Origin of the sequence: Tateyamaria omphalii (assembly GCF_019802125.1) — a bacterium.
In the GTDB taxonomy this organism is placed as follows: Bacteria; Pseudomonadota; Alphaproteobacteria; order Rhodobacterales; family Rhodobacteraceae; genus Tateyamaria; species Tateyamaria omphalii_B.
In genome coordinates, this window is record NZ_JAHVHT010000002.1 from 562,273 (window position 1) to 675,145 (window position 112,873).

The 112,873-nt window shown below is 59.6% G+C and carries 109 protein-coding genes, 2 tRNA genes and 1 riboswitch (2 of these 112 running past the window's edge); of the genes, 56 read left to right on the top strand and 55 right to left on the bottom strand.

Going from position 1 to position 112,873, the window contains the following annotated elements; translation table 11 throughout:
* Positions 1-11, bottom strand: the 5' end (the start) of a protein-coding gene (locus KUV51_RS11715) for an AAA family ATPase (protein WP_222521804.1). The gene continues 997 nt to the left of window position 1, outside the view; the window shows 11 of its 1,008 coding nt (coding positions 1-11); its start codon is at positions 9-11; its stop codon lies off the left edge, out of view.
* 71 nt (positions 12-82) lie between these two features.
* On the opposite strand from KUV51_RS11715, the gene KUV51_RS11720 reads away from it, so the two are divergent.
* The 3 genes from KUV51_RS11720 to KUV51_RS11730 all read left to right on the top strand — a co-directional run bounded on the left by KUV51_RS11720 (position 83) and on the right by KUV51_RS11730 (position 1,781).
* Positions 83-658 (top strand): DUF1285 domain-containing protein, encoded by a 576-nt coding sequence (locus KUV51_RS11720; protein ID WP_222521805.1) that lies wholly within the window; start codon positions 83-85, stop codon positions 656-658.
* A 69-nt stretch (positions 659-727) separates the two neighbouring features.
* Entirely contained in the window at positions 728-1,480 is a 753-nt protein-coding gene (locus tag KUV51_RS11725; RefSeq protein WP_222521806.1) for a hydroxypyruvate isomerase family protein, read from the top strand.
* Between the two features lie 73 nt (positions 1,481-1,553).
* Positions 1,554-1,781, top strand: coding sequence for a DUF2798 domain-containing protein (locus KUV51_RS11730; protein WP_222521807.1), 228 nt, complete (start codon positions 1,554-1,556; stop codon positions 1,779-1,781).
* A 177-nt stretch (positions 1,782-1,958) separates the two neighbouring features.
* Here KUV51_RS11730 and KUV51_RS11735 read toward each other — a convergent pair whose 3' ends face one another.
* Together KUV51_RS11735 and polA are read right to left on the bottom strand one after the other, a co-directional pair.
* Positions 1,959-2,381 (bottom strand): hypothetical protein, encoded by a 423-nt coding sequence (locus KUV51_RS11735; protein ID WP_222521808.1) that lies wholly within the window; start codon positions 2,379-2,381, stop codon positions 1,959-1,961.
* A gap of 13 nt (positions 2,382-2,394) precedes the next feature.
* Positions 2,395-5,181 (bottom strand): DNA polymerase I, encoded by a 2,787-nt coding sequence (gene polA, locus KUV51_RS11740; protein ID WP_222521809.1) that lies wholly within the window; start codon positions 5,179-5,181, stop codon positions 2,395-2,397.
* A 103-nt stretch (positions 5,182-5,284) separates the two neighbouring features.
* Between polA and KUV51_RS11745 the strand changes: the two genes are divergently transcribed.
* Positions 5,285-6,034, top strand: a complete 750-nt coding sequence (locus KUV51_RS11745; protein WP_222521810.1) for a methyl-accepting chemotaxis protein — start codon at positions 5,285-5,287, stop codon at positions 6,032-6,034.
* 192 nt (positions 6,035-6,226) lie between these two features.
* Here KUV51_RS11745 and KUV51_RS11750 read toward each other — a convergent pair whose 3' ends face one another.
* Both KUV51_RS11750 and KUV51_RS11755 read right to left on the bottom strand, forming a co-directional pair.
* Positions 6,227-6,403 (bottom strand): zinc-finger domain-containing protein, encoded by a 177-nt coding sequence (locus tag KUV51_RS11750; protein WP_222521811.1) that lies wholly within the window; start codon positions 6,401-6,403, stop codon positions 6,227-6,229.
* 69 nt (positions 6,404-6,472) lie between these two features.
* Positions 6,473-6,940, bottom strand: coding sequence for a DUF1203 domain-containing protein (locus KUV51_RS11755; protein ID WP_222521812.1), 468 nt, complete (start codon positions 6,938-6,940; stop codon positions 6,473-6,475).
* A gap of 262 nt (positions 6,941-7,202) precedes the next feature.
* Here KUV51_RS11755 and KUV51_RS11760 point away from each other — a divergent pair, with 262 nt between their 5' ends.
* Complete coding sequence (locus tag KUV51_RS11760) at positions 7,203-10,175, top strand: error-prone DNA polymerase (RefSeq protein WP_222521813.1); 2,973 nt, start codon at positions 7,203-7,205, stop codon at positions 10,173-10,175.
* Positions 10,176-10,186: 11 nt separating this feature from the next.
* Entirely contained in the window at positions 10,187-10,645 is a 459-nt protein-coding gene (locus KUV51_RS11765; RefSeq protein WP_222521814.1) for a hypothetical protein, read from the top strand.
* A 17-nt stretch (positions 10,646-10,662) separates the two neighbouring features.
* On the opposite strand, the gene KUV51_RS11770 is transcribed toward KUV51_RS11765, so the two are convergent.
* Complete coding sequence (locus KUV51_RS11770; protein WP_222521815.1) at positions 10,663-11,157, bottom strand: DUF3291 domain-containing protein; 495 nt, start codon at positions 11,155-11,157, stop codon at positions 10,663-10,665.
* Between the two features lie 116 nt (positions 11,158-11,273).
* Between KUV51_RS11770 and gpmI the strand changes: the two genes are divergently transcribed.
* The 3 genes from gpmI to KUV51_RS11785 are packed head-to-tail and all read left to right on the top strand — an operon-like array spanning position 11,274 to position 15,277.
* Positions 11,274-12,785 carry a 2,3-bisphosphoglycerate-independent phosphoglycerate mutase gene (gene gpmI / locus KUV51_RS11775; protein ID WP_222521816.1) on the top strand — a complete coding sequence of 504 codons (1,512 nt, stop codon included), beginning with the start codon at positions 11,274-11,276 and terminating at the stop codon, positions 12,783-12,785.
* Positions 12,782-13,906 (top strand): murein hydrolase activator EnvC family protein, encoded by a 1,125-nt coding sequence (locus KUV51_RS11780; RefSeq protein WP_222521817.1) that lies wholly within the window; start codon positions 12,782-12,784, stop codon positions 13,904-13,906. The genes gpmI and KUV51_RS11780 overlap by 4 nt, the downstream gene beginning before the upstream one ends.
* Before the next feature lie 6 nt (positions 13,907-13,912).
* Complete coding sequence (locus KUV51_RS11785) at positions 13,913-15,277, top strand: S41 family peptidase (RefSeq protein WP_222521818.1); 1,365 nt, start codon at positions 13,913-13,915, stop codon at positions 15,275-15,277.
* A 274-nt stretch (positions 15,278-15,551) separates the two neighbouring features.
* Here the strand turns inward: KUV51_RS11785 and KUV51_RS11790 are convergent, their stop codons facing one another.
* The 5 genes from KUV51_RS11790 to KUV51_RS11810 are packed head-to-tail and all read right to left on the bottom strand — an operon-like array spanning position 15,552 to position 20,959.
* On the bottom strand, positions 15,552-16,640 hold the full coding sequence (locus KUV51_RS11790; RefSeq protein ID WP_222521819.1) for a mandelate racemase/muconate lactonizing enzyme family protein: 1,089 nt from the start codon (positions 16,638-16,640) through the stop codon (positions 15,552-15,554).
* Positions 16,633-17,565 carry a 2-hydroxyacid dehydrogenase gene (locus tag KUV51_RS11795; protein ID WP_222521820.1) on the bottom strand — a complete coding sequence of 311 codons (933 nt, stop codon included), beginning with the start codon at positions 17,563-17,565 and terminating at the stop codon, positions 16,633-16,635. The genes KUV51_RS11790 and KUV51_RS11795 overlap by 8 nt, the downstream gene beginning before the upstream one ends.
* Positions 17,558-18,400 (bottom strand): fumarylacetoacetate hydrolase family protein, encoded by an 843-nt coding sequence (locus KUV51_RS11800; protein ID WP_222521821.1) that lies wholly within the window; start codon positions 18,398-18,400, stop codon positions 17,558-17,560. Before KUV51_RS11800 ends, KUV51_RS11795 begins: the two co-directional genes overlap by 8 nt.
* 10 nt (positions 18,401-18,410) lie before the next feature.
* Complete coding sequence (locus tag KUV51_RS11805) at positions 18,411-20,216, bottom strand: IlvD/Edd family dehydratase (RefSeq protein WP_222521822.1); 1,806 nt, start codon at positions 20,214-20,216, stop codon at positions 18,411-18,413.
* Positions 20,213-20,959 carry an SDR family oxidoreductase gene (locus tag KUV51_RS11810; RefSeq protein ID WP_222521823.1) on the bottom strand — a complete coding sequence of 249 codons (747 nt, stop codon included), beginning with the start codon at positions 20,957-20,959 and terminating at the stop codon, positions 20,213-20,215. The genes KUV51_RS11805 and KUV51_RS11810 overlap by 4 nt, the downstream gene beginning before the upstream one ends.
* Before the next feature lie 116 nt (positions 20,960-21,075).
* On the opposite strand from KUV51_RS11810, the gene KUV51_RS11815 reads away from it, so the two are divergent.
* The 3 genes from KUV51_RS11815 to KUV51_RS11825 all read left to right on the top strand — a co-directional run bounded on the left by KUV51_RS11815 (position 21,076) and on the right by KUV51_RS11825 (position 24,270).
* Positions 21,076-21,954: an NAD(P)-dependent oxidoreductase gene (locus tag KUV51_RS11815; RefSeq protein WP_222521824.1), complete on the top strand. Its 879-nt coding sequence runs from the start codon at positions 21,076-21,078 to the stop codon at positions 21,952-21,954.
* Entirely contained in the window at positions 21,951-22,937 is a 987-nt protein-coding gene (denD, locus tag KUV51_RS11820) for a D-erythronate dehydrogenase (RefSeq protein ID WP_222521825.1), read from the top strand. The genes KUV51_RS11815 and denD overlap by 4 nt, the downstream gene beginning before the upstream one ends.
* Before the next feature lie 64 nt (positions 22,938-23,001).
* Complete coding sequence (locus tag KUV51_RS11825) at positions 23,002-24,270, top strand: leishmanolysin-related zinc metalloendopeptidase (protein WP_222521826.1); 1,269 nt, start codon at positions 23,002-23,004, stop codon at positions 24,268-24,270.
* Here KUV51_RS11825 and KUV51_RS11830 read toward each other — a convergent pair.
* Positions 24,267-24,923: a GntR family transcriptional regulator gene (locus KUV51_RS11830; RefSeq protein WP_222521827.1), complete on the bottom strand. Its 657-nt coding sequence runs from the start codon at positions 24,921-24,923 to the stop codon at positions 24,267-24,269. The genes KUV51_RS11825 and KUV51_RS11830 overlap by 4 nt on opposite strands.
* Positions 24,924-25,122: 199 nt before the next feature.
* Between KUV51_RS11830 and KUV51_RS11835 the strand changes: the two genes are divergently transcribed.
* The 8 genes from KUV51_RS11835 to KUV51_RS11870 all read left to right on the top strand — a co-directional run bounded on the left by KUV51_RS11835 (position 25,123) and on the right by KUV51_RS11870 (position 33,781).
* Positions 25,123-26,148 carry a TRAP transporter substrate-binding protein gene (locus tag KUV51_RS11835; RefSeq protein WP_222521828.1) on the top strand — a complete coding sequence of 342 codons (1,026 nt, stop codon included), beginning with the start codon at positions 25,123-25,125 and terminating at the stop codon, positions 26,146-26,148.
* A 98-nt stretch (positions 26,149-26,246) separates the two neighbouring features.
* Positions 26,247-27,089 carry a TRAP transporter small permease subunit gene (locus KUV51_RS11840; RefSeq protein WP_222521829.1) on the top strand — a complete coding sequence of 281 codons (843 nt, stop codon included), beginning with the start codon at positions 26,247-26,249 and terminating at the stop codon, positions 27,087-27,089.
* Positions 27,090-27,092: 3 nt separating this feature from the next.
* Entirely contained in the window at positions 27,093-28,715 is a 1,623-nt protein-coding gene (locus KUV51_RS11845) for a TRAP transporter large permease subunit (RefSeq protein ID WP_222521830.1), read from the top strand.
* A 9-nt stretch (positions 28,716-28,724) separates the two neighbouring features.
* The gene (locus KUV51_RS11850; protein ID WP_222521831.1) at positions 28,725-30,224 is read left to right on the top strand and encodes a UxaA family hydrolase; all 1,500 of its coding nucleotides are present in this window, start codon (positions 28,725-28,727) and stop codon (positions 30,222-30,224) included.
* On the top strand, positions 30,224-31,120 hold the full coding sequence (locus tag KUV51_RS11855; RefSeq protein ID WP_222521832.1) for a phytanoyl-CoA dioxygenase family protein: 897 nt from the start codon (positions 30,224-30,226) through the stop codon (positions 31,118-31,120). The genes KUV51_RS11850 and KUV51_RS11855 overlap by 1 nt, the downstream gene beginning before the upstream one ends.
* A gap of 1 nt (position 31,121) precedes the next feature.
* Positions 31,122-32,009 (top strand): NAD(P)-dependent oxidoreductase, encoded by an 888-nt coding sequence (locus KUV51_RS11860; protein ID WP_222521833.1) that lies wholly within the window; start codon positions 31,122-31,124, stop codon positions 32,007-32,009.
* A 3-nt stretch (positions 32,010-32,012) separates the two neighbouring features.
* Entirely contained in the window at positions 32,013-32,906 is an 894-nt protein-coding gene (locus tag KUV51_RS11865; RefSeq protein ID WP_315898822.1) for a DMT family transporter, read from the top strand.
* Positions 32,903-33,781, top strand: coding sequence for a sugar kinase (locus KUV51_RS11870; RefSeq protein WP_222521834.1), 879 nt, complete (start codon positions 32,903-32,905; stop codon positions 33,779-33,781). The genes KUV51_RS11865 and KUV51_RS11870 overlap by 4 nt, the downstream gene beginning before the upstream one ends.
* Here the strand turns inward: KUV51_RS11870 and KUV51_RS11875 are convergent.
* Positions 33,778-34,965 carry a mannitol dehydrogenase family protein gene (locus KUV51_RS11875; protein WP_222521835.1) on the bottom strand — a complete coding sequence of 396 codons (1,188 nt, stop codon included), beginning with the start codon at positions 34,963-34,965 and terminating at the stop codon, positions 33,778-33,780. The two genes, KUV51_RS11870 and KUV51_RS11875, sit on opposite strands and share 4 nt — an antisense overlap.
* Before the next feature lie 3 nt (positions 34,966-34,968).
* Positions 34,969-36,324, bottom strand: a complete 1,356-nt coding sequence (uxaC, locus tag KUV51_RS11880; RefSeq protein WP_222521836.1) for a glucuronate isomerase — start codon at positions 36,322-36,324, stop codon at positions 34,969-34,971.
* Between the two features lie 90 nt (positions 36,325-36,414).
* Between uxaC and KUV51_RS11885 the strand changes: the two genes are divergently transcribed.
* The 8 genes from KUV51_RS11885 (at position 36,415) to KUV51_RS11920 (ending at position 44,998) form a co-directional block, all read left to right on the top strand.
* A complete protein-coding gene (locus KUV51_RS11885) occupies positions 36,415-37,440 on the top strand; it encodes a Gfo/Idh/MocA family protein (RefSeq protein WP_222521837.1) in 1,026 nt (341 codons plus the stop codon).
* Positions 37,437-38,444: a Gfo/Idh/MocA family protein gene (locus tag KUV51_RS11890; protein WP_222521838.1), complete on the top strand. Its 1,008-nt coding sequence runs from the start codon at positions 37,437-37,439 to the stop codon at positions 38,442-38,444. The genes KUV51_RS11885 and KUV51_RS11890 overlap by 4 nt, the downstream gene beginning before the upstream one ends.
* Positions 38,441-39,484, top strand: coding sequence for a Gfo/Idh/MocA family protein (locus tag KUV51_RS11895; RefSeq protein WP_222521839.1), 1,044 nt, complete (start codon positions 38,441-38,443; stop codon positions 39,482-39,484). Before KUV51_RS11890 ends, KUV51_RS11895 begins: the two co-directional genes overlap by 4 nt.
* Complete coding sequence (gene uxuA / locus KUV51_RS11900; protein ID WP_222521840.1) at positions 39,481-40,674, top strand: mannonate dehydratase; 1,194 nt, start codon at positions 39,481-39,483, stop codon at positions 40,672-40,674. The genes KUV51_RS11895 and uxuA overlap by 4 nt, the downstream gene beginning before the upstream one ends.
* Positions 40,671-41,681, top strand: a complete 1,011-nt coding sequence (locus KUV51_RS11905; RefSeq protein ID WP_222521841.1) for a Gfo/Idh/MocA family protein — start codon at positions 40,671-40,673, stop codon at positions 41,679-41,681. Before uxuA ends, KUV51_RS11905 begins: the two co-directional genes overlap by 4 nt.
* 149 nt (positions 41,682-41,830) lie before the next feature.
* Positions 41,831-42,742, top strand: coding sequence for an NAD(P)-dependent oxidoreductase (locus tag KUV51_RS11910; RefSeq protein WP_261385794.1), 912 nt, complete (start codon positions 41,831-41,833; stop codon positions 42,740-42,742).
* Positions 42,739-43,605, top strand: a complete 867-nt coding sequence (locus KUV51_RS11915) for a sugar phosphate isomerase/epimerase family protein (protein WP_222521842.1) — start codon at positions 42,739-42,741, stop codon at positions 43,603-43,605. Before KUV51_RS11910 ends, KUV51_RS11915 begins: the two co-directional genes overlap by 4 nt.
* Positions 43,606-43,708: 103 nt before the next feature.
* Positions 43,709-44,998, top strand: a complete 1,290-nt coding sequence (locus KUV51_RS11920; RefSeq protein WP_315898823.1) for a nucleotide sugar dehydrogenase — start codon at positions 43,709-43,711, stop codon at positions 44,996-44,998.
* On the opposite strand, the gene KUV51_RS11925 is transcribed toward KUV51_RS11920, so the two are convergent.
* Positions 44,995-46,047 (bottom strand): flavin monoamine oxidase family protein, encoded by a 1,053-nt coding sequence (locus KUV51_RS11925; RefSeq protein ID WP_222521843.1) that lies wholly within the window; start codon positions 46,045-46,047, stop codon positions 44,995-44,997. The genes KUV51_RS11920 and KUV51_RS11925 overlap by 4 nt on opposite strands.
* A complete protein-coding gene (locus tag KUV51_RS11930; protein ID WP_222521844.1) occupies positions 46,044-46,715 on the bottom strand; it encodes a cupin domain-containing protein in 672 nt (223 codons plus the stop codon). The genes KUV51_RS11925 and KUV51_RS11930 overlap by 4 nt, the downstream gene beginning before the upstream one ends.
* A gap of 118 nt (positions 46,716-46,833) precedes the next feature.
* Between KUV51_RS11930 and KUV51_RS11935 the strand changes: the two genes are divergently transcribed.
* The gene (locus tag KUV51_RS11935) at positions 46,834-47,394 is read left to right on the top strand and encodes a TetR/AcrR family transcriptional regulator (RefSeq protein WP_222521845.1); all 561 of its coding nucleotides are present in this window, start codon (positions 46,834-46,836) and stop codon (positions 47,392-47,394) included.
* 11 nt (positions 47,395-47,405) lie between these two features.
* Here the strand turns inward: KUV51_RS11935 and KUV51_RS11940 are convergent, their stop codons facing one another.
* Genes KUV51_RS11940 through KUV51_RS11960 form a run of 5 tightly spaced genes read right to left on the bottom strand, consistent with a single transcriptional unit; the run spans position 47,406 to position 52,223 of the window.
* Positions 47,406-48,173, bottom strand: coding sequence for a LamB/YcsF family protein (locus KUV51_RS11940; RefSeq protein WP_222521846.1), 768 nt, complete (start codon positions 48,171-48,173; stop codon positions 47,406-47,408).
* Positions 48,174-48,177: 4 nt separating this feature from the next.
* On the bottom strand, positions 48,178-49,200 hold the full coding sequence (locus KUV51_RS11945; RefSeq protein ID WP_222521847.1) for a biotin-dependent carboxyltransferase family protein: 1,023 nt from the start codon (positions 49,198-49,200) through the stop codon (positions 48,178-48,180).
* Entirely contained in the window at positions 49,197-49,946 is a 750-nt protein-coding gene (locus KUV51_RS11950; RefSeq protein ID WP_222521848.1) for a 5-oxoprolinase subunit B family protein, read from the bottom strand. The genes KUV51_RS11945 and KUV51_RS11950 overlap by 4 nt, the downstream gene beginning before the upstream one ends.
* 37 nt (positions 49,947-49,983) lie before the next feature.
* Positions 49,984-51,192 (bottom strand): winged helix-turn-helix domain-containing protein, encoded by a 1,209-nt coding sequence (locus tag KUV51_RS11955; protein WP_222521849.1) that lies wholly within the window; start codon positions 51,190-51,192, stop codon positions 49,984-49,986.
* Positions 51,189-52,223, bottom strand: a complete 1,035-nt coding sequence (locus KUV51_RS11960; protein WP_222521850.1) for a LacI family DNA-binding transcriptional regulator — start codon at positions 52,221-52,223, stop codon at positions 51,189-51,191. Before KUV51_RS11960 ends, KUV51_RS11955 begins: the two co-directional genes overlap by 4 nt.
* Positions 52,224-52,350: 127 nt before the next feature.
* On the opposite strand from KUV51_RS11960, the gene KUV51_RS11965 reads away from it, so the two are divergent.
* The 5 genes from KUV51_RS11965 to KUV51_RS11985 all read left to right on the top strand — a co-directional run bounded on the left by KUV51_RS11965 (position 52,351) and on the right by KUV51_RS11985 (position 57,509).
* A tRNA-Arg gene (locus tag KUV51_RS11965) sits at positions 52,351-52,427 on the top strand.
* Positions 52,428-52,582: 155 nt separating this feature from the next.
* Positions 52,583-53,437 (top strand): hypothetical protein, encoded by an 855-nt coding sequence (locus tag KUV51_RS11970; protein ID WP_222521851.1) that lies wholly within the window; start codon positions 52,583-52,585, stop codon positions 53,435-53,437.
* A gap of 73 nt (positions 53,438-53,510) precedes the next feature.
* On the top strand, positions 53,511-53,906 hold the full coding sequence (locus tag KUV51_RS11975) for a MobC family plasmid mobilization relaxosome protein (protein ID WP_261385796.1): 396 nt from the start codon (positions 53,511-53,513) through the stop codon (positions 53,904-53,906).
* Complete coding sequence (locus tag KUV51_RS11980) at positions 53,900-55,453, top strand: relaxase/mobilization nuclease domain-containing protein (RefSeq protein ID WP_222521852.1); 1,554 nt, start codon at positions 53,900-53,902, stop codon at positions 55,451-55,453. The genes KUV51_RS11975 and KUV51_RS11980 overlap by 7 nt, the downstream gene beginning before the upstream one ends.
* A 235-nt stretch (positions 55,454-55,688) precedes the next feature.
* Entirely contained in the window at positions 55,689-57,509 is a 1,821-nt protein-coding gene (locus tag KUV51_RS11985; protein WP_222521853.1) for a hypothetical protein, read from the top strand.
* A gap of 64 nt (positions 57,510-57,573) precedes the next feature.
* On the opposite strand, the gene KUV51_RS11990 is transcribed toward KUV51_RS11985, so the two are convergent.
* The 7 genes from KUV51_RS11990 to KUV51_RS12020 form a co-directional block, all read right to left on the bottom strand.
* On the bottom strand, positions 57,574-57,861 hold the full coding sequence (locus KUV51_RS11990) for a HigA family addiction module antitoxin (RefSeq protein WP_222521854.1): 288 nt from the start codon (positions 57,859-57,861) through the stop codon (positions 57,574-57,576).
* Between the two features lie 12 nt (positions 57,862-57,873).
* Positions 57,874-58,155 carry a type II toxin-antitoxin system RelE/ParE family toxin gene (locus KUV51_RS11995; protein WP_222521855.1) on the bottom strand — a complete coding sequence of 94 codons (282 nt, stop codon included), beginning with the start codon at positions 58,153-58,155 and terminating at the stop codon, positions 57,874-57,876.
* A 112-nt stretch (positions 58,156-58,267) separates the two neighbouring features.
* On the bottom strand, positions 58,268-59,398 hold the full coding sequence (locus tag KUV51_RS12000) for a DNA adenine methylase (RefSeq protein WP_222521856.1): 1,131 nt from the start codon (positions 59,396-59,398) through the stop codon (positions 58,268-58,270).
* Positions 59,395-60,750, bottom strand: a complete 1,356-nt coding sequence (locus KUV51_RS12005; RefSeq protein WP_222521857.1) for a hypothetical protein — start codon at positions 60,748-60,750, stop codon at positions 59,395-59,397. Before KUV51_RS12005 ends, KUV51_RS12000 begins: the two co-directional genes overlap by 4 nt.
* Complete coding sequence (locus KUV51_RS12010; protein WP_222521858.1) at positions 60,750-62,240, bottom strand: DGQHR domain-containing protein; 1,491 nt, start codon at positions 62,238-62,240, stop codon at positions 60,750-60,752. The genes KUV51_RS12005 and KUV51_RS12010 overlap by 1 nt, the downstream gene beginning before the upstream one ends.
* Before the next feature lie 56 nt (positions 62,241-62,296).
* Positions 62,297-62,620 (bottom strand): hypothetical protein, encoded by a 324-nt coding sequence (locus KUV51_RS12015; protein WP_222521859.1) that lies wholly within the window; start codon positions 62,618-62,620, stop codon positions 62,297-62,299.
* 4 nt (positions 62,621-62,624) lie between these two features.
* Positions 62,625-63,047 (bottom strand): helix-turn-helix domain-containing protein, encoded by a 423-nt coding sequence (locus KUV51_RS12020; RefSeq protein ID WP_222521860.1) that lies wholly within the window; start codon positions 63,045-63,047, stop codon positions 62,625-62,627.
* Between the two features lie 367 nt (positions 63,048-63,414).
* Here KUV51_RS12020 and KUV51_RS22145 point away from each other — a divergent pair, with 367 nt between their 5' ends.
* Together KUV51_RS22145 and KUV51_RS22150 are read left to right on the top strand one after the other, a co-directional pair.
* On the top strand, positions 63,415-64,035 hold the full coding sequence (locus tag KUV51_RS22145; protein WP_261385797.1) for a hypothetical protein: 621 nt from the start codon (positions 63,415-63,417) through the stop codon (positions 64,033-64,035).
* Positions 63,993-64,508 (top strand): tyrosine-type recombinase/integrase, encoded by a 516-nt coding sequence (locus tag KUV51_RS22150; RefSeq protein WP_261385798.1) that lies wholly within the window; start codon positions 63,993-63,995, stop codon positions 64,506-64,508. Before KUV51_RS22145 ends, KUV51_RS22150 begins: the two co-directional genes overlap by 43 nt.
* Positions 64,509-64,577: 69 nt before the next feature.
* On the opposite strand, the gene KUV51_RS12030 is transcribed toward KUV51_RS22150, so the two are convergent.
* Complete coding sequence (locus tag KUV51_RS12030; RefSeq protein WP_222521861.1) at positions 64,578-65,591, bottom strand: tyrosine-type recombinase/integrase; 1,014 nt, start codon at positions 65,589-65,591, stop codon at positions 64,578-64,580.
* A 697-nt stretch (positions 65,592-66,288) separates the two neighbouring features.
* Here KUV51_RS12030 and KUV51_RS12035 point away from each other — a divergent pair.
* The 6 genes from KUV51_RS12035 to KUV51_RS12060 all read left to right on the top strand — a co-directional run bounded on the left by KUV51_RS12035 (position 66,289) and on the right by KUV51_RS12060 (position 74,778).
* Positions 66,289-66,870, top strand: coding sequence for a helix-turn-helix domain-containing protein (locus KUV51_RS12035; protein ID WP_222521862.1), 582 nt, complete (start codon positions 66,289-66,291; stop codon positions 66,868-66,870).
* Positions 66,871-66,896: 26 nt separating this feature from the next.
* A complete protein-coding gene (locus KUV51_RS12040; RefSeq protein WP_222521863.1) occupies positions 66,897-68,471 on the top strand; it encodes a class I SAM-dependent DNA methyltransferase in 1,575 nt (524 codons plus the stop codon).
* On the top strand, positions 68,468-69,625 hold the full coding sequence (locus KUV51_RS12045) for a restriction endonuclease subunit S (protein WP_222521864.1): 1,158 nt from the start codon (positions 68,468-68,470) through the stop codon (positions 69,623-69,625). Before KUV51_RS12040 ends, KUV51_RS12045 begins: the two co-directional genes overlap by 4 nt.
* 1 nt (position 69,626) lies before the next feature.
* Positions 69,627-70,457: a hypothetical protein gene (locus tag KUV51_RS12050; protein WP_222521865.1), complete on the top strand. Its 831-nt coding sequence runs from the start codon at positions 69,627-69,629 to the stop codon at positions 70,455-70,457.
* Positions 70,458-70,519: 62 nt separating this feature from the next.
* Entirely contained in the window at positions 70,520-71,389 is an 870-nt protein-coding gene (locus KUV51_RS12055) for a GIY-YIG nuclease family protein (protein ID WP_222521866.1), read from the top strand.
* On the top strand, positions 71,386-74,778 hold the full coding sequence (locus KUV51_RS12060) for a DEAD/DEAH box helicase family protein (protein WP_222521867.1): 3,393 nt from the start codon (positions 71,386-71,388) through the stop codon (positions 74,776-74,778). Before KUV51_RS12055 ends, KUV51_RS12060 begins: the two co-directional genes overlap by 4 nt.
* Positions 74,779-74,799: 21 nt before the next feature.
* Here the strand turns inward: KUV51_RS12060 and KUV51_RS12065 are convergent, their stop codons facing one another.
* Both KUV51_RS12065 and KUV51_RS12070 read right to left on the bottom strand, forming a co-directional pair.
* Positions 74,800-75,363 carry a metallophosphoesterase gene (locus KUV51_RS12065; protein WP_222521868.1) on the bottom strand — a complete coding sequence of 188 codons (564 nt, stop codon included), beginning with the start codon at positions 75,361-75,363 and terminating at the stop codon, positions 74,800-74,802.
* 69 nt (positions 75,364-75,432) lie between these two features.
* A complete protein-coding gene (locus tag KUV51_RS12070; protein WP_222521869.1) occupies positions 75,433-76,065 on the bottom strand; it encodes a hypothetical protein in 633 nt (210 codons plus the stop codon).
* Positions 76,066-76,186: 121 nt separating this feature from the next.
* Between KUV51_RS12070 and KUV51_RS12075 the strand changes: the two genes are divergently transcribed.
* From KUV51_RS12075 to KUV51_RS12085, 3 genes are all read left to right on the top strand, one after another.
* On the top strand, positions 76,187-76,408 hold the full coding sequence (locus tag KUV51_RS12075) for a helix-turn-helix domain-containing protein (protein ID WP_261385833.1): 222 nt from the start codon (positions 76,187-76,189) through the stop codon (positions 76,406-76,408).
* A 437-nt stretch (positions 76,409-76,845) separates the two neighbouring features.
* Positions 76,846-77,130 (top strand): hypothetical protein, encoded by a 285-nt coding sequence (locus tag KUV51_RS12080; RefSeq protein WP_222521871.1) that lies wholly within the window; start codon positions 76,846-76,848, stop codon positions 77,128-77,130.
* Positions 77,131-77,142: 12 nt separating this feature from the next.
* Complete coding sequence (locus KUV51_RS12085; protein WP_222521872.1) at positions 77,143-78,249, top strand: hypothetical protein; 1,107 nt, start codon at positions 77,143-77,145, stop codon at positions 78,247-78,249.
* 139 nt (positions 78,250-78,388) lie between these two features.
* Here the strand turns inward: KUV51_RS12085 and KUV51_RS12090 are convergent, their stop codons facing one another.
* The 7 genes from KUV51_RS12090 to KUV51_RS12120 all read right to left on the bottom strand — a co-directional run bounded on the left by KUV51_RS12090 (position 78,389) and on the right by KUV51_RS12120 (position 87,893).
* Positions 78,389-78,676, bottom strand: a complete 288-nt coding sequence (locus KUV51_RS12090) for a hypothetical protein (RefSeq protein WP_222521873.1) — start codon at positions 78,674-78,676, stop codon at positions 78,389-78,391.
* The gene (locus tag KUV51_RS12095; RefSeq protein ID WP_222521874.1) at positions 78,673-80,025 is read right to left on the bottom strand and encodes a hypothetical protein; all 1,353 of its coding nucleotides are present in this window, start codon (positions 80,023-80,025) and stop codon (positions 78,673-78,675) included. The genes KUV51_RS12090 and KUV51_RS12095 overlap by 4 nt, the downstream gene beginning before the upstream one ends.
* 237 nt (positions 80,026-80,262) lie before the next feature.
* Positions 80,263-81,363: a helix-turn-helix domain-containing protein gene (locus tag KUV51_RS12100; protein WP_222521875.1), complete on the bottom strand. Its 1,101-nt coding sequence runs from the start codon at positions 81,361-81,363 to the stop codon at positions 80,263-80,265.
* A gap of 710 nt (positions 81,364-82,073) precedes the next feature.
* Positions 82,074-83,243 carry a 4-hydroxybenzoate 3-monooxygenase gene (pobA, locus tag KUV51_RS12105; protein ID WP_222521876.1) on the bottom strand — a complete coding sequence of 390 codons (1,170 nt, stop codon included), beginning with the start codon at positions 83,241-83,243 and terminating at the stop codon, positions 82,074-82,076.
* 44 nt (positions 83,244-83,287) lie between these two features.
* Positions 83,288-83,962, bottom strand: coding sequence for a TetR/AcrR family transcriptional regulator (locus KUV51_RS12110; protein WP_315898824.1), 675 nt, complete (start codon positions 83,960-83,962; stop codon positions 83,288-83,290).
* A complete protein-coding gene (locus tag KUV51_RS12115; RefSeq protein ID WP_222521877.1) occupies positions 83,962-85,491 on the bottom strand; it encodes a trimethylamine methyltransferase family protein in 1,530 nt (509 codons plus the stop codon). The genes KUV51_RS12110 and KUV51_RS12115 overlap by 1 nt, the downstream gene beginning before the upstream one ends.
* Positions 85,488-87,893, bottom strand: a complete 2,406-nt coding sequence (locus KUV51_RS12120) for an FAD-dependent oxidoreductase (RefSeq protein ID WP_222521878.1) — start codon at positions 87,891-87,893, stop codon at positions 85,488-85,490. The genes KUV51_RS12115 and KUV51_RS12120 overlap by 4 nt, the downstream gene beginning before the upstream one ends.
* Positions 87,894-88,441: 548 nt before the next feature.
* Between KUV51_RS12120 and KUV51_RS12125 the strand changes: the two genes are divergently transcribed.
* Together KUV51_RS12125 and KUV51_RS12130 are read left to right on the top strand one after the other, a co-directional pair.
* Positions 88,442-90,469: a calcium-binding protein gene (locus KUV51_RS12125; protein ID WP_222521879.1), complete on the top strand. Its 2,028-nt coding sequence runs from the start codon at positions 88,442-88,444 to the stop codon at positions 90,467-90,469.
* Between the two features lie 262 nt (positions 90,470-90,731).
* A complete protein-coding gene (locus KUV51_RS12130) occupies positions 90,732-92,162 on the top strand; it encodes an FAD/NAD(P)-binding protein (protein WP_222521880.1) in 1,431 nt (476 codons plus the stop codon).
* Between the two features lie 43 nt (positions 92,163-92,205).
* On the opposite strand, the gene KUV51_RS12135 is transcribed toward KUV51_RS12130, so the two are convergent.
* Genes KUV51_RS12135 through KUV51_RS12145 form a run of 3 tightly spaced genes read right to left on the bottom strand, consistent with a single transcriptional unit; the run spans position 92,206 to position 94,255 of the window.
* Complete coding sequence (locus tag KUV51_RS12135; protein ID WP_222521881.1) at positions 92,206-93,003, bottom strand: metal ABC transporter permease; 798 nt, start codon at positions 93,001-93,003, stop codon at positions 92,206-92,208.
* The gene (locus KUV51_RS12140) at positions 93,003-93,740 is read right to left on the bottom strand and encodes a metal ABC transporter ATP-binding protein (RefSeq protein ID WP_222521882.1); all 738 of its coding nucleotides are present in this window, start codon (positions 93,738-93,740) and stop codon (positions 93,003-93,005) included. The genes KUV51_RS12135 and KUV51_RS12140 overlap by 1 nt, the downstream gene beginning before the upstream one ends.
* Entirely contained in the window at positions 93,737-94,255 is a 519-nt protein-coding gene (locus KUV51_RS12145) for a transcriptional repressor (RefSeq protein ID WP_222521883.1), read from the bottom strand. The genes KUV51_RS12140 and KUV51_RS12145 overlap by 4 nt, the downstream gene beginning before the upstream one ends.
* Positions 94,256-94,311: 56 nt before the next feature.
* On the opposite strand from KUV51_RS12145, the gene KUV51_RS12150 reads away from it, so the two are divergent.
* The gene (locus KUV51_RS12150; RefSeq protein ID WP_222521884.1) at positions 94,312-95,451 is read left to right on the top strand and encodes a zinc ABC transporter substrate-binding protein; all 1,140 of its coding nucleotides are present in this window, start codon (positions 94,312-94,314) and stop codon (positions 95,449-95,451) included.
* A 121-nt stretch (positions 95,452-95,572) separates the two neighbouring features.
* On the opposite strand, the gene KUV51_RS12155 is transcribed toward KUV51_RS12150, so the two are convergent.
* The 5 genes from KUV51_RS12155 to KUV51_RS12175 all read right to left on the bottom strand — a co-directional run bounded on the left by KUV51_RS12155 (position 95,573) and on the right by KUV51_RS12175 (position 99,580).
* A complete protein-coding gene (locus KUV51_RS12155; protein ID WP_222521885.1) occupies positions 95,573-95,884 on the bottom strand; it encodes a cupin domain-containing protein in 312 nt (103 codons plus the stop codon).
* 12 nt (positions 95,885-95,896) lie between these two features.
* A complete protein-coding gene (locus KUV51_RS12160; protein WP_222521886.1) occupies positions 95,897-96,640 on the bottom strand; it encodes an SDR family NAD(P)-dependent oxidoreductase in 744 nt (247 codons plus the stop codon).
* A gap of 48 nt (positions 96,641-96,688) precedes the next feature.
* Complete coding sequence (locus tag KUV51_RS12165; protein ID WP_222521887.1) at positions 96,689-97,999, bottom strand: TRAP transporter large permease; 1,311 nt, start codon at positions 97,997-97,999, stop codon at positions 96,689-96,691.
* A complete protein-coding gene (locus KUV51_RS12170; RefSeq protein ID WP_222521888.1) occupies positions 97,996-98,502 on the bottom strand; it encodes a TRAP transporter small permease in 507 nt (168 codons plus the stop codon). Before KUV51_RS12170 ends, KUV51_RS12165 begins: the two co-directional genes overlap by 4 nt.
* Before the next feature lie 94 nt (positions 98,503-98,596).
* A complete protein-coding gene (locus tag KUV51_RS12175; RefSeq protein WP_222521889.1) occupies positions 98,597-99,580 on the bottom strand; it encodes a TRAP transporter substrate-binding protein in 984 nt (327 codons plus the stop codon).
* A 304-nt stretch (positions 99,581-99,884) separates the two neighbouring features.
* Between KUV51_RS12175 and KUV51_RS12180 the strand changes: the two genes are divergently transcribed.
* The 7 genes from KUV51_RS12180 (at position 99,885) to KUV51_RS12210 (ending at position 105,420) form a co-directional block, all read left to right on the top strand.
* Entirely contained in the window at positions 99,885-100,565 is a 681-nt protein-coding gene (locus KUV51_RS12180; RefSeq protein ID WP_222521890.1) for a GntR family transcriptional regulator, read from the top strand.
* A gap of 195 nt (positions 100,566-100,760) precedes the next feature.
* A riboswitch (guanidine-I (ykkC/yxkD leader) is annotated at positions 100,761-100,865 on the top strand.
* Positions 100,866-100,945: 80 nt separating this feature from the next.
* Positions 100,946-101,992, top strand: coding sequence for a putative urea ABC transporter substrate-binding protein (locus KUV51_RS12185; protein WP_222521891.1), 1,047 nt, complete (start codon positions 100,946-100,948; stop codon positions 101,990-101,992).
* 41 nt (positions 101,993-102,033) lie between these two features.
* Positions 102,034-102,846 carry an ABC transporter permease gene (locus KUV51_RS12190; protein ID WP_222521892.1) on the top strand — a complete coding sequence of 271 codons (813 nt, stop codon included), beginning with the start codon at positions 102,034-102,036 and terminating at the stop codon, positions 102,844-102,846.
* Positions 102,843-103,610, top strand: a complete 768-nt coding sequence (locus KUV51_RS12195; protein WP_222521893.1) for an ABC transporter ATP-binding protein — start codon at positions 102,843-102,845, stop codon at positions 103,608-103,610. The genes KUV51_RS12190 and KUV51_RS12195 overlap by 4 nt, the downstream gene beginning before the upstream one ends.
* Positions 103,591-104,835, top strand: coding sequence for an agmatinase family protein (locus KUV51_RS12200; protein WP_222521894.1), 1,245 nt, complete (start codon positions 103,591-103,593; stop codon positions 104,833-104,835). The genes KUV51_RS12195 and KUV51_RS12200 overlap by 20 nt, the downstream gene beginning before the upstream one ends.
* The gene (locus KUV51_RS12205; RefSeq protein WP_222521895.1) at positions 104,825-105,256 is read left to right on the top strand and encodes a hypothetical protein; all 432 of its coding nucleotides are present in this window, start codon (positions 104,825-104,827) and stop codon (positions 105,254-105,256) included. Before KUV51_RS12200 ends, KUV51_RS12205 begins: the two co-directional genes overlap by 11 nt.
* Positions 105,253-105,420 (top strand): hypothetical protein, encoded by a 168-nt coding sequence (locus KUV51_RS12210; RefSeq protein ID WP_222521896.1) that lies wholly within the window; start codon positions 105,253-105,255, stop codon positions 105,418-105,420. Before KUV51_RS12205 ends, KUV51_RS12210 begins: the two co-directional genes overlap by 4 nt.
* 60 nt (positions 105,421-105,480) lie before the next feature.
* Here the strand turns inward: KUV51_RS12210 and KUV51_RS12215 are convergent.
* The 9 genes from KUV51_RS12215 to KUV51_RS12255 form a co-directional block, all read right to left on the bottom strand.
* Positions 105,481-105,557 (bottom strand) — tRNA-Pro (locus tag KUV51_RS12215).
* 15 nt (positions 105,558-105,572) lie between these two features.
* Positions 105,573-106,556, bottom strand: coding sequence for a DMT family transporter (locus KUV51_RS12220; RefSeq protein ID WP_222521897.1), 984 nt, complete (start codon positions 106,554-106,556; stop codon positions 105,573-105,575).
* Positions 106,557-106,634: 78 nt separating this feature from the next.
* Positions 106,635-106,997, bottom strand: a complete 363-nt coding sequence (locus tag KUV51_RS12225) for a hypothetical protein (protein WP_222521898.1) — start codon at positions 106,995-106,997, stop codon at positions 106,635-106,637.
* 121 nt (positions 106,998-107,118) lie between these two features.
* Positions 107,119-108,222: a 3-isopropylmalate dehydrogenase gene (gene leuB, locus KUV51_RS12230; RefSeq protein ID WP_222521899.1), complete on the bottom strand. Its 1,104-nt coding sequence runs from the start codon at positions 108,220-108,222 to the stop codon at positions 107,119-107,121.
* Between the two features lie 33 nt (positions 108,223-108,255).
* Positions 108,256-109,257 carry an endonuclease/exonuclease/phosphatase family protein gene (locus tag KUV51_RS12235; RefSeq protein ID WP_222521900.1) on the bottom strand — a complete coding sequence of 334 codons (1,002 nt, stop codon included), beginning with the start codon at positions 109,255-109,257 and terminating at the stop codon, positions 108,256-108,258.
* A gap of 32 nt (positions 109,258-109,289) precedes the next feature.
* Entirely contained in the window at positions 109,290-110,126 is an 837-nt protein-coding gene (locus KUV51_RS12240) for a hypothetical protein (RefSeq protein ID WP_222521901.1), read from the bottom strand.
* Between the two features lie 295 nt (positions 110,127-110,421).
* Positions 110,422-111,027, bottom strand: coding sequence for a 3-isopropylmalate dehydratase small subunit (gene leuD / locus KUV51_RS12245; RefSeq protein WP_222521902.1), 606 nt, complete (start codon positions 111,025-111,027; stop codon positions 110,422-110,424).
* 183 nt (positions 111,028-111,210) lie between these two features.
* On the bottom strand, positions 111,211-112,614 hold the full coding sequence (leuC, locus tag KUV51_RS12250) for a 3-isopropylmalate dehydratase large subunit (RefSeq protein ID WP_222521903.1): 1,404 nt from the start codon (positions 112,612-112,614) through the stop codon (positions 111,211-111,213).
* Between the two features lie 56 nt (positions 112,615-112,670).
* Positions 112,671-112,781 (bottom strand): isopropylmalate isomerase, encoded by a 111-nt coding sequence (locus KUV51_RS12255; protein ID WP_222521904.1) that lies wholly within the window; start codon positions 112,779-112,781, stop codon positions 112,671-112,673.
* Between the two features lie 72 nt (positions 112,782-112,853).
* Here KUV51_RS12255 and KUV51_RS12260 point away from each other — a divergent pair, with 72 nt between their 5' ends.
* Positions 112,854-112,873 carry the 5' end (the start) of a mechanosensitive ion channel family protein gene (locus KUV51_RS12260; RefSeq protein WP_222521905.1) on the top strand. Its footprint extends 1,390 nt past the window's final position, so 20 of the gene's 1,410 nt are visible here — the first part of the coding sequence; it begins with the start codon at positions 112,854-112,856; its stop codon lies off the right edge, out of view.

A 112,873-nucleotide genomic window follows, 5' to 3' on the forward strand; every position in this document is an offset into this window, starting at 1 on the left:
GCGTCGGTCATGACATCTCTTCTCTTCAGAATATATGATCGTTGATACCAACCTATTGCCTCAACGGAGAATGGCAAAAGATATGAGCGGACAAAAAACCGTGACACCCGACGCAGACAGCCTTGTTGCGTCGATCACTGCTGCAAAAACACGCGGTTTGCCGCCGGTGCATTTGTGGAACCCGCCGTTTTGCGGTGATCTGGACATGCGGATCGCGCGGGACGGGACGTGGTTCTATCAGGGCACACCCATCGGGCGCCCCGGATTGGTCAAGCTGTTTTCCTCAATCCTCAAGCGCGAAGAGGGCAAGTATTTCCTTGTCACCCCGGTGGAAAAGGTCGGCATCACCGTGGACGACGCCCCCTTTGTCGCCATTGATTTCGAAGCGTCTGGCGCGGGGCAGGATCAGGTGCTGAGTTTTGTCACGCATGTGGACGATGTGGCGGTCGCAGGGCCGGAGCATCCTATCCGGGTCGAGCGGGATGCGGAGACGGGCGAGCCGTCGCCTTACATCCTGATCCGGGCGGATCTGGAGGCGCTGATTGACCGCAAAAGCTTCTACCGATTGGTCGATCTGGGTACGCATCATGACGGCTGGTTCGGCGTTTGGTCGTCGGGCCAGTTCTTTGGCATCATTCCGTCCGAAGAGCTTCCCTAAGCGAGCCGTTTTTCTGTGGATGTTTGATCCTGCTGGCATCGGCGGGTTGGTCGGGCTAGCGTCCGGTCAATGCCACGTTTTGCTGCCAATCTGACCTATCTCTGGGCCGAATTGCCCTATCTTGACCGGTTCGATGCGGCGGCAGAGGCGGGGTTCCTCGCGGTTGAGGTACAGCAGCCCTACGATGTGCCGGTGCCGGAAACGCAGGCTGCCCTGCATCGCAACGGGTTGCAGTTCATTTTGCTGAATGCACCGGGACCGAATTACACCGGTGCTGCACGGGGTTTTGCCGCGGTGCCGGGGCTTGAGGCGCGGTTTGACTACGATATGCGCCGCGCGGTGCGCTATGCTCAAGCGTTGGGCGCGTCCTGTATCCATATCATGAGCGGTGAGGCGAAGGGCCCGGAGGCACGGGATACACTTTTCGGCAACCTCAAACGCGCGGCGGAGACCTTGCCCCAAGGGCTGACGTTGACGATTGAGCCGCTGTGTCCGGAAAGCCAGCCTGACTATTTCCTGAACAGCTTTGATCTGGCCGCCGGCGTGATCGAAGCCGTCGGGGCGCCCAATGTCGGGTTGCAATTCGACAGCTATCACGCTCAGGAGATCACTGGCGATGCCTTGGGCACGTTTCAGTCGATGCTGCCATTAATCCGTCACATCCAGATCGGTGACGCCCCGGGGCGCACGCAGCCGGGCAGCGGAAAGATCGACTTTGCCGCGCTGTTCAAAGCGATTGACGCCAGCGGTTACGACGGTTGGGTGAGTGCCGAGTATCGGACAGAGGGGCGCACCGACAAGGTTCTGGACTGGATGCGCTGAGCCTTTGCGGCGGCGCAGATTGCGCGGCATAGCCGATCGAGTATGTCTGGGGCGCACAGATTAGGAGCCCGCCATGATCCCTGCCCGCTATGCTCATATCGCGTTCGGTTTCGTCCTGAGCGGGATGATGTCATTCCTGGTGTCCGGCATTTCGACCTATCTTGCCGTTGGAATGGTGACAGGATTTCTGGGCCAGTGGATTGGGGCGTGGTTGCCCAGTTGGGCGGTCGCGTTTCCGATTGTTCTGGTCGTTGCCCCGATCGCGCGGCGGCTGGTTGGGGCCATTACGCGGCCGGATTGAGGATTTGTCCCCGCAGGGACAAGTTTTTCGGTGGGTTCACTTGATGTTAGGCAACTTCTGATTTTGCTTGTGTTACAGAGGGACAGCTGAGCGCACGGTCCGGTAGCGCATATTGACCATGCAAAATGCACCATCGTGCCCGACGGGGCGCGGTTTTTAAATCATGCGCTGACCTGCTTAGATGGAGAGCGGAATCGGTTGCAGGTCTGGTGCCACAAAGCTGGCGCGGGCCGCATCGGAAAAGAGTGTGTCCTTGCGGTAGTGGCTGAGCATGACTTTTGCGTCGAGCAGGCGGTCGTCCTGCGCGATGAAGCTGTCGAAGGACCGAGCCGCCGCGGCCTTATCCATGAAATACTGCACTGCCATCAGCCATGCGCGTGTGAGCGTTTCGTGATACTTGTCCGCCGGTACACCGTTGCGTTTCAGAAAGCTGTGCAGGGCGCCACGGATGCGCGGCATTGCTGTATGCACCGGATCCTCGCATAGATAGACGTAGGCCAGACGCAAATGCGCACGGTGGTTGAAGTCTTCCGGCGCGACCTCGCCCGCCTCGAACCGGTCGCAGAAGGCGAGATCATCGGGGGCGGGCATCATCTTCATGGCTGCTTTCCTGTCAGTGCGCTTCGGCCCAATTCTGCCCTTGGCCCGCATCCACCGTCAACTTCACGTCCAGATGCACGACCGGATCGTTGGCGCTTTCCATCACATCCTTTGCGACGCCGACCAGGTCATCGACGGCGGCATCGTCCACTTCGAACAGCAACTCGTCGTGGACTTGCAGCAGCATGGCCGCGGGCAGGTCCTTGATCGCGGCGGGCATGCGGATCATGGCGCGGCGGATGACGTCTGCGGCTGTGCCTTGGATCGGAGCGTTGATCGCAGCGCGGGCAGCGAAGCCTGCGCGGGGACCTTTGGAGGCGATCTCGGGCGTGTGGATTTTGCGTCCGAACAGCGTCTGGACATAGCCGTGTTCCTTGGCGAACGCCTTGGTGTTGTCCATGTAGGTGCGGATGCCGGGGAAGCGTTCGAAGTAGCGGTCGATGAAGCCCTGCGCCTCGCTGCGCGGGATGCGCAGGTTGCGGGCAAGGCCGAAGCCCGAGATGCCGTAAATGACGCCGAAGTTGATCGCCTTGGCCTGGCGGCGAATTTCCGGGGTCATTTCATCGAGCGGGACGTCGAACATTTCCGAGGCGGTGAGCGCGTGGATGTCGATGCCGTCCTTGAACGCCTGTTTCAGTTCCGGGATGTCGGCGATGTGAGCGAGGATGCGCAGTTCGATCTGCGAATAGTCTAGGGCGACGAGGGTCTTGCCCGGCTCGGACACGAAGGCTTCTCGGATGCGGCGACCTTCTTCCGTACGGATAGGTATGTTCTGCAGGTTCGGGTCGGTGGAGGCGAGGCGACCGGTGGACGCGCCTGCAATGGAATAGGACGTGTGGACGCGGCCGGTTTCGGCGTTGATGTGATCCTGAAGCGCGTCTGTGTAGGTCGATTTCAGTTTGCTGATCTGCCGCCAGTCGAGCACGCGGCCCGGCAGTTCATGTTCGGTTGCGAGGTCTTCGAGCACGTCGGCACCTGTCGCGTAAGCGCCTGTTTTGCCTTTCTTTCCGCCCTCGATCCCCATTTCATCGAAGAGGATTTCGCCGAGCTGTTTCGGGGAGCCGACGTTGAACTTGCGGCCTGCGAGTTCGTAGATTTCATCCTCAAGCCCCGCCATCTTCTGGGCGAAGGCGTTGGACATCCGGGACAGTGTATCGCGATCGACCTTGATGCCCGAACGCTCCATGGACGCTAGCGTATGGACCATGGGCCGTTCGAGTGTTTCGTAGACCTTGGTGACCTGTACGCGGTGCAGTTGAGGTTTGAACAGTTGCCAGAGGCGGAGCGTGATATCGGCATCCTCTGCGGCATACTTCACGGCGTCTTCAAGCGGCACCTGATCGAAGGTCTTGGCTGACTTGCCGGACCCGAGCAGTGGTTTGATCGGGATCGGCGTATGGCCGAGATAGCGTTCAGACAGCGTATCCATGCCGTGATTGTGCAGCCCGCCGTGCATGGCGTAGGACATCAGCATCGTGTCGTCGATGGGCGCCACGTGGATGTTCAGACGCGCAAAAATCTTGGCGTCGTACTTCATGTTCTGGCCGATTTTGACGATACTGTCGTCTTCGAGCATCGGCTTGAGCATCTCAAGCGCCTGTTCCAGCGGCATCTGCCCTTCGGCCAGATCGTCGGAGCCAAAGAGGTCATCTCCGCCTTGCTTGTGCGTGAGCGGGATATAACAGGCGTGGCCTGCGTTCACGGCCAGCGAGATGCCCACTAGATCGGCAGTCATTTCGTTTAGGCCGGTGGTTTCGGTATCAACTGCGACCCAGCCCCGTTCATAGATCAGGTCGATCCAGGTTTGGAGTTGGTCCGCGTTTTGGACATGTTCATAGGTCGCCTCTTCGAAGCTGGGCGCTTCGGGGGCGTCTTGGGCTGCTGGGGCGGGTTCCTTGATTTCGGGTGCTTCGACGCCAAGCTGGTCGGCGATGCGTTTGGTGAGCGTGCGGAACTCCATCTCGGCCAGGAAGGGCATGAGTTGGTCGGGTTTGGGGTCCTGCACTTCCAGATCGTCCAGCGTAAAGTCGAGGGGCGTATTTTCGTCCAATCGAACAAGGTCGCGCGACAGGCGGATCTGGTCGGCGTGGTCGATCAGGGTCTGGCGACGCTTGGGCTGCTTGATCTCTTCGGCGCGTTCCAAGAGCGCGTCGAGGTCCCCGTATTCGTTGATAAGCAGAGCGGCGGTTTTCACGCCAATGCCAGGTGCGCCGGGCACGTTGTCGACGCTGTCACCGGCCAGCGCCTGCACGTCGACCACACGGTTGGGGTAGACGCCAAACTTGTCGAACACACCATCGCGGTCGATGCGCGAATTCTTCATGGCGTCCAGCATCTCGACCCCGTCGCCGACAAGCTGCATCAGATCCTTGTCGGAACTGATGATGGTCACACGGCCACCAGCCTCGCGCGCCTGCACGGACAGGGTGGCGATGATGTCGTCGGCCTCGTACCCCTCCTTCTCCTTGCAGGCGATGTTGAAGGCTTCGGTGGCTTGGCGGGTCAGCGGGATCTGCGGGCGCAGGTCTTCGGGCATCGCCTCGCGGTTGGCCTTGTACTGGTCGTACATCTCGTTGCGAAAGGTGTGGCTGCCCTTGTCAAAGATCACTGCCACGTGGGTGGGCGCGTCTGGGCCGTGGTTCCCCTCGACATATTTGTAAAGCATGTTGCAGAAGCCCGAGACTGCCCCGATGGGCAGGCCGTCGGACTTGCGCGTCAGCGGTGGCAATGCGTGATAGGCGCGGAAGATAAAGGCCGAACCGTCGATCAGATGCAGGTGACATCCCTTACCAAAGCTCATGTGAACCGCCCCCTTTTCTGCAAGTGTTCCGGTGATGTGCCACGAATCCCGAAAAGGTAAAAGCACAAGCGTTTTGTTAACTTCGTTTTGCCAAGAGGAACGCATGACTGCGATGAACCGTTTGGCCGATGTAACCGATGTATTGGGCCAGCAATCCGGGGCCACCGGCATTGCGGCTCGGGTAGAGTTGTTGCGCGCCGTCGACATGATACGCTCGCATTGCGCACGCGCGACGTTGTATTGCGCGGCGGGCATGCTGTTTGATGCGCCAGAGGATCACCAGAAGTGCGTTGAAGGGATACAGCGCGCGATGCCCGGCGCCCATTCCGGGGTGCGTATCTTGGCGGGGGGCCACCCAGAGCGCGGCATTGATCCAAACGCATTGAATTGGTTGCGAGAGACGGTCGCCGACATGCCAGACAGTGTCGATGCCATGCGCCGCTTTGTGGCAAGTGTCACGGACCTTGCCCGCCAATTCGACGCAGGCACAAGCGATGCCGCACAACTGCGCGCCCTGACGCGCTTTGCGGCGACGGAATTCAACGAACATTTCGCCAAGCTGGTCAACAAGCTGAGTGCCGAACTGCACGGGGATCGCGTGGCGCGGCGTGCCTCGGCCACCCAAACTGGAAATGACGCACGCGACGCCCTGAACGAGATCAGCGAGATTTCACAGAATGTCGGGCTGATCGCCATCAACGCATCTATTGAAGCGGCGCATGTTGGCGAACAAGGGCGCGGCTTTGCCATAATCGCGACCGAGATCAGGGAGCTTTCGGAAAAGATCGAGCAGGCAAACGCGCGCGTTCAGGCGCAGGTTGACGCTTTGATCCATCAGGTGATCGACGATTGAACGAAGTTCATATCCAGACCCATGTCCGCCGAATGATCAACGAGCTGACGAATCCGCCACGTGTCTGAGCGCACGATTTTGGGCTAGCGATCCAACAGGTCGCGTCCAAACCAATCTTGCTGGGTTGCGGACCGATGGCAGTAGAGCCAAGGGCACACAGCGAGCGTCATGCCGCTTGATGCAGCTGATGCCTTAGCCGCTCGCCTTTTCCGCATAGACGTATTTGCAGTCGCAATAGGGGCACTCGACCCAGCCGGTATCCTCGGGGATTTGCAACCAGACCCGCGGATGACCGAGCGCGCCTTCCCCTCCGTCGCAAGCCACGCGATGCGTGTGGACCGTCTTGGTTTCCGGCGCGTCGATGGGCATGTTGGCTATCCTTGGCTTGGGGCGCGTGCGGGCGCGTTTATGGGCCAAGCCGTCAGGGCAGACAAGGGGTTACGGCGCACGATCGGCGCGCGTCAGGTAGCAGTTGTTGCGGGCAGAGCGCACGTGGATGTATGCGACCTTAGGATCGGCGAATATTGCGGCGATCCTGTCTGCGATCTCGGGCCTGGGCGTCACTGCGCCGGTGCCATAGACGATGCGGTCGTCTTTTCCATATCCCTTGATCAGGTAGTCCGGCGACGTGGTCAGAATCTGGGGCAGATCAGCGCCACTGCTGCGGACGCATGGATCGGCACATAAGAAGATTGGCCCGACCTCTGCGTAGGGATGCGTGCCGTCAAATGGCTTGTGAGCCAGGACAAGCATTTCGGCACCTTCCGGCACATCCCGCAGGCAGTGCCGACACGGATTGCCGGATCCGTTCGAGATATGACGTTCGGGCGGGTTGCCATGCGCGTCGGGTGCGCCGGCACGGTAAGCATCAACGATGTCGGTGGGTAAAGCTGTAAACGTGGTCATGACGATCTCCTTTTACTTATGAAAAACCACGGACAAGAGCGCGGATCGACCCGAATGCTGCGCAACCTGTCTTAGGGGCTCCGTCCATTCGGACGTCAAACGTCGCCCCACGGCGTTTGCCGCTGCGGGAACCGATCCGAATTCTCTGGTTCAAAAAATCCTGGGGGGCGCGTCAGCGCGGGGGCTGGCCCCCTCCAACGCTTCAAATGAGAACAAAAAGTGAATATACTGGCGACCTGCTGCCACCGAATCTGCCAAATTGATGTTCTGCGAACTGTCGATCACATCGAATTTCACCTTTCTCACCGGGGCCTCGCACCCCGAGGAATACGTGAACCGTGCCGCCCTGATCGGGATGGAGGCGATTGCCATTGCCGATGACAATTCGGTGGCGGGGATTGTCCGCGCGCATACGCAGTCCAAGACCATCGCCCGGAGCGTCAAGGAGCGGCGGGAGTTTGATGCGATCCACGGACTGATCGGCCCGCCCCGGCCCGATCACGTGCCTGCCCCACCCAGCGCACCCATCACGGTGGTGCCCCGACTGATCCCGGCCGCGCGGCTGATGTTTTCCGACGCGCCCCCGATCACGGCCCTGCCCGTAAACCGGCAAGGGTGGCGATCGCTTTGCCGTATTATCTCCAAGGGGCGCCGCAATGCCGAGAAGGGGGAGTGCAATCTCCAACTGAGCGATCTCGAAGAGTTTGCAGACGGTCTTCACCTGCTTCTTTGGCCACAGGTGGAAACGGTTCAGGGCGGCGCGGTTGATTGGATGCAAACCGCGCGACGGCTGACGCGCCGCTTTGTCGGGAACATCCACATACTCATGCACCCCCGCTATGATGGGCGGGATACGGCGCGTTTTGACTGGATCGCGGATCAGGCGCGTGCCCTTGGCCTGCCTATTGTGGCCTCTGCTGCGCCACGCATGCACCATGGCGGGCGTCGCAAGCTCGCGGATGTGGTCAGCGCGATCCGCCTGAAATGCCGCGTCGATGCGCTGGGGCGCGCGGCGCTGAGCAATGGCGAGGGGCGGTTGCGCAGTGAGGCGGACATGCTGCGCCTGTTTGCAGGTCACGAAGAGGCCGTGCATCGGTCAGCAGAGCTTGTCGCGCGTCTCGATTTCTCGCTCGACCGGTTGCGCTATGAATACCCCTCCGAGATCACAAAAAACGAGACCCCCAGCCAGCGGCTCAAGCGCCTCGCTTATGAGGGGCTGAAATGGCGCTATCCGTCCGGCGCACCGGAAAAGGCGCAGACATTACTACGCCATGAGCTCGCCCTGATCGCCAAGCTGAATTACGAACCTTATTTCCTGACCGTCCGTGACATCGTCCATTTCGCCCGATCCCGCGGCATCCTGTGCCAGGGCCGTGGGTCAGCGGCGAATTCGGTGGTGTGCTATTGCATGGGCATCACCAGCGTCAGCCCCGAGATGGGGACCATGGTGTTCGAGCGTTTCGTGTCCGAGGCGCGCGATGAGCCCCCCGACATCGACGTTGATTTTGAACATGAACGGCGCGAGGAGGTCATCCAGCACATCTACAAGACCTATAGCCGTGAACGTGCGGGCCTGTGCGCCACGGTCGTGCATTACCGGGGCAAGCGCGCCATCCGCGAGGTGGGCCGGGCCATGGGCCTGACCGAGGACACGATCAGCGCGCTGTCTTCCCAGCTCTGGGGCTTTTTCTCGACCAAGGGGCTTGAGGCGGAGCGTATGGCCGAGATCGGCCTCGATTTCCGCGACCGGCGGCTAAAGCAGACCATCGAGCTGGTCTATGAGATCAACGGCTTTCCAAGGCATCTCAGCCAACATGTGGGCGGCTTCATCATTACCGAGGGGCGGCTGGACGAATTGGTGCCCATTGAGAATGCCACGATGGAGGACCGCACCGTCATCTGCTGGGACAAGGATGATATCGACTCGCTGGGCATTCTGAAGGTCGATGTGCTGAGCCTTGGGATGCTGACCTGCATCCGCAAGGCGTTTGACCTGCTCAAGATGCACCACCATCAGCACTACACCCTCGCCACCCTGCCGCCCGAGGACCCGCGCGTTTACGATATGCTCTGTGCGGCCGACAGCATCGGGGTGTTCCAGGTCGAAAGCCGGGCGCAGATGAACTTCCTGCCCCGGATGCGGCCGCGCAATTTCTATGACCTGGTGATCGAGGTGGCCATTATCCGCCCTGGCCCCATTCAGGGCGACATGGTCCACCCCTATATCCGCCGCCGGAACGGAGAGGAGGAGGTCAGCTTCCCCTCGGACGAGTTGGGCGCGGTGCTGGGCAAGACGCTGGGCGTGCCGCTCTTTCAGGAACAGGCGATGCAGATCGCCATCGTGGGCGCGGGCTTTACCCCCGATCAGGCGGATCGGCTGCGGCGGTCATTGGCGACGTTCAAGAAACACGGCTCTGTCAGCGAATTCCGCGCGTTGTTCCTGCGGGGCATGCGCAAGAATGGCTATGACGACGACTTTGCCGAACGATGCTTCAGTCAGATCGAAGGCTTCGGCTCCTACGGTTTTCCCGAAAGCCATGCGGCGAGCTTTGCGCTCTTGGTCTATGCCTCAAGCTGGATCAAGTGCCACCATCCCGGCATCTTCGCCTGCGCGCTGCTCAACTCGCAGCCCATGGGGTTCTACGCCCCTGCCCAGATCGTGCGGGACGCGCGCGAGCACGGGGTCGAGGTGCGGCCGATCTGCGTGAACGCCAGCTTCTGGGACAACGTGATGGAGCCGGATGGGAAGGGGGGCCTCGCCCTGCGCCTCGGGTTCCGGCAAATCAAGGGACTGAACGAAGAGGATGCCGAGTGGATCACGGTGGCCCGTGGCAACGGCTATCAGTCGGTGCAGGACATCTGGCGCCGGGCCGGGGTGGGCGTGACGGTGATCGAACGGCTTGCCGAAGCTGATGCCTTTGCTGGGGCGGGCATCAACCGACGTGACGCGCTGTGGCAGGCCAAGGCCATCGCGCCCGGTCCCGCGCTGCCGCTTTTTGCCAAGGATCTGGATGGCGAGGTGGTGGACGAGCCTGCAGCACTCCTGCCCGAGATGACTTTGGGCGAGGAGGTGGTCGAGGATTACGTATCGACCCGCCTGACCCTGCGCGCCCATCCCGTGGGCCTGTTGCGCCATATTCTGACCCCGGGTGCTGCCCCGGTGCAGGTGCTGCCCGCAACAAGAACCTCGCCCGACCTGTCAAAGATCAGCTTTACCCGCGGCAACCCCGATTGAAGGAGGCAGAGATGAGCGTGCTTGAAACCTACAAGGCCCGGTCGGGCCGTTTTACCCCGGTCTGGACGCTTGAGATCCAGACATTGCCGGAGGACACCGACCGCATTCTCGATGCCGTCATGGCGGTGCATCCGCTGGGCTATGGCCGGTATCAGCGCAATGCCAGCATCTCTGCCGTCGGCGCGGAGACAGCGCAGCCCGAGGCCGGGTCAACCACGACAACCCATGTGGACGGGTTCGAGGCGGGCGGGACCGAAACCTATCCCATGGTCGAGTTGAAGATCTCCATCGAACGGGATGTGGCCGTGTTGGAGAAGGTCATGGATGCGGTGCTGGAGGTGCATCACTACGAGGAGCCGGTGATCTTTCTGCGCGAGGATTGGGCGAGCCGTGCAGCTTATGATCCCAATCGCGACAATCCGCATCGGTGGTGGAATAACGGCAAGGGGCTGCCCGAGCGCATCGGCTGAATGGGTCGGAAAAAGCGTCAGTCTCCCGGCGGGTCGAAACGGCTCTGCAGTGTAAAGGCCTCAGGCGTGGCGCCGTTCTTCCGCAGCTCTTGCAGCCGGTTCCACCCGTCTTCCAGCGCCACCCGTGTGCCCCGCTCTGCCCACCACATCACCATGGTTGCCCCCTCCGACCGGTCCACCCAGTCGCGCAGGGTCTTCATGCCCGCCCGGTGCAGCGGATCGCGATAGGCAAAGCGGTGCATGGCCTGCGCATCCCGCCACCCGGCCATGGTGAGGATGTGGAAATTGTCCTCCGTCCGCTTTGTTTGCAGCCCCAGCAGATCGTTCATATCGCCATAGCTGCCATCCGGCATCCGGGCACCGTGATTGTGCCAGAACATGCCATCATCGGCCTTGGCCCTCGCAAACAGCTTGGGCAATTCGCCAAAGAAAAACTGCGCGTTCGGATGGCTGGCACTGAAGGGGCCCAACGGGCGCACCACGTTCAGGTGCACCAGCATGTGTTTGCTCATTTTCTCCCCCCTCGTCCGGCCGGAGCGTACCGCCTTGCATTGTTCAGGCAAGTGTTCTTTCCAATGACCGGACGGCACGGTAGAACGCGAACCACCACACTGGAAGGACCTCTTAGATGGCACCACCCAAACCCGTTGTTCTGTGTATCATGGATGGCTGGGGCCTGCGCGAGGATGAGACGGGGAACGCCCCGAAACTGGCGCGCACGCCGACCATCGACCGGATCATGGAAACCTGCAGCCACGCGACCCTGATCACACATGGTCCTGACGTGGGCCTGCCCCGCGGGCAGATGGGCAATTCCGAAGTGGGCCATACCAATATCGGTGCGGGCCGCGTGGTGGCCATGGACCTCGGCCAGATTGATCTGGCCATCGAGGACGGCAGTTTCTTTCGCAACCCGCGCCTGATGGACTGGATCAACGCGGTCAAGGAAAAAGAGGGGCGTGCGCACCTGATGGGCGTGCTGTCCGACGGTGGTGTGCATGGGCACATCAATCACATGATCGCCGCAGCCAAGGCCTGCACCGACGCGGGCCTGCCCGTGGTCATCCATGCCATCACCGATGGACGGGATGTGGCGCCGAAATCGGCGCTGACCTATCTGGAGGATTTGAACGATGCGCTCCCTGCAGGCGCGCGTGTTGTCACCGTGACGGGCCGCTATTTTGCCATGGACCGCGACAACCGTTGGGACCGGGTTGAGAGCGCATTTGCCGCCATGGTGCGTGCAGATGGCCGGATCGTCGAGACGGCGCAGGCGGCCATCGAGTCCGCTTACGATGATGAAAAGACGGATGAATTCATCCCTGCCGCTGTCATGGATGGCTACAAGGGAGCCAAGGATGGCGATGGCCTGTTCTGCCTGAACTTCCGCGCTGACCGCGCGCGAGAGATCATGGCGGCCATGGGCGATCCGGGCTTTGATGCCTTCGCCCCCGAGGGCCGTCCGGAGTGGGCTGGGCTGATCGGGATGGCGGACTATTCCGAAGATCACAAAGCCTACATGACCACCGTCTATCCCAAGCCCGAAATCGTGAACACGCTCGGGGCGTGGGTGGCGAAAGCGGGCTTGCGCCAGTTCAGGCTGGCGGAGACCGAAAAGTACCCGCATGTGACCTTTTTCCTGAACGGTGGGGAGGAGCAGCCGGAGGCTGGTGAGGATCGCGCTATGCCGAAATCGCCCGCCGTCGCCACCTATGACATGCAGCCCGAGATGTCGTCCGTCGAGGTGACGGACAAGTTCATCGAGGCAATCGAAGAAGGCTATGATCTGATCGTGGTGAACTACGCGAACCCGGATATGGTCGGCCATACCGGTGATCTGGACGCTGCCATCGCTGCTTGCGAAGCGGTGGATACCGGCCTCGGCCGAGTCCTGCCGGTGCTTGAAGCGGCGGGTGGCGCGATGATCCTGACGGCGGATCATGGCAATTGCGAAACGATGATCGACCCGGACACTGGCGCGCCGCATACGGCGCATACCACGAACCTTGTTCCCGTTGCATTGATCGGGGCCGAAGGCACTGTGCATGACGGGCGCCTTGCGGATCTGGCGCCGACGCTTCTGCAGCTCATGGGGCTCGAAAAGCCGGTCGAGATGACGGGGAACAGTTTGATCGAATGAGACCGCTGGCAGCCCTCTTCTTATGTGTTTGGGCCTTGCCACTCTGGGCGCAGGAAGATGCTGGCGCTCTGGCGCGTGAGGCGGGGGCGCAGCTTGAGGCGGCCTCGGTCCGGTTGGCGGAGGCCGAGACGGCCCGCAACCGTGTGCGTGCGCTGACGGATACGGTTCATGCCTACGAAGCGGGCCTTTCGGCCATGCGCGCTGGTCTGCGTCGCGCGTCCATTCGAGAGGCGCAGTTGCGGCGCCAGTTGCAATCCCGTGATGCCGAGATTGCACAGCTTGTGGCAGTTTTACAGACACTTACGCCGGATGAAGCACCGACGGCGTTCCTGCATCCCGATGGCCCGAACGGCACGGCGCGAGCGGGGATGCTGCTGGCCGAGTTGACACCGGCCCTGAACCAGCGCGCCGCGCAGCTGCGCCAAGACCTGAACGATGTGGAAAGCCTGCGGCTTTTGCAGGAGCAGGCGGCAGCCCAATTGCAGACCGGTTTGAGCGAGGTGCAGACGGCGCGATCTGCGCTGAACCAGGCGATGGCGGAGCGGACGGACCTGCCGCAGCGTTTTACCGAGGACCCGGTGCGCACCGCGATTCTGATTGCGTCGGCCGAGACGCTGGATGCGTTTTCCAGCGGGCTGGCAAGCATTGCCGAAGGCGATGTCGGCTGGACGCCGCCGGAAATCGACGACTTGATCGGCGAGTTTCCGATGCCCGCACGGGGTGTGATCTTGCGTCGCGCCGGGGAGCCGGATGCGGCGGGGATTGCCCGTCCCGGTATCCTGCTCGCGACCCGCCCCGGCACGCTGGTCAGTTCGCCCACGGCGGCGACGCTACGATATGTTGGGCCGCTTCTGGACTTTGGTACAGTCACTATCCTCGAGCCGCGCCCGGGCACGTTGATCATCCTTGCGGGCATGGCCGTTAGCTATGGCAACACCGGCCAGATCATCGCCGCAAGCACGCCCTTGGGTCTGATGGGTGGCCTGCCGACGCCAAACGCCGCTTCAACAGGTAGTGAGGGGGGTGGCGCTGAGCGTTCGGAAACGCTCTATATAGAGGTAAGAGAGAATAATGTGCCAATGGACCCGCTTGAATGGTTCAGCACTGAACAGGATGGATAAGCTGTAATGAAGAAATTCGTGATGGCCGCATTGGGCGGAACAGTAGCAGGTGTCATTGCAACGACGCAGATTGCGGGCCCCTTGCTGGCGCAGGAAAAGGCCGCAAATTCAAGTGTGTACGAACAGTTGGATCTGTTCGGCGACATCTTTGAACGCATCCGTGGGCAATATGTGGAGCAGGTCGAACCCGGCGAGCTGATCGAGGCCGCGATTGACGGGATGCTGACCTCGCTTGATCCGCATTCAAGCTACCTGTCGCCCGATGATGCCGCGCAGATGCAGGTGCAGACCCGTGGTGAGTTCGGTGGCCTAGGCATCGAAGTCACGCAGGAAGAAGGGTTTATCAAGGTTGTGTCGCCCATCGACTCGACCCCAGCCGCCGAGGCCGGGATCGAAGCGGGCGACTTCATCACCCATGTCGATGGCGAGTCGATGCTGGGCCTGACGTTGGACGAAGCGGTCGACAAAATGCGCGGGCCGGTGGGGTCCGAGATCATCATCACCGTGGTGCGCGAGGGCGAGAACGAACCCTTTGACGTGTCCATCATTCGCGACACGATCGAACTGCAAGCCGTGCGCAGCAGGACGCAGGGTGAGACGGTTGTGCTGCGCGTGACGACCTTCAATGACAAGACGACGCCGAACCTCGTCTCCAAGTTGGAAGAAGAAGTCGAGACGCTGGGCGGCATGGATTCCGTGAATGGCTTTGTTCTGGATTTACGTAACAATCCCGGGGGTTTGCTGACCCAAGCCATTCGCGTGTCGGATGCGTTTCTGGAAGAGGGCGAGATCGTTTCGACCCGTGGCCGCGACCCCGAGGATGGTGATCGCTACAATGCGACGCCGGGCGATCTGGCGCAGGGCAAGCCCATTGTGGTGCTGATCAATGGCGGGTCCGCCTCGGCCTCCGAGATTGTGGCGGGGGCGCTGCAGGACCACCGCCGAGCCATCGTTGTGGGCACCAAGAGCTTTGGCAAAGGGTCGGTCCAGACGGTCATGCCGTTGCGCGGAGATGGGGCGATGCGCCTGACCACGGCGCGGTATTATACGCCCTCGGGCCGGTCGATTCAGGCGCTGGGCGTGAGCCCTGACATCGTGGTGGAACAGCCCCGTCGGCGTCCGGTTGAGGACGAGGAAGAGGATGCACCCGCAAGCGCAGTTGGTCCCCGGACCGAGGGTGAACTGCGTGGCAGCCTCAACAATGATTCGCTGAGCGAGGACCAGATCAAGCAGATCGAGGAAGACCGGGCCAAGGCGCAGGAAGCGGCTGATCTGCGGGAAGAGGATTACCAGCTGGCCTATGCCATCGACATCCTGAAAGGGCTGAATGCGCTGGGTCCTCAAGCACTTAGCACGGCAAATTTGCGGTAGAGTGAACGGAGCGCGCGGTGGGGTTAACGCACCCCGCGCTTTTGCATTTGAGGGTAAAGTGCACATTTTGCCCGCGAAACTGCGTGTTTTGAGCCTGTTGAACCGGGCAGTTTTTGCCGGGTTTTGGCGAAACTGCACATTTTTAGGGTCAAACTGCGTGTTTTGGTGACGGCCGATCGCCGTTTTCCCGATCATTTTTTATTAGTAGATCGGTGCCGTTAACGAAGGTTTCGATTGGGTAAACTTCGAGCGTAAGGCGGGGTGAAACCCCGCCTTACGGTTTGACTTCAAACGGGGTGAGTTTGGGCCAGTCGAATTCTACGCCGACGCCGGGGATTTTGGGGGCGACGGCGAGTTGATCCTCGATTGCCAAAGGGCGTTTCGTGTAGCGGTCGATGGGGAAGCTGTGCACTTCGAGCCAGCCGCCGTGGGGTTGGCTTGAGACCAGCGAAACATGCAGTTCCTGCATGCCGTGGCTGCAGACCGGGACGCCCGCCTCTTGCGCCATCCTTGCCACTTCGAGCCAGCCGGTGATGCCCAGGCAGTTCGACGCGTCGGGTTGGATGAAGTCCACATGGGGCAGGGCGCGGCGAAACTCATGCAGGGTGTGCAGGTTTTCGCCCTGGGCGACTTTGATGCCCGAGGCGTCACGGATGCGTGCGAAGTCCTCGAAGTGATCGGGTTCGATGGGCTCTTCGAACCATTCGATATCGAATGGTCTCATCGCCTTGGCCATGCTGATCGCTTGATCGGTGGTCATGGAATAGTTGGCGTCGACCATGAAGGTGATGTCGGGGCCGATGAGGTCGCGGACCGCCTTGATCCGTTCCACGTCTTCCACCTCGGTCGGTTGGCCGATCTTGATTTTGACGGCGTTGTGGCCGCGGGCGAGGTAGGTGCGGATGCTGTCAAGTAGTTTGGGCAGATCGAAGCCAAGATCGATGCCGCCCGCGTAGGCTTTGCACCGGTCGGATGCGCCGCCTGCGGCTTGGACGAGCGATTGGCCTGCACCTTTGAGCCGCGCGTCCCAGAGGGCGATATCCACCGCAGAGATGGCGAAAGACAGGATGCCGCCCCGGCCCACGTAGTGCAGGTGTTCGTCCATGGCGTGGGTGAGCTGTTCGACGTTTTCGGAGTCTTGCCCGATCAGGAAGGGGGCGAGGTCGTGGGTAATCATCGCTGCCGTGGCGTGCCCGCCGCGCCCGCCATTGTAGGTGTAGCCGGTGCCCGTGCGCCCGTCCTCCAGCGTGACTGTCGCCGTGATCAGGTGGAAATGGCTATGGTCGCCGTGCTTGGCATCGACGAGGATTTCGTCGAGCGGGACGGCGAAGAGGCGGGCCTGGACGTCGGTGATCTTAGCCATTGAGGTGCCTGGTTTCCGGCACGGGCGTGATCACGAGGCCGTTGTCGAGATGGCTGATCAGGTTGTCCACCACGAGCGTGCCCATGGCCGCGCGTGTTTCATGCGTGGCGCTGCCGACATGGGGCAGGAGGATGACGTTGGACATGGTTTTGAGGGCGTCGGGGATTTTGGGTTCTTCCTCGAACACGTCGAGGGCTGCGTAGCCGAGCTTGCTGGATTGGAGGGCGGCGACCATGGCAGCCTCGTCAATCACTGAGCCGCGGGAGACGTTGATCAGGGTGCCTTCGGGGCCCAGAGCCTCGATCACATCCGCATTGACGATGTGGTGGGTCGAGGGGCCGCCGGGGGTGATGCAGATCATCACCTCAACCGCCTTTGCCATGTCCACGAGGTTGGCGTGGTAGGTGTAGGGCACGTCCTTTTCGCTGCGGGTGTGGTAGTGGATGTCGGCGTCGAACGACTTGAGCTTGTCCGCGATGGCCTGGCCGATGCGCCCGAGCCCGAGGATGCCGACGCGCCGGTTGTCAGCGCTGCGCGACAGGGGCGCGTTGCCGTTCGTTTCCCAATTGCCGGAGCGGGCGTGCGCCTCGTCCGCCATGAAGTTGCGGAAGCTGTTGAGCATCAGCATGATCGCGGTGCTCGCCACTTCGGCGTTCAGGACGTCGGGTGTGTGGGTGACGATGATGCCCCGTTCGACGCAGGCGTCGGTGTCGATGGCGTCATACCCTACGCCGTAGCTGGCGGCCATTTGCGCGTTGGGGCAGTTGGCGAGGATATCGGCAGGCACGCCGTCATGGCCGTTGGTGACGATGTGGGTGATTGCCTCGCCCGGGTAGTTGTCGGTGGCTTGGTGGATGGTGAAGCGCTCTTCCAGACGGGTGCGCATGGCGTCGGTGATGCCGCCGATTTGCAGAAGATCAGGCATCTTGTTTCACCTCTTGCCTTTGGGTGCCGAGGCCCGCGATTTCCAGTTCCATCACGTCGCCCACCTTGAGGTAGGTTTTCGGGTTCATCCCGTCGCCCACGCCGGGGGGCGTGCCGGTGCTGATGACGTCGCCGGGGTGCAGGGTGAAGAGGTGCGACAGGTGTTCGATGATTTCGGCCACGGAGAAGATCATGGTGGAGGTGTTCCCGGTCTGCATCCGCTGGCCGTTGACCGAGAGCGACATGTCGAGCGTTTGGGGGTCTTCGATTTCGTCACGTGTAATAAGATACGGGCCCGTAGGTCCGTAGGTGTCGCAGGATTTGCCCTTGGTCCACTGGCCCGTGAGGTTCTGCTGGAATTCGCGTTCGGAGACGTCGTTGACGATGCAGTAGCCTGCCACGTAGTCGAGCGCGTCGGCTTTGCTCACATATTTGCAGGTCTTGCCGATCACCGCGCCCAGTTCGACTTCCCAGTCGGTGCGTTGGGAGCCGCGCGGCATGACCACGTCGTCATTGGGGCCAACGATGGCCGAGTTGGCCTTGAAGAACAGGATGGGGTGTTCGGGGATCGGGAGGCCTTGTTCGGCGGCGTGGTCGGAGTAGTTGAGGCCGATGCAGAGGAACTTGCCGATATTGCCGACGCAGGGGCCGATGCGGGGGGAGCCGTCGACTGCTGGCAGGGTGGCAGGGTCGATGGCGCGCAGCTTGTCGAGCGTTGCGTCGTCCAGTGTGGCGCCGTGGATGTCGTCGATGTGGCCGCTGAGGTCGCGGAGTGTGTCGCCGTCCATGAGGCCTGGTTTTTCGTGACCTACGTCACCGTATCTTACGAGTTTCATATTCGGCCTCTTAGTGATTATCGCGCGGCATGTGGCGGCGGGAGATGTCTTGGTACTTCGTGGCGCCGCGCAGGGTCATCCCCTCGTCAAAGCGGCCCACGTAGTCGCGGAAGATTTCTTGCCAGGGGCTTTGGCTTTCGGGGACCTTGTAGCCGCCTGCGGCCATGATCGCTTCGGCGCGGGCTTGAAGCGTGGCGTCGTCCACCAGCATGTCGGCGGTGCATTTCTTGAGGTCGATACGGACGCGGTCTCCGTTTTCCAGAAGGGCGAGGCCACCGCCATCTGCGGCCTCGGGTGAGGCGTTGAGGATTGAAGGGCTGCCGGAGGTGCCGGATTGGCGGCCGTCACCGACGCAGGGGAGCGCCTGGATGCCTTTTTTGAGCAGATAGGAGGGCGCGCGCATGTTTACGACTTCGGCGCCGCCGGGGTAGCCCTTGGGGCCCGCGCCGCGCATGAACAGGATGCAGTGTTCGTCGATCCCTTCGGCTTCGTCGTCGATGCGGTGGTGGAAGTCCTCGGGGCCGTCGAATACCACCGCGCGCCCTTCGAACGCTTCGGGGTCGTCGGGGTTCGACAGGTAGCGGGTGCGGAATTCCTCGGAAATCACGGAGGTTTTCATGATCGCGCTGTCGAACAGGTTGCCCTTGAGGTTGATGAACCCGGCTTCGGCCTTGAGCGGGTCGGAGACGGGTTTGATCACTTCCGTGTTTTCGCTGCGCACGCCCTCGCAGTTTTCGCGCATCGTCTTGCCATTAGCGGTGATCACGTCGGGGTGGGGCAGCAGGTCTGCGGCGATCAACTCGCCGATGACCGCCGGAACGCCGCCTGCGTGCTGGTAGTCTTCGCCGAGGTACTCACCTGCGGGTTGGAGGTTCACCAGAAGCGGCACGTGGTGGCCGTGCTTTTGCCAGTCGTCGTTGTTGAGCGGCACGTCGAGGTGCTTGGCGATGCCGTTGAGGTGAATGGGCGCGTTGGTGGAGCCGCCGATGGCGGAGTTGATGACGATCGTGTTTTCGAACGCCTCGCGCGTCATGATGTCGGAGGGGCGCAGGTCTTCCCAAACCATATCCACGATGCGCTTGCCGGTCTCATAGCTGATCTGGCTGCGCTCGCGGTAAGGGGCGGGGATGGCGGCGGAGCCGGGCAGTTGCATGCCGAGGGCTTCGGCCAGCGAATTCATCGTCGTGGCCGTACCCATTGTGTTGCAGTAGCCGACCGAGGGGGCGGAGGAGGCGACGAGTTCCATGAACCCTTCGCCGTCGATCTCGCCCCGCGCCATCATCTCGCGCGCCTGCCAGACGATGGAGCCAGAGCCGGTGCGTTCGCCGCGGAACCAGCCGTTGAGCATGGGGCCAACTGACAGGGCCACGGCGGGGATGTTCACGGTGGCGGCGGCCATCAGGAGGGCGGGTGTTGTCTTGTCACAGCCGATGGTGAGGACGACGCCGTCGAGCGGGTAGCCGTAGAGGGTTTCGACGAGCGACAGGTAGGCGAGGTTGCGGTCGAGCATGGCCGTCGGCCGCTTGCCGGTTTCCTGTATCGGGTGGACCGGGATTTCGATGCAGGTGCCGCCTGCAGCCACGATGCCGTCACGGACACGTTTCGCCAACTCGATGTGGTGGCGGTTGCAGGGCGACAGGTCGCTGCCCGTTTGCGCGATGCCGATGATCGGCTTGCCGGATTGCAGTTCCTCGCGCGTGAGTCCGTAGTTCAGGTAGCGTTCGAGGTAGAGCGCGGTCATTTCCGGGTTGTCCGGGTTCATGAACCACTTGCGGGAACGCAGGTCTTCTATTCCAATTTTCTTTTTGTTGGTCATTGTCCTGACCAGCCTCCATCAATGATGTGGGTATGTCCTGTGGTGAACGCGCTTTCATCGCTGGCGAGGTAGACCACCAGCGCTGCAATTTCTTCGGCCTTGGCGACGCGGCCCATGGGTTGGCGGGCGACGAATTGTTCCATGGCCTTGTCATAGCTGCCAAGCTCTTCGCCCAGTGCCTTGACCCTGTCGTGCCAGCTGGGGCTTTCGACGGTGCCGGGGCAGATGCAGTTACAGCGGATACCTTGGGTGATGTAGTCGACGGCGACGGATTTTGTGAGGCCGACAACGGCGGCTTTGGTCGTGCCGTAGATGAAGCGGTTGGGCGCGCCGATGATGGAGCCGAGGGCCGACGACATGTTGATGATCGAGCCGTTTCCGCGGTCCAGCATCCCCGGCAGGGCGGCGCGGATGGTGCGGTACATGGAGCGGACGTTGAGGTCGAAGGCGAAGTCCCATTCGTCGTCCGTACTGTCCAGTATGGTGCCGTGGTGCACGAAGCCTGCGCAGTTGAACAGGATGTCGGGTTGGGCTTCTTCTACGCCATCCTTGACGCTGGTTTCACTGCGAGCATCCAGCGGAAACGCCATGATATTCGCATGTTCCAGCGTGCTGAGCGCATCGGCGTTGACGTCGGTGGCGAAGACTCTCGCCCCCTCGTTCGCCATGGCGAGTGCGCTGGCGCGGCCGATACCCTGGCCTGCGGCCGTCACAAGCGCGCGCTTTCCGTCAAGACGGCCCATGTACTCCCCCCGTATCGGATCAGGTGTTGCGCAGACGGCGGGTCTGCGTTTTGCTGTTAGCGTAGGACAAGGTGCGGGCGTTGACCAGACGTCACGAAAATTTCGAAAGGAAAGTCATGGCGTTCGAGAATGTGGCCCTGTTGGGCACTGGGCTGATGGGCTTTCCCATGGCGCGGAATCTTGCCCGTGCGGGGGTGCCGGTGACGGTTTGGAACCGGACGCAGGCCAAGGCGGAGCCGCTGGCGGATGAGGGGGCTGCGGTGGCGGCCAGCACGTCGGCGGCGGTGACCGGGGCGGATGTCATCATCACGATGATGAGTGATGGGCCGACGGTATTGGCAGTGATTGCCGAGGTGTCGCGTAGCCTGACGAGCGGAGCGCTCTGGATCGACATGTCGTCGACCAAGCCGGTCGAGGCGCGCGCAGCCCGCGCACGGTTGGCTGAGCAAGGCGTTGCATTTCTGGATGCGCCTGTGTCGGGTGGCACCAAGGGGGCCGAGGCGGCATCACTTGCTATCATGGTGGGTGGGGAGGCTGCGGATTTCGAGCGCGCGCACCCGATATTTGAGGTGATGGGGCGTCCAGTTCACGTGGGACCGGCCGGAACCGGTCAACTGTCGAAACTTTGCAATCAGGCGATTGTCGCGGTCACGATCGGCGCAGTGGCCGAGGCAATGCTGTTGGCCGAACAGGGGAGAGCAGATCCAGCGGCACTGCGCGCTGCGCTTAAGGGCGGGTTTGCTGACAGCACCATTCTGCAACAGCATGGGGAGCGAATGACGACCGGGAATTTTGAGCCCGGTGGCTTGTCGAAGTTTCAGCTCAAGGATTTGGACAACGTACTGGTCGAAGCTGCGGGTCTTGGTCTTGCGCTGCCAATGGTTGAAGGTGTCCGCGCGCGGTTCGCCCATTTTGTTGAGAACATGGACGGCGCGGACAAGGATCACTCTGGGCTCTATCTCGAACTCAAAGCACAGAACGGAATGGGTACATGAAACGCATCCTGATCCTCGGTGGCGGCGGCATGGTGGGCCAGAAGCTGGCCCGCCGGTTGGAGACGCAGGGCCTGCCCGGCTTTGGTGATTTTCGCGTGACGCTGCATGATCTGGGCTATGCGCCGGATGCGGTGGGCGACGACAAGCGCGTTGGCGATCTGTCGGTGCTGGCCGAGGGCGCGGCGTTGGCGGCGGAGCGGTTTGATGTGATTTTCTATCTCGCTTCCATCGTGTCGGGCGAGGCGGAGACGAATTTCGATCTTGGGTGGCAGACGAACCTGACGCCATTGTGGGCGTTTCTTGAGGCGTTGAGGGCGCAGCATCGGGCGAGCGGTGGTGAATACGTCCCGCGTGTGGTGTTCACCTCATCCATTGCAGTCTTCGGTGGTCCCTATCCCGACAAGATTGGCGACGAATTCCTGACCTCGCCCCAGACCAGCTATGGCGCGCAGAAGGCGGCGTGCGAGTTGATGATCCAGGACTATTCGCGCAAGGGGTTTATCGACGGGATGTCGCTGCGCTTGCCGACGATCTGCGTGCGGCCGGGCAAGGCGAATTTGGCGGCGTCCTCGTTTTTCTCGGGCATCATTCGGGAGCCGTTGAACGGGATGGAGGCCATTTTGCCGGTCGAGGATACTGTACGGCATTGGCATGCCTCGCCCCGGTCGGCGGCGGGGTTTCTGGCCCATGCGGCGGTGCTGGATACCGACCGGCTGGAAGGACGGCGGGCGCTGAACCTGCCGGGGTTGAGTTGTACCGTGGCCGAGCAGATCGAGGCGTTGCGGGATGTGGCGGGCAACAATGTGGTCGCCCTGATCAAGCCGCAGCGGGACGAGGCGGTGGCCAAGATCGTTTCGGGCTGGCCGCGGAATTTTGCGCCGGAGCGGGCCCTGACCCTTGGGTTCAAGGCGGAGGAGACGTTTCGGGAGATCATTGATGTTTACATCGAGGATGATCTGCCGGGGCGGATGCCAAGCCCATAAACGTTTCCGTATTGATCCATAGCTGATACGCTTTCCTTCGGAATTGCGATTTTAGGTATTGGATATGAACGGACGATTTTTTGAACGTGGGGGTGCCGTACATCGGGTTGCACCCCCGGCACAACCTGACCCTACCCTTGCGGAGCGCGACGAAAGCAATGAAGAGCGCGGTGAACGGGTGCCTGTTGAGGCGCCTGAGGCTGCCCCGGAACCTCGGCCGACACCCCTGTCGGATGTGGATCAGTTCGAGTTTACGGACGAAGTGGAGAATGGCCGCCCGGCCAGCGACGTCGTGGGCCGGGGCCAGCCGGAGCAGGCGGTTGTGTTGAATGCGACCGGGGATGATGGGAGGGACGATCCCCCGCCAGACCCGGCACCGCAGGAAGATGCAGATCCCGACCCGGCACCGCCGCCGATTGATCTGCCCGACGAAGTGGCCGGGCCGACGGAGCAGGGCCGACCGGTCGGCACCATTCCGGGCGTACCGGAGGATACGATTCCCGCCCCGGCGCCCGGGTTGGACAATGCGGAGTATGGGCGCGCGCCCGATGCTGCGCCGGACCCGAATGTGCCGGTTCTCTTGACCTCCTACACCAGCGGGGGGGACGCGGCCACGTCCTACAACGTCACGATTGACTTCGTCGGCAGCTGGACGGTGGAGTTGCAGCAAGCCTTTGTGGATGCTGCCGATTATCTCAGCACGATCATCCTGGCAGACCTGCCGGACGCCATCGTGGATGGTGTGTTTGTGGATGACATTGCCATTACGGCCACGCTTGAAACCAATGACGGCGTTGGCGGCACATTGGGCAGTGCCGGTCCACGGGAGTTGCGCGACGACGGCACCCTTTTGCCGTCCACTGGCGCGATGACCTTTGACATCGCGGATGCAGGAAACCTTTTGTCCGAAGGAAACTGGGATGCCGTGGTGGTCCATGAGATGCTGCACGCCTTGGGCTATGGCACGCTATGGGGTCTGCTTGGGCTGACAACGGGGTCCATTGCAGGGGGCGATCTGCGGTTCATCGGGCCAAATGCGTTGAGCGTTTATGAAACCGAGTTTCCGGATGTGGCGGCAGGGGATCCCGGTTCGAATGCGGGTATCCCGATTGAAACCGATTTCGGCCCCGGTACTGCCGGAGGGCATTGGGACGAAGCCCTGTTTGAAAACGAGTTGATGACGGGGTTCATCGATGACGGCGCATTCCTGTCGGTGATGAGCATCGCATCGCTGGAAGACCTTGGCTACGACACGGTGTTCGACAATCCGGGCGACCCCAACGACCTGTCGGCGCCGATCCCACCGGACCCCGTTCTGGACCTGATGGCCTAGGCCGGTTCGACACTGTCCGAGGTCAGCAGATGGCGGGCGAGGTGGTCGTGGATCTTTTGCCGCGTCAACGCCTCGTCCCCGGCCATGGCCGCGTCCAGGATCTGCTGGTGGTGCATGATGTTGTTGGAAATGAAGTCGAAGTCGCGATCTTCGACCATCAGTTGCTGGCGGAAGCGGCAATAGACGCGGTGGTGCGTGTCGATGAGGGTCTGTGAGCCGCAGGCGGAAATCAGGGTTTCGTGAAACTGTGCCTCGGCTCCGAACCACAGGTCGACAAAGGGCGAGCGGTCGGTTGCCGTGTTCAGCCGCATTTCCAGATGGCTGAGCTGGTGGTGCGCGGCGGTCAGACGCGCCTCCCACGCGACGCCGCCGCGGCGGATGGACATGACTGTGCCCTCGGCTTCCAGCAGGACGCGCAGGTGGGTCAGCTCGTGGATGACTTCGCGCGACTTCGCAGGCACGCGGAAGCCGCGCTGTTCCTGGAACTCGACCAGGCCCAAGGTCGACAGTCGGAAGAGCACCTCGCGAATCGTGCTTGCCGAGCAGCCGAATTCCTGTCGCAGATGCTCGGCGCGCACTTTCTGCCCATGTTCGAAACCGTTTGTCATCAAACGGTATCGTAGGGCTTCGAAGATGTCGGTGTCGTAGGGCATGGGCGCTGTTCAAATGATCGCAGAGGCTCTAGCCATAAATCACGAAATCTCGAAATTCCATCAAAATCTCAAAAATCGTCCTAATTTCATTTTTTTGTTGTCCCGTGAGGGCAAGTGCGCATAGCCTTCCGTTACGACACAGGAAGGTGGGCATCCGAACCTGCCACGTGCGCACACATAAAATGTCAGGGAGGATGAAATGACATTTCTGAAGAAGGCGGCTTCGGTCGCTGCTGTCGCTGCCCTTGCAGCCACGACGGCGATGACCGCATCGGCGGAAACCACCAAGCTGCGGATCCAGACGCACTACGCCCCCGAGACCGTCTCGGGCAAGCTGGCGGCGCAGTATATCGACGACATTCAGTCGATGTCGAATGGCGAGATCGAAGTCGAAATGTTCTACTCGTCTTCGGTCGTGAAGTCGGTTGAGACGTTTGACGCGGCCGCCACGGGCATTCTGGACTGCGACATGACCGGTGGTGGGTACCAGACCGGCAAGAACTCCGCCTTCCAGTTCGTGGGCGACATCATGGGCGGTTACGAGACCCCCTATCAGCAGCTGAGCTGGCTGTATTTCGGTGGCGGCAAGGAAGCCGCGGCGCCGCTTTACAACAAGTACGGCATGGAGCTGATCGGCTGGTGGGTCTACGGTCAGGAGAGCTTTGCCTCATCGAAGCCGATCGAGAAGGTTGCCGACTTCAAGGACTGGAAATTCCGGTCGCCCCCCGGCATGGAAACCAAGATCTTTGAAAAGCTGGGCGCCTCGCCCATCGTGATGGACTTCACCGAGATCTTTACAGCGCTGGAAACCGGCATCATCGACGGGGCGGACGCCTCGGGCCTTGCCAACAACGTAGGCTTGGGTCTGTATGACATCGTGAAATATGCCAACTTCCCCGGCTTCCACTCGATGCCGTCGGATCACCTGGCCTGCAACAAGGCCGTGTTCGACGCGATGCCTGCGCACCACCAGACCATCATGAAAGTGGCCATGGAAGCGCTGGCGCTGCGCACCGCCCTGACGTTCGAAAAGAAGAACGCCGAGGCAGCAGCCCAACTGCGTGAGCAGGGCGTGACCCTGTCGCAATGGGCGCCGGAAGAGCTGCAGAAGTTCCGCAACGCAGCCCAGGCCACATGGCCCGAGTTCGCCGACACGCCGGAAGCCAAGGCGCTGGTTGATGCGCATCTGAGCTATCTGGAGCAGCTTGGCCTCGTGTCCAAGTAAGCGATCCTTGGGGTCCCGCGCGTCGGGGCCCCAAACCGCCCGATGCCTCTTGGGTGAGAGCGTGATCGGGTCATTTCACACCACAGGGGGACTACGTGATGCAGGTGCGCTCCGGCACTCCGATCGAATGGATTGTGCCACTGGCATTCATCTTTTGCGCGGGCTGGATCGTCTGGCATATGCCGGCCTTCACGCTCGATTTCTTTCCCCCCGAAGACCCGTCCCAATTCGATAAGCTGTCGGCGCTGTTCCGGCGCAATGACGTGACCCCCGGTCTGGGCGGTCTGTTCGGCGGGTTTGCCGATATTGTGGACTGGCTGGCCGCGCTTGGCATTCTGGTCTTTGGCTACCTGGGTGTCCGCACAGTCCAGCGCGCGGGCATGGAGTTTGAAAGCTGGCGTGCCGCCGACCGTTTGGCCGTGTTCATCGGTCGCGTCACCATGATGCTGATCGTGCTGCTGACATCCGTGATGCTGTACGAGGTGATCCTGCGTTACGTGTTCGAGCGGCCGACGCTTTGGGCCAACGAGTTGAGCCTATGGCTGGCGGGCTTCGTGTTTCTGTGCGCGGGGCTTTATGCCATGCAACAGCGCAGCCACATTCGCATTGTCCTGCTTTACGATGCCGTGCCCCGCTGGGTGCAGCGCATATTCGACTGCATTTCGACCCTGCTGATCGTCACCTTCGCCTTTTTCCTGATCTATGGCGGGTACGGCGAGGCCTTTGATAAGTTCTATCGTTGGGAGACTTTCGGCACCGCCTTTGACCCGCCGATCCCGGCCACGATGAAGCCGATGGTGCTGTTTGTCGTGGGCATGGTCGCCATTCAGGCTGTCATCAACCTGATCTCCGATTGGAACAAGGAAGAGGTCCACTACGGCGGCGAGGACCTCGACGAAGAAGAAATTGAGCGCATCAAGGCGCAAGTGGCAGGGAAATAGGTCATGGATATCGGAACGATTTCACTGGTCCTGATGCTGGGCCTGATCCTGCTGCTGGCCATTGGTATGCCGCTTGGGCTGGCGTCTGCCATCCTCGCCGTGGGCGTGTTGGTCATGAAGTTCGAGCCGGAGTTGCTGCTGGCGCCGTGGACCTTTGGCGATGGTATTCTGACTGGAAGGCCCGGGGCGGGGCCGCTCAATATCCTCGCCCAACGAATATACGGGCTCTTAACGGATTATGTACTCATATCCATTCCGCTCTTTATCTTCATGGCGGCCCTGCTGGAGCGGTCGGGCATCGCCAAGGAGATGTATTCGTCCCTGAACATCTGGCTGAACCGCACCCGTGGTGGCATTGCCATCGTGACGTCGATCATGGCGGTTATCATGGCCGCGATGTCGGGGATCATCGGGGGCGAAGTTGTGCTGCTGGGCCTGATCGCGCTGCCGCAGATGTTGCGGCTGGGGTACAATCAGAACCTCGCCATCGGTGTGATCTGTGCGTCGGGGTCGCTGGGGACCATGATCCCACCGTCGATCGTCTTGATCATCTATGGTCTGATCACCGAGACGTCGATCAAGGCGCTGTTTACCGCGTCCTTTATCCCCGGCTTCATGCTGGCGTCGTTTATCATCATCTACATTATCATCCGCACGCAGTTGCGCCCCGAGGATGCGCCGCTGCCCGAGCCGGATGAGAGCGAACCCGCAGGCGGCGAGAAGGGGATGCTGTTCCTGGCCTTCCTGACGGTCGTGGTCGCGGGCTTTGCCGCGGCCTTGATGCTGCGGGCGATGTTCTTCGAATTCTCCGGTTCCAACGCCGCTGCGACGGGAGAGCAGGCGCGGTTCGGGACTGCGCCCTTCATCACCTATTTCGGTGTAACGCTCGCCATCGCTTTGGCCCTGATCTTTGGCGTCTTTGGCCGCACGCGCACGGCGCTGGGCTGGTCGATGGGCAAGGGGCTGGTGCCGCCCATCGTGGTGATCGGGGTTGTCATGGGGTCCATCTATGGCGGGATCACGGGCATCACCGAGGCCGCTGGCATGGGCGCGATGGCCGTGTTCATCATCGCGTGTTTCCGGGGCGAGGCGTCGTTCGAACTGGTGTGGGATTCGCTGATGCGGACCCTGAAATCGACCGGCACGATCATCTGGGTGACCATTGGTGCGACGGCGCTGGCCGGTGCGTATACCATCGCGGGTGGGCCGACTTACGTGGCCGACTTCATTGTGGGCTCCGAACTGCCGACGATGGCCGTGATCCTGTTTATGATGCTGATCCTGCTGTTCATGGGGGCGTTCATGGATTGGGTTGGCATCGTGTTGCTGATCATCCCCGTGTTCCTGCCCATCGTGCTGAAGCTGCCGATTGATGAGATTGGCCTCTTTGGCGAGTTGAACCCGCGTCACGTGGCGATCTGGTTCGGTGTGGTATTCTGTATGAACATGCAGGTGAGCTTCCTTTCGCCGCCCTTTGGTCCCGCGGCCTTCTACCTGAAATCCGTGGCGCCGCCGCACATTCAGCTGACCGATATCTTCAAGGGGTTCCTGCCCTTTATCGGGATCCAGTTGATTGCCCTGTCGGTGCTGCTGATCTGGCCGCCTATCGTGTCCATCCTGCTTTAGGAGAACGTCATGGATGCCATTCGCCTTGATCCGTCCGACAGCGTCGTGACGGCGACCCGCGCGCTTGAAGTCGGGGTCGAGGTTGAGGGCGTGCGTACCCGTGCGCTGATCCCGTCGGGGCATAAGATTGCTCTGCGGGATATGGCGAAGGGGGAGCCCATTCGGAAGTATGCGCAGGTGATTGGCTACGCGGCCGAGGACATTGCGGCAGGCGATCACGTACATACCCATAACGTCGAGTTTCGCGGCACCGACGTGGCCTATGAGTTTGCGACGAACCTGCGGCCAGTTGAGCCTGCCTCTGGCGATATGTTCATGGGGTATCGGCGCGAGAACGGGCAGGTGGGGACGCGGAACTACATTGCTATCGTGACCTCGGTGAACTGTTCGGCCACGGCGGCGCGGATGATTGCGGCGCATTTCACGCCTGAGATGCTGGCGGAATATCCGAATGTCGATGGCGTCGTCGCCTTTGTTCATGGGACCGGCTGCGGCATGGCGGGCGATGGCGACGGGTTCGAGGCGTTGCAGCGGGTGATGTGGGGCTATGCGCGGCATCCGAACCATGCCGGTGTGCTGATGGTCGGTCTGGGGTGCGAGATGAACCAGATTGACTGGCTGCTGGAGGCCTACGGGCTGAAGCAGGGGCGGCTGTTTCAGACGATGAACATTCAGTCGGTCGCCGGGCTGCGCCGGACGGTTGAGAAGGGGATCGAGAAGGTGGCGGCGATGCTGCCGCTGGCCAATCAGGCGACGCGGGAGCCTTGCCCGGCATCGGAGTTGAAGGTGGCGCTGCAATGTGGCGGGTCGGATGCGTGGTCTGGCATCACGGCGAACCCGGCTTTGGGCTATGCCACCGATCTGCTGGTGGCGCAGGGTGGCACGGGTGTGCTGGCAGAGACGCCGGAGATTTATGGGGCGGAGCATTTGCTGACGGCCCGTGCGGTGGATCAGGCCACCGGCGAGCGGCTGCTCAATCTGATCCGCTGGTGGGAGGATTATACTGCCCGCAACAAGGGGTCGATGGACAACAACCCGAGCCCCGGCAACAAGGCCGGTGGGTTGACTACCATTCTGGAGAAGTCGCTGGGGGCTGCGGCGAAGGGCGGGACGACGCCTCTGGCTGGCGTTTACAAATACGCCGAGCAAGTACGGGCGCGTGGATTCACCTTCATGGATTCGCCTGGATACGACCCTGCGAGTGTGACCGGGCAGATTGCGGGGGGCTGCAATCTGGTGTGTTTCACTACGGGACGCGGGTCTGCCTTTGGCTCGAAACCCAGCCCGACGATCAAGGTGGCGACCAATACGGAAATGTACGGTCGGATGATCGAGGACATGGATGTGAATGCCGGTGCCATGCTAAGCGATGGCGTTTCTTTGGAGGAGAAGGGGCGCGAGATCTACGAGCTGTTCCTGCGCGTGGCCTCGGGCGAGATGTCGAAATCCGAAGCGCAGGGCTTGGGCGATTATGAGTTCGTGCCCTGGCAGATCGGGGCGGTGATGTGATGGAGTGTCTAACCGCTGAACAGAAAGCGCACTACGAGGAACATGGCTATCTGCTGGTTGAGAACCGGATACCGGATGAGTGGCTGACCAGGATCCGCGATGAGATTGTGCGCTTCGAAGATGAAGCGGCTGCTATGACCGAGAGCAATGATCGGCTTGATCTGGAGGATAGCCACACGCCGAAGGAGCCGCGTCTACGGCGGATCAAGCTGCCTCATACGATCTCGGATGTGTTTCGCGAGCTGATGTACTCGGATCATGTCTTGGCCCCGGCGCGGGACTTGGTTGGGCCGAACCTGCGGCTGCACACGACCAAGCTGAACATGAAATCGGCGGGCTATGGCGCGGCGGTGGAGTGGCATCAGGATTATGCGTTTTACCCTCACACCAATGACGACATTCTGGCCATCGGCATTTGCATCGACGACATGGCCGAGGAGAACGGGCCGCTGATGGTGTTCCCCGGATCGCACAAGGGGCCGGTATACGATCACCATGTGGATGGCGTCTTTGCCGGGGCGATGCTGCCGGATGAGAACGGGCTGGATATGGCGGACGCGGTGCCTCTGACTGGGCCAGCCGGGTCCATCAGCATTCATCACGGGCGGATCGTCCATGGGTCAGCTCTGAACACAAGCGACCGGGCGCGGCGCATTCTGTTCTACGAGATGATGGCGGCGGATGCGTTTCCCATCATGGGCAGCATGACCAAGTGGGACGGGATCGAGGATTACAATACGCGGATGCTGTGCGGTGAGCCGACTCTGACGCCGCGCCTGAAGGACATCCCGATCCGCATTCCGCAGCCGCAACCGGATGTGCCGATTTCCATTTATGAGATTCAGAAGGGGCTGAAGACACGCGCCTTCCAAACCATTCCTGCCAAGGAGACATGACATGAGCAAACCGACGATTGGATTTATCGGCCTGGGCCTGATGGGTGGGGCCATGGTGGGGCGGTTGCAGGATCAGGGCTATGATCTGGTGGTGATTGCGAACCGGACGCGGACCTATGTGGACCGTGCGGTGGAGCGTGGCGCTGTGGAGGTGACATCTGCGAAGGCTGTGGCCGAAGGGTCCGACATCGTGATGCTGTGCATGGACACGTCGGACAATGTCGAGGCGCGGATGCGGGGGCCCGAGGGCGTTATCGCCGGTTTGAAGCCGGGTGCTGTGGTCATTGATTTTGGGACGTCCTTGCCCGCGTCGACCAAGGCTTTGGGGGCAGAGGTGGCGAGTGTCGGTGGCACGATGCTGGATTGTCCCATCGGGCGGACGCCAATGCACGCCAAGGACGGTCTGTTGAATCTGATGGGGTCGGGGGACAAGGCGGCCTTTGATCGGGTGAAGCCGGTGCTGGATGATCTGGGCGAGAACGTCTTTCACCTCGGCGTCCTTGGCACCGGGCACACGATCAAGCTGATCAACAACTTCTATGCGCAGGCTTGTGCCAATGCGATGGCGGAAAGCTATGCCATTGCGGACGTGATGGGCGTGGATCGGCAGGGTTTGTATGACGTGATGTCGGCGGGGCCGCTGAAGTCGGGGATGATGGATTTTGTGACTGCATATGCGCTGCAGGGTGACGATCAACAGCTTGCGTTTTCCATCAAGAATGCGGCGAAGGACGTTGGGTATTACGCGCAGATGTGCAGTGATGCGGGCGTGCAGTCGATGATGTCGGGCAGCACGCTGGACAGCCTGCGCGGGTCCATTGACGCGGGTCGCGGGGAAGAGATGGTACCGTTGCAAGTCGATTTCTTCGCCGACCGCTTCAAGGGGTAGCAGGTGGCGATTGCCGCTCATCCGACGGAGGATCGCGCAGCCCTCGGCATCGCAATGACGCTGGGGGCTTATGCGTTCTTTACGCTGATCGATACGTCGGTGAAGTGGTTGCTGCTGGCGGGGCTGCCCGCGTTCCAACTGGCGTTCATGCGGTATTTGCCGCATTTCCTGATCTCGACGGCGCTGCTGTTGCGAAAGGGCGTACGGTGGTCGAGTTTTCAATCCGAGCACATGGGGCTTGTGCTGCTGCGGGGGTTTCTGCTGGCCTCGGCCACGCTGTTCAACTTCATCACGCTGAACTACCTGCCGCTGACCGTCACCGGGTCGATCATGTTTTCGGCGCCGATCATCGTGTGTTTCCTGAGCTGGCCCTTGCTGGGGGAACGGGTGGGGCCGTGGCGGTGGTTTGCAATCGTTTTGGGTTTCACGGGTGTTTTGGTCGTGATCCGGCCGTTCGATGCGAGCTTTCACGCGATTGCGATCCTGAACGTCTACAATGCATTCTCGCTGGCGCTTTATTCGATCATCACGCGGAAGATTTCGGGCGTGGTCGCGGCAGAGACGATGCAGTTCTGGATGGGGGCTTTTGGTGCTGTCACGCTGGCCCCGCTGGCCTTTTGGGTTTGGACGGCGCCCGAGACCACGTTGGAGTGGGCGTTGATGATTGGACTGGGCATCTGGGGCTGGGCCGGACACGAGATTTTCTCGCGCGCGCATGCCTATGCGCCAGCCAATACGCTGATGCCATACACCTATAGTTTTTTGTTGTATCTGGCGCTTGCCAGTTACCTGGTTTTCGGCGATGTGCCGGATGGTTGGACGCTGCTTGGGGCGGCGATCATTGTCGTGTCCGGATTGATCATCTGGCGGCGCACGGCGCGAAAGGAAAAGCCATGAAGATTGCAGCCATCGGTGAGGCGATGATCGAGTTGTCGATGCGTGGTGACAGCGCCGATGTGCGGGTCGCGGGGGATACGCTGAACACGGCGATCTACCTGAAGCGAACGGCTCCGACGCTGCAGGTCGACTACATCACGCGCGTGGGAACAGACCCTTTTTCGGATCGGATCATCTCTGCGATTGAAGCCGAAGACATTGGCACGCATGCGATTGAGCGCGACGCGACGCGGACGCCGGGGCTGTACGCCATCACCACCGATGATGCGGGCGAGCGCAGCTTTGCCTATTGGCGCGATGCCTCTGCCGCGCGCATGGTCTTTGCCACGCCGTCGGGGCCCGATTTTTCGGTGCTGGAGACATATGATGTCATCTATACGTCAGCCATAACGCTGGCGATCCTGCCCGCCTCGACCCGGACGGCGCTGATCCGGTGGCTTCGCGCATTTCGACAGACGGGTGGGCGCGTTGCATTTGACAGCAACTACCGACCGCGTCTGTGGGGGGATCCGGATGCCGCGCGGGCGGCGATCAGTGCCATGTGGATGCTGTCGGACATCGCGCTGCCATCCATTGATGATGAGATGGAGTTGACCGGCGAAAGCGCGCAAGAGGTTGCGAACCGGTTTGTTGCTTTGGGCCGGTCCGGCGCGTTGAAGCGCGGGGCCGACGGGCCGCTGTGCCTCGAGACCGGCACCACCTCTGCCTATCCGCCAGCAGAGAAGGTTGTGGACACGACCGCTGCCGGGGACAGTTTCAACGGCGCCTATCTGGGTGCGTTGTTGATGGGTGCGCCGCAGGATCAGGCGCTGCGCGCAGGGCACGCCCTTGCGAGCGAGGTGATCGGGCATCGGGGCGCGATCCTGCCGCGTTAGGCGCCGATCAACTCCCGCAACGTGCCGTTGGGGTCGGCGGATTTGCAGGCATCGACCAGCCGGTCTGCATTCGGGTCATCCAGCGCGCGGCCAGCGGCGACTTCGGCTTGAACAAACGCCAGCCACGCCTCCACAGCGGCACGCAAGGCGGGGCTGTCTTGCCCCTTACGATCGGAGAGAGTGGAGAGGATACGGATCGGCAGCTTCTGGCTGCCATCCATCGCGATCTGTCTGAGCTTGTGATGGAGGTTGGGGTTCTCGAACCGTCGGACCAGCGCCTCTGCATAGGTGTGGGTCTGGTCCTGCACGCTGGACGGTAGTGTTTCGGCCGCTTCCTGCATGAGCGTTCTCGTCACGGCCCGTAACTCGGGATCGGCGATGGCCTCGTGCACAAAGCTGTGGCCGCGCAGGGTGCCCGCATAGGCAAGGTAGGAATGCGCGCCGTTGAGCATGCGCAGCTTGCGCGCCTCGTGCGGAGCGACATCGCGCACCCATTGTACGCCGGGCCAATCGGGGCGGGCCGCGGCGAAGTTATCCTCGATCACCCATTCGGTGAAGGCTTCGGTCGGCACGGCCATGGGGTCGTTCGCCTCTTGCCGTATGGCGTCGGTTGTGGCCGGTGTGATCCGGTCCACCATGCAGGAGGGGAATGTGACCTTGCAGCCCGGGATCAGGCTGGCTTCTTTTGAAAAGAGGCGCACGGCAGCTTCGAGTTTCTGGCCGTTGTCCGGCAGGTTATCGCAACAGAGCACCGTCACCGGAGCCGTGCGCTGCGCGAGCCCGCATGCAAGGCTGGCGACCACCGTTTGTGTCCCCCCTGCAAGGTCGGCTTGTATCTCGGGCGCGGTCAGGTCCAATGTCCCAGTGCAGTCAAGGTGGTAGGCTTTTTCCGTCACCGTCAGAGTGATCACGTCGAATGCCTCTGACGCGATGGCTGCAATCACGGCATCGGGGTCTTCGGGTGCGACCAGCATGTCGGTCAGGCATGTGATCGGTTTGATCTGGCTGCCCTTCGCGTCCTTGATCACCAGCGCGTAGGTGTAGTCCTGTGCTTCCAGACCATCCCGTATGGTGGGTGAGCGGAAGCTGACGCCCGTCACCTCCCAGCCTTTTGCGTCCTGGGTGTAGGCAGCGGCGTGGGCGCGAAAGAAGTTGCCGACGCCGAGGTGCAGAATGCGCGGCATGGTCTACTCCAACCGGTATGTTTTGCGTGCCAGATCGGTGGCCAGAAGCTGGGCGATCTGATCGGCTGTTGTGGTGGAAAAATAGCCTCGGTCGATCTGGGTCGAAAGGTGCAGCGCCACGGCCCGGCGCCAGAGGTCGTGGCGCGCGGGAATGGACAGAAAGGCGCGCGTGTCGTCGTTGAACCCGGCGAGGTTGTGGTAGCCCGCTGTTTCGACCACCTGATCCAGGTAGCGCGCGATACCCGCCGCGCTGTCGTGGAACCACCATGGCGGCCCGATGCGCAGGCAGGGCCAATGCCCGGCCATCGGCGCCAGTTCGCGGGCATAGGTCGTTTCGTCGAGCGTGAACAGGATGAGCGTCAGCCGTGGGTCATTGCCGACGCGGTTGAGCAGCGGTTCGAGCCCGCGCACCCAGTCGACGGAGACGGGGATGTCGGCCCCTTTGTCTGCGCCGAACCGGTCGAACAGGGCGCGGTTTGTGTTCCGCCTGCTGCCTGCGTGGAGCTGCATGACCAGCCCGTCGTCCAGCGACATTTGCGCCATTTCGATCAGCATGTGGCCGTGGAAGGCATCGGCGTCGCGCATATCGCCGGACAGGAGTGCGGTGAAGGTGTCGCCGGGTTGGTCGAGCCAGACGGTTTGGGGCTGTTCGATGGCGTGGTCGGTTGCGGTTGCACCCAGTGCCTTGAACGCTGCGCGCCGTTCACGCAGGGCTGCGAGGAACCCGTCATAGGTGGAGGTGTTATGGCCCGTCATCCTGCCGAGCGCCGCCACCTCACGCGCCCAGCCGGGGCTGCTTGGGTTCAGCAGCGCATCCGGGCGAAAGGTCGGGATGACGTGCCCTGTCCAGTCGCTGTCGCCGATGGCCGTGTGGTGCGTCAGCGGATCGAGAGCCGCATCGGTGGTCGCCAGAACCTCGATCCCGAAGCGGTCGAACAAGGCGCGCGGTCGGTTGCTGTCATCCGCCAGCCAAGTGGCGATGTGGTCGTAGATCGTGTCGGCTGTGTCGGGCCCCAGCGTCAGGTCGCAGCCCAGCGTTTCGCGCAATTCATGCTCGATCCAAAGCTGGCTGGGGGTGCCTAGGAACAGGTGCCAGTGCGCTGCAAAGAGGCGGAAGATCGCCCTGGGGTCGCGATCCTCGGGCGGGATGCCGATGCCAAGCTGTTCAAGCGGTACGCCTTGGGAATAGAGCATCCGAAAGACGTAGTGATCGGGGATGACCAACAGGTCCGCGGGATCGGAGAAAGCGGTGTTTTCAGCAAACCATGCCGGGTCGCAGTGACCGTGGGGCGACACGATCGGCGCGCCCTTGATCCCGTCATAGATCTGCGCCGCTTTCCCGCTCAGTTTCAAAGACATGGCCGCCCTTTCCCTTTTTCGCGACACTAGCACGAATGCCCCTTGGCGCATCCGGGAAATACCGCCACTGTGACGGATGGGAGGACCGATATGGACATCTTGATGATCGGCGCGGGCATGGTCGCGCAGACGCATGTTCTGGCGCTGCGGGACAATACCGTGGGCGCGCGGTTGGTCGGTGTCCTGGGGCGGGATGCCGAGCGCACGCGCACCTTTTGTGCGGGTGCATCTAAGACGCTCGGCTACGAAGTTGCTGCGCTTGCTACATTGGATACGGATGCGGATGGTGCGATCCTGATCACGCCGCCCGATGCGCGTTTGGAATATGCTCGAAGCCTGGTAGCGGCAGGCGTTCCGACGCTGATGGAAAAACCGGTGGAACGCACGCTTGGCGCTGCGCGGGGCATTGTCGATCTTTATGCGGAAGCCGATGTGCCCTTGGCCTTCTGTTTTCAGCATCGGACCCGCAAGGCCGCGCAAACGTTGAAAGCCAAGCTCGATGAGGGCGCACTAGGCGACATTGTCCATATCGAGATGCGCGTGCCGTGGTGGCGGGAACAGGCCTATTACGACGCGCCGGGGCGCGGCACCTATGCACGCGATGGCGGCGGTGTGATGATCAATCAGGCGATCCACACGCTGGATCTTGGCCTGTGGCTGGCGGGCCGGGTCGTCGCCTTGCAGGCGATGATGCACACGAGTCCGCTGCACCGGATGGAAGCAGAGGACATCGCGGCCGCGCTGCTGACATTCCGCTCTGGTGCGACGGGCGTTTTGAGCGCGACGACAACCGCGTATCCCGGAGAGGCGGAGAGTATCACCGTGACGACCACCAAGGCGCGGGCACATCTGGAGGGCGACAGTTTGCGTATTGATTGGCTGACCGGTGAACGCGAGGACCTGTCGCCTGAGGGGGCAGGTGACACGGGTGGCGGTGCTGATCCGATGGCATTTACCCATGCCTGGCATCAGTCCATTCTGGAGGATTTCGTGACATCGGTCGAGAAAGGGCGTCCGCCGATCGCTCCGCCGACTGGGGCGCTTCATGTCCACGCCGTCATTGATGCGATGGAGCGGGCGGCGCGGTCCGGAACAACAGTAGAGGTGGTCCAATGACGCTGAGCTTTGTCGCGCTGGGGCTGGACCACCGGCATATCTACGGCATGACCGAGAACATGCTGGCGCAAGGGGCGCGCTGTCTTGGGTTTTGGACCGAGGGTAACCCGCAACCACTGGAGGGCTACGTCAAACGGTTCCCGGATCTGCATCGCTTTGACACGCTGGATGCGGCCCTTGCTGCGGGCGCTGATCTGGCGCTGGTGTCGAATATCCCCGCGGATCGTGCGGACGTCGCCATTCGGGCGATGCAGGCGGGGCGTGACGTGATGACGGACAAGCCCGGATGCACGTCGATGGCGCAGCTTGAGGCCATCAAGGCTTGTGTGGCTGAGACTGGGCGCATCTGGTCCATCAACTTCTCGGAACGGTTCGAGGTGCCTTGTGTCACGCTGGCCGATGAGCTGGTGCGCGATGGTGCGATTGGTCGCGTGGTGCATACGACGGGTCTGGGTCCCCACCGGTTGAACAGGCCGACGCGGCCAGACTGGTTTTTCCAGCGCGAAAGATACGGTGGCGTACTGACGGATATTGCCTCGCACCAGATCGATCAGTTTCTGCACTTCACCGGATCGACCGATGCGCAGGTGACCATGGCCCATGTCGCCAACCATGCGAACCCCGGTGATGCGGGTTTGCAGGATTTCGGGGAGGTGGCGCTGCGGTCTGACCAAGCCTCGGGCTACATCCGCGTGGACTGGTATACGCCCGACGCATTGCCGAATTGGGGTGACGGGCGCCTGACATTGCTGGGGACAGAGGGCTATATCGAGTTGCGCAAATATGTGGATGTAGGCGGGCGCGAGGGAACGGATCACCTGCTGCTCGTCAACGGTGATCGGTGCGACGCGATAGATGCGCGAGAGGCGGGGTTGCCCTATTTTGCGCGTCTGGTCCACGACATTGCGCATCGGACCGAAACGGCGATGACGCAGGCGCATTGCTTCAAGGTGATGGAATTGGCGTTGCAGGCGCAGGCCATGGCCGAGGGCGCGCGCACATGATCCGGGTTGCCATCTTGGGTGGCGGGATCGGGGCGCAGCACCTTGCCGCCTATGATCTGCTTGACGGTTTTTCGGTGACCCATTTGGTCGATCAGGATGCGGACCGTTGTGCCGCCCTTTGCGGTGATCGCATTACGCCCCTATCCACGGTGGAAGAGGCTTTGGATGAAGATGTCGACCTGATCGACATTTGCCTGCCGCCGCATCTGCACACGCCTGTCGCTATCGACGCGCTGAATGCGGGAAAGCATGTGATCTGTGAAAAGCCGCTGGCCACGTCGATTGCGCAGGCTGATGCGATTGCAGAGGCCGCAGCGCACACGGGCAAATCGGTTTTTCCGGTGTTTCAATACCGGTTCGGACCTGCCTTTGACCGGCTGCGCGCATTGCAGACCGCGGGCCTTGTTGGTGCGCCCCGTGCGGCATCGCTTGAGACCCATTGGAACCGGGATGCGGACTATTACGCCGTGCCGTGGCGCGGGACATGGGCCGGGGAGCAGGGCGGGGCGGTTCTGGGCCATGCGATTCACGCGCATGACCTGCTGGCCACGTTCATGGCACCGATTGAAGCGGTGACGGCGCGGCTCGGCACTCTGGTGAACCTCATTGAGACCGATGACAGTGCGGCCCTGATCTTTGAGCTTGCAGGCGGTGCGCTTGCGACAAGCAGCATCACGCTTGGGTCGGCGAGAGATGAAACGCGGCTGCGGCTTGTCTATGAACACCTGACGGCAACGTCGCATACCAATCCGTATGCTCCGGGTGAAGGCGACTGGCAATTCGTGGCGCGTGATCCTGATCGGCAGGCAGATGTCGATGCGATCTGTGCCGGTGTGCCCTTGGAACCTGCCGGTTTTGCGGGGTTCCTGAGCGAGGTTGGCAAAGCCATTGCCGGTGAGCCAAACCGGGCGGTCACGCTGGAGAATGGGGTAGCGTCTATTTCGTTGGTTACGGCCATCTATGCCTCCCACCGGAACCAAGTGCGCATATCGCTGCCGTTGCCCGCTGACCACCCGATGCGAGAAGGATGGCAACCATGATCGAATGCTGGCGCTGGTTCGGGCCGGATGATCCGACGGTTTTGTCCGATCTGCCGCAGGTCGGAGCGACGGGGGTTGTCACGGCCTTGCATGGTTTTGCACCGGGCGAGGTCTGGCCCGCCGCCGCTATTGCCGAGCGCAAGTCGATGATCCGGGCGGCGGGGCTGACATGGGAGGTGGTGGAGAGCCTACCCGTATCCGAGGCGATCAAGACGCAAGCGCCTGATATGGCGACACATCTTGCGGCATATAAGACCAGCATGGAAGCTCTGACCGAGGCTGGCGTGCGCACGATTTGCTATAACTTCATGCCGATCCTCGACTGGACGCGCACGCAGACACATGCGCCGTTGCCCCATGGCGGCACGGCGATGCTGTTCGATCTGGCGCAATTTGCGGCCTTCGATCTGTTCCTGCTGAAGCGGGCAGAGGCCGTTGATGACTATTCCGCCGAAGTGCAGGAAGCCGCAAAGGCTGCCCTTGCCGCGATGGATGATGCCGCCAAGGACCGGTTGACCCGGACCGTGATCGCCGGGTTGCCCGGTGCAAATGATGGCTGGACACTGGATGACGTCCGCGCCCGGCTGGACACGTATCGTGGCATCGAGGCCGATGACCTGCGCCGCCATCTGATCGACTTTCTGGGTGAGGTGGCGCCGGTTGCGGAAGCTTTGGGCCTGCGGTTGTGCTGTCATCCGGATGACCCGCCCTTTTCCCTGCTTGGCCTGCCGCGCGTGATGTCATCGACCGCAGACTACGAGGCTGTTTTGGATGCTGTAGATACGCAGGCGAATGGCGCGACGCTCTGTACCGGGTCACTGGGTGTGACACCGGACTTTGACGCGGTGGATTTTGTTCGGCGCTTGGGGCCGCGCATTCACTTTGCGCATTTGCGCAATACCAAACGGCTTGCCTCTGCCGACCCCACGCGCCCCGCGTTCTTTGAAGCGGCGCATCTGGAAGGTGATACGGATATGGTCGGGACCATTTCGGCCCTGATGCAGGAGGAGGCCCGGCGGCGCGCTGAGGGCCGCGCGGACCATGCCATTCCGATGCGCCCGGATCATGGGCAGGAACTGTTGATGGATCGGGATCGTGACAGCCTGCCGGGGTATCCTCTGATCGGTCGTATGCGCGGGTTGGCCGAACTGCGTGGCGTCATAGCGGCTGTCGGGGTGGGGCAGGCATGACGCGGATCGGCGTTGCGGGTGTCGGCCTGATCGGGCGTCAGCATCTGGACGCCATCGCGCGGGCGCGGGGTGTCACGGTCTCTGCAGTATTCGATCCCGCGTTGACCGAAGACGTGCCCTGGCCCGTTGCGAAAAGCCTTTCGGATTTGGCGGCCCAGTCGGATGGTGTCATCCTTGCCGTCCCGAACCACTTGCACGCGCAGATGGCTTTGGCACTGATTGATGCCGATTGTCCGGTTCTGATCGAAAAGCCTTTGACTGGCACGGCGGCAGAGGGGGTTGCCGTGGTGCGTGCCGGGGAAAAGGGGGGTGTGCCGATCCTTGTCGGGCATCACCGTCGGCACAATCCGCTGGTGGCCAAGGCGCATGAGATCATCGCGTCCGGCGCGCTGGGCACGGTGACCACGGTACAGGGCACGTGCTGGCTGCCGAAGCCCGACAGCTATTATGCACAGGCCTGGCGACAGGGCTCGGGGGCCGGGCCGCTGTTTATCAATCTGATCCACGATATTGATCTGCTCATGTACCTGTGCGGGCCGATCACCCATGTGCAGGCCATGCAAAGCAATGCGGTGCGCGGGGCTGAGGCGGAGGAGGTGACGGTTGCCACGTTGCGTTTTGCCGATGGTGCGCTGGGCACTGTCAACTTGTCCGATGTGGCCCTTGGTCCGTGGAGTTGGGAGCTGACTGCCGGCGAGAACCCGGCCTATCCCAAGACGGAGCAGTCCAGCTATCTGATCGGCGGGACCGCGGGCAGTCTGTCGTTGCCGAACCTGAGCCTGTGGACCCAGAAAGGCGGCCCCGATTGGTGGGCGCCGATGGATCAGACCCGCGTGCCGATGCCGCTGTCCGACCCGTTGAAGACCCAGATCGAGCACTTCGCAACTGTCGTCGAGGGCAAGGCAGAACCGTTGGTCAGTGGCGCCGATGGCCTGCGTGCAGTGCAGGTGATCGAGGCCATCAAGACGGCGGCCGGGACCGGGAACCTGGTGGCCGTGGGTCAATAAAACCCTCGCGCCGGGGCCATCCTGTGCTAGCGTCATGCTGCGCAGCATTTTCTGCGCCGCGTTAGGGCAGGGGGTGTCTTCTGGACCTGCCCGGCATCCGCGACTGATGTGAAACCCCATCCTGAAAACCAGTAACGGAGGACCCGCTGATGATGTCAGTTGGTGTGATCGGATTGGGGGATATGGGCAGTGGGCTTGCCAAGAACCTGATCGCAAACGGATTTGAAACCTGGGGCAGAGATCTGCTGGAGCACCGGCGGGATGCCTTTGTCGAGATGGGTGGGCATACGGAAGCGGATGCTGCGGGTGTTGGCCGCAAGGCGCAGGCCGTCTTTGTCATGGTGATGAAAGGCGCCGAAGCCTATAACGTGATCTTGGGGGAACACGGTTTGGTTCAGACCATGGCGCCCGGCGGGGTCATCCTGTTGACCGCGACCATCCGACCGGCAGAGGCGCGCGCCATTGGTGCTGCTCTGGAGGGCACCGGGCTGCATCTGATCGACAGCCCGGTCTCCGGTGGATACCCCGGTGCGCAGGCGGGGACGTTGACGATGATGGCGGCGGGCTCGGATGAGGCTTTGGACAAGGCGCGCCCGGTGATGGAGGCTGTTTCGGCCAATGTTCACCGGGTCGGCGACAAGCCGGGGGATGGACAGACCGTAAAGGCCTGTTTGCAATCGCTGATCGGGGCGCAATTCGCGGCCACGTTCGAAGCAGCGGCGTTGGCGGCAAAGGCGGGCGTGCCGGGGCAGGTGATCCTGGACGTCTTTTCAACCTCATCCGCTGGCTGCGGTGTCGTGAACAACGCGGTGGAAAAGATCATCGACCGGCACTTCGAGGGTACGGGCAGCCACATCAACACGATGCACAAGGACCTGACCATTTCCATGGCGCTGGGTGAAGAGTTGGGCGTTCCGTTGCATACGGCAGCGTCTGCAATGCAGATTTTCCACGCGGGGCGTACTCGCTATCCCGATGGCGACAACTGGGTCTGTACCCGCGTGATCGAAGAGATCGTGGGCGCCGAGTTGCATCGCGATTGTGCGAAGGTGACGCGATGAAGCTGGGAGTGATTTGTGACGGTATCAGTCGGGATCTTGCCCATGCCGTAGACGTGATGGATGACTTCGGCCTGACCTATGCCGAGCTCCAATATGTCGGCGATACCGAGGTCGGCGATCTTTCCCGCGCGGAAGTCCAACGGATTGATGCGCTGCTGCGTGACCGCGGGAAACCCGTGTCCTGCCTGTCCCGCCATGTCTTCGCCGGGATGACTGCGGCCAACCGTCCGGGCGACGTGCTGCACACGCAGCATATGGAGGCGTTGAAACGTGTGATCGACATGGCGCATGTGGTGGGCAGCCCGCTGGTGCGCATCATGACGCCAAGGAAAGAGCAGATCCTTTGGGGCAGCAACGGGGCAGAGCGGTGGAACGTTGCCCATGGCGCCTGGGACACGGTGGCGCCATTGATTGCTCCCGCTGTTGATCTGGCCCGTGCCGAAGGTGTCACCCTTGCCGTCGAGACGGGCAACGGCACCATGGTCAACTCCAACTACACCGCCCGCAGGCTGATTGACGAGCTGGATGCCAAGGACGTGCTGAAGGTATTGTGGGATCCGGCCAACAATTGCTGGTGTCACGAGCTTGCCGTTCCCGACGGCTATGGGGAGGTGCGGGGTGGCTATCTGGGTCACATTCACATCAAGGATGTGCAGGTCGACACGCCGCGCGCGACACTTGAGGTCCGGGAAATGGGCAAAGGTCAGCTTGGGCCGCTGTTTCAGCCGATGGCCGATGCGCTGCGGGCGGATGGCTATGACGGCGTGATTTCGTTCGAGAGCGTCTATCATCCCGGCAACGGCGATTTTGAGGCGGGGTTTCGCGCATCAATTGCCGCCTTCAAGGGCATCTTTGGGCCGTGATCACCTCTTTGTGCCGGCGCCTGTGACGGGTGACGGCCGTCCTCATATTGCGTCGCGCGGGCCGCACCGCTAGGCAAGGCATCGCAAGACAAAGGCGCATGACATGACCCAAGCACCCCTGCCGACCCTCGATGACATGCGCGTGGCCGTGATCGGGCTGGGTTATGTGGGCCTGCCTCTCGCTGTGGAATTCGGCAAGATGCGCCCCACCGTCGGGTTCGATCTGAATGCGGACCGTGTGGCGGAGCTGCAGTCTGGCACCGACAGCACCGGAGAGATCGAGGATCTGGGCGCCGCACGACACCTGCGCTATACCACGGACCTTCCGGACATCGCGGACTGCAATGTCTATATCGTGGCCGTTCCGACACCCATCGACAGTCATCGCCAGCCCAACCTTGCGCCGCTGCTCTCGGCCTCGCGCACCGTGGGCGAGGTGATCAAACGTGGCGATATCGTGATCTTTGAAAGCACCGTCTATCCCGGCGCGACCGAGGAAGACTGCCTGCCCCTGGTCGAAGAGGTGTCGGGCCTGACTCTCAACACGGACTTTTATGCAGGCTACAGCCCGGAACGGATCAACCCCGGTGACAAGGACCGTCCGCTGCCGAAGATCATCAAGGTGACGTCAGGCTCGACACCGGAGGCGGGGGAGGTCATCGACGCGCTTTACGGCACGATCATCACGGCGGGCACGCATCTGGCCCCGACAATCCGTGTGGCGGAGGCCGCCAAGGTGATCGAGAACACGCAGCGCGATGTGAATATTGCCCTGATCAACGAATTGTCGATCATCTTTTCGCATCTTGGCATTGATACCACCGCCGTGCTGGATGCGGCCGCGACCAAGTGGAATTTCAACCGTTACACGCCGGGTCTGGTTGGTGGCCACTGTATCGGGGTCGACCCCTACTACCTGATCGACAAGAGCATTTCGGCCGGACACATCCCTGACATCATCCGCATGGCGCGTGAGATCAATGACGGGATGGCGCAGCATACCGTGTCGCTGCTGGTCAAGGCCATGATCGGCGCGCAGGCGCGGGTGCATGGCGGGCGGGCGCTGATCCTTGGCGTCACTTTCAAGCCGAATTGCGCTGACATCCGCAACACCAAGGTGGTGGATATGGTGGGCGAGTTGCAAAGCTACGGGATGCAGGTGGACATTCACGACCCCTGGGCGGATGCGCGACAGGTGCAGGCGGAGCATGGCGTCGCTCTGTTGGAGAGTCTGCGGGATACGGATGCGTATGACGCCGTCATCCTTGCCGTGCCCCATGATGATCTAGTTGCGCATGGCGCCGCGCGGATGCGTGCGCTTTTGGCGGATAATGGCGTGCTCTTCGATATGAAGGCGGTGTTCGGCCCCGACGAAAGCGATCTGCGGCTCTAGCTGACCAGCGCCTTTGCCGCCAGCATCGCAGCGCGTTCGCCGGTTTTGATGGCGCCTTCGATCAAGCCGCTATGGGTTGCGGAGACCTCGGCCCCGGCAAAGAACAGTCGTCCCTGTACAGAATTTGCAAGCGCTGGTGCGCCGTAAGGCGGATGACCTTGCGGTGGCGTTCGGTCCGCTGAGGTTGTGGTAAAGCGCTCTGCTGCCCAGTCCATAATCTCGATGCGGATCGGGTGCGCCGCTTCCGGTCCGAACAGGCGCTGCAGCTGTGCAAGTGATTGTTGGACAAGTTCGGTTTGATCCTGCCGTGCGTCGAACGGAACGCCAACGAAACCGAACAGACCGAACACACCGGTCTCCGGGTCTGATTGATCGGCGATTTCGAACAGGGGTCCTGCATGGCTGACGGCGCCACCGGACAACCCAGCCTCACGCCAGAAGGGGCGGTCATATTGCACGACGATCTTGGCATGGGCCGCCATCCATGTGGGCCAGCGCACGAGATCTTTGGCCACAGCGGCAGGCCAGTTCGGTGTGACATCCCAAGTCGCAGCAATCGGGCCGGGAACGGCGCAGATGACGACGTCAACATCCCATGTTTGCGACTGGGTTGTGACACTTGGGCGGCCCTGCAGGTCAAGCGCAAGTACTTCTTCGTTCAAGTGGATCGAGGTTGGGGGCAAGGCGGCGGCAAGTTGTGTTGCGAGCGTCTGAACGCCGCCCCGGATACGCGCGGCATCTGTGTATCGCTTGGGAAAGGCGCCACGGCGCAGGCCGCTGGTGGTCTCGACCACAAAATCGCCCGTCTCGTCCTGCGGCAACGTGTCGAGGCCCATCTCGCGCAGCAGCGCGATCACATTGGGCTGATAGTCGGGCCAAATCCACGCGGGGCCAAGGTCAATGCCGCCTTTGCCGAGCGGGACGGTCAGAGCACGCCCGCCAACGCGGTCCCGCGCTTCGAGCACGGTGACCTCGTGACCTGCCTGATGCAGCCGTAGCGCAGTGACAAGGCCTGCGAGCCCTGCGCCGAGAACCAGCGCTGTGGTCACGCGCCGATCATCTGGCGTAGGTGACCGGTCTTGACCCAAAGGCGCGCGCCGTCCGGGCCAGAGGTCAGTTTCTTGGTCTCGCCGGGTGCTACGCGGAGCCAGTCCCGTGGGCCAAGGGTTGCGTCGCCGTGCGATACCGACCCTTCCAGTACAAGAATTTCAGCTCCGCCACCTGTTTCGATGCGGTGGGTGAGTTCAGGCTCCCACAACTCCAGCGCGACATGCTCGTGCGCATCTTCGAACAGAGTGGAACTTGCCACGCCTGAGCGCTTCGGGTCAGGCTTGGTGTCCGCCGTGTTCATGTCGACGCGCACGTGCTGGCGGTCTTCGGGGTCGAACTGCCAGAGCTTTACAAAGATCGTGGCACCCGGTTTCGAACTGGGCGTGTGCCGCGAGGTGGGCGGGTTGCGCACATAGGTGCCGACGGGAAAATCCCCCGCTTCGTCCTGAAACACACCTTCGAGCACGATGTATTCCTCGCCCCCTTCATGGGTGTGCGGGGCAAAGGCGCTGCCGGGGGCGAAACGGACAATGGTGGTGGCACGGGCGACCTCGTCCCCGATCCGGTCGAGCATCTTGCGTTCCACCCCGGCCGAAGGCGATTGGCGCCATGGGTTGTCTGCGTTCAGGACTGTTACGGTCTGTGTGAAGTCGGCATTCAGTTCCATATCGCGGGCCTTTCATCGCGTTACCTTCCAATAGGTAGGCAAATGGCTTGAAAGCGCAAGACTTATGCCCCAATTATTTGCAGAGAAGGAAATGAGGCACCAACCAGTAGGTAGATGGATGGACACGAAAACGCATCTTCTCGATGAAGCGGAGCGGTTCACGAGGCAGCGTGGCTTTGACGGGTTCAGCTTTGCCGACCTTGCCTCAAGCGCCGATATTCGCAAGGCATCGGTGCACTATCACTTTCCGGTAAAAGGTGATCTGTCGCTTGCGCTGATCCAGCGTTACCGGGCCGTGTTTATGGACAGGCTGCAGGCGATATCAGCGTCCCACAGGACGGCGGGCGCACGACTGCTGCGCTTCGTTGATCTCTATCGCGGGGCGTCCGACGGGGGGCGTAGCCTGTGCCTTTGCGTGGCCCTTTCGGTCACGCAGACCGCCTTGCCCAAAGAGACTATGGCAGAACTTGCCGCGTTCCACCGGGATGTCACCACTTGGTTGGAAACGGTGTTCCGCCATGGGCAGTCCGACGGCAGTGTGCAGCATGTCAGCGATCCGCGTGCAGAGGCAGAGGCGGCCATGGCGCAGGTGGAAGGGGCGCAGATCATGGCCCGGGCGACGGGCGATCCGGCGCGGTTCGAGGCCGCCATTGCGACGCTTGTGTCCCGCGCTGTTTGACTGCGACTATGCTAGGCGGTCCGTCCCTCGAACGCCCTGACCGCGATCCCTTCGGCTTCCAGCGTCCGCCTTACGGAGGCAGCGATTTCAACCGCCTCTGGTGTGTCGCCGTGACAGCAGATCGTGTCGATCGGCGTTTCGATCCGTTTGCCACTGTCGGTGATGATGGCTTGCGCCTTGACCATCTCGACCATCCGCTTTCCGGCGATCTCGGCGTCGTGGATGATGGCACCGGGTTTGCGGCGGTCCACGAGCGTCGCATCGTCGTTGTAGGCGCGGTCGGCAAAGATCTCGCAGGCAAAGCGCGCGCCGATCGAGCGTACGGCCCGTTCCTGTGCCGTGGCTGCCAGCACCATGATGATCGCGTCAGGATGCGCGGACAGGGCCGCTTCGTAGCAGGCGCGTGCCATGTCTTCGTCCTCTGACGTCATGTTGCCAAGCGCGCCGTGCAGTTTGATGTGGCGCACCTTGGCGCCGAGCGCATTGGCCATGCCAAGGGTTGCGCCGACCTGGCACCGGATCGAGTTTTGCAGCGATGCAATCGGCATGTCGATGCGCCTGCGCCCGAACCCCTGGATGTCGGCAAAGCCCGGGTGCGATCCGATCCCGACACACTTGTCCAAGGCGATGCCCATCGTCGCGGCCATCACGTCCGGGTCGCCCGCATGTGCGCCGCAGGCGATGTTGGCGGAGGTTACGGTTTCCAGAAGGGCCGCATCGTCGCCCATGTTCCAGGGGCCAAAGCTCTCTCCCATATCGGCGTTCAAGTCGACTTGCATAACCTTATCCTTTGTCGAGAGGGGTATCGGTGGCCGAGACGGCGCCGCCTACCAATTGATAGCTTAGAAGGTCCTGAATGCTGGCTGGGTCGCGGACCAGTGGTGTTGCCGATTTGGGCAGAGCGTCCCATGCCGCACGTGCGCGGGCTTCGATGGCGGCCCCCTCATCCAGTGTCACAAACTGGAACTGCAGCGCGGCCCCTGCCGGAGCCTGGGCGACGCGGGGCAGATCGCAGGGCAGGACTGTTCCGATCCGGGGGTAGCCGCCTGTCGTCTGGCTTTCGGCCATCAGGACAAAGGGCGTGCCGTCGCCAGTGATCTGAATGTCGCCCGGTACGATGACCTCGCTCACGATGCCGAGTGCTTTGGGTGTGGAGAACCCTTCGCCATCGCTGTCCATTCGGATGCCTTGCCTGTTGGCGCGTGGGTCACGGCGAAAGATAGTCTGTTCGAAGCGCGCGCGCGTGTCGTCGGCAAATGCGTCGGTTTGCATACTGGGTACGATCCGCACCGTGCCGCCGCCAAAACGGGTGTCACTGGGCAAGGTCAGGCCGACCTCATCGCTTTTGTCCTGTCCAACGGGGAGCCGGTCGCCCGCGGCCACCAAATCACCCAGACCGCAGGATTGATGCGTTGCGCGTGATCCCAGCATGACCTCGGCTGCGAAACCGCCACCCACATGCAGGTAACCGTACGTGCCCGTGCGGGTTGGTCCGATGCTGAGCAGGCTACCCTTCGTGAGCTTGTGGCTGGCGTTCCAAGCTGCGGTCGCGCCGTCGATCTGGGCCGTCATCTCCGCCCCGGTCAGGGCGATCCGGATGTCCTCGGTGGCTTCGAACGTGCCGCCTGTGCCGACCATCTCGAGCACAGCGAGGTGGGCCGGCTGGCGCAAGAGAGCCGCACCTTCGAAAACTGCCAGGCGGTCGGCCGCACCGCCGCGTGTCAGTCCCTTTGCCAGATAGCCCGTGCGCCCGAGGTCCTGCACCGCAACGCCCGGGCCCACTTGGTGTACATGCAGGGCCGTCATTCAAGGACCTCCTGCAACGCGCCGCCGGAGCCGTCGTTGACCTTGGCTTCGATCTGCGCGAGCTCTTTGGCGGAAATGTCCGCGAACTGCACCTCATCGCCGGGGGCAAGGGGGAAGGGGGTGTCCCCGCGGGGACGGAAACACTTGAACGCACTTTGCCCGACATGGCGCCAGCCGGTGGGTGTGTCTTTGGCAAACAGACAGATCTGGCGCACGGCCGCGACCAGCGCGCCCGCTGGGACATTCGGTGTCAGTTCTTTCTGGCGCGGGATATTCCACGTTTTGTCAAGGGTGCCGAGATACGGTTGGCCGGGCGCAAATCCGAGGGTCAACACCCGTAGCCGGGTTGAGGTCAGATCTCGCAGTGCATCCGCTTCGCTGAGCCCCGCAGCCTCTGCCGCTTCGGCCAGTTGAGGGGCGCGGTCGCCGCCGAAGGTGGCAGGAATGGTCCAGAGGGTCCGGCCTGCGGGAAGGGTGGCTGCGTTCCAGTCCTGTGTTGCCAGCACGTCGTGCAGACGATGCGAAATGTCGTCAAAGCGATGCTCTGCCAAATCAATGCGGAAGAACGCCGACACAAGGGTGCTGCTGCTTTCGGCGATGATGTCCCAGCCCTGCGCGTCCACCGCACTGCGAAAAGCTATCGCCGCGCGGTTTGAAGCATCCGTTGCGGTGTCGCCAAAGGTGACAAGCACGCCGTCCAGTCCAACGGATCGGATGCGCGGTGTGTATGCGGTGTCGGATGTCATCGTCGGCAGGGTACGCTCTGTGCCCGCGGGCGCAACGCTAAAGCGTGGTGCGTAGCCATCCGTCGTCAAAAGCGATGGATGACACACCAGCGAGTTTCGAGATGCGGTCAAGCTCGGCTTCGAACGCTGCTTGCCGCCCCTTGCCCCAACGGACCTTGCGCTCAGGCCAGAGGGCGCGCACGCGCAACACGTCATCGGCGCGGTGCGCTTTCATGTCGACACGTCCCACAACGCGGTCGCCTTCGAGCAGAGGGAAGACGTAGTAGCCATAGGTGCGTTTGGGTTCCGGCACGAAAATCTCGATCCGGTAGAAAAATCCAAAGAGCCGCTCGGCCCTCTTGCGGTCGCGCAGGGCTGGGTCAAAGGGGCTTAGGACGCGCAAGCGTGATGTGGGTTCGCGCCCCTGTGCGGGGTCATCCGGCAGGGACGGCCAGGCATAGGCCGGACGCAATGATCCGTCCGCCCCCGTCACCTGCACCTCGATGATGCGACCGGTTTCGAGCGCCCGAGCGCACCATGCCTTGGCCTCCGCCGGGCTGATGTGATCCCAGAACGCGGCGAGTTCGCCATGGGTCGCAAATCCCAGCCGATCCAGTGCCTCGCGGCAGCACCAGTCGATGGTTTCCTCAATGTCGGGCGCGTTACCAATCGTGCGTGCATCCAGCACGCGCTCGGTCAGGTCGTAGTATTTCTGGAACCCCTCGCGTTTGACCACTTGCAGGGACCCGCTGCGCCAAAGGTATTCGAGCGCCGTTTTCGAAGGGTGCCAGTCCCACCAACCGCCGGATCCGCGTTTTTCGCCCTCTCCCACATCGCCGGAACAGCAGGGTCCCCGCTCGCGGATCTGATCGAGGACCGGCTGGAATTTCGCTTCGAACCCCTCGCGTCGCCACGCGCTCCATTTCTCGCGCAGGCGGGCGGCGTCACGTTCCCGGCGCAGGTGCCAGTAGGGATAGAATGTGGCCGGGATGACGGCCGCATCGTGCGTCCAGTGTTCAAACAGGGCCCGGTCGCGTTCGTAGAGATTTTTCAGGTTCTTGGGGCGATAGCGTGGCTTTCGCGAAAACAGGATCAGATCATGGGCACGAGCGACGGTGTTGATGCTGTCAAGCTGCACAAATCCGAGCTGCGTGATCACGTCCAGCAGGGCGGTCCCGTGCGCTCTCCCCGCCGGTGTGTCGGACAGCCCGTGGCGATCCAGAAAAACGCGGCGGGCTTGGCCGTTGCTCAGCGTGTACTGCGTCACGCCCGCAAGGCGCGGCGCAGCGTGTCACCGTAGGAAATGGTGGGCGTGAGCGTGATATGCTTGGGCGCCTGATCTGCGCCTTCCGTGTTGCGATCACGGATGATCTCGGCCGCGGCGCGTCCGATCTCAAGCCTGCAAGCGTCTGTCGTCGCCAACTGGCGTGGCAACCCTTGCAGCAGTTCGACCCCGTTGAAGCCGGCAAGGCCGATCTGTCCGGGCACGTCGATCCCCTCGTCCAGCAGGTAGAGCAGGCCACCGGCACCGATCATGTCGTTGGAATAGTACAGGAAATCGAGATCCGGGTTTGCGTCCAACATCGTCTTGGTCATTTCGCGCCCCTTGGCGAGAGCCGAACCCCCTTCATAGAAGTCACGGGCTTCTATTTCGATACCGGCTTTGGCAAGACCTTCGGTCAGACCCTCGAACCGTTTGCGGGCGCGATGGTCGCGGGGCATGGAGGTGCCCATGAACCCGATGCGGGAATACCCCTGTTTGAGGATCGCCTTGGCCATATCGAGGCCTGCCTGCCGATGCGAGATACCGACCATATTGTCGACCGGGTTGCCGTCTGTATCCATGATCTCGACCACGGGGATACCGGCGTTTTGCAGCATGGCTTGTGCCGCATCGGAGTGTTCGAGGCCCGCGATGATCACGCCGGAGGGTCGCCAGGACAGCATTTCGTACAGCACCCGCTCTTCCTTGTCGCGCATGTAGTCGGTGACGCCGAAGACGGGTTGAAGGGGTGTGTCCTCCAATACCTGGTTGATCCCGGTCAGCACTTCGGGAAACACCATGTTGCTGAGGGATGGCACGATCACCGCCACAAGGTTCACATGCTGTGATGCGAGAGAGCCCGCAATCTGGTTTGGCACGTATCCCAGTGTCTTTGCCGCTTCGAGCACTTTTTTGCGTGTTGCTTCAGACACATCGCCCCGATTGCGGAGCACGCGGCTGACGGTCATTTCCGAAACACCTGAGGCTGCAGACACATCGCGCAAGGTGAGCGGGCGAGCAGGGCGATCAGTCAAGGGCAGTCCTTTCAGGCTTTGTTCAGAGTTACCGTCAAAACCGTTCCGGATTCAAGTATTTGGGCGCCTGCCTGCGCGTTGAAACAGGTGACAAAGCGCTCATGGCAAGATAGGTCGATGCTTAAGCGGCCCCGTGGCTCAACTGGATAGAGCAGCCCCCTCCTAAGGGGCAGGTTGCAGGTTCGAATCCTGCCGGGGTCGCCAAAACTGCCTGAAAAATATGGCTTATTTGCAAGGGGTTCTGCAGAAGCGTGCAGAAACGCCCGTTTCGTTTTCCGCCGAATTCTCCGAAAACGACCGAAATCTCGTACAAAACCTGCACAAAATTCGCACGTCCGTGCGGCTTTTGGGGCCATCCGATGAGCTGGCGAGTGGCAAACGCGTGTGCCGAGCGGAAGTTCGGGAGTGCGACGCGTAAGCAGATCATCATGTTTCTGGCGGACAAGGCGTCTGACGATGGCTCTGGCATCTGGTGTTCGAAGGGGACGATCCAGCGGCATACCGAGCTAGCGGAGACAACCGTCAAGCGGACGATCCGGGACTTCCTGAAGGAAGGCATCCTGGTCGAGACTGGTGCACGGGGATGCAAGAACGGATTTACGGTCGTTTACCGGATCGATCTGACCCGTATCGAGGCGCTGGAACTGACCGCCGAACCCGATATCGAGACGGGGGCCACAGTGGACCCCGTCCAGGCTGGACCCGGAACGGGGGCCACAGTGGCCGGGGTACCGGGGCCACCACGGCCCCCAAACCATCCTAAAACCATCCTAAAACCATCTACGCGCGAGCGCGTGGTGGCGGAGGATGAAGAGGCTCAGAGGATTTTGGCAGCCTATCCGCCCGACCGGGTGCGGGGGAAGGCCGAGTGTCTCGGGCGGATCAGGGACATCCTGGACGCAGGGATCGAAGTCGAGGATCTGTTGCAGGCAGTGAAGGCCTACGCGTCCGAGAGCGCGGGCTTCACCCGCTCGAAGGTCTGTTTCTCGGACAACTGGTTCAAGTCAGCGCGATGGCGGAGCCACGTCGACGACATTGCTCAGGGCCGAGAAGAGAAAAAGGCGAAGGAAGCCGAGATGCTGGCAGGCTTGGCGGGTTGGGTGACCGACAAGCACCCTCTTTGCCGCCACATCACGCCCGGCCAGATCGATGCGCTCTTGGCCGCAGAGCTTGTGACACAGGCCCAAATCCAGGCGGCGGGCCTCAGATCATGAGCGTCACCAATCCCACCGAAGCGCAAACAGCAAGGCGACCCATGTCATACGGCTGCGCCGATGACATGGGACCTTGCGAGGGGCGGCACGCCTCCCCTTCGAACCCCACCGGCGGGGGAAAGCCCCCGCCAAAGAGCCGCTGACCGAGACCTTCGTCTTCCGCTGCACTGCCTCTGAGAAGGCCCAGCTGCGCGCCAAGGCCGAGGCCGCTGGCTTGCCTGCTTCGACCCTCCTGCGCGAGGCGCTTGGCCTCACCGAAGCGCGTCGCCGTAAACCCGTGCCCCGCGTTGACCCCGCACTGGTGCTGGCGGTCGGGCGGATCGGCGGCAACCTCAACCAGATCGCCCGCTGGCTGAACCATGCCATGAAGGTGGGACGCGCGGACCTCGACACACTGACCGTCGCGCGCCGCCTTGTGGTGATCGAACGCCAGCTTGCCGCGCTCCTCGACGAGGCGCGTCGGTGCTGATCAAGTTCTTCCCCAATGGCCAAGGCGCAGGTGCGGGGCCGGTCGGTTACCTCGTGGCCGAGCGTGTGCTGGCCTATGACGGCAACCGCGATTTGATCCGCGATGCCGATGGCCAGCCGATGACTGTCACCCGCGACCCATTACCCGAGGTCCTGCGCGGCAACCCCGAGCGCACCGAGGCCCTGATCGACGCCAGCCGCCACCGATGGACCTACCGCGCGGGCGTGATCAGCTTTGCGGACAGCGACGACCCGACTGAGGACCAGCAGGCCGAGGTCATGGACGGGTTCGAACGGCTGGCCTTCGCGGGGCTGGACCCTGAGCAATATGAGGTGCTCTGGGTCCGCCATCGCCACGAAGGCCGGGTCGAGCTTCACTTCTGCACACCGCGCATGGAACTGACGACGGGCAAGAGCCTCAACATCGCCCCACCGGGCTATCAGGACGCCTATGACAGCCTGCGCGACGTCATGAACCAGCGCCACGAATGGGCCGACCCGATGGACGTCGAGCGCGCACAAGAGGTCCGCGACATTGTCGAGGCTCCAACCCGCGCCCAAGGTCGCGACGAGTTGCACGCCTGGATTCAGGACCAGATCGACATGGGGCTGATCAGCGACCGCGCGACCATGATCGAGGCGCTCACCGAGGCAGGCTTCGACCTGCCGCGTACCGGCAAGGCCTACATCACCGCCTGCGATCCCGAGACCGGCGAGCGCTGGCGGCTGAAAGGAGAGATTTTCCATGAAGACTGGCAACAGGGCCCGGTTGAGCGAGAAGCTGAACGCGGAGCTCGACACGATCCGGGCCGAACACGTCGCCTCGATCTCATCCCAGCTGGGGAGCTTCAGGATCGATTTGAAGAACATTGTGGGCGCCGCGCAGCATACCATCGCGAGCGATACGCGTCGCTTCCAGACCGAGACGGCGAGCTTGTTCGAGACGCGGCTGAGATCGATCCGCCTTTGGCTGACGATCTCGCCCTGGCTGATCGTGGCGATGGTGCTGACGGGGGTCGCCTTGATGATGGCCGCGAGCTTCTTCTGGACGGTGCATCTGAGCCGCTCGGAACTGACGGAGCTGGGCTTGACACGGATCGAACGGCCCGAGGGGACCTGGCTGATCCTAGACCCGTCGAAGACGCGGCTGCGCACTTGCACGATGGGCGGGCAACACGTGACCTGCATTCGGATCGAGGAGGATTAGATGACCCAACTGACAGCCTTGGAACGCGACTTGCTCGCCTGCGTCGAGCAGTTGGTGACGGCCTCAGAGGCCTCCGCGCAGAACTTGAACGCCTTGGAGACACGCTCGACCGGCAGGATCGAGAGGGAGCTGGCTGGCTTGAAAGACTGCGTGACCTTGCTCATTCGTTCACAAGCCGCATCCATGAAGGCCTTGACCGGATTGCTGAACGACGAGGCGAACTACAAGACGCTGAACGAGAGCTTGCAGCAGAGCTTGACCTTAGCGAGGGCCGCCGCCGAGAGATTGAAGGACAGTTAGACAGCCAGGAGGCGCATGCGGAGCGGGGAGTGAGGCATTGATGGTATTCCAAATTTAAGTGCTTCTGGACATGGCGAGAGGGCCAAACTCTTCAATTCATCAATTAGTAGACCTGCACTGGAGCTCAGGCCGAGCATTCGGTCGACATTCTCGACTTATGGACGCTACCTCAAAAGGCCAAAAAAATCTACCAACATTGGCACTTTTTGCTTTAGTTTTGTGTGAAGCTTGTTTTTTCCAGAGCTAATTTGATTGAACTAATGGAATGGTGGATTGATGCGAATTGATAAAGAACTGGGAACGTTTGGTCCAGACTGGCTGGTTGATACCAAGTGTCGCCAAGTCACAAACCTTTACATGGACAAGATGTCCAAAGACGTTCGCGATGACCTCAAGAAACTTATGCCTTCGTCGGCAAGAAAATCCGACATGGTGGACTTTTTGTCCGGAGACGGTGAGATCCTTTGGAACCGCTTCGTTGCAGATTTGACCTCTTCCGAAGGCAGCCGAGACTATACACCATTTAGCCTGCAGGAAGCTGAAGCGCTCAACACAAGAATTGACCTAGCATTCGGTATAGAAAGCACTCAAAGCCATCGTGGGGCATCCAATCCTCCAGGTGATGCAGCAATTCCTTCTAATAGCGACAGCAAACAGAAAAGGCAGAAGGCTGCAGCTGGCAGTCGTGCAAGGCTCGCCACAGGCATAGGATTGCTAATGGCCGGATTTATAATAATATTCTTTACGTTCATATATTTGCCGGGAATTACTCGTCAATTTCAAGAAATACGCAACGCGGGTATCAACACTGAAGTCAATGAAAACCTGCAGGCCGTTATGAGTCAGTTACGGGCCCCGGAGTTCTCGGACCTTTCATCCCAAATACAGCAGTTGGAAAGCAACTTTGTGGAAGTGGAGGGCGCTTTGAATAGCTTTCGCGCCTTCGCTGGCCAAGTCAATCAAGCTCAAGAATTATCAGAAACAGCATCTTCCGATCTTTTGCAGCAGGTTGCATCGATTGAATCTCTTGCGCAAAGAACAGAGGTAATAGTCCAGCAGTACGAAGCACGCCAAGTCGCCAGCGCAGCAGGTGACGGTACTGCTGAAGCCAGCCAAGAACCTAATTTGGGACCAGGTTTTGAGGTAACCCTGAGAGAACTAGTAGATCAATCCCGAGCTATGACGACTCCGGATGATATGCTCGCTCAGATTGATGCTGCTGCGGCAGCCTTAGAAGTGTACGAAACAGAGACCGTTGGTCTGGTTACGGGGTTGGCCAGCGTTTGGGACCGTGACGACCGGACAACGGGTTGGACCGTTCTTACCGAAGAGGAAAATGCGGCGATCAATGCAATCCGCGACTGGAATCCAGAGGGTCAAGTTGTGGATCCACTACAAGATCTTCGAAGAGTTGTTAGCGTACTAGCAAATCAACCCGCTGTTTTTGCTGTGCCAGATGGTTTCATAGCTTCTGTGACAGCACTGGACGCTCAATTTGAAGAATTGAAGGTCGCTCTGTCTGAATTCAAAGAACAAGTCTCTACTTCAAATGAAGTGGCCGTTGGGCTGCAGGGCGCGCTCTTGGCGCAAAGCGAGAATGAGACACTGCGTCAGTTGAGTGAAAGAAGCTCGCAGTTGTTTGGTACCGTTTCCTCCGCTTCCGCCGTAATTTCTCAGAGTAGACAGACTTATGAGAATACTGCCGGAGTGTTAGAGGACTTGGAAGGCGGTGCAGCGAGTTTGAGAGGTTTGGCCGAACTTCAAGCCGACCTTGCCTTTAGAGGTGCCAGCCCGGCAGTTGTCCTGTTGTTGGCCATAGGTGGAATGTTTGTGACTTTTGGCCTCACGAGCTTGCTGAAGTGGGTAAAAGACGCGGAAGCGGTCCGCACAGAGGAAGCATGGCAAAACCAAGCACGTATGTACTCCATTCTTGCAAGTGGTCTTTTGGAGCGGGGTATCGATCCAACGCCGCTTTTAGGGAGGCTTCAGTCGATTTCGATTAATTCTGAAGGCGAACGAGCAATAGTGAAGTCGCCTGTTTCTGAAACGATCGCAGAGATCGCAAAGGCCATGCAAGGTGCGTTCCGAAAATCATGATACCTAGCTCGGTTAGGACTAGGCGTAAGGAGTTTGCACTCATCTTTTCAAGTGCTAAGCCGCTCTACGCAACTAATGGCTCAATGTCAGACACGTCGATGTCCTTGGCCGCCAGCGCCATGTCATAGTTCGTTTGCAAGTTCACCCAGTAAGCCGGAGTCGTGTTGAACACGCGGGCAAGGCGTAGCGCCGTGTCCGGTGTGATCCCGGTCGTGCCCTTGATCAACCGCTCAATCCGCGTCCGAGGCACACCCAGACGCCGCGCAAACGCAATGGCCCCCATTTCCAAGGGATCGAGGTACAGCTCTTTCAGGACTTCACCGGGGTGCATAGGGTCTTCAAGCAAGCTCATCAGCATATCCTCTCAATGGTAGTCCACAATCTCGACATCGGCGGGGCCGTTCGGCGTCCAGACAAAGCAGATGCGCCATTGCCCGTTGATTCGCACCGAGTGTTGACCGGTCCGATCCCCTTTCAGTTCATCCAGGTGGTTGCCGGGCGGGAACCGCAAATCCTCGACAACAACCGCAGCATCCAGCGCCGAAAGCATCGCCCGGGTGCGCTTCACCAAGTCACCTGGGAAGCCTTTGCCGTACTTGCCCTTCACGGCGTTGGCGGCGCGTTTGCCCTTAGTGCTTTGGATCATAGTGGGTATGTATCATATAGTGACGCATGTGTCAATGTGTGATACGCCGCCGCGCTCACCGCAAATAAGTACTAGCTCTGAGCCGACCAACAAGAGATCTGGAATTGAGGATTTATCTCGGTGACAATCTGAGTATGAGTTCGGTAGCGTTCTGACGAGCGTCGCGGTGTTTCTTGTCGCCTCCCAGAGTTGAAAACCGAGAGGATACTTTGGCCTCTTCGATATCAAAATACTGTCCTGATAAGACCGAAACGTCTTCGCCGCTCATTCCATTGCTTGCCGCATCAGCAGGGAACGTCACAATTGCAGACGCTCCTTTCTCTGATAAAACTCTGAGCAGATCATCGAAGACAGTCTTTGATCTGGTACGCAAGCTGTACTCTGATCTTGGACGCTCACTAGATGGCGGATACCGTCCATTCCCAGATATTTCCCCTACTTTCCCAACAGCCACAGTTTCTAAGACGTGGTAGAATCGACTGTAGTGAACGCCGGAGTAAGGTGGATCCAGGAAGACTAGGTCACCTTCCGAAACCTGTTTTGCAAGTTCGTTTGCATCCGAAACGCATGCTTTGCCTTGTATCATTGCTCGCTTCTTGGACAAGGTGTCGACAGCGCGCCTGACTAGAAACTGAATGTCTCGCATCCAAGCTTCCATAAGGTAACGTCCGGCAGTTTCATTTGGTTTGAATGGCTGCGCCGTATGGCCCGGGGATGCGGCTGATTGGCTGGCTGCAATTATCAACGCGGCGAGTCCAATCTTGCGGTGGACACGATTATTGGGAAGGCTTTTGCGCAGGGTGTCTAGCCAAACGGCTTGAATGGGAGAAAAGTAGTACCCCCCATAAGCGCGAGTAATTGGGAAATCCGTAGACGAGCAAAGCTCTTTTGCTCTAGATGCTTTTTCAGTGATTCCCCCGTCTTTCAACTGGTTTTGAAACAGCCTTGCCAAGCTGGGAAAGTCACCGGACTGGCGGTCCTCAGCTCTTTGGAACCAACTATCTACCCACCTTCGACTGTTCAGAATTTCTGTGCGTTCGATAACGCTAGCAGCAAGTGCAACGGCGTAGGCTTGAAGATCCGACGCAATTACTTCTCGCTCGTAGTGCTGCGCGACATGCCAGGCTACTGCACCGGAGCCTGTGAACAGATCAAAAACACGATTGCACTCACCGATAGACCTATCGAGAGCTTCACCGAGACCGTTCGATAGCATCGACTTCTTCGAACCCATGTACTTCATGGGCACATTCCCCACATCGCAGCCCGTTCCAGTTGAGTCACGTCAGGAGTGCCATTTTGGTTTGCAGCAAAGAAACCGTTAGGCTCGTAGGCGCTTTCAACTAGTGAGGATTGAAAGTCTTCGACAGCATACCTGGTGGTGTCCCACAGATCGGCCATTCGCTCCGGCAACTTTTCGGCCGGAGTTATTCCGCGATGGACAATCAGGGGATCAAGCCATGGTCGAATTTCGGTGCCGTCTGGTGAAAACCCAGCCTCGTGTAGGGTCAGCGTGTTCATGGCGGTCGCAGCTCGTAGCAACAGCACCGCTCGTGATATCATTGCGCGAGGTGTAGTCCCATCGGTTGCCGCCATCTGGAACACTTGCGGCTCATTTGATCCAGTTTCGTCCAACAGAAATGGCTTAGGAACCGCTTGTCTAAGCGTGGGCTCGAGCTCTTCGTATCTCGTTGCAATTGGGCTAGCATCAAGTTGGACGATGTCGGCCGGATCCGCGGCAGAGTTATCTTGTTGATGTACCATTTGAAACAGTCGTCGCAGCATGTGGTTATCCAACTGCGTAAATCCGAACGGGGCTGACGGCTCGAGTGCACTCCAAGTCTCAGAAAGGAAATCCATTTCATCTTGGAATGAGCACTGTAGCGCGTTCAGTTCATGCGGTGTGTAGCTCGATATATTTCGCTGCTCATGATGTTGAGTTGCAACGCTCAAATCGAATGCCCAGGCATTGATAAGTGGGAGAACGATCGACACAGGCTGTCTGTTTGGCCAGATCGAATCCAGCGCATCTTTTAGATTTGTTCCGTGCAGGCTTACAGATGACAGAAACCTTGCGGCATTTGAATCGATTCTTAACCATGCGTCCAGCGCCGGCCAAACGATCCTATGAGTATTCTCGCCACCTTTGTTCTCTTGAGTGTTCTCGAGTTTGTGAACCGCGCCGTTCACATCAATGCAAATGTTCAGCCCGTTGAAGATCCCGATGCCTGATACAGCAAGCATACTCATAGCGGCTCGCAGTTGTGCATAGTAGGCCATATGCTTTGCTGAATGGCCATCTCTGGCGACAAGCGCACTGATGCTGCGCGACAAGTAGCCCCATCCATCCAAGCAATGGTTAGGGCCGCAAGCTGCAATCAACGAGACCATCTGATCGTCCGAGAGCTGCGCACGAGCCCGATCGAGTCGCCTGATGCCCTTATTGGTTGCGGGATCAATTATTTGACAGTTTCTGGCAGGATGACCGGCACTGAGCCATTCGGAAACCGGCCGATTCCCAAATGTCGTCACCTTAGCTACGATTGCTGAAGGGTCTGCCAGTCCGATCTGGCTGCTAACCAAAGGGTCCGCCATTATTTGCCATCAGCGCTTATTTCGCTGGCTACGCCAGCAATAGCCTGAGACTTAGCCTCGGCTAGTTTTTGCATAATGTCGTTCGTTAGAAGTGTGTATCCACCGCTGCCTCGATACGCCCGACGTACAAGCTCCAAGTCCCGGTTCTCCCTGACGCCTGGTCCATCCAAGGACCGCCAATCAAATCGTACAAGCTCTGTAGTTAGGTCCCTAAATTTGCTATAGAATTTCTGATTTCGCAGGGTCACCAACGACCTAGAAACATCCTCTTCAGTAGTGTCCGTCTCATCAAACTCTTCTGACATCCACTCAGAAAGGGACCAGTTTTCTATTGACCGGTAGAGAACATCGTTGACGACCGCGTGAGCAGCTCTCACGCCCATGTCTTGATTGAGCATGGAGCTTCTGTCGTCGAAAGCGTCCCGTGCTGGCTCTGATCCCGAGAATGCCGCGACCCACTCCTCGTTGCTCAGATCGCCGATCGCGATTTGCATGAGTCGCCAAAACTCGAGAACAAGTGCCACTTGTTGAGATCGCGTCCACGACAGGGGTTCGTCTTGACCAGGAATAGCCGCCTGAAAGAGTCCATGGCGACCTGCTTTGCCTCTGCCCGTTCCAAAAAATGCAGCGGTTAGAGACCTAACAAATGCGGCCTGGCTGACGCGACCAGCCCCGCTTTCTCCCAGCATGTTTATGCGGTTTTTCCAAGCTGAGTCTGGATGTTTGTATAGCCATTCGGTGATCTCTTGCGCTCGAGCTTCTCGATACACAGTCAAATCGCCTGTTTGTTCGAGCCATGTTTGGTTGCGCAACAAAGGATACAGGTCGAAGGCATGACTTGGGTTGATACGTTTAGGCGAAACGTTGATTGACCAGAAGAGGTAGGCCTGCCACGCGATATCCAGGCCGTGAAATGCAACAACTGGTAACTCGTATTGGCCGTCCATCTCCTCTTCAAACGCCCAAAGCCTGTGCTGCCCGTCGATAACTTCGAAGGGTCGGACATCATCGTGCGAAAACCTGCTCAAATCAGGAAGTAAGATCTCACAGTGTCCGGAGCCTTCGACTACTTGCGCAGTCAAGTTCTGACTGGCCTGTTTGCCTTTGCGCTGATCGCCGGGTTCAAGGATGTTGACCACAATTGCCGTCGGCAACCAACCTGGCTTTCTCAGCGTTACTTTGTCGAGGGTTCGCTGGTTCTCTTTCAAGTCGCCATATGGGTAGCCATATTGCACAAATTCTTGGATCCGCTTCGTTCGCTTCTCGTCCCTTTTTCTTTGAATGCCCTCAACATCGTCGCTGCTACGTTCACGTTTATAGACGTCGCTGTAGCTTCGCAGAGTAGAAGCGTTCATCGAAAAGACGAACATTGACGGTTTCGGTTTTCTGTCCGGAGGGGTCGTCGAGTATTCGAAGCCGTCCCATAGATCGAGCCACTGGGTGAACTTAAGTGCATTGATTGAAAGTAAGTTATTGTTTTTCGGATTCATTTTTTACCAGTCTGTACTTGAGCTCCGGGGCCGATGGTTCCACGGAAACGAGTTTACTATTCAACAGTTTGCGCTTCGTTTCGATACTCATCCGCGATCCGGTCCAATTTGGTTTGGGTAAAGTGCAATGTAAGCACAGATGCCGTCAAAATCGGTACCAAAACCGCTGCTGCTCCAGCGAGCAGGATCCCAATTGAGTTCGTGACTGAGAGCTCCAGAGCGCGCTCGAAGAAAAAGTACTTCGCAAAGAGAGCGAGATAGAGTGCGCAGACAATGGTGTGCATTTGATAGAGAAAGTTGAGTGGGTCGATAGCCACGATGCGGGCTCGTTCCAAAGTGACCAGCCGAACCCTTTTCCAATTTTCGCTTGGTTCTTGCATTTGCTTACTCCCTTACGAGTTCGATCCAAGTGTGAACGTCATCATCCGTTACTTCCCGCCCCTCGACTTGCGACTGGTACCAGCGCGCAACGATGGCACCACGTTTTTCGCTCCTAATCTTGATACCAGCACCTTCTAGGTACTGATCGAGCGAGGTCTCGATCCTCTTCAGTGCATCAAAATCGTGACCGGCACGGATCGACTGCGTGCCAAGCAGCAACCAAGCAACGTCGACCTCATATCGTCTGTGCATCTTGATCAGTGCTTCGATTGGGATGCCGCGCTTACCCTTCTCATAGCTGTGATAAGCCCGATGCGAGACGCCGATTGCCTCTGCCATCGCGGCCTGCGAAACGCCTATTTCACTGCGTGAGATGGCCAGGCGCGCACCTACTTCCGCGAACATATCAGCATCTTCTTGCGCCATTCCGACTTCCCAATTGACGAAAGCGCAACTTTGTATAAACATCGCACAAAATGACGCAAATTTCCGTTTGAATCCATCTGAGCACGTCAGAAGGTACCAAACAAGCGATTCCATGCGTACGCACGATTCAACTCATATGGACAAGGATGATTGAAATGGCAGAGACCGACAAATCCGACAGCTCGCAAATCCTCGGCCTTGGGAAAAAGCCATCCGAATGGGTAGAGCTGATGGCAGATATGGGCATCGACATTTCTGAGCGGACCCTACGCGAGAGAGCAAATGAGACCGGGGCATTCTACCGCCTCGGACGGACAATGCTGATCACACCGGCGCAGATCGACAAGATATTTGAAGGAGGCCAGGCATGCCGCTCCAAATCTACAAGAGGGGCCGCTTCTACTGGGCTAAGGGCTGGGTCGAGTACAACGGCAGGCCAATCGCAGGCCCATACCGGCGAAGCACTAAGGCATCTACAGAAGCGGGCGCACGGGACTGGATAAACCGCGAGACTGAGCTTCAGATACGCCGCCATGTCGTTGGCGACGAGCCGAGCAAGACTTTCTCGGATGCTATCATGCTCTACAATTCCTCCCCTAAGACCGCGAAGCAATTGATCCCCATTGTTGAAGAGATCGGTGACATGCCTTTGAGCGCGATTTCTGGTGCGCTTCTCAAAGGGCTCGGGCCAAAGCTGAAACCCAAGGCATCGACTGACACTTGGTGGCGCGAAATCGTGACTCCGGCGAGTGCGGTGATCAACAACGCGCACGAGCTAGAAGGCACGCCGCTAATCCGGGTGAAGCCATATGACAAGTTCGAGCGGATCGCACAGGACAAGCGTCGGGGGAAGACCAGCCGTGTTGAACGCAAGCCCGCCGACAAGAGTGGATCGAGGCCTTTTGTGGAGCCGCTGATCCCTACAACGCTGCGCTGGTTCGGTTCATGTTCGAGACGGCGGCGCGGATCGATCAGGCTGTCTCGATAGAGCCTGACGATCTGCGGCCCGCCGAGAACAAAGTTCGAGTGAAAGCACAGAAAGGCCATCCCGAAGGCTGGATCACCGTTTCGCCTCAGATGATGGACGAATTGCTGGCCTTGCCGCCCAAGCGGCCAAAGAACCGCAAGACTGGCAAGTTCATGAAGCCACGCGTGTTCGGTTACGGTAGCTCCACCGGCTACAACACACGCTGGAAGACGATCTGCAAGAGCGCAGGCATCCCGTACCTTTCAGCGCACCCTGCCGGACGGCACGGGTTCTTCACCGAATTGGTGGTCCGTCAGGGCGTCGATCCTGTCACTGCGGCCAAGGCTGGCCGATGGTCTGACCCCAATTTGCCCATGCGCATCTACGCCCATGCGGAGACCGATGAGGCCGATGTCAGGGCGCGTTTTCGTACAAACCACGTACAGGCGGACACTGTACAAACACCGAAGAGTAAGAAAACACAGAAGGAATAACGCTATGAACGGTTCCCTCCTAAGGGGCAGGTTGCAGGTTCGAATCCTGCCGGGGTCGCCAGCGCTTTTTCAAGCATTTGATTCTCCTGTCTTTTTTGGTTGAGTTGGAACTTTGGTCGCGGAAGTTGGAACTTTTTGTTCTGTTTCCGTGCCGCTGAGCACCTTTCTTTTGTTGAGGCCACGAATGTAGCGCTCGATCTCGGAGAGGCTTTCGTGCCCTGTCCATGCGCCGATTTGGACTGAGTTTCCGCCTGCTTCGGCCAAGGCTTGCGACCGGCTTTTCCTTAGACCGTGTGCAGTCCGACCATGGATGCCTGCAGCGCGCGCTTTGGCTGCAAACCACTGCCCGGCAGCCTTCACACTTCGTGAAGTCCCGAAGGCAGTTGTGATCCAAGTGATGTGTTTGTCGGATCGCGCATCCAGTGCCGCTCGAAGATACTGAAGGTCGCTCTGCATACCCGATGCGAAACCTGGCAAAGGTCGGCTAAATGGAATTGCGACCTCGCCGCCGGTCTTCTGCTGATTGAAAACCAGCCAACCTTCCTGATCGACATTTCCTTGACCGAGCCGGAACGCATCCGAAATTCGAGCACCAGTGAAGTATATGACCTCAAACGCGAGGCGTTCTGGTGTTCCGATTTCCCAGAATGAGCGGAACCTATCGATTTCGTCAGCAGACCATGGCACGTGCCCGCTCGATTTAGGAACCGGAGATTTTTTGACGTTCACCGCTGGATCGTCGATGTTGTATTCAGCAGCAAGCCATTTGCCAAAGGCGCGCCATACTTTGAGACGATTATTCCTAGCATGGGCAGTGTGCTTCTTCAGCATTAACTCGACATGCTTGGTTTGAAGGTCCCGAACCAAGGCATTCCAAAGTTGCTTTCGGATTTCATCTAAAAGACGCCGTCTGGCTGCCCGTGTTCCCGGCGCCAGATCCAAAAAACCCTCCGACTGCAAGTACCGAGGTACAGCCAAAGCAATGCTACCAGGACGAGGACGCTTGTTTTGAGGCGCTTTGTTTCCAGACGCGGCTGAATAGGCGTCGAGAAATCGTTGATCATCAGGGGGCAGGTCGGGCATCGGAATGCCCTTATCGCCCTTTGGTCGATAGTAGTAACGTACATTTCCGCTTGGGAAACGGCCAGATGCATTGAGATGTTTCAGCTTCACGTACAACCAAGCGCCTCATCACAGCTATTCACTTCGCTCCAAACTTCCCCTCCAATTGTTGGAAGCTCCGACAGAGCAGCATCGAGCTCCCACCTAAGCCAAAGAACGACGCCATCCGCGTCACGGCCTGGCGGATATACCCCACTTTTCACCAGCTTATCAAAATGGCCAGGCGAGTGCCCGCAATAACGCGCAGCCTCTATCCGGCGAAGTGCAGCGCCCCAGTCAACAATGGTTCGAGCGGCTTTCATGGGCTCTAGTCCCTGTTCCCGAGGCCCTTTGCCTCTGCTGTCAGCAGCGTCTCGACATGATCAGGGGATAAGATCATGGCGCGACCCAAAGAGTAGAAGCAACCCAACTCCCGCGCTTTTGAGCGGATCAATCGCGATGACAGAGGCATTCCACGCGATGACAGCAATTCCGCCCATTCTTCAGGCGTTTTTCCATTCTTTACAGCTTCTAGCATGAACGTGCTCCTTCGGTCTTGATGGCACTGTCTCATGAAAATTCAGACTGGCAAAGTCATTTGCGAACGCCTATGCTCAAAAGCGCAAATTCGTGCGCTCCATTCTTCAAAAGCGCACATACTTGCGCAAAGGAGCCGCGAATGCCGACTTTCAAGTTCTCTCCACGATCCAGGGAGGAAGAGGCCGAGATCGAACATGCCGAGTTCGAAGCTTACGAACAGGATGAGTTTAATCGAAGACTGAGCTATTTTCGAGCCGATGAGGGTTTGCTGCGAATCCGGCGTCGGTTCAAGAAGACCCAGGCTCAAATGGCAGACATCGCGTCGATTTCGAGGAGAGCCTATCAGTCCTACGAGCAAGGCAATAAAGATGCACCCTCAAGCGTCTTGTTTCGCATTGCCGCCCATTTCGAAGTTGACCTGCACGAACTCGTCACAGGTGCGCGCTCCCCAGTTACTGATGAAACGAAAGCGACATTGGCACACGATGCGATCAGAGTATGCACACTGCTCTTTGCGCATTTCAAAGACACGGACATGAGCCCTGATGAGATGCGACACATCTCCGCTCAAGTTCTGAAGTGGCAACATCCCGGAGAAAAAGCTGATTTACAGCTAATTGAAGGCGCGATCCGCGCAGTAACAGGCGACAAGTACGTAGCTGATGACGACAATTGGGCTTTCGATCCGGAAAACGCCACAGAACCACAAGAAAACCAATAAAATCATAAAACAGGACAGAATACCTAATGCTTCCCAGCCACATCCGTTCTCAAGTTGACCAAATCTGGAATGCCTTCTGGTCGGGGGGCGTTTCCAATCCGCTCTCGGTCATCGAACAGATCACCTATCTGCTTTTCATCAAGCGCCTTGACGAAATCCATACACGGGAGGAGGCCAAGGCAAATATGCTGGGCGAAGCGATGGAGCGGCGCATCTTCCCAGAAGGCACCTTCAAGTACAAAGTCAGCGACGATCCGAAGGACGAAGAGACCATCGACCGTCCCTACGATGACCTTCGGTGGCAGCGGCTGATCAATTTCGAAAACCGTGAAAAGATGAAGCTGATGGATCAGCACGTCTTCCCCTTCATGCGCTCCATGGCGGACGAAGGCTCTGCCTTTGCGACCCATATGAAGGACGCGCGGCTTGGGTTCTCTAACGCGGCCCTACTCGACAAGGTCATGCGTCTGCTCGATCAAATTCAGATGGACGACCGGGACACCAAGGGCGACGTATACGAGTATATGCTCGGCAAAATCGCCAGCGCCGGCCAGAACGGCCAGTTTCGCACGCCGCGCCATATCATCGAGCTGATGGTCCGCCTGATGGCTCCGACACCCAAGGACACCATTTGTGACCCGGCGGCGGGCACCTGCGGTTTCCTCGTGGTGGCGGGCGAGTACATGCGCGAAAAACATCCCGAAATGCTGCGCAACGCCGAGCAAAGCAAGCACTTCCATAACAACATGTTCCACGCCTTCGACTTTGACCCCACTATGCTACGGATTGGGTCGATGAACATGATGCTACACGGGGTCGAAAACGCTGATGTGTCTAACCGCGATGCCCTTGCCGAAGAACATGGGACAGACGCCGGAGCCTATTCTCTGATCCTGGCCAATCCGCCCTTTGCCGGGTCGCTCGACTACGACAGCACGGCGAAAGACCTGCAAAAGATCGTCAAGACCAAGAAGACCGAACTCCTGTTCCTGGCCCTCTTTCTGCGCCTCATGCGCACGGGTGGGCGTGCCGCTGTAGTCGTGCCGGACGGGGTGCTCTTCGGCTCCTCCAAGGCGCACAAGGATATCCGCCGGATCATCGTCGAGGATCAGAAGCTCGACGCGATCATCAAGCTGCCCTCGGGCGTGTTCCGCCCCTATGCCGGGGTATCCACCGCGATCATGATCTTCACCAAGACCGAAAGTGGCGGCACGGATAACGTCTGGTTCTATGACATGGAGGCGGATGGACTGAGCCTGGATGACAAGCGCACCGAGCTATTGTCGCCCGAAAAGCTGGGTCCAGTGCCCGCCAAGGCGCTGACCGAGGAGGAGCATGCCAAGAACAACCTTCCGGACATCCTGGCCCGTTGGGGCGCGTTCGAGACAGAGGCCGAACGTCCTCGCACCGCGCAAAGCTTCATGGTGCCGCTCTCGGATATTCAGGCCACGGGCACATGGGACCTGTCACTCAACCGCTACAAGGAAGTGGCGCATGAGGAGGTGGAACATCAACCCCCGAAAGAGATCATCGCAGAACTGCGCGCGATTGAGGCCGAGATCGCCGAAGGGCTGGATCGGTTGGAGGGGATGCTGGGATGAGCATGGTCCCAATTGGCGAGATCGCATCAGTTAAGGGAGGCGGCACGCCGTCCAAACGAAATCCCGAATTCTACGAAGGCAACATTCCTTGGGTGACGCCAAAGGACATGAAAGTCTGGGAGATATCCGACTCCATCGACAAGATTACTCAAGAAGCCATCGACGGCAGTGCGACCAATCTAGTTCCTGAACGATCTGTTTTGCTCGTGAACCGGTCGGGAATTTTGAAGCATACGTTACCTGTGGGCATCACTCGTCGCGCAGTCGCAATTAATCAAGACCTTAAGGCCTTGGTCTGTTCTGAACAGGCGCATCCCGAATACGTCGCGCATATCGTCAAGGCAGCGGAGCCAATCGTGCTTAAGTGGGTGCGAGCCACCACCGCTGATAACTTCCCTATCGAAAGTCTGAAGGAGCTCAAAATCCCGTTTCCGTCGTTGGAGGAGCAGAGGCGGATTGCGGGGATACTGGATCAGGCAGACGCGATCCGCCGCCTCCGCACCCGCGCCCTCGACAAACTCAACTCCCTCGGCCATGCGATCTTTCATGAGATGTTTGGGGACCCAGCCACCAACCCGATGAACTGGGATATAATGACTCTACCCGACCTTGGAAAACTTGATCGGGGAGTTAGTAAACACAGACCGCGAAACGATCCCGATCTTTTAGGTGGTGACTATCCACTGATACAGACCGGTGATGTCGCGCGAGCGGGAGACTATATTCAAAAACACTCCTCAACCTATTCCGATCTTGGACTGGCTCAGAGCCGAATGTGGCCCAAAGGCACAGTATGCGTAACAATTGCGGCTAATATTGCAGACACTGCGATTTTGGACTTCGATGCGTGTTTTCCTGACAGTGTCGTAGGCTTCGACTCCAGCCATGAAGCAACGAACTTCTTCGTTCACCGATGGTTTGCGACCGTCAAAGGGCGACTTGAGAAAATTGCTCCTGCTGTCGCACAAAAAAACATTAATCTAGGAATTCTGAAGGGGCTTCCGATCATCAAACCGCCACGTGATTTGATTGAGGTCTATTTTGACAAAGAGCGGTCAATCACCGAGCAAGCCAAACATTTTTCTGCACAAGAGGAAGCCAGCACACAGCTCTTCGCTTCCTTACAGCATCGCGCCTTCAGGGGGGAGCTCTGAGATGAGGGGCGAGATCATCGGTGTCTGGTCCGAGATGTGGCGGCAGGTCTGGCGCAAGTTGGCAGATCATCGCGATGCGCCGGAAGACCTATTTTGCGAACTCTACCGCGAGCTCAACACGGCGCTGATCGCCCCCAAAGACCCGGCCACCGATCTCGCCGATATCGTCGACAACCCAGATCAGGCGCGTGTCGCCTTCCGCGACACCAAAGCGAACGCGCTTCAAGGCGAGCTGGCTGCCGTCGAGTTCCTGGAACGTGCTCACACAGTCATTGAAGACTTCGGCAACGAGGCCCTGACCAACAAGTACTTCCTTCTGATCCGCGACTTCCTGGACAAGTACAGCCTCCGCTACGACCTCCGCCGCCCTTTCAGCCTGCATCCAACCCTTCCCGGCGTCTTCGCCCGCCTGATGCGTGATCTGCGGCAGGTGACGTCACAAGACGCGGCGCTCAACGGCCTGATGCAGGATTTCGAGGAATGCGTCCGACAACTGAAGGGCAACCATACACCGTTGAAGGTCAAGCAATGCATCGCTGCCCAGTTCAACCTGCTGGAGGCTTTGCTGAGGCAGCACCCCAATACAAATGGCAACACATTTGGTGCGATGTGCAACGAGACCGGCAACTGGCCTCACGAAGCGGTCAAAGAGTCCGCGCAGCGCATTTACCGCTTTGCCTCGGACTACCCCGGCATCCGCCACGGCGGGACACCCGCCAACCGGCTCCGAGAGATCGACATGCGCGACATGGTTGCCATGACCGTCGTTCTCGCCGGTTTCACCCCGTATTTCAGTGATGCGTTGAACGCCGACACCATCTATTCAGATTGATTTTGCCATGACCCAGTTCTGCCGCCTTTTGTTCCGCTCCAAGCCCTTAGAGGCAGTCTGATATGCGCGTATTCTTCACTTACATCTACGGGCGCGGCGAAACCTACACTTTCGGCGGACGTGCCAACACTGGCTGGCCACTAACGTTCAGCAATGCCGCCGCCCGTTCGATGGCCCGCAAAATCGTATCTGATGGGGATCTAGTGTTTGGCGTCATCAGCAGCAGTCCAGGACACGGTGCTGTTGTCTCGGAGAACCAGAAGGGACGCCTTGTATCAGTCTGGCAAGTTACGCGCCAGAGCGCCTTGCTGACAGACTATGACATCGAACTGTCCGACTATGACCTGCAATGGCCCTATGCGCTGCAGCCTATCAGAACATGGGAGATATCGGACCCGCCCAAGTTCAAGGCGCTTGAGGGATATGATGCTGACACCCACACGCTGCGATCTGTAAGTTCAGTTGAATTTGTGAATGAGGCCTTGGCACAGAGCCTTTTGACGGTTTTCAGAGAGCAAGCGACCGAGGTCGCGCTCGCAAAGTTCAAGTACAATGCCATGCAGCAGCGGAACGAGACGTTGCGCCAAAAGCATCCTGTTCGCATTGAAGGTTACACCGTCCCTCCGACTGATCGGGATGCCCTGAACTTCATTTACGTGGCAACTCTAGGGAAGGGCAGCAAGACCTTGAAAATTGGGCACTCCACCGACCCTGAAGACCGAGTGTCGTCATTCAACAAGTACCGGCTGAGTTCCGAACCTCAATGGCAGTTGGAAGTAAGCCAACCGTTTGGGTCGGTTCAGAATGCAGTGCGTGCTGAAGCCGCCCTGGGCGAGGTTTTCGAGGCTCATCGCACAGAAGCCAACAACAATGAGGTGTATCTCGGTCTGAGTGCCACGGATGTCCTCGCAAAACTGGCAACCATGAAATGACTCAATTTGCTTTCCTAAACTCTGATTTTCCTGATCTTCTTGCCCATGCAAAAAAGGCGGAAAGCTCGGCATTGTCCGACCCACGCGGGGCATGCTTTTGGGCGCGGCTCACATTGGAAACTGCGGTTAAATGGGTCTTTCGAAACGACCCTTCGATGCGCTCGCCATATCAGGACACCTTGGCCGCATTGATCGCTGAGCCCTCATTGGCGCAGCTCACCGGCCCGGCCATTGTCACGAAAGCGCGCTTCATCAAAGATCAAGGCAACCGCGCGGCCCACGACAGCGGGAAGCCGATCAAGCCTCAGGATGCTGCCGCCGTTGTGCGCGAGCTGTTCCATGTCTGTTATTGGATCGCCCGGACCTATGCTAAGAGAACCAAGCCGGACCCGGCCTTGCAGTTCGATGCCTCGAAGCTCGAAAAAACCCTTACGATCAGCGCCAGCACCGTCGCACAAATCCAGGCGTTGAAAGAAAAGCACGATGCTGATGCCAAAGCGCTGAAGGACGCTGAAGCCGCTGCACTTGCGTCAGAGGAAGGGCGAAAGGCACTTGAAGCTGAGCTGGCCAAGGTGCGCGCAGAGATCAAAGAAACCCGCCAGGCCAACACGGCGGTTCAGGATGATCATGACTACAATGAAGCTGCGACACGAGATGCGTTCATTGATCTGCTTCTAAATGAAGCCGGTTGGCCGCTTGATCAGGATCGCGACCGCGAATTTCCGGTTTCGGGCATGCCCAATGACAAGGGCGAAGGCTTCGTCGATTACGTTCTTTGGGGCGACGACGCGAAGCCGCTCGCCCTGGTCGAGGCGAAACGGACCAAGAAAGACAGCCGGACCGGCCAGCAGCAAGCTAAGCTCTATGCTGATTGCCTAGAGGCAATGTACGGCCGCAGGCCCGTGATCTTCACGACGAACGGCTACGAGCACTGGGTTTGGGACGACCAGATGTATCCACCGCGCCGTGTGTCGGGTTTCCTGAAAAAGGACGAGCTTGTCCTGCTGCATCAACGTCGCGGCACACGGAAGGCGCTCGATGGTATCTCGGTTGATGAGGATATCGCCGGGCGGTTCTACCAGCAGCGTGCAATTCGCCGAGTGGGAGAGGCTTTCGAACAAGATAAACAGCGACATGCGTTGCTGGTTATGGCGACCGGCAGCGGAAAAACGCGAACAGTCATTGCCCTGATCGACCAGCTTATGCGGGCGAACTGGGTTCGCCGTGTGCTGTTCCTGGCAGACCGCGTTGCCCTGGTGAAACAGGCTCACAATGCCTTCAAGACGCATTTGCCAACGGCGGCGAGCGCGAACCTCCTTAAGAAGCACGACCCAGCTAAGAACGATCACAGCGGCGCACGCATCTTTCTTTCAACGTACCCTACGATGATGGGGCTGATTGACGAGGTCAAAGGGGGCGAAAAGCAGTTTGGGCCGGGGCACTTTGACTTAATCATAATCGATGAAGCGCACCGCTCTGTGTACCGGAAGTACCGCGCCATCTTTGACTATTTCGATGGGCTTTTGGTTGGCCTTACAGCGACGCCACGCGAAGAGATTGACCGCGATACATATTCCCTATTTGAGCTGGAGCGCGGAATACCCACCGACAGCTATGACTTGGAAGACGCTGTGAAGGACGAGTATCTTGTCCCGCCAAAATCCATTTCAGTTCCCCTGAAGTTTCAGCGTGATGGCATCGACTACGACAGCCTTTCAGACGAAGAGAAGGCCGAATGGGACGCCATTGAGTGGGATGAAGAAGGCACTATCCCTGATCGGGTCGAGTCGGCTGACCTGAACCGCTGGCTGTTCAATAAAGACACTGTGGATAAGGCCCTGCAGCACCTGATGACCCACGGTATAAAGGTCGCAGGCGGCGACCGGCTCGGGAAGACGATCATCTTCGCGAAGAACAGTGACCATGCAAAGTTCATCGTTGAGCGCTTTGACGCCAACTACCCTCACTACAAAGGGCAATTTGCGCGCCTTATCGATTACAGCGTCACCTATGCTCAGTCCCTGATTGATGATTTTTCTGAGGCAGAGAAGGAACCGCATATCGCGGTGTCAGTGGACATGTTGGACACCGGCATTGATGTGCCCGAAGTCGTTAATCTGGTCTTCTTCAAGATTGTCCGATCGCGGACCAAGTTCTGGCAAATGGTTGGTCGCGGCACACGTACTTGCGAAGATCTCTTCGGTCCGGATCAGGACAAAGAAGAGTTCATTATTTTTGATTTCTGCCAGAACTTGGAGTTCTTCAACGAGAACCCGCAGATCACGGATGGACCGGCTGCGCGACCGATTGGCGAGCGGTTGTTTGTATCGCGTGTCGATTTGATCAACGCCTTGGAGGAAGCTGGCAACCAAAGCCTGTTAGCAGCCGACATCAAGGACCGTTTGCACCAAGAAGTTCTCGGCATGAACCTAGAGAACTTCATCGTTCGTCAAGCGCGCCGACCCGTCGAACGGTTTCAAAGCGCCGAAGCCTGGGACACTTTGGACCTTGATGCACGTCTGGCTCTGGTTGAGGAGGTTGCGGGCCTTCCTTCAGCTTTTGAGGATGGCGGTCTTGCCGCAAAGCAGTTCGATCTGCTCGTGCTCAATGCCCAGCTGCTTCTGCTTCGTGGTGACGCCGCCTTTGCAAATCTGCAAAGACGGATCGTGTCGTTTGCGTTCGCGTTGGAAAGCCTTTCAAATGTTCCGGCGGTAGCCCAAGAGCTTGAGCTCGTATTGGCGATTCAAACCGGTGAGTTTTGGCAGGATGTCACTGTTGAAATCCTAGAAGACGTCCGGCGACGCCTCCGCAACTTAGCTGAGCTAATTCAGCCCAAGGAACGAAAGAACGTTATCACGGATTTTGAAGACAGCATCGGCAGCTCAACCACCATCGACCTGCCCGAAGTGGGAAGCGGCGTGGACAAGGTGCGTTTCAAGACCAAGACACGAAAGTTCATCGAAGCCCATTCTGACCATATCGCTCTCCAGAAAATTCGGCGCGGCGAGCAACTGACGCCCGCCGATCTTGATGAGCTTGAACGTATGCTGATTGATGAAGGCATAGCCGACCACGAAGCGCTAGAAGAACTCCAAGACCAAGGCGGACTCGGGGTGTTTCTACGGTCGCTGACTGGACTTGACCGAGCGGCGGCGAAATCTGTGTTCAGCGATTTCGCCGCAGCAAACCAGCTCTCAGCTAACCAAACGGAGTTCATTGATATGATCATCAACAGCCTTTGCGAAAACGGTGTTGTGGACCCCAAATCCTTCTACGAGAGCCCGTTTACTGACCTTGATGACATGGGGATCATGGGTGTCTTTAGTGAAACGCAATCGGCCGAGATTATCCGGCTGGTCAGAGAAACCAACCAAACCGCCGCCGCTTAACATAGCCGTGAAATTCGTCGCTCAAATAAGCTCGGCATCATGCTCCACGTCGTCCCAATGCTTATTGACGGGCAATGTCTTTGCACGCTGCTGAATGTCTCGGATAGCCACCGGGACATAACCCCAAACATCCACCCCAACGTTCACCGCATTTCGGCTACCCATCCACTGTTCATGCACGTGGCCGAACAATTGAAGTGAACCTTTGCGGGCCTTGTGCCAGGTGATCATTGGATAGTGGCAAAGGACGGAAGGGGGACCCGCGCCATCGGCAACCTCTGTCAAATGCGTGACTGAGGTCCAAGGCAAAGCCTGGGTGGCCTCTCCGTCATGATTGCCGACGACAAGGTGCTTCTCCGCACCCGGCAGCCGGGAAAACAGGTTCGACAACCACTTGCGATCCTTGGCCTTCGGCCCAAACGCAAAGTCTCCAACGATCCAAAGCGCGTCTTTCGGACCAACCTTTGAGGCCAGGTTTTCGAGAAATACAGCATCCATGTGGCTTGCGGACTCAAATGGGCGTGCACAGTGCTTGATGATGTTGTCATGGCCGAAATGCGTGTCGGCCGTGTACCAATGCTTCATGGCTGATCTCAAATTCTGCAAAGTGCGCAAAGGCGGGGTCCGCCGCTTAGCATCCAATGTCCATTCTGGCTAGGCCAGCGCTACCTGTCTGACTCCGTGGATGTCACGAACCTTAGTGTCAGATGTTATCCCAGCGGCGACCAAGGCCTGTTCAACCTCCTTTGAGACACGCTCTGCGCGCTCCTGTGCCCAGGTAGCCAACCTTGTGGAAATCCACCAAGCAGCAGGCAAAAGGACGAAAGGATAGAACTTTAACGCCGTCGCCGACATGCTGTCGGTCATGTTCGGAAAAAACACGGCCAGGATCGCGTAGTAGACCAAAAGACCCGGTAAAGCCCCGACGACCGCAACCAAAAAAGCCGTAGAAAGTTTGCCTTCCGGCGTGTCCGGATCGGCAGAACCATGGAGTTGCAGGCACTGTGCTGTCAGATTTGCCAGCGCAACTGGCTCCCGTCCAATTGGTGCCCAGACAACGGCGACATCATCTCCATGGCGGGCGCGGTCCAACACTTCACCGACAAACGTGTGTTCTTGCCCACCCGTTTCCCGAAGCGTCATTTCCCGCCACTGCCGCGAACGTTCGACGCGCCGGGTGCGGCGGTTCACCTCCCGCTCAACGCGATCAACGATGTCCACGACATTGCCACGGATGACTTTGTATCCGTGCGGCATTTTCGGCTTTTTCTTTGGGGAACCAGACACAGTTTCCTCCGTAATATCCTATAATGGGATAATACCAGAACAGGATTACGCGGCAAGGGCTAAGCCCAGATGGAGATGCCGCATGACCAGAAGTCTGCGAACGCCGGGGCACCAGGCGTTGATGCAGGTGCTGGTCGAAACGAGAAAGTCGAAAGGCGTTACACAACAGGAGCTTGCCGACCGCCTTGATAGACCTCAGTCGTATGTTGCAAAAATCGAAACTGGCGAAAGAAGACTCGATGTAGTGGAGTTTGTCGAATGGGCTGTAGTGTTGGAGGCCCCAGTAGGACAAGTCTTACAGTCTGTGTCTGAGGCAGTTAAGGGCTTGCGACCGGCGAGTTAAAATCAACTGCACCATTTGCCCGGAAGATGAACAGCGGCAGTTCTTCCGTGAAGACCCTTAACCTGAACGAATTCAAAGCTTCAAAACAGGTCAATTCTGATCAAAACAGCCCAATGGGGCCCAAAAGTCCCAAATTCCTTTCTTTTGACTTGCCGCGCGACTAGCTTTTCCGTAGCAGGTCGGCTCGAACTGGAGACGAGTCGTGGCTGAGAAAAAAGTAAGCGGGAAAACCGCGACATTCGAGAGGTGTGCAGAGTTGCGTGAACGAGCAGGACTCAGCGTCGACGCACTTGTGCAGCTGTGCGGAGGCAGACCAGCTAGGTCTTCGATCCAGCGGCTTGAAAAGGGCTATGGGATCATGACGCACAATACCTTCAAAGTGGCATCCACAATAAATCGAGCGCTTCAAGACGCTGGCTCCGATGGATTCAACGTTGATGAAGAAGTTCAGAGACTATGATGGGACAGAACCTCACTTCGATCAGAGAAACGAAACCCCTTTGTTTTGCAGGTCAGTGAGAGAAATTATTATTATGGCAAAAAATATTAGCAAACCCTCGACAGAAGAACAGCTAAATGCAGAATGGGATGCCGCCGAAGAGCGCGACGCTAACCATTTGACGCTGGAAGGCGACGGGAACGTTGGGGAAAAACCGCGACCGGTCGAAGTGCTGTCTGGTGCAGAAGTGCAGTCACAAGCCGAATACGTTCTTGGCTACTGAGGCCCGGCGTATTTGCAAGATTACAAGCGACCAATTTCTACGCGCATCCAGCATGCGCTGAAGTTCCACTATGACGAAAAGTCAAAGGAACGCTATAGATGTTTTGTGCTTAATGCAGAAGCATTTTGCTCTAACCAAGAACTGCCTGACAACGTTTCGTACAAAGTACAAAAGATAAAACTCCGCGCCTTGGTGAAGTCGTATTTTTTGGACGTGATAAAGTACAAAGAATACCATTTCGAACCAGACCTTCCCAACAAGACCCTTGCGCTACACAGTGAAGACTGGATGCGGGCGGTCCACGCTGAGAAGGAAATAAACCACAGCAAGATTTTCGCGTTCACCGTTAAATGGGTGATGAAACATGCACCACTTTCCTTCTGGGCAGACTCGGACCAATTGCTCAGTGTTGAGGACGAAGCCCGCATTAACTCCGCAAACGCTCGTTTTGCGCTGCACATGGCTTTCCTGCTTATTGGAAAGTCGATGTATTCAGTCGACCGGGGTCACATCTCGCGACTTACCTATCATCTAATGTATAGAACAATTGACGAGCGCAGTATGTTTGGATGGATTGAAAATATGCTTAGACCAAAAACCTCGGACCGTAGCTTTAACGTTTTTCTTGCATCTCCACAGGACGTAGTGGAGCTTCGCGACGCCACCGAGGACGTCATCAGTCAGATCAACGAAGAGTACCCGGGCGCAACAGTCAAACTCAACTGCTATCGATGGGAGAATGACAAACAGGCCGGTGCAAGCTCCAAAATTCAAGACGATATTTTCAAAGAGGCTACTAACAAGTGGGGTGGCGGAGAATGTGACATCTTGATTGTGCTGGCTTGGCACAAGTTCGGTGAGGGGACTGAGAAGGAGTTTGACCACTTCTTCACAAAGTTCGTTGATAACGAGGATAAGAAGTTCATCTTTTGCCGGTACGCAAAGGCGATTGATCCAAAAGACGTCGACGGGCCAAGCCTTGCAAGACTCGACAACTGGGTCAAGAAACATCAAGACAAGTATTCTCCGCTGAATGCAACACGTGGCTCTATTGCAGATATCGAGCATTACAAAACAGCGCTTGGAAAAGAGCTAAGGGTGTTCATCCGCGACAAGTAGGTACTTTATGACCTGCCGACCGACGCACGACGAAACGCTCACGTTGGCGTCTGGCTTGTGCGGTTTGGATCTAGTCTGTGTACAATGACTGCCGGGCTTCAGTTTCGACCCGTGGCGCGGCCTTTAAGATGTCGCTTGATCAAAAAGCAACGAGTACGATCATCAGGCACAACAAAACAGAGGCGGCAATGGCGCCTGCCAGATAACGACTTGTGCGCTGCACCCGAATATCAAGCTGGTCCATTTGCGCTTCAAGAACTTGCATCTGTCCTTGAACGGTTGTCGCTTTGAAAGCTGTCTCTCGCACAGACTCTTGGAGTGCATCAATCGCCTGGATTAAGTCAGCGGCCTTCTGTGTCTGTGCAGCGCCCTCAAGTTGCCTCTGTTGTCGAAGATAAGCGATCCGGTCATCTAAATCGTCACTCATGGCTCTGCTCCCCGGTCAGAAGATGGTGAACCCAGCCCTATTTCTCCTTTCAAGTCCTGCGCCAGGCTCGCGACTTGATCCCGAGGTGCAAACGACGAAATCTTCTGCCAAAAGGAAAGGACGGCGGTAACCGGCTTTTCCAGATACGACCTGATACCGTAGTCTTCCACGCTTCTGGCTAAAGACTTATCTGCGATCGTAAATGAGGATTGCTTTGGATCGGTCTGAACAGTTCCAATGAATACTCCGGTCAAGACGCGAACGGTGACTCTGGCCACATCGAGAACAACCCGTTTGACTACCCGCCGTTTCTCAAAATCAAAGGCACGGCGCTTTTGCTCCAGTTCAGCCTCCGCAGCCTCAATCTGGCTGGTTCGCGCAGCGAGGTCCTCACGAACTTTCTGTTGCAGTTGACGAACATCCTCTTTCGCCGCTTCAACCACCTTTCTGGCCCGTTTGGTTGCACGTATTTTGGCGTCTTCAGCTTCCTGCTTGGCCTGATCGACTAGGGCCAGCTTTTCAGCGAGCTCCTTCGCCTTCTCCGACACAGACTCTTCCAAGTCGTCTTCCGCATTAACGATGCGCTCGACGCGTTTTTCAATGTCGCTTTGCAATTTGGCGTCGCGTCGCGCTTGATCCTTTCGAGCTTTCCACTGCTGGCGGTTGAGGCGTTCGCGTTTCGGCCCAGTTCGGGTCAAACCACAGGCCAAACTAACATGCTCATAGTAGTGATCTTGCAGTTCACGGGCTTTGGAACGGTACGCTGCATTGCCGAAATTCAACGCGGCTTTGTCATCATGACCCGCAGCACGCGCGACTTCCATCGCCTCCTCTTTCGCCTGCCAAGCGGGGTTGAGCTGCCGCGCCGAACAAGTCGCATCGCCAAGCGGCAATATGTAAGCGTGGAGATGTGGGTGCTCTTCATCCCAATGCTCGATGACAGACACCAGCTTGTCGCCAAAGCAGGTCTTGAGCCACACAACATTGTGTTCGCGCCAAATTTCGTAGTCCGCGCGTGCATTGGGCTTAGTGTTCACAAGTTCGGTTGGCAGGGGATGCGAAGCCACAGCGGTCATCAGCGTGTGCCGGTCCTTGCGGATACCCCGCCGCGTTTTGCGGCCATCTTTCAGGGTGACATCTATGCCGCCGGCGGCGACCATGTCGTCGTGTAGTTTGCGGACCTCATTGGCGGCTACGCCATAAACAACGGACGGCGGTTGCGGTTCGACCACGTGCTTGCTGTAAACCGGCGCACGGGCAGCCTCAGCCAGCACTTGTTCGACAGACTGACCTCTGGGGTTTGCCTTGCGAGAATACGACTGTAGGTGCATGAATTGTGGGCCTGACATCAGCTTGGCCCCGTTTGAGAAGAAACGCAGTACGGACCGACTATTATGTTGCAAGCAACATGTCGGTCAGGGCGTTGCACCCCTGAACCCCGCAAAGCGGCTACGCCGCCGGTCCCAGCGGGACCGAAGACGCCCCCGGCGGCTGCAACACCAGACCGCGCCAGCCTTGTGGTGGGCGCGCGGCCTGATGTTGCGACGAGGTTTCGGTGGCAAATGAGGATCTGTGGACCCGCTAGCTCAAAGGCCATTTCTATGACCTCCTTGGTTGCCGATCAGTTCCCCCAACAAGCTATTGACGACCATGCCCTGGCGCGCTTCTGAACGTGCCATGCCAACGAACGCGGCGGCGGCATCCCTGACCTGATAATCGTCAAAACGGTCTGCATTGCGATCAGCGATCATCAGGCACAGCGCGGTCCTTTCCTCGCCCAACGTCCTGCATTGTCGCTGCCAAATACCACCGCTTATCCCAAGCTGATCGGCCCGCTCTTTCGCAGCCAATTGGACCGCTTGCCAGCTCAGGCGACTCCGGTTGTCGAGCGCGTTCCAATAGAGCTCGATGATCTCTCGCAGCGGTTCGCTGGCCAGCAGCGCCACTTGCGCAGCTGTTGTCCGGACCGGCGGGGCTTCTTCCTGCTTTTCAGCCCTACAGGTTTTATTGATATTTTCCTTACTTGTATTGAGTGCGGGTGAAATGTCGCACTGGTGGGACTTTTCGCCCCTACCGATCTGCGCAGAAAAATCCTCCCAAACCGCTTCCAGCGCCTCGGCGACTTGCTGCAATCGCTCAAAGCTCTGAATGGTAGATGGACGGCGATTGGGCAGAACCTCTTCAGCGGCTTCCGTTGCGCCACCGGAACACAGCCGTCGGATGTCACCGAACAGCTTTTTGATCCGGCAGCGAAGCCGTTCGGCCTCTTCCGCTTCAAAGGCAGCCTTTTGAGCCGCAGCTTGAATCTCGCCCGCCCGCGCAATCAGGGGGGCGAGGTTGATCCCGAATTCATTGCCGATTTTCCCGTCTCTGCGGGAGCCAGCACGGCGACTGTGGTCGGAGGCCGTTTTTGCCAGCAGCCCACGCTGTACCAGATCACCTTCGATGCGCGCGATCTGACGTCTGTCCAGTCCCGCCTGTGCAGCGATTTTCGTGACCGATGTCCAGAAACTGCAGATCCGGCCAGCGGCGAAATCTTCGTCCATGGTGTTGGAGATTGCCACCTTCACATAGGCGATTGCGCCCTTGCTCAAGCCCAGCTGACGGCGTCCACGTTCGATCAATCCAAAGAACTGCCAACGCGTCAAACCATCCGGCAACCCGTCATGTGTAAGGTGCTGCGTCATGCCCGCACCTCCGATCCCGCGCTTGCGGGATTCAGTGCGTTCTGGTACTCAGGTTTGGCAATGAACTTTTGTTTGTCGTCGGATGGGGCTGCAACCCCTCCGGCGACTTTCTTTTTGGGGGTCGGTCCCTCCAAAAAGTTGGAACCCCGCCTTGTAAGCCCTTGATTTCTTATGACGGCCAAAGTTGGAACTTTTCGGGCTAAGGCGTTGATACTTCGGAATTCACCCCGTTCTGCCGGGGTCGCCAGTTGTTCATTGTGGAAGATGTGTTGCCTGGCCTCCGCACTGGCCAGAAGATGTACGAGGGTTGAAGCTCTCGCATTTTTTCCCGAATTTGCAGACGACCAGGCGGGCTTGGGCGTTGGTCGGCAGTGATCACATCTGAACTGGGCGGAATATCCGGGAATAGCAGCTGCAACGTGCCGGTCACGCCATGGAGGGCTTCTTTGATATTGATGCCGCCATCTGCTTGGAGCATGTCGACCTGGACGACCTCCAGACCTATCTTGCCTGCGACAGGACTGCCTGAACGTCAAGTGAATGGCCGTCGCGGCCCCAGGCGGTTGTTTGAATGCTCATTCAAATGCTCCTGTTTCAATGCTGCGAAACGTCTTTCGATCGGATCAATCCGGGTCGGCTCGATGATAGGCAATGCATGTGGAGACGTCTTTGTTGGCCTTCAGCGGGAAGTCTTGCGCCGGTGAGCGACGTCAGTAGGGCAGACCGACATAGCTGAGCGCCATCGCCGCCTGTGCCTCGCGGTTGTCGCGCAGCAGGGCCAGTTCAGCGCGCCGCATTTTCTTGTCGAACGCCGTTTGGCCGGGAAAGTGGTGCATGAGGGTCGAAAACCACCAACTGAAGCGCTGCGTTTTCCAGACGCGGGCCAAGGCGCGCTGGGAGTATCTGTCGATGCCCTCGCTGTCGCCCTCACCGTAGAACTGGCGCAGGCCCTGGTTCAGATAATGCACGTCAGAGGCTGCAGTGTTCAGCCCCTTGGCGCCAGTGGGCGGAACGATATGTGCCGCATCTCCGCACAGGAACAACCGCCCCCAGCGCATCGGTTCGCAAACAAAGCTGCGCAGGGGTGCGATGGACTTTTCGATGCTTGGGCCCGTAACCAATGTGTCAGCAGCTTGCGGCGGGATGCGGCGGCGCAGCTCGTCCCAGAACGCATCGTCGCTCCAGTTCGCTGGGTCATCTGCGGTTTCGCATTGGATGTAGTAGCGGCTGAGGTTTGCGTTCCGCATTGAACACAGGGCAAAGCCGCGGTCCGAATTGGCGTAGATCAACTCGTCATTCACCGGGGGTGTTTCGGATAGGATGCCCAACCACCCGAAGGGATAGACCTTTTCGTATTCCTGCCTGACGTCCGCCGGGATGGTCTTGCGACTGACACCATGGAATCCGTCGCACCCCGCGACAAAGTCACAGTCAATCCGTTCACTGTGCCCATTCTGCCTGAAGGTGACAAAGGGGGCATCGGTGTCGACGTCGTGGATAATGACGTCTTCCACCTCGAACCGGGTATCGCCGCCGGTTGCGTCGCGTGCATCATACAGATCTCGGGTCACCTCGGTCTGTCCGTAAACCAGCACGGTCGCCTCGGTGTGCGCCGCAAAATCGACACGGAACATGTCGTTGTCGTAGGCAATGAGCGTGCCGTCATGCACGAACCCTTCGGCCTTCATGCGGGTGTCCACGCCCGCTTGCCCCATCAGGTCAACGAGGCCGCGTTCCAGCACGCCGGCGCGGATGCGCCCCAGGACGTGCGCCCGCGACTGCCGCTCGAGCACGACACTTTCGATCCCTGCTTTGTGCAGCAATTGACCCAGCAGCAGACCTGATGGTCCGCCACCAACGATGACGACCTGAGTGCGCAATGCAGCCTCCCCTGCGCGGTTTGTCACAGGTCCCACGAGTTCGGTCAAGCCGAGGCGGAGGTCTGGGTTACTTCCCGAGCATATGCAGCGAAGGCTTGGATTTCGTCTTCTGTCGGCTCGGTTCCGGTGAAGGCGACAAGATAGCCGGGCACCATGGCCAGCCGTTCCTCCAGCGTTTCACCCAGGTTCGCGTCGTCATAGCCCAGCTGCATGTAGTAGATGACACGGGCGCGGGCCGTCGCCTCCATCTGCGGATAGCCGAAGCGCAAGAACATCTGTGTCAGAGCAGCGAGCCGCGCGTCGTCCCCGGCTTTCAGCACCGCATTCACGCGCGGCGCGCGGCGCGCCCAGTCGCGGATCGCGAAATCAAGGCGGTTGTCGAAAAGCGCCGTGTTGATGTTGCAGCGAAAGATGTTGCAACACGCCTCGGTGATGGTCCGCGCGGGTGCGTTTGCCTGGACCACCATGGCGGCCGTGTTGGTCTGCTCCCAATGGTCGAGCAGGGCGTTCAACAGGTCGGTGCGATCCTTGAAATACCAATAGAAGCTGGAGCGTGAGACCTTCATCCCGCTTGCCAGTTCGGCAACTTTCACCGCCTCCACGCCGCCGGATTTCAAGACGGACAGCGCCGCATTCAGCCAGTCCTGCCGGGTGACTTTGACATTGCCGACCAGCGGGTCCTTGGCCGGATCATCGCGGTGCAAAACAGGGATGGTCATCAGCTTACCGGGGCGCAGCCGCCAGCCGCTGTGCGGTCGGCAATGAATTTGTGCAATGCGTCCAAGCGGTCACCGTTCGTAGACGGTGGGGTGAAATCGCGCAGGATTCCTTTCCATATGTCCGTCGCGCGTGTCGTGGCATCCGTGCTGCCGCGCTCGGTCCACGTGCCGAAATTTGCAAAATCAGCGACCACGGGTTCGTAAAACTCGGTCGCATAACGCTCCATCGTGTGGGCCGCGCCAAAGAAGTGGCCGCCCGGCTGTACCTCTTCGAGCGCGCCAAGCGCGATGTCATCGGCATTTGCGGCGGTTGCGGTACACAACTCTGCAACCATCTGCAGCACCTCCACGTCAGTCACTAGCTTTTCATAGGACACGGTCAGCCCGCCTTCCAACCAGCCCGCCGCGTGCAGAGTGACGGTCGCGCCTGCCAGCAGACAACCCCATGTCCCGAATTGTGTCTCGTTGGCGGCTTGCACATCCCCAAGATTGGCAGCGGAGCCAGAGGCGCAGCGCCACGGCAGACCGATATGGCGCGCCAGTTGACCCGCTGCCAGCGACGCTTTGAAATGCTCCGGGGTGCCAAAGACAGGCGCCCCGGATTTCATGTCCACATTCGATGTGAAGGTGCCATAGCACACCGGTGCCCCAGGACGGACCAGTTGGCCCAGCGTTATGGCGGCCAGTGCCTCGGCATGGCTGAGTGTCATGGCACCAGCGACAGTGATTGGTGCCATGGCCCCCATCAACGTAAAGGGCGTTATGATCGCCATCTGGCCGTGCCGGGCGAAGTCCATGACGCCAAGCGCCATCGGGATGTCCAACTGGCGCGGAGAATTCGTGTTGATGATCGTGTAGCAGTGCGACTGCGCAGTAAACTCGGAGTCCGACAGTCCCCGAAAACCGCTCAGCATCTCGAAGGATTCCTCGACCTGCCCGGTGCCGCGGGAATAGACGAACGGCAGCTTGTCCGTGAGTTCCATCTGCCCCTTGGTCATCGCGTAGTGGCGCAAGTGGATGGGCACGTCCTGCGGCTCGACCAGCGGCGGGATCATGTGCAGCACATCGAAATGCTGCGTCAGCGTGATCAGTTCGCGAAAGTCCTGTTCAGTGCCGGGTCTGCGCCCGCGCTCCAAGTCTGTGGCATGAGGGCAACCAGCGCCCGGCTGGAAGATCATCGACCCCAGTTCCATCACCAGATTTCGGTCGGGATTGCCCGCGATCAAGAGAAAGGATTTGGGCGCCGTGTCGAGCGCCGCCTCGACCATCTCGCGCCCGATGTGCACCATCTCTGTGCTGTCATCTACACGCGCGCCACCGGTTTTGAACGCAGTGCGCGCTTCGGGCAGCAGCACTTTGATCCCCAACCGTTCAAGCACATCGAGCGCCGCCTCGTGAATGGCCGCGATCCGGTCGTCGGTAAACACCGCCATCGGTGGAAATGGATTGCGCAGGTTGCGGTAGTTCGTGATGCGCGCCTCGTGTGGCGGCGCACCACGCGCGCGTCGACGGCGGGGTTGCTCGGTCATCCCCGCATCGCCTTGCCTTCGGGATCGTAGGGCGACGGCGGGATGACCCGCGCGGCCCGCTCTACACCCACAACGTGGACTTTCAATTCCGTGCCCGGGGCGGTGTAGTCGCTGTCCACCAGCGCCATGGCGAGTGACTTTTGCAGGGTGTGCCCATAGCCGCCCGACGTGACGAAACCCACGCGGCCATCGCCGTTCCAGACCGGTTCGTAGCCGCTGGCATCGGCATCTTTGGCATCGATCTCCAAAGTCACGAGCTTCTGCGCAGGTCCATTGCCATCGCGTTCGGCCACCGCGGCAGTCTTGCCGACGAACTCTTTGTCCCAATCGATCCAGCGGTCCATGCCGGTCATGCCGGGCGTGTAGCCTTGGGTGAATTCAGCCGACCAGATGCCAAACGATTTTTCCAATCGCAGCGACAGCATCGCGTTAAAGCCGTATTCCTTCAGCCCGAAGTCTTCACCGGCTTCCAGCAACATCCGCCGCAGCTTCACGTGATCGCCGTAGCGGCAGTTGATCTCGTACCCAAGCTCGCCCGCAACGGACATCCGCGCGACCTTGGCCCGGATCATGCCCACATCGAATTCGCCACAACCCATGAACTTGAGTGCGCCGATGTCCTGATGGCACAGCTTTTCGATGACCTTGCGGGAATTCGGGCCGGTCAGGGCGAAACCGCACATTTCCTCGCCCAAATCGCGTATTTTCACGCCGTCGATCATATGATCGTCGAACCAGCGCATGTGCCAGGCCCGCAGGTAGTAGGATCCCATGATCCACCATGTCCCGTCCCCCCAGTTCAGGATCGTCAGGTCACCCTTGAGCCGCCCATCTTCCCCCAGCATCGGCGCTAGCTTAGCCCGGCCGGGGGCGGGCAGCTTGGAGGCCATGACGTTGTTCAGCCAGACCTCGGCATTTGGTCCTGACACCTCGAACCTGGAGAAGCCGGTGATGTCCACCATCCCGACGTTTTGACGCACGTTTCGGCACTCGGCACCGACGATATCATGTGCGTTCGAACGCTTGAGCGTGAGGTTCTCCTCGAAGTCTTCGGACGGCGCAAAGTATAGCGGTGTCTCCAAGTCCCAGCTTGAGCCCCAGCGACACCCTGCCGCCGTCATGGCATCGTGCGCCGGTGCCATTTTGAGCGGACGGCCTGCGGGAAGCTGTTCGTTGGGATACGACATCACGAAGCGGCGGGAGTAGAACTGCCCGGTCGTTTCCTTGATGTACTGCTTGTTCTCGGCAAACTTGCCGTAGCGGGCGACGTCCATGCAGTAGACATCGGCCTCCGGCTCGCCCTCAATCATCCACTCGGCCAGCGATTTGCCGACGCCGCCGCCCTGCAAGAAGCCAGCCATGACGGCGCAGGCAGACCAGTAGCCTCGCTTGCCCGGCACTGGCCCCACCAGCGGGTTGCCATCGGGTGAGAAGGTGAAAGCGCCGTTCACCCAGGTCTTGATCCCCACATTCTCCGCCGACGGATAGCGGGCAAATCCCAGCATCAGCTCATTCTCGATCCGGTCGAGGTCTTCCTGAAACAGCTCCATTCCATAGTTCCACGGCGCGCCGTCCATGGCCCAATGCTGATGCTCGATCTCATAGATGCCGATCAGGATGCCCTTCTGGTCCTGTCGCATGTACGTGAACCCTTCGAGATCCACGGTCATCGGCATTTCGAAGTCATGCGCGGCCACTTCGGGGATCTGGTCTGTGATCAGGTAGTGGTGTTTCAGCGGAGACACCGGCAGTTCAACGCCCGCCATGCGCCCCACCTGCTTGGCCCACAAACCCGCAGCGTTGACGACATGCTCGCACCGGATGTCGCCCTTGTCCGTCTTTACGATCCAGCCATCGTGGGCCTGCTCCAAGGCTTCGACCCTGGTGTGTTCAAAGACGGACGCGCCGCGCTTCTTGGCGGCGGTGGCGTAGGCGTGGACCGTGCCGGTGGTGTCCACGTACCCCTCGCGGTCAGCCCACATCGCGCCCAGAACGCCGTCCTTAGACATAATTGGGCACCGCTCCTGCGCTTGCTGCGGGGTGAGCAATTCGCAATCCTCGATGCCTATGGACTGGAAGACGCGGTAGGCTGACTGCAGCCATTCCCAACGCTCCGGCGTGCCCGCGAGCGTCAAGCCACCTGTCATGTGCAGGCCGATGTTCTGTCCGCTCTCCTCTTCGATCTCGCTGAGCAGGTCGATTGTGTAGGCTTGCAGCGCCGCCATGTTCGGATCGGCGTTGAGTGCGTGAATGCCTCCGGCCGCGTGCCAGCTTGAGCCTGCGGTCAGCACTGAGCGTTCGATCAGGGCGACGTCGGTCCATCCCATCTTGGCCAGGTGGTAGAGCACCGAGGCACCGACCACGCCACCTCCGATCACTACGACGCGATATTGTGAGTTCATGTCAGTCCTCTTGCTTTGGCGTGCGCTACGTCCTCAGGTTGAGATGTACTGGACAGCAGTGTCCAATACTTTCGCGACACGGGGATGCATGTATGCGACGCCATTGGCGCGGCTCTGCAAGCTGAGGCGTTGTATTGGCGAACAAGTACGCCGCTCTGCCTATTGGAAATTGCGCACGGCATTTCTCGGGGTTTCAATTCGAAGTGGAATTCAATCTCAAATAGAATTGGAGGATTCGGCGAGATTGTTCGGTGCGCCGAAAAATTTGGTATTCCGAGCTTGTGGAGAGGAGGTGGCCAGCTGGTTGCCATCTGCATTACGGACAATGATTGAAAACACCTATGAGTGGAATCTTTCATACTGACCTCCTTACTTCGTTGCCTTCGTAAAGTGTCGCAGCGATCAATTCAGGTAACCCACAGACATAAGTGATTTTTTTCTTTTCTTGTCTCGGTCGCCACCGTATCGTCCAGACGAGATGCACAGCATTTTGCATCAACTGTTTGAGCAAGAACAATTCGTTGAATTTGTTGAATAGGAGTAATTGTATGCCAATTAATTTTAGCCCGTCTTTTCTGGTATCAGATGGTTTGATCCAGGGCTCGGACGCTCAGGACGGGATCGTTTCACAGGAGCTTTCCGACGGACGTATCTTCTTTGCATATACTGACAGCGGGCTGGGTGGCATTTCTTTCACGGTCCTGTCGTCCGATGGCACCGTTCTGATTCAGCCGACCGCAATCTCTGATGATGTGTTGGAAGCGGGCCGGACAGTGCTGGGCGCCGTTTCGAACGATGACGGCAGTATTACAATTCACTTCGGATCGGATCCGGATGGCCTCTTCCCGTTGGCCGGCACCAACTACGTGCGCACTTTTGACGCCTCCGGTGCCCCGACAGGTGGGTCCACCGTTGTCCCCGGACTGACCAATGTCTACACGGCGCGCAACGCTGTGCCGGAGGATTTAGGCAACGGGAACCTTGGTGTCATGACGGATGCCGGGTTTACTGTTTTCGGTCCGGATGGCGCAATTGTCGGCGGCGCGACCGGTGCTCCCGGTTTCAATTCGACCGACAATGGCTACGCCATCGATCTGCCGGGTGATGACACGGTGTGGGTGGCAACCGTCAGTGCGTCGTTTTCATTCGGGTCTCTTTCCTGGGTGGGCACCTTGCAGCTGCAGCAGTTCGACCTGAATGGCAACGCGCTGACGGGCCCCATTCAGGTGGGCGATACCAACGAAGTGCTTGCCATCAATATTGGTGAGCAGGGGCTGGGCGATATCGCGGTGTTGGCAAACGGGCAGATTGCTGTCGCGTTCCCGATTGCCGGCACGCCGGAAGACAGTGATGCGACTGGTATCTCAATCTTTATCGTGAACCAGGACGGCACCATCGCGGCGGGCCCCCTCAGCGGCAACGATGCAACGGAAGGTCGACAATTCGCCCCGCGCGTCTTTGCGCTCGATTCCGGTGGTTTCGTTGTTGTCTACAACACGGACGATGTCACAGATAACAACGTGTCCCCGCTGCTCAGGGCGCAGGTCTTTGACGCCGAGGGCAATCGGATCGGCAGTTCCGAGTTTCCGGTGCCGGATTTTGATGGTCCGTTCAGCGGCATAAACAGCGTTATCTCGTCTGACGGTACGGGCCTGATTCTGGATGAGGGTGGCAATGCTTCGATTGTGACGATCAGCGATTTGCAAGTGCCCCCCGAGACCGTCGTGGGCGATGGCGCATCCGAGAATATACAGACAGGCGGGGGGAACGATACCATCTCCGGCAAGGGGGGTAACGACACAATCGCGGCTGGCGCAGGCGACGACAGCGTTGTTGGAGGTATCGGTTTTGATTTCATTCAGGGCAACGGTGGAAACGACACTCTGATCGGCAATGATGGCTTCGACAGCATCCTCGGTGGTGATGGCTCTGACTCCATCACGGGCAACAACGGTTTCGATACATTGGACGGAGGCACTGGCAACGACACCCTTGCCGGAGGTTTGGGCATTGATCTGCTGCTTGGCGGTGCGGGCAATGACATGCTGTCCGGCGATGCCGGAACCGACAGTCTGGAAGGCGGTGACGGCGACGACATGGTCTTCGGCAATGCGGGCACCGATTTGCTGAAAGGCGACGCAGGCAACGACGTCCTGTCCGGAGGGGTCAACAACGATACCCTCGATGGCGGAACGGGAAATGACACGCTCGATGGCGGCAACGGAGCGGACGAGCTGAACGGCGGCGATGGGAACGATCTGTTGCGCGGGAATGCAGGTGCCGACACATTGGACGGCGGGTCAGGGGATGACATCCTGTTCGGTGGCATCGGCGCGGATGTGTTCATCTACGGGGAGGGTGCTGATGTCATCACGGGCTTCGGCAACAACGTCGACGAAATCCAGTTGGACGCCGATCTGCTCGGGCTCGCCGGATTGTCGGTGCAGCAGGTGATCGACCAGTTCGCAAGCAACGTAAACGGTCAGGTCATCTTTGACTTCGGCGATGGAAATACGTTGACGGTGGGTGGCGTTGGCGTCCCGAACCAGCTTTTGGATGACATCGAGATTTTCTGATTGCTCCAGATACACAGTGAAGCGCGCCCCTTTCCTGGAGGGGCGCGTTTTGTCATGCGACAACAGTGGGTGCGCGTTTGGTCAGCCAGCCAGGCTGCAGCCGCGAGCGGCAAACGCGGACAAGAATCCGCGAATAGTATTGCTGACCTTGGACAAAGGTCGGCTGCGGAATGAGGCAGATTTGACCGTGCATGGCCTTGCCGGTTTGCCAAGCAACCTCGAACAGTTGACTTGCCTGATGCTCTCGTGACATGAGCTTTCGATGTCGAAAATTGAGCAGACTTTATCTGGCCTTAAAGGCGACCGGACCCACGTAATCGTGGGTGATGGAATCACGGCGTTGGCCTTTCTCGAAGCGTCCATCTCACGCGATATCGATCATGTCGTCGTGATCGGTGCACGGGCGTCGCAGCTGGGTCGCGGAGCAGCCTATGCCAAGGGCGAACCCGACATGCCGTGGCGATACGCGTATCTGCTCAATTCACCGGCGGACGACATTGATCCGAAGTTTGCAAAATGGTTGGCCGATCGTTGGGATAGCGTGTCGCAACGGATGCAGGGCCGCTCTCCCGACTGGCTGGGTGCGGCGGCATCGTTGGTGGCGAATGGCGATGTGTATGGTGTGAACGCGCCGCGTGAATTCTACGGCGATTTCATGGAGGAACAGGCGCAGACCCTGATTGCGGGCTTCGAAACACGGGGTGTGACCGTCACGCTGTTGGACGACATTGCGACGTCGCTGAACCTTGGTGAGAATACATCGATCGGGACCAAGGGCGGGAGAACTCTGTGTGCCAAGACAGTCGACGTTGCGCCCGGCGGTCCGTCCACGATGCGCATCCAGGGGGATGATGGTGCCTTCAGCGCGCCATCTGTCTTTGGCTTTGAAACTCGCATTGCCGAGCATATCAAGTCCGGTGCCGAGATTTTCTGCATCGGCGGCAACGCAGCGATGCTTGATGTTCTGCGCCTTTGCCAAAGTCTGATCCCGGAACGAGACCTGCGTTTTGTCGCCTGCGCGCCAGATGGCGAGATTCCCACACCGCTTGTCCCGCGACTGCCGCGCAAACTGACCAGACCGCATTTCAGCACGGATCACGAGACGGCAGACAGCTTCTTGGCCGAGGTTCGGCGCGAAATCGACAAGGCGCTGAGCGATGGGGATGAAATGCGTGAGATTCGCGCCGGGTTTCGGGCACATTTCCTGGAAAATCCCTTGTCGACCTATCTGCCCAACATCGAAGAGGCGCGGAAGGTGCCCGGCGCGCTCCGGTTCTGGTTGCGCGGGGGAACGCGGGACACGATCCACGACATGCACCGTTTCGTGGACGAGGGTAAAGCGCGGGTTGTCACCGGGCTGGTCCAGAAGGTTGTTCACCAGGACGACGGGGCTGAGGTTGTGGTGACAGAGGCCGATGGCCAACAACAGCGGATCAAAACCGGCTTTGTCGTCAATTGCGCCGGGGCCGGTCCCGGCTCCCAGTTCGACCCTTTGACCGAGGATATGCTGGCCCAAGGGTTGTTGTCGCGCAGCCACGTGGGCGGCGGTTTGCAGGTCGGTGCCGGCTGTCACACCACGGCTCAAGCAGTGCGCTACCTGTCGCCTGCGGTCAGCGAAATCGGGGACGAAGTGGTGGCAATGCCGCTCTACGACGCGCACATGCTGCGGTCCTACGTCGCGCGCTCGCACTGACCCGTATCACTGACTCGGCTGCTCTTTGAAACGGCAGCGGAATTCATTGTCCTGCGCGTTCCGTCCGACTTATGACGCTGAAGACCGCAAACATGACTGCAGCGACGCACACGATGGATGGCCCGGCCGGGGTATCGAATATGTAAGCCGCACGCAGGCCAGTGACCGCCGATATGGCGCCAATCACTGCAGCGGTGACAGCCATCGCCTCGGGTGTGCGTGCAAAGCCTCGTGCTGCTGCGGCCGGGATGATCAACAGCGCGGCAATCAAAAGAACACCCACAACCTTGATGGCAACTGCCACCGTGATGGCAAGCGCAAGGGTCAGGATCAGTTGTTCTCGCCTCGGGTCTATGCCGTGAGCATAGGCCAGTTCCTCGTTCAGTGTCGCGGTGAGCAGGGCCGACCAGCGCCAGGCAATCAGTGCTACGACAAGTGCGGCGCCGCACCAGATGACCAGGAGGTCCAAACGGGATACCGCCAGAATGTCACCAAAAAGATACGCCATGAGATCGATGCGGATCCCGGACAGGAACGACACGGCTACCAATCCGAAGGCCAGAGCAGAATGTGCCAGAACCCCCAATAGGGTGTCCATCGCATACCCGCGCCCTGAAAGGAGCGTCACCGTCAGCGCCATCGCCAACGCGACGGCAATCGCGCCGACAAAGATCGACACCTGCAGAGCAAGCGAAAGGGCCACGCCCAGAATGGCTGCGTGTGCGGTCGCGTCTCCGAAATAGGCCATGCGCCGCCACACCACGAAACATCCAAGCGGTGCCGCTGCGCAGGCAACGCCGACGCCAGCCAGGGTCGCGCGCGTCATGAAATCGTCCAGCATTATTCAGCGGCCTCGTGATTGCAGCCATGGTCGTGATCATGGTCGTGTTCGTGGCGGTAGAGCGCCAATGCTCCGCCGGTGCCGGTGCCGAACAACGCACGATATTCCGGTGCGGATGCGACAACGGCTGGTGTCCCCTCGCAGCAGACATGCCCATTCAAGCAAATCACGCGGTCAGAGGTGCTCATCACCACATGCAATTCGTGACTGATCATCAGGATCGCGCAGCCCGTATCCTGCCGGACGGCTTCAATCTGCTGGTAGAACGCGGCTGAACCGCGCTGGTCCAGCCCTTGTGTCGCTTCGTCAAGCAGCAGGATATCCGGCTTGTTGATCAGTGCCCGTGCCAACAGAACACGTTGAAATTGACCGCCAGACAGTCCGGACATCTGCCGTTTGAGAAGATCGGGCACGCCAGCCGCCTCCAAGGCGCGGGAACAGTTTTTTTGATCAACGCGCTGGGCCAGTCGCATGAACCGTTCCACGGTGATGGGCAGGGTTGGATCAATGTGCAGGCGTTGTGGAACGTATCCAATCTTCAGCCCGGGCTTTCGGACAACCTGGCCGGAAGCCAGTCGTGTCGCGCCCAATATCGCTTTCAAAAGGCTGGTCTTGCCAGAGCCGTTTGGGCCGACGATCGTTACGATTTCGCCCGGCTCAACGAACAGGTTTACGTTGCGCAGCACCGTGTTGGCGCCATAGGCGACGCTGACATTTGTGGCTGTGAGAAGGCTCATGTGGGGGCGTGATCCGCGCAAGAAGGGCAAACGCCTTCGGCTTCTACCACTGTACGTTCAACGTGAAAACCGGCTTCGCGGGCGGCAGCCCCGAGCATCCCCTTGGCCGATGCTCCCGGTGCCTCCGCCACGGCGTCGCACAGGCGGCAAATCATGAAGGCCGGGGCGTGATCCTCGCCCGGGTGTGCACAGGCAACAAAGGCATTCAACCTCTCGATCCTGTGTACGAAGCCATGCTCTGCCAGAAAGTCCAGCGCGCGATAGGCAACAGGAGGTTGTGATCCAAAACCTGCATCACGCAACAGATCAAGGATAGCATAGGCCCCGAGTGCGCGATGCTCCTGCAGCAGCAACTCGAGAACCTTGCGCCGCACCGGGGTCAGCCGCAGACCTTCGGACGCGCACCGTTTTTCGGCCGCCTTGAGCGCCGTTGCCATACAGGCAGAGTGGTTATGCTTCGCAAATCCCATGGCGCGTGCACGTGTGTCGGTCGTTTTCTGAGTATCGCTTGTCATGCAGGGTCGTGTCGGTTAAGGCAAGTGTTACGTTATAAGATCACATGAGGTGTCCGATGTCCAGAAAGCTACCCGTCCTGTCGACTGTTGCCGTGCTGATGGGGGGCGCCGCATGGGCCGACGTGCCAAATGTCGCGGTCGACATCGCGCCCGTGCACTCGCTGGTTGCGCGCGTCATGGACGGTGTGGGAACTCCTGCGTTGATCGTGCCGCCCGGAGCATCGCCGCACGAGTACAACCTGCGTCCATCCGAAGCCCAGGCCTTGCAGGATGCCGATGTCGTGTTCTGGGTGGGTGAGGATCTGACACCTTGGTTGGAAGGTGCGGTGGAAACGCTGGCAGAGAACGCGGCTGTTCTCGCGCTGCTCGAGGCGCAGGGCACGACGCTTCTGGATTTTCGGGAAGACGCGTTGTTCGAAGCCCACGTTCACGGCGACGAAAAACATGGAGAGGACGCGCACGAGGATCACGCTCATGATGATCATGATGGGCACGACCACGATGAGCATGATCACGACGGGCATGGTGAAGGCGAGCACGCCCATGATGACCATGCGCATGAAGAACACGGCCATGCACATGAGGAACATGATCACGCGCATGGCGATCATGGACACGGTGATGAGTACGCGCATGACGATCATGATGCGCACGACCACGACAAAGACGAAGCCCACGCGCATGGTGCTCATGACCCGCATGCGTGGCTGTCGTTGGAGAATGCCGACCTGTGGCTCAATCTGATCGCAGCAAAACTGGCTTCATCCGACCCGGACAATCTGGACACTTATTTTGCCAATGCCACAGCCGCCCGCGCGGATATCGCGGCTCTGAAAGCTGAAATCAATGCCGCGTTGGATCCCGTTCGCGGCGGTCGGTTCATCGTGTTCCACGACGCCTATCAGTATTTTGAAGCGTCTTTCGATATGCCAGCGTCTGGCGCCATTTCTCTCAGCGATGCCACGGACCCGAGCCCTGCACGGATTGCTGAAATCCAAGGCCGCATTCGGGAAGAGGGGATCGACTGCGTTCTGGCCGAGCCGCAGTTCAATTCCGGTCTCGTGGCAACCGTTCTGGACGGGACACAGGCCCAGACAGGCGTCATTGATCCCCTTGGTGCCGCATTGGAGCCGGGTGCAGACCTGTACCCACAACTCATCCGCAATATGGCAGAGACCTTGGCAGATTGTCTTTAGGCCCCGGATAGGACCCGGACCGTTGTCCAAGACAGATGCAAAAAACGGGCGCATACGCGCCCGTTTTTCATTTGAATGCCTTGGTCAGTCTGCAATCCGCCCGGTCCACGCATCCATTGCTCTACAAAAAATCGTCGCGTCGGGGGGTGAAGCAATCAATGAGCGTTCCGGGCACAAGGCAGACACACCCATGCGTCTGACCCGATGGGATGACGAAACTGTCTCCTGTTCCAACCTCCACCTCGCGATCACCCAAGGTGAACCGGAACCGGCCGCTCTCCACATAGGTGGACTGCACATGCGGGTGATTGTGTAACGCACCGATCGCACCCGATGCCTCAAAGCGGAACGCCACCACCATCAGATCCGGGTGATCCGAAAGAACCTGCCGTGTGACATCACGGCCGGTTGAGACTATGGGAAAGTCGGACATCATCCCCTCCACTTACGAAAAGAGCATACCGCCATTGATGTCGATGTTTGTTCCAGTGATGAATGCGCTGTCATCGCAAGCCAGGAACAGCACCAGGTTTGCAGCATCATCAACATGTCCTTGACGTTTCAGCGGTGCATTTGCCTCAAAGCCGCGACGTCCAGCGTCTGGCGTGTGAATGTTGTGAAAGTCCGTATCGATCATGCCCGGGCAAAGGGCGTTGACGCGAATGTCGGGGCCGAGCTCCTTGGCCAAGCCCCGGGTCATCGTCATGACTGCGCCCTTGGACGTGGCATAGGCAACGGCGCCCGGGCCACCGCCATCACGCCCGGCCTGGCTGGCAATGTTGACGATGGCGCCGCTGTCCATGTGTGCAAGGCAGGCCTTGGTCATCATGAAAGTCGATGTCAGGTTAAGCGTCATGACGGCGTTCCAGTGTTCCAGTTCCATGTCCGCAATGGTCTTGCGCGCGATGAGCCCTCCCGCATTGTTGACCAGCAGATCTATGCTTCCGAAGGCGTCCACGGTTGCACCCACCAGTGCATCGACGCCGTCCTGCGTATTCAGGTCGGCCTGAACTGCAATTGCCTTGCCCCCCGCACCCTCGATGTCCGCGACCACACTGTCCGCGCCGTTGGAGCTTTCAAAGTAGCTGATGGCGACCCGTGCGCCCTCGGACGCCAGTTTGCGCGCCACGGCGGCGCCGATGTCGCGCCCCCCACCGGTGATGATCGCGGTTTTGCCGGTCAGTTTCATGAAGTCTCTCCTATCAGGACGGGTGCGTCGTGCACCGCGGGTGTTGAATCAGTTGACGGCGCCCGGCATCAGCAATCCGGGCAGCCAAAGGATGATGTTGGGGAACCCCGCCAGCAGAATGAGGATCAGCAGCATGGGTGCCAGGATGATCGCCACTTCGCGCAGCACCTGCACCACGTTCAGTCCACCGATGGCAGACGAAATCAGCAGGCACAGACCGTAGGGCGGGGTCACCAGGCCAAAGGCCAGCGACACGATGCCGATGATGGCGAATGCGATCGGGTCAATGCCTCCAGCCTGCGCGACCGGCATCAGAACGGTGCCCAGGATGATGATCGTCGGGATCGCGTCAATGAACAGGCCAAAGATCAGGAACAGGGCCGCGATGACAAGCGCGGTTCCGAAGGGGCCGAACTCCCACGCCGTCAGGATGCCCACGATCATGCGTGGCGCGTTATAGAAGGACAGCAGCCAGCCAAATGCCGTGGCGGTTCCGATCGCGAACAGCGAAATCGCAGCGAACCTTGCCGTGTCGTACAGAATGACGCCGAGATGGCTGGGTTTTACCGTGCGGTACACGAACATGCCCAGGATCAAGGCGTAGCCTGCCGCAATGATCGCACTTTCGGTTGGCGTGACGATGCCGCCGACGATGCCTCCGATCACGAAAAGCGGGGTCAACAGGGCGAGGGCAGCGCCCTTCCAAGCGGCGAGGAATTCCTGCCAGTTGGGTGTCGCCGTGACGGGATACCCCCTGACTTTTGCAAAGCCATAGACCGTCGCCATCAGCGCAAGACCAATCATCAGGCCGGGAATTGCACCGCCCAGGAACAGTGCACCAACGGATACCTGCATGACACCGCCCCACACGATCATCAGGATCGACGGCGGGATGATGACACCCATCACAGACGAACAGGCCGTGATCGCCACGGCAAAGCGGGTATCGTAGCCCTCGCGCTGCATGGCCGGGATCAGGATCTTGCCGATCCCTGCCGCATCTGCTGTGGATGAACCCGAGATACCGGCAAACAGCATCGATACGGCAACATTCACATGGCCCAGGCCACCCGGCATCCAGCCGGTCAAAACGCGGGCCAGTTCGATCAGGCGGTCCGTGACCTTGCCGCTGTTCATGAGGTTTGCCGCCAGCAGGAAGAAAGGCACGGCCAGCAAAATGAACGAGTTGTAGGACTGGAACATCCGGTCGAGCACGATGAACGGGGTCAGCCGCAATTCAAGCAGCACCACCGGGACGCAGGCCAGGCCCAGGGCAAAGGCCACCGGGATACGGATGAAAATGAGAGCCAAGAAGACCAGAACAAGCAGAAGGCTTGCCGTCGCTGTATCAAGGATCATTGCGCGTCTCCCGCAATATGCCCGTCGGCACGCCGGTATTCGGCAATCGCTTCGATCAGGCGGTAGCCCGCCAGGACGGTCCAGATGCTGCCGATGATGGGCAGCGAAACATGTGTGATCAGCAAGTTGGCCCGCATCATCACGGAACGTTGCTTGCTGCCGAACTCGGCGTATTCAATGCCGTAAATCGCAAACATCAGCCCGAAGGACAGGATGGCGATGTGGACAACCCCGTTCTGAAGCAGCCGGGGCAACGGGCGCTGGGCATCGGGAATGACACGAACGTCGAAATGTGTTCCATCCCAGACCGCCACAACGGATCCGATCATCACGATCCATACGAAGATGAAGGTCGCCAATTCTTCGGTCCACAGATAGGTCGGGATCAAACCGGTGTAGCGCGAGATCACCTGCATCGCGACCGGGATCGCCAGAAGCCCCATCAACACACCAAGCAGGATGCGCAGACCGGTGCAAAACCGGTTCAGAAGTCGTCCAATCATACTCAATTCCAAGTGACTGCGGCCCGATGTGGTGCCTTGGACAGAAAAGGACGACACCGACCATGGGCGGTGTCGTCCGTCGCGAGGCAGCAGATTACATGCCGCGAATGCGTTCCAGCAGTTCGGTCGCGCCCAGTTCGGCAGCGTATGCATCCTGTACCGGCTGCACGAGTTCAAGCATCTCTGCGCGGCCTTCGAACGGGTGGACCTTGATCTGCCCCGCATCAGCCATGGCTTGCAGTTTCTCGCCGTCCTGTCCGCTTTCGAGTGCGCGGCCAAATGCGCCTGCTTCGGCACCTGCTTCCATGATGGCCGCTTGCAGATCGGCAGGCAGGCCATCAAAGATCTTGGCCGACATCACGATCGGACGAACGGTGATGGTGTGCTGCGTCAACGAGATATGCGGCGCCACTTCATAGAACTTGAGGTTCTGGATCGACGCGGCTTCGTTCTCGAACCCGGCAATCACACCTGTCTGGATGGCGTTGTAAACCTCGTTATACGCAATGGCTGACGGTGCGGCGCCCACGGCAGAGAAGGTTTGCGCCTGGATTGGCGCGCCCATGACCCGCATCCGGTGACCGGCAAGCTCCTCCATGTTGGTGATCGGCTCGGCGGATGCCAGATTGCGCACGCCGCCCCCGTGATACCCTACGATCACGATCCCGGCGGCCTCGCGCAGGTCATCCTCGAGGGGCTGAAGCGCGTCAGACGACAGAACCGCGTTCCAGTGATCGAGATCACGGAACAGGAACGGCATGTCCATCAACGGAATGGATTCCGAAAACACGGCCATGTTGGATGGCGCGAGGATCGTATAGTCCACTGCCACGCCCTGGTTCAGGTAGGTCACATAGTCCGACTCGACGCCAAGCTCGCCATTGAGGCGCAGGTCAAATGCCACGTCACCGGCGTACTTGTCTGCAACGAGGCGCTCGAATTCACGCAGGGTCTGGGTGAATGCGTGCTCTTCATCGAACATGCTGGCACCGCGCAATGTGACGTCCGCCTGCGCCGTGGACAGCCCGCCAACCAGAACGGCGGCTGCGGCCATTGTTTTGAGTGTCGTATTGAACATGAGGTCCTCCCATTCGTGTTCGTATTGTCTCCGACCGCGGCACTCCTCTGCCGGATCGGTCGGACGTGAACGGGCTTTGCAGTGTGCCAAGGCGACCTGCGCGGTGCTCCATTCCGTCTCCGAATGCAGGCAACACCAAAACTTGTATACAAGTCAACATCGAAATTTGGGCATTGCTTGTGGAATAAGGTTGAAAAAGTGGGGAAGAAGGTGAGAAGGTATAAATCTAGTATGCAAGAAACAGGTCTTTATCGCGGGCACTCTTTGACAGAAGATGCCTGCGACTGAACTGAAAGATGACGCAATGACCACAACGGATACCGTTGAGCAGGCAACCGGCCCGGACCAGATATTTGATGATCTCTACAACCGGATCATCACGCTCGACCTGTTGCCGGGAACCAAGATCTCGGAAACGGAGGTTGCCCGGTCGTCCGGCTACTCGCGCCAACCCGTGCGGGAGGCTTTCACACGGCTCGCGAATCTGAACCTGCTGCTCATCCGTCCAAAGCGTGCAACAATTGTTCGCCCTTTCTCACGCGATCTGATCGCGAATGCGCGGTTCATCAGGGCCGCCATCGAGCTGGAAGTCATTCGGCAGGTGGCTGATGCACGCGACACGTCCGTGGATGCCAAGCTCAAGAACAGTCTGAAGGCACAGCGCGACGCAATTGCCGACGCGGATACAGCTGCGTTCCACGATCTGGACTATGATTTCCACCGACTGCTGTGCCAGTCTGCCGGGCGGCCCGCCGCCTTTGATCTGATCGCGGCCAACAAGGCACAGGTTGACCGTTTGTGTATGCTGTCACTGACCAGCACGGCGGCAATGCAGGATCTCTACGATGATCACACGCGGCTGGTGGATGCGTTGTTGTCTGGCAAAGCGCCGGAAGCCGAAACCATCTTGCGCAAGCATCTGGGTCGCCTGGATCCGATCATCGACGCGATCTACACAACGCATAGCGGATATTTCGAAGAGTAGGCCGCGTTTCGTACCGAGCAATTCCACCAAAAGTTGCAGGGAATTGTGCTGTGCTGCGGGGCCCATGCTGAGATCCTTGACCGCGAATTGGTCAGCCTTGGCAAAAACAGCCCATTGTTTAGGCATTCAAGGGGATGGCGGGCACATGCCGGCCGCCACTCTTGATCGACACTGCGAATCCCGTTCCGCTGGATGGTGCAGGATGTCTAGGGTTCCGCCATTGAGCATGGGTCTGGTCCGAGAGATATCGCTGTTCGGTCAATCCCGGACAGTACACGGCGGGGCAAAATCCCGGGAGGCTACTGCGCTGGTTTGACCCGCGCTCCGATCACGCCCTCCTCGCGGTCAATCCACTTGGTGAAACTTGATGGGGACCGAAAATGAAAAAGCTGATCACGACAACCGCTGTTGCACTATGCCTTTCCACAAGCGCGATCGCGCAGGAGAAGACCGAATTCAAGGTCGCATGGTCGATCTATGTCGGCTGGATGCCCTGGGGCTATCTGGAAGAAAGCGGCATCATGGACAAATGGGCCGACAAGTACGGCATCGACGTCGAGATCGTACAGATCAACGACTACATTGAATCCATCAACCAATATACGGCTGGTCAGTTCGATGGCGTGTCGGCCACGAACATGGACACACTTTCGATACCCTCCGGCGGCGGCGTGGATACCACCGCGCTGATTGTCGGTGACTATTCCAACGGCAACGATGCTGTCATCCTCAAGGGCGACGGCGATCTGGCTTCTCTCAAGGGCAAACCGGTCAATCTGGTCGAACTGTCTGTGTCCCACTACCTGTTGGCGCGGGGCCTGGACAGCGTCGGGATGTCGGAAGCTGACCTCGACGGGGTCATCAACACGTCTGACGCGGACATGATCGCTGCGTTTGCCACGGATGACGTCGAAGCTGTCGTCACGTGGAACCCGCTTGTGTCGACGATCCTCGAAGACCCGGCGGCAACGAAGTTGTTCGACAGCTCCGACATCGCGGGCGAGATCATCGACCTGATGGTCGTGAACACCGAAACGCTCGAGGCCAATCCCGACTTCGGCAAGGCGATGGTCGGTGCATGGTACGAGTTGATGGCGCTCATGCAGGCCGGGGACGAAGAGGTGCTGACCGCGATGGCCGAAGCCTCAGGCACGGATCTGGCCGGTTACAAGGCGCAGCTTGCGTCGACCGAGATGTTCTATGACCCGGCTGCCGCAGTGGCATTTACCGAAAGTGCCGAATTGCCCGGTACCATGGTCAGCGTCGCGGAGTTCCTCTTCGACAAGGGTATTCTGGGTGAAGGCGCACCCTCAGCCGACTTTGTCGGCGTGGCGTATCCAGACGGATCGGTCACCGGGGACGAAGGGAATGTCCAGTTCCGGTTCGATACCACCTACATGCAGATGGCTGCGGACGGCGCTCTCTAAGAGCGCCTTGGCCCCGGGCGTACCCCGGGGCCCAAACAGCCATGCGTTTGATCAACATAAAACCCGGACGCGCCCTCGCGCTGTTTCTGGCCCTGCTGCCCTTTGTGCTGGTGCTGATTGCCTATGCCGTGGGGTCGGACATTCGCTTGTCTGCAAACCCGCAGGACAAGCTGCTGCCTGCGCCCGCCACGGTGGTCGAGACGATGCAGCGCCTTGTGACAGAGGGTGACCGGCGGACCGGGCGCATCCTGTTTTGGCACGACACCTGGGCCAGTTTGCAAAGGCTGGGATTGGGGATCGGGATTTCCGCCCTGGTCGGTTTGATGTTCGGGCTGATCATCGGTCTGTTGCCCTTGGCGCGCAGCGCGCTGGCGCAGTTCGTCGCCGTCTTGTCGATGATCCCGCCGCTGGCGCTGTTGCCGATCCTCTTTATCGTCTTCGGCCTCGGCGAGCTGTCCAAGGTTGTGTTGATCGTTATTGGAACCCTGCCATTCATCATTCGTGATCTCAGCCAACGGGTCCTGGAGATACCGCAGGAGCTGATCGTCAAGGCGCAGACGCTGGGCGCGTCCAGCTGGGTCATCGCAACACGGATAGCTCTGCCGCAGGTGATGCCGCGGCTGATCCAAGCAGTCCGCCTGTCGCTGGGTCCCGCCTGGTTGTTCCTGATTGCGGCAGAGGCCATCGCCTCCGATCTCGGCCTTGGCTACAGGATCTTTCTGGTGCGCCGCTACCTCGCGATGGATGTGATCCTGACTTACGTGATCTGGATCACGTTTCTGGCCTTTGCCATGGACTGGATGCTGCGAAGGGCCTCCCGCCGTTTCTTTCCTTGGGCGGAGGACGGGTTATGAGCTTTGTCACCGTCCAGGATCTGTTCCAGACCTATGATGACCGCCCGATCCTTGAACGGGTGAATGTACAGGTGGACGAAGGAGAGTTCATCGCCATCGTAGGCGCATCCGGATGCGGGAAATCGACGTTTCTGCGCCTTCTGCTGGCGCAGGAATACCCGACGCGCGGCGCAGTGCGGATCGCAGGGGCGGCACCGGCAAGGGAGCCGGGGCTCGACCGCGGAATCGTGTTTCAGAAATACTCTGTCTTTCCGCACATGACGGTACGCGAAAACATCGTGGCGGGTGAAAGCATGCGCACGCGCTGGGGCCGCTTCTTTGGTAGCAGTCTCAAGGCGGCACGCACGCGCGCGGACGAGACACTGGCCCGGATCGGCTTGGATCATGTGGCCGAAAACTATCCCGCAACGCTGTCAGGTGGGATGCAGCAGCGCCTTGCCATCGGACAGGCTCTTGCCGCGCGGCCAAGGATATTGCTGCTCGATGAACCGTTCGGCGCGCTGGACCCCGGGACGCGCCTGTCGATGCATGACTTTTTGCAGGACCTGCGGACCGAGACGGGGATGACCGTCTTCATGGTGACGCACGACCTCGAAGAAGCGTTCAAACTCGGTGACCGCGTCCTTGTCTTCGACAAACCGCGATGGGATCCGCACGACCCATCCCGATATGGCGCCACGATCACCTACGATTTCGATGCCTGTGACGGAGGCATCCCATTCCAACGACTCAAGGAGGATACCCATGTTCTACAGGCCAAATGACAGGTCGCGGTCACACCATCTGCGTGAGCACAGCCATGATGAGGCACGGCATCATCACCCCGACCTGACCAAGCTGCGCGGTTGGAAGGCGATGAAGGCCGAAGCCGATTTGCCCGAAGGCGGGTGGGACGAAGAACGACGCTGGGCGCTGCGCATGGGACTGACAGGCGCCGACAGCATCGAAGACAAGTCGATCCCGACTTTCGCGCGCGGAGAGTTGCCGCACTATGCAGGTATCAACACCTTCCTCAAAGCGCCCTATGCCGAAGACGTGACCGAGGTTGGTGATTATGATGCGACCGTGCTCGGCATCCCGTTCGACGGTGGCACCACTTACCGTGCAGGCACCCGTTTCGGGCCGCAAGGGGTGCGAAAGATCTCTGCCCTCTACACGCCCTACAACTACGAGATGGCCGTGGACCTGCGGGAACAGATGACGTTGTGTGATGCGGGTGATGTCTTCACCATCCCGGCCAATATCGAAAAGACCTTCGACCAGATCAGCCGGGCCGTCAGTCACGTGGCATCATCCGGGTCGTTGCCCATCATGATCGGCGGGGATCACTCCATCGGCTTCCCGTGCGTGCGCGGCATCGCCGAATGCACGTCCAAGAAGATCGGTATCGTCCATTTCGACCGTCATGCGGATATCCAGGAGAAAGACCTGGACGAAAGGATGCACACGACGCCCTGGTTCCACTCGACAAACCTGCCCAATGTGCCGGCCAAGAACCTTGTCCAGGTTGGCATCGGCGGCTGGCAGGTCCCGCGTGAGGCCGTCAAAGTGGCGCGCGAGCGTGAGACCAACATTATCACCATGAGCGACATGGAGAAAATGGGCGTCGACAAGACGGCCGAAATGGCGCTCGAGATGGCATGGGACGGGGTCGACATGGTCTACATGTCGTTCGACATCGACAGCATTGACTGCGGTTTCGTTCCCGGCACCGGTTGGCCCGAACCCGGTGGCTTCCTGCCCCGCGAGGCGCTGGCGCTGGCGTCGAAAGTCGCCGCCGAAGGCATCTGCGGCATGGAACTGGTCGAAGTGGCACCGCCCTATGACCAGTCCGAAATCACAGCCCTGATGGGCACGCGCGTGATCGTCGACGTGCTGGGCTCACTTGTTGCCAGCGGCAAGATGGGCGCGCACAAACGCCATATCGACAAGCCCGTCACCATTCCCCACGGAGAATTCGAAGGAAAGCGGTGGTCGAATGCCACATGATATCGTCAACGGCCATATCGGCCATAACCACAGCCATGGCGGCGATCACCTGCACAGCCATATGCCCGATGCGGACCGTGCCGAAGAACTGCAAGTCCTGACCACGCAATTCATCGATGGTTTCGTCGCGGCGAAGGACAAGATGTCCTACCTGCGTCTCGCTGGCGTTCCTCTGGAAATCGCAGCCCCGGATGGTGGACCGACAATGAAACTGGTCGATGTGCAGTTGACCACGGAATGGCAGGTCGGCACCGCATCGCCTTCATTTGGCTCGCGCGAGCTGTCCTATTTGCCCTATCCCGGTGACATGGTGACCGAGCGTACAAATCTTGGTTTCGTCTATGTCTCGCTCGAGGCGAAACAGGTCAACGACTTGCGCAGCTTCCTTCAGACACATCCGGCAGCAGAGGACGTGACATGAAACATGTACCCGCACGTTTGAGCGTCTTGCCGATGCTTATGGCAACACCTGCCCTGGCGCACCATGAGGTGGCGGTTGTCAGCTCGATCCTGCCGCTGATGGGAGGCATAGCGGTGATCGCAATTGCGGGCATCGGCGCACTTCGCAAGCACTGGCGCAAGTAGCGGACAGCTTGTGCTCGCCGCGACATGCGCCAGCATGAAGGTCTGATTTTCCGGAATCTTTGGTCGGAGTGAGAGGATTCGAACCTCCGGCCCCTGCCTCCCGAAGACAGTGCTCTACCAGGCTGAGCTACACTCCGACCGTGCCGCGCGGATTACTCCGGTGTGCGGTCCTTGGCAAGTGTCTTGTCGCGGAACCGCCCGCTGGTCATCAGGCTGCTGACCCGGAATGTACCCGGTGTCCCGATGCGGCTGCGGGTGCGCAGAACGGGCGTGTTTTCCGAATTGCCCGGCGTGCTTTCACGGAACACGATGAACAGGCCCGATGCGATGATGATGGCGGCACCGATGCCGGTGTAGATGTCCGGCGCCTCATCAAAGAAGATCAGTCCATATGCCGTTGCCCACAAGATTTGCGAGTACTGCATTGGCGCGACAATCGCCGCTTCACCCGTCTGGTAGGCCGCTATGATGAAGCGCCCGGCGATCCACGCCATGACCGAGATGATGGCAAGCATCGCCAGATGTTCGCCCGGCATCGGTTCATAGACGAAAAACAGCGCGACACCCATCACGAGGAAATTCCCGACCATCGGGTACAGGAGCAGGACAACCGTGCGCTCTTCGGCACCGATCTTGCGGACCACAATGGAAGCAAAGGCACCCGAAAAAGCGGCGACAATCGCTGCCACGTGTCCAAAGGTCAGATCGGTCGTGCCAGGGCGTAGCACCACCATGACACCCAGTAGCCCGACAATCACCGCCAACCAGCGCGGCAGGCGCACCCTTTCTCCCAGGATCGGGATCGACAGCACGGTGATCAGCAGAGGTGTTGCAAACAGGATCGCGTAGGTTTGCGTCAAAGGCAGGTTGGAAAAGGCGTAGAACGCCGAAACCCCGGTGACGACAGCCCCAATCGTGCGCACGGCCATCCACCAGGGATGCACCGGCACCAGCGTGCCCGGCTTTGCGTCCCGCATCAGCATGATCGTCGCCAGCGGGAAGCTCAGCAAAACGCTGAAAAACACGATCTGGATCGGCGAATAGGTCGCGCCGAGGGTCTTGATGAATACGTCATGGGTCGAAAACAGCCCAAAGGCGATCAGGGCCAGCACGGCCCCTTTGGCATTGGCGGACATGGCAATAGGTTCGTTGGTGATTTTGTCCGAATGAATAACTGCGCCCGCCGGAATGTCCACCAGCGGGTGCCGCCTCGGTCAGAGAGAAAGTGCACTTTGCCCAAAAATGAACTGCCAGCGGCTGCCATCGGTCATCGTGACAAAGCCGGACCCGGATGTGGCAGACTGGAAAAAGGCGGTGCCCACACCGCGTAGCCCATTGTTGCAGACAACCGGGAAGCTGACGGTGCTGATATCGGCGAACTTGTCGTAGGTGCCGGTGCACACCGCGTTTCCGTTCGTGGCCTGAAAGCTGCCGCCGTTCAGAAAGGTGTCGGTGGCCGACCCGCGAAAGGTCATGCCGTTATCGCCAATGACGGTGACGGGATAGGCGACGTCGCAAGCACCCAGTGCGGCAAGGGCAAGGCCGCACAGCGCGGCACGGAGTTGAAACAGGGACATGGGATTTCCTTTGCTCGGTGAACAACGGATCACGAGGTGGTGATCGCGTCACCGTGTCCCAAGTCAGGAATTCCTGCCGTGACGGGGCGCGGAAAATGTGTATCCGCGCGCCCGCGTATCGCTACAGGCTGGCGTCGAGGGCCGCGAGGATCGCGTCGCCCATCTCGGCCGTGGACAAGGGCGTGCCGCCCTCTGGCCCCATCAGGTCGCCAGTGCGTGCGCCATCTGCCAGCACTTTTTCGATGGCGCTTTCCAGTCGCGCGGCCTCTTCCCCCTGATCGAAGGAATAGCGGAGCGCCATGGCAAAGCTGAGCATGCAGGCGATCGGATTGGCTTTGCCCTGACCCGCGATGTCGGGGGCCGAGCCGTGCACGGGTTCGTACATCGCCTTGGGGCGTCCATTGGCCATCGGCGCGCCAAGGCTGGCCGACGGAAGCATACCCAGCGAGCCGGTCAGCATTGCGGCACAATCCGAAAGGATGTCGCCAAACAGGTTGTCGGTTACGATCACATCGAACTGCTTGGGCGCGCGGACAAGCTGCATCGCACCATTGTCGGCATACATGTGGCTCAGCTCAACCTCGGGGTAGTCTTCGCCCACCTTGGTCACAACCTCGCGCCACAGGATACCGCTTTCCATCACGTTGGCCTTCTCCATCGAGCAGACCTTCTTGTTGCGGCGCATGGCGAGTTCAAAGGCCGAGCGGGCGGCGCGTTCGATCTCGGACTCCGTGTAGCGTTGCGTGTTGATGCCCACGCGCTCGTTGCCTTCTTCGATGATGCCGCGCGGCTCACCGAAATAGACGCCCGAGGTCAGCTCGCGCACGATCATGATGTCGAGGCCAGCGACGATATCTTTTTTCAGCGAGGAGAAATCCGCCAGCGCGTCAAAGCACTGCGCAGGACGCAAATTGGAATAGAGGTCCATCTCCTTGCGCAGACGCAGCAAGCCACGCTCGGGCTTTACCGAGAAGTCCAGATCGTCGTATTTCGGTCCACCCACGGCGCCCAGCAGGACGGCGTCCACCTCTTGCGCCTTGGCCATCGTGTCGTCGTGCAGCGGCACGCCATGCGCGTCATAGGCGGCACCGCCGACAAGGTCGGTGGACACATCGAATGCCAGGTCCCGCTTCGCGCCGTACCAGTCGATGACACGGACCACCTGGTCCATCACTTCCGGGCCGATGCCGTCGCCCGGCAGGATCAAGATCGACGGATTGGACATGGGCGAAACTCCTTTGATTGCTTGGGGTTTCGCCTACTCACCACTGCCCGCAGGGTCAAGGGCAAGGTCCGCCCAAACCAGCCTGTGACGGCTGGCGGTTTCAACGGTTTTGGCCAGCGGATCGTCAGGGGAGGGCCAGAGCACGCCACTGTCCACCACGCGCCAGTGTGTCGAGGGTAGGACATAGCTGACCCGCAGGTCTCCGGGGACAGGATCGGTCCAGTCCACGGTGTCAGTGCCTGCGTGTCCCCGCGGGGACAGATCGGCCAGACGCGGATCGGCCAGCAGGTTTCGGATGGCCGATTTCAATCCACTGCCGTCCTCGGGGTCCAGGTTGGCGTCTCCGGCAAGGACGAATGGACCGGGAGGGGCTGTGCCCACCGTTTCGTCCAGCACGTGTTGCCACAGCCGGATTTCGTCGTGGTTGCGCTTGCCGTTGCGATCCTCGGGTCCGTCAAAGACGGGAGGGCTCGCGTGAAAGGTCATGAGGTGAAAAGGACCATCCGGCGTATCAACCGGCACGATCCAGTGGCCGGTTGTGGACAACCGTTGCGCGGCTTGTGCATCCGGCGAAGGGAAGGGGGCGCCTTCGACCTCGGGCAGCAGGGCGCCGGGAAGCGCTGTCCACAACAGATCAGACAGGTCCTGAACCTGGTCTTCGATGATGGGGAAGCGGGACAGGATCGCCATGCCACCCTGACCCGAAAAACGTCCATATCCCTGCGCATCACGCGGACCGCCAAGCCGTCCATCGCCGTCCATGTCGAGGCCCGTGGGCAGGCCCGTGTTGGGGCGCAGGGCAAACTGATGTGGGTATCCGGCAGCTTCGGCAAACAGTCTCAGGGCCTCGCCGGTCAGGTCGTAGTCGATGCTTTGCAGGGCGAGCAAATCTGCACCCGCGTGGGCAATCACGGCCAGAACAGCGTCAATCTGGTCGTCTCCGCCGCGCGCCAGATCCCTCAGGAACAGGCCCGGTCCGTCGCGTTGCAACTCGGTGTTGTAGGTAGCGATGCGGATCGTGTCGGCCTGTGCCATGGCCCCGAAAAACAGGGCCAGGCAGGTTGTGATCAGGCCAGGAGCATATCCGCGTCGGCGTTGGCGTAGGCCCGCTCGCGCTGGTCCTTGATCATCTCGGCAATCCGCTGCATCGCGATGCCGCGCATGATCATGCTGGCGGGAAGAAAGGCCCATGCGCTCATCGTCCAGATCAGGGTTTGCGGGTTCTCAAGTGTGATCGGGTTTATCAGGTCCGCCGCCATCTTGACCACCGCAGGGATGATGAAGGGCAAAAGGAACCCCAGCGCGATGTTGATCCGCGCATCCCGGTTCAGCCGATAAAGCACGTCTCCACCGGCGGTGGGATCGAAAAGGGGCAGGTTGACCCACACGTTGAACGATCCGTTGCGCGACGGCCATCCCAGCACGCGCACCAGGAACAGGAACACGGCCATGGCAGTCAGCGAGATGAGATAGGCAAGGCCCGCTGCTGTGCGCACCGACTGGACGATGGCATCCTGCGAGTCCGGGGGCAGCATCAGGACCACCAACCGCACCGGGCTGTAGGGGAAGTCGATGCTGTTGCCGATGATCGTACCGACCGACGTCAGCGCATTCGTCAAAAGCGTCGGGTCGGTCTTGCCGCGGCAGATCATGCTGAGCAGGAAGACTGTCATCATGAGGGCCACGAAGCGCAGCCGGTTGAAGGGGGCTGCGTCGCGGAACTCCACGATGCTGGGGCTGCGTGCATTGTATTCGATGAAGGTCATGACTGCGGCAAGAAGTGCAATCAAGACAACAGCTTGAGAGGTTTCACTCGACATGCCTGGCACAACAAGTCCAGGTATGGCGATCATCAAAGCCACCAATAGTCCGCGCAAGGCGGCGCCTGACATTCGTGCAATCACGTCTCTCGATCCCTTCAAACTGGCCAGCCGCGATACGGTGCCGCGTACTTGTTCCAACTTGATCCCACCGGGTCAGGCGGGTGCCTCATTCTCGACACATTTGTGCCTTGATTGACCCGGTCTCTCAAGCTCAGGGTTAATGAAACGTAAACCTTTGGACTTTTTGAGGGTCGGTGTGGTGCGTTTGTGCATCATTTCTGCGGCGGGATTTTGACGGGGCGCAAGATGTTGTGTTCGCGCCCCGCGGGAGGCATAGCCGCTGCCTCTTTTCTGGGATGGATTGGTTAATCCTTCATCACACCCAAGGGCGCGCCTGGGCCGCTTGCGCCTCGAACGTGTCGATGCTGCCGGCCTTCTCCATGGTCAGGCCGATGTCGTCCAAACCTTCCAAAAGGCAGTGCTTTTTGAAGGCGTCCACCTCGAAGCTGAAGCTCTCGCCATCCGACGTCGTCACGGTCTGGTTTTCCAGATCGACGGTCATGCGGGCGTTGGCCCCTTTCTCGGCGTCCTTCATCAGAACGTCCACGGCTTCTTGCGGCAGGGCGATGGGCAGGATGCCGTTCTTGAAGCAGTTGTTGTAGAAAATGTCTGCAAATGAGGTGGATATGACGCAGCGGATGCCGAAATCCTTGATCGCCCAAGGGGCGTGCTCGCGGGATGAGCCGCAGCCGAAGTTGTCGCCTGCCACCAGGATTTGCGCCTCGCGATAGGCGTCCTGGTTCAGCACGAACTCGGGAATTTCATTGCCCTGACGATCAAAGCGCATCTCGTCAAAGAGGTTGGCGCCAAGGCCCGAGCGTTTGATTGTCTTCAGGAACTGCTTGGGAATGATCATGTCGGTGTCGATATTGACCAGCGGCATGGGGGCCGCGATCCCTGTCAGTGTTTCGAATTTGTCCATTTTCGTTAACCTTTTCTGGAAAGGCGGTGGGGTGAAACACCACCCTACATCTTGTGGTTGGTGCCGTGAAAAGGGCCTGTCACCCCCCGTGCACCATGCGTACACCCCCTGTGCACCCCCATCGTCATGGTGCGGTAAGACACCATTAACGAAGGGGTGGGGGTGGTGGGCAGATTGCCCACCTTACATCAGTTCACGCACATCCGTCAGCTTGCCAGTGATAGCCGCCGCCGCCGCCATGCCGGGCGAGACGAGGTGCGTGCGCCCCTTATAGCCCTGCCGCCCTTCGAAGTTGCGGTTCGAGGTCGATGCGCAACGCTCATCCTCGGCCAGCTGGTCGGGGTTCATCGCAAGGCACATGGAACAGCCCGCAAGGCGCCACTCGAAACCGGCTTCCTTGAAGATGTCGGCGAGCCCTTCTTCCTCGGCCTGCGCGCGGACGAGGCCGGAGCCCGGAACGACCATGGCCCGTTTGACCTTGATCTTCTTGCCCTTGAGGATTTCGGCAGCGGCGCGCAGATCCTCGATCCGGCCATTGGTGCAGGAGCCGATGAACACCGTATCGATTTCGATGTCGCTGAGCGGCGTGCCGGGGGTCAGGCCCATGTAGTCGAGCGAGCGTTGGGCCGCGCCGACCTTGCCGCCTTCGAAGTCGTCTGCGCTGGGCACGTTGGCCGTGATCGGCAGCACGTCTTCGGGCGAGGTGCCCCAGGTGACGACCGGCGCGATGTCTTCGCCCTTGATCGTGATGACCTTGTCCCAATGGGCATCGTCATCGGAGAAGAGCGTTTTCCACCATGCGAGTGCGGCTTCGAATTGCGCACCCTTCGGCGCGTGGGGGCGGCCCTTGACGTACTCAAACGTTTTTTCATCTGGCGCGATCAGGCCGGCGCGTGCGCCGCCTTCGATGGCCATGTTGCAGACCGTCATGCGCCCTTCCATGGACAGATCGCGGATGGCTTCGCCGCAATACTCGATGACGTAGCCGGTGCCGCCTGCTGTGCCGGTTTCGCCGATGACGGACAGGGTGATGTCCTTGGCCGTGACACCGGGGCGCAGTTTGCCCGTGATCTCGACCTTCATGTTCTTGGATTTCTTCTGGATCAGCGTTTGCGTGGCCAGCACGTGTTCCACTTCGGACGTTCCGATGCCATGCGCCAGCGCGCCGAAGGCGCCGTGGGTCGCAGTGTGGCTGTCACCGCAAACGACGGTCATGCCGGGCAGGGTCCAGCCCTGTTCGGGGCCGACGATGTGGACGATGCCCTGACGGACGTCGGACACCGGATAGTAGTGGATCCCGAAATCCTTGGCGTTCTTGTCGAGGGCCGCAACTTGGATCGCTGAATCCTCTGTCATGTTCTTGGGATCTTCGCGGCCCGCTGTCGTCGGCACGTTGTGGTCCGGCACGGCGATCGTCTTTTCCGGGGCGCGCACCTTGCGGCGCGCCATGCGCAACCCTTCAAAGGCTTGCGGGCTGGTCACCTCATGGACGAGGTGGCGGTCGATATAGAGCAGGCAGGTGCCGTCTTCAGCTTCGTGCGCGACGTGGGCATCCCAGATTTTATCATAGAGTGTCTTGGGGGACATGGTTGGTCCTCTCCCTTTGATTGGCTGTGTTTGAAATGGATGAGAGGTGGGCAGCCTTATAGGCGCGCCAGCACCGTGTGCGTCGCCCCGAAAAAGCGTTCGCGCAGCCGTGCGCGGTCATCCATGTCAAAGAGGCGTGTCATGCGTGCCAGATAACGGGATTCCATGCGCCGATCAAGCGAGGCTGCAATTGATTGCATGGCCCGGGCATTGCATGCTGCGCAGAACGGAGGGGCGGGATGAGCAACCACACCGGTGG

Bases quoted from the DNA above. Each gene is read 5' to 3' on its own strand.
- KUV51_RS11720 (WP_222521805.1), top strand. From the start codon at position 83: ATGAGCGGACAAAAAACCGTGACACCCGACGCAGACAGCCTTGTTGCG.
- KUV51_RS11725 (WP_222521806.1), top strand. From the start codon at position 728: ATGCCACGTTTTGCTGCCAATCTGACCTATCTCTGGGCCGAATTGCCC.
- KUV51_RS11730 (WP_222521807.1), top strand. From the start codon at position 1,554: ATGATCCCTGCCCGCTATGCTCATATCGCGTTCGGTTTCGTCCTGAGC.
- KUV51_RS11735 (WP_222521808.1), bottom strand. From the start codon at position 2,381: ATGAAGATGATGCCCGCCCCCGATGATCTCGCCTTCTGCGACCGGTTC.
- polA (WP_222521809.1), bottom strand. From the start codon at position 5,181: ATGAGCTTTGGTAAGGGATGTCACCTGCATCTGATCGACGGTTCGGCC.
- KUV51_RS11745 (WP_222521810.1), top strand. From the start codon at position 5,285: ATGACTGCGATGAACCGTTTGGCCGATGTAACCGATGTATTGGGCCAG.
- KUV51_RS11750 (WP_222521811.1), bottom strand. From the start codon at position 6,403: ATGCCCATCGACGCGCCGGAAACCAAGACGGTCCACACGCATCGCGTG.
- KUV51_RS11755 (WP_222521812.1), bottom strand. From the start codon at position 6,940: ATGACCACGTTTACAGCTTTACCCACCGACATCGTTGATGCTTACCGT.
- KUV51_RS11760 (WP_222521813.1), top strand. From the start codon at position 7,203: ATGTTCTGCGAACTGTCGATCACATCGAATTTCACCTTTCTCACCGGG.
- KUV51_RS11765 (WP_222521814.1), top strand. From the start codon at position 10,187: ATGAGCGTGCTTGAAACCTACAAGGCCCGGTCGGGCCGTTTTACCCCG.
- KUV51_RS11770 (WP_222521815.1), bottom strand. From the start codon at position 11,157: ATGAGCAAACACATGCTGGTGCACCTGAACGTGGTGCGCCCGTTGGGC.
- gpmI (WP_222521816.1), top strand. From the start codon at position 11,274: ATGGCACCACCCAAACCCGTTGTTCTGTGTATCATGGATGGCTGGGGC.
- KUV51_RS11780 (WP_222521817.1), top strand. From the start codon at position 12,782: ATGAGACCGCTGGCAGCCCTCTTCTTATGTGTTTGGGCCTTGCCACTC.
- KUV51_RS11785 (WP_222521818.1), top strand. From the start codon at position 13,913: ATGAAGAAATTCGTGATGGCCGCATTGGGCGGAACAGTAGCAGGTGTC.
- KUV51_RS11790 (WP_222521819.1), bottom strand. From the start codon at position 16,640: ATGGCTAAGATCACCGACGTCCAGGCCCGCCTCTTCGCCGTCCCGCTC.
- KUV51_RS11795 (WP_222521820.1), bottom strand. From the start codon at position 17,565: ATGCCTGATCTTCTGCAAATCGGCGGCATCACCGACGCCATGCGCACC.
- KUV51_RS11800 (WP_222521821.1), bottom strand. From the start codon at position 18,400: ATGAAACTCGTAAGATACGGTGACGTAGGTCACGAAAAACCAGGCCTC.
- KUV51_RS11805 (WP_222521822.1), bottom strand. From the start codon at position 20,216: ATGACCAACAAAAAGAAAATTGGAATAGAAGACCTGCGTTCCCGCAAG.
- KUV51_RS11810 (WP_222521823.1), bottom strand. From the start codon at position 20,959: ATGGGCCGTCTTGACGGAAAGCGCGCGCTTGTGACGGCCGCAGGCCAG.
- KUV51_RS11815 (WP_222521824.1), top strand. From the start codon at position 21,076: ATGGCGTTCGAGAATGTGGCCCTGTTGGGCACTGGGCTGATGGGCTTT.
- denD (WP_222521825.1), top strand. From the start codon at position 21,951: ATGAAACGCATCCTGATCCTCGGTGGCGGCGGCATGGTGGGCCAGAAG.
- KUV51_RS11825 (WP_222521826.1), top strand. From the start codon at position 23,002: ATGAACGGACGATTTTTTGAACGTGGGGGTGCCGTACATCGGGTTGCA.
- KUV51_RS11830 (WP_222521827.1), bottom strand. From the start codon at position 24,923: ATGCCCTACGACACCGACATCTTCGAAGCCCTACGATACCGTTTGATG.
- KUV51_RS11835 (WP_222521828.1), top strand. From the start codon at position 25,123: ATGACATTTCTGAAGAAGGCGGCTTCGGTCGCTGCTGTCGCTGCCCTT.
- KUV51_RS11840 (WP_222521829.1), top strand. From the start codon at position 26,247: ATGCAGGTGCGCTCCGGCACTCCGATCGAATGGATTGTGCCACTGGCA.
- KUV51_RS11845 (WP_222521830.1), top strand. From the start codon at position 27,093: ATGGATATCGGAACGATTTCACTGGTCCTGATGCTGGGCCTGATCCTG.
- KUV51_RS11850 (WP_222521831.1), top strand. From the start codon at position 28,725: ATGGATGCCATTCGCCTTGATCCGTCCGACAGCGTCGTGACGGCGACC.
- KUV51_RS11855 (WP_222521832.1), top strand. From the start codon at position 30,224: ATGGAGTGTCTAACCGCTGAACAGAAAGCGCACTACGAGGAACATGGC.
- KUV51_RS11860 (WP_222521833.1), top strand. From the start codon at position 31,122: ATGAGCAAACCGACGATTGGATTTATCGGCCTGGGCCTGATGGGTGGG.
- KUV51_RS11870 (WP_222521834.1), top strand. From the start codon at position 32,903: ATGAAGATTGCAGCCATCGGTGAGGCGATGATCGAGTTGTCGATGCGT.
- KUV51_RS11875 (WP_222521835.1), bottom strand. From the start codon at position 34,965: ATGCCGCGCATTCTGCACCTCGGCGTCGGCAACTTCTTTCGCGCCCAC.
- uxaC (WP_222521836.1), bottom strand. From the start codon at position 36,324: ATGTCTTTGAAACTGAGCGGGAAAGCGGCGCAGATCTATGACGGGATC.
- KUV51_RS11885 (WP_222521837.1), top strand. From the start codon at position 36,415: ATGGACATCTTGATGATCGGCGCGGGCATGGTCGCGCAGACGCATGTT.
- KUV51_RS11890 (WP_222521838.1), top strand. From the start codon at position 37,437: ATGACGCTGAGCTTTGTCGCGCTGGGGCTGGACCACCGGCATATCTAC.
- KUV51_RS11895 (WP_222521839.1), top strand. From the start codon at position 38,441: ATGATCCGGGTTGCCATCTTGGGTGGCGGGATCGGGGCGCAGCACCTT.
- uxuA (WP_222521840.1), top strand. From the start codon at position 39,481: ATGATCGAATGCTGGCGCTGGTTCGGGCCGGATGATCCGACGGTTTTG.
- KUV51_RS11905 (WP_222521841.1), top strand. From the start codon at position 40,671: ATGACGCGGATCGGCGTTGCGGGTGTCGGCCTGATCGGGCGTCAGCAT.
- KUV51_RS11910 (WP_261385794.1), top strand. From the start codon at position 41,831: ATGATGTCAGTTGGTGTGATCGGATTGGGGGATATGGGCAGTGGGCTT.
- KUV51_RS11915 (WP_222521842.1), top strand. From the start codon at position 42,739: ATGAAGCTGGGAGTGATTTGTGACGGTATCAGTCGGGATCTTGCCCAT.
- KUV51_RS11920 (WP_315898823.1), top strand. From the start codon at position 43,709: ATGACCCAAGCACCCCTGCCGACCCTCGATGACATGCGCGTGGCCGTG.
- KUV51_RS11930 (WP_222521844.1), bottom strand. From the start codon at position 46,715: ATGGAACTGAATGCCGACTTCACACAGACCGTAACAGTCCTGAACGCA.
- KUV51_RS11935 (WP_222521845.1), top strand. From the start codon at position 46,834: ATGGACACGAAAACGCATCTTCTCGATGAAGCGGAGCGGTTCACGAGG.
- KUV51_RS11940 (WP_222521846.1), bottom strand. From the start codon at position 48,173: ATGCAAGTCGACTTGAACGCCGATATGGGAGAGAGCTTTGGCCCCTGG.
- KUV51_RS11945 (WP_222521847.1), bottom strand. From the start codon at position 49,200: ATGACGGCCCTGCATGTACACCAAGTGGGCCCGGGCGTTGCGGTGCAG.
- KUV51_RS11950 (WP_222521848.1), bottom strand. From the start codon at position 49,946: ATGACATCCGACACCGCATACACACCGCGCATCCGATCCGTTGGACTG.
- KUV51_RS11970 (WP_222521851.1), top strand. From the start codon at position 52,583: ATGAGCTGGCGAGTGGCAAACGCGTGTGCCGAGCGGAAGTTCGGGAGT.
- KUV51_RS11985 (WP_222521853.1), top strand. From the start codon at position 55,689: ATGCGAATTGATAAAGAACTGGGAACGTTTGGTCCAGACTGGCTGGTT.
- KUV51_RS11990 (WP_222521854.1), bottom strand. From the start codon at position 57,861: ATGAGCTTGCTTGAAGACCCTATGCACCCCGGTGAAGTCCTGAAAGAG.
- KUV51_RS11995 (WP_222521855.1), bottom strand. From the start codon at position 58,155: ATGATCCAAAGCACTAAGGGCAAACGCGCCGCCAACGCCGTGAAGGGC.
- KUV51_RS12000 (WP_222521856.1), bottom strand. From the start codon at position 59,398: ATGAAGTACATGGGTTCGAAGAAGTCGATGCTATCGAACGGTCTCGGT.
- KUV51_RS12005 (WP_222521857.1), bottom strand. From the start codon at position 60,750: ATGGCGGACCCTTTGGTTAGCAGCCAGATCGGACTGGCAGACCCTTCA.
- KUV51_RS12010 (WP_222521858.1), bottom strand. From the start codon at position 62,240: ATGAATCCGAAAAACAATAACTTACTTTCAATCAATGCACTTAAGTTC.
- KUV51_RS12015 (WP_222521859.1), bottom strand. From the start codon at position 62,620: ATGCAAGAACCAAGCGAAAATTGGAAAAGGGTTCGGCTGGTCACTTTG.
- KUV51_RS12020 (WP_222521860.1), bottom strand. From the start codon at position 63,047: ATGGCGCAAGAAGATGCTGATATGTTCGCGGAAGTAGGTGCGCGCCTG.
- KUV51_RS22145 (WP_261385797.1), top strand. From the start codon at position 63,415: ATGCCGCTCCAAATCTACAAGAGGGGCCGCTTCTACTGGGCTAAGGGC.
- KUV51_RS22150 (WP_261385798.1), top strand. From the start codon at position 63,993: ATGTTCGAGACGGCGGCGCGGATCGATCAGGCTGTCTCGATAGAGCCT.
- KUV51_RS12030 (WP_222521861.1), bottom strand. From the start codon at position 65,591: ATGCCCGACCTGCCCCCTGATGATCAACGATTTCTCGACGCCTATTCA.
- KUV51_RS12035 (WP_222521862.1), top strand. From the start codon at position 66,289: ATGCCGACTTTCAAGTTCTCTCCACGATCCAGGGAGGAAGAGGCCGAG.
- KUV51_RS12040 (WP_222521863.1), top strand. From the start codon at position 66,897: ATGCTTCCCAGCCACATCCGTTCTCAAGTTGACCAAATCTGGAATGCC.
- KUV51_RS12045 (WP_222521864.1), top strand. From the start codon at position 68,468: ATGAGCATGGTCCCAATTGGCGAGATCGCATCAGTTAAGGGAGGCGGC.
- KUV51_RS12050 (WP_222521865.1), top strand. From the start codon at position 69,627: ATGAGGGGCGAGATCATCGGTGTCTGGTCCGAGATGTGGCGGCAGGTC.
- KUV51_RS12055 (WP_222521866.1), top strand. From the start codon at position 70,520: ATGCGCGTATTCTTCACTTACATCTACGGGCGCGGCGAAACCTACACT.
- KUV51_RS12060 (WP_222521867.1), top strand. From the start codon at position 71,386: ATGACTCAATTTGCTTTCCTAAACTCTGATTTTCCTGATCTTCTTGCC.
- KUV51_RS12065 (WP_222521868.1), bottom strand. From the start codon at position 75,363: ATGAAGCATTGGTACACGGCCGACACGCATTTCGGCCATGACAACATC.
- KUV51_RS12075 (WP_261385833.1), top strand. From the start codon at position 76,187: ATGCAGGTGCTGGTCGAAACGAGAAAGTCGAAAGGCGTTACACAACAG.
- KUV51_RS12080 (WP_222521871.1), top strand. From the start codon at position 76,846: ATGAAGAAGTTCAGAGACTATGATGGGACAGAACCTCACTTCGATCAG.
- KUV51_RS12090 (WP_222521873.1), bottom strand. From the start codon at position 78,676: ATGAGTGACGATTTAGATGACCGGATCGCTTATCTTCGACAACAGAGG.
- KUV51_RS12095 (WP_222521874.1), bottom strand. From the start codon at position 80,025: ATGTCAGGCCCACAATTCATGCACCTACAGTCGTATTCTCGCAAGGCA.
- KUV51_RS12100 (WP_222521875.1), bottom strand. From the start codon at position 81,363: ATGACGCAGCACCTTACACATGACGGGTTGCCGGATGGTTTGACGCGT.
- KUV51_RS12110 (WP_315898824.1), bottom strand. From the start codon at position 83,962: ATGACCATCCCTGTTTTGCACCGCGATGATCCGGCCAAGGACCCGCTG.
- KUV51_RS12115 (WP_222521877.1), bottom strand. From the start codon at position 85,491: ATGACCGAGCAACCCCGCCGTCGACGCGCGCGTGGTGCGCCGCCACAC.
- KUV51_RS12120 (WP_222521878.1), bottom strand. From the start codon at position 87,893: ATGAACTCACAATATCGCGTCGTAGTGATCGGAGGTGGCGTGGTCGGT.
- KUV51_RS12125 (WP_222521879.1), top strand. From the start codon at position 88,442: ATGCCAATTAATTTTAGCCCGTCTTTTCTGGTATCAGATGGTTTGATC.
- KUV51_RS12130 (WP_222521880.1), top strand. From the start codon at position 90,732: ATGTCGAAAATTGAGCAGACTTTATCTGGCCTTAAAGGCGACCGGACC.
- KUV51_RS12135 (WP_222521881.1), bottom strand. From the start codon at position 93,003: ATGCTGGACGATTTCATGACGCGCGCGACCCTGGCTGGCGTCGGCGTT.
- KUV51_RS12140 (WP_222521882.1), bottom strand. From the start codon at position 93,740: ATGAGCCTTCTCACAGCCACAAATGTCAGCGTCGCCTATGGCGCCAAC.
- KUV51_RS12145 (WP_222521883.1), bottom strand. From the start codon at position 94,255: ATGACAAGCGATACTCAGAAAACGACCGACACACGTGCACGCGCCATG.
- KUV51_RS12150 (WP_222521884.1), top strand. From the start codon at position 94,312: ATGTCCAGAAAGCTACCCGTCCTGTCGACTGTTGCCGTGCTGATGGGG.
- KUV51_RS12155 (WP_222521885.1), bottom strand. From the start codon at position 95,884: ATGTCCGACTTTCCCATAGTCTCAACCGGCCGTGATGTCACACGGCAG.
- KUV51_RS12160 (WP_222521886.1), bottom strand. From the start codon at position 96,640: ATGAAACTGACCGGCAAAACCGCGATCATCACCGGTGGGGGGCGCGAC.
- KUV51_RS12165 (WP_222521887.1), bottom strand. From the start codon at position 97,999: ATGATCCTTGATACAGCGACGGCAAGCCTTCTGCTTGTTCTGGTCTTC.
- KUV51_RS12170 (WP_222521888.1), bottom strand. From the start codon at position 98,502: ATGATTGGACGACTTCTGAACCGGTTTTGCACCGGTCTGCGCATCCTG.
- KUV51_RS12175 (WP_222521889.1), bottom strand. From the start codon at position 99,580: ATGTTCAATACGACACTCAAAACAATGGCCGCAGCCGCCGTTCTGGTT.
- KUV51_RS12180 (WP_222521890.1), top strand. From the start codon at position 99,885: ATGACCACAACGGATACCGTTGAGCAGGCAACCGGCCCGGACCAGATA.
- KUV51_RS12185 (WP_222521891.1), top strand. From the start codon at position 100,946: ATGAAAAAGCTGATCACGACAACCGCTGTTGCACTATGCCTTTCCACA.
- KUV51_RS12190 (WP_222521892.1), top strand. From the start codon at position 102,034: ATGCGTTTGATCAACATAAAACCCGGACGCGCCCTCGCGCTGTTTCTG.
- KUV51_RS12195 (WP_222521893.1), top strand. From the start codon at position 102,843: ATGAGCTTTGTCACCGTCCAGGATCTGTTCCAGACCTATGATGACCGC.
- KUV51_RS12200 (WP_222521894.1), top strand. From the start codon at position 103,591: ATGTTCTACAGGCCAAATGACAGGTCGCGGTCACACCATCTGCGTGAG.
- KUV51_RS12205 (WP_222521895.1), top strand. From the start codon at position 104,825: ATGCCACATGATATCGTCAACGGCCATATCGGCCATAACCACAGCCAT.
- KUV51_RS12210 (WP_222521896.1), top strand. From the start codon at position 105,253: ATGAAACATGTACCCGCACGTTTGAGCGTCTTGCCGATGCTTATGGCA.
- KUV51_RS12220 (WP_222521897.1), bottom strand. From the start codon at position 106,556: ATGTCCGCCAATGCCAAAGGGGCCGTGCTGGCCCTGATCGCCTTTGGG.
- KUV51_RS12225 (WP_222521898.1), bottom strand. From the start codon at position 106,997: ATGTCCCTGTTTCAACTCCGTGCCGCGCTGTGCGGCCTTGCCCTTGCC.
- leuB (WP_222521899.1), bottom strand. From the start codon at position 108,222: ATGTCCAATCCGTCGATCTTGATCCTGCCGGGCGACGGCATCGGCCCG.
- KUV51_RS12235 (WP_222521900.1), bottom strand. From the start codon at position 109,257: ATGGCACAGGCCGACACGATCCGCATCGCTACCTACAACACCGAGTTG.
- leuD (WP_222521902.1), bottom strand. From the start codon at position 111,027: ATGGACAAATTCGAAACACTGACAGGGATCGCGGCCCCCATGCCGCTG.
- leuC (WP_222521903.1), bottom strand. From the start codon at position 112,614: ATGTCCCCCAAGACACTCTATGATAAAATCTGGGATGCCCACGTCGCG.
- KUV51_RS12255 (WP_222521904.1), bottom strand. From the start codon at position 112,781: ATGGAATCCCGTTATCTGGCACGCATGACACGCCTCTTTGACATGGAT.